Origin of the sequence: Streptomyces sp. NPDC006476 (assembly GCF_040612015.1) — a bacterium.
In the GTDB taxonomy this organism is placed as follows: domain Bacteria; phylum Actinomycetota; class Actinomycetes; order Streptomycetales; family Streptomycetaceae; genus Streptomyces; species Streptomyces griseorubiginosus_B.
The window spans coordinates 55,393-170,154 of record NZ_JBEXPK010000017.1; the positions used below are offsets into that span (position 1 = coordinate 55,393).

At 70.9% G+C, this 114,762-nt stretch carries 94 protein-coding genes, 1 tRNA gene and 1 pseudogene (2 of these 96 cut by a window edge); 52 read left to right on the forward strand and 44 right to left on the reverse strand.

The annotated features are described in order from the left end of the window. Window positions 1-98, forward strand: partial view of a helix-turn-helix domain-containing protein gene (locus ABZZ74_RS20535; protein WP_356766839.1) — the end only. 868 nt of this gene lie to the left of the window's left edge; the window shows 98 of its 966 coding nt (coding positions 869-966); the start codon falls outside the window, past its left edge; the stop codon is at window positions 96-98. Between the two features lie 384 nt (window positions 99-482). Then, window positions 483-683: a MerR family transcriptional regulator gene (locus ABZZ74_RS20540; RefSeq protein ID WP_356766841.1), complete on the forward strand. Its 201-nt coding sequence runs from the start codon at window positions 483-485 to the stop codon at window positions 681-683. A 9-nt stretch (window positions 684-692) separates the two neighbouring features. Here ABZZ74_RS20540 and ABZZ74_RS20545 read toward each other — a convergent pair whose 3' ends face one another. The 3 genes from ABZZ74_RS20545 to ABZZ74_RS20555 are packed head-to-tail and all read right to left on the reverse strand — an operon-like array spanning window position 693 to window position 4,310. After that, window positions 693-971 carry a hypothetical protein gene (locus ABZZ74_RS20545; RefSeq protein ID WP_356766843.1) on the reverse strand — a complete coding sequence of 93 codons (279 nt, stop codon included), beginning with the start codon at window positions 969-971 and terminating at the stop codon, window positions 693-695. Window positions 972-1,021: 50 nt separating this feature from the next. Then, complete coding sequence (locus ABZZ74_RS20550; RefSeq protein ID WP_356766845.1) at window positions 1,022-2,065, reverse strand: zinc-dependent alcohol dehydrogenase family protein; 1,044 nt, start codon at window positions 2,063-2,065, stop codon at window positions 1,022-1,024. Next, window positions 2,034-4,310, reverse strand: a complete 2,277-nt coding sequence (locus ABZZ74_RS20555; RefSeq protein ID WP_356766847.1) for an MMPL family transporter — start codon at window positions 4,308-4,310, stop codon at window positions 2,034-2,036. The genes ABZZ74_RS20550 and ABZZ74_RS20555 overlap by 32 nt, the downstream gene beginning before the upstream one ends. 131 nt (window positions 4,311-4,441) lie before the next feature. Here ABZZ74_RS20555 and ABZZ74_RS20560 point away from each other — a divergent pair, with 131 nt between their 5' ends. From ABZZ74_RS20560 to ABZZ74_RS20570, 3 genes are all read left to right on the forward strand, one after another. Beyond that, window positions 4,442-5,110 carry a TetR family transcriptional regulator gene (locus ABZZ74_RS20560; protein ID WP_356766849.1) on the forward strand — a complete coding sequence of 223 codons (669 nt, stop codon included), beginning with the start codon at window positions 4,442-4,444 and terminating at the stop codon, window positions 5,108-5,110. Between the two features lie 73 nt (window positions 5,111-5,183). Then, on the forward strand, window positions 5,184-5,423 hold the full coding sequence (locus ABZZ74_RS20565) for a heavy-metal-associated domain-containing protein (protein ID WP_356766851.1): 240 nt from the start codon (window positions 5,184-5,186) through the stop codon (window positions 5,421-5,423). 92 nt (window positions 5,424-5,515) lie between these two features. After that, window positions 5,516-7,747: a heavy metal translocating P-type ATPase gene (locus tag ABZZ74_RS20570; RefSeq protein ID WP_356766853.1), complete on the forward strand. Its 2,232-nt coding sequence runs from the start codon at window positions 5,516-5,518 to the stop codon at window positions 7,745-7,747. A 698-nt stretch (window positions 7,748-8,445) separates the two neighbouring features. Here the strand turns inward: ABZZ74_RS20570 and ABZZ74_RS20575 are convergent. The 4 genes from ABZZ74_RS20575 to ABZZ74_RS20590 all read right to left on the reverse strand — a co-directional run bounded on the left by ABZZ74_RS20575 (window position 8,446) and on the right by ABZZ74_RS20590 (window position 13,244). Next, window positions 8,446-9,735 carry a citrate synthase gene (locus ABZZ74_RS20575; protein WP_356766855.1) on the reverse strand — a complete coding sequence of 430 codons (1,290 nt, stop codon included), beginning with the start codon at window positions 9,733-9,735 and terminating at the stop codon, window positions 8,446-8,448. A gap of 179 nt (window positions 9,736-9,914) precedes the next feature. Then, the gene (locus ABZZ74_RS20580) at window positions 9,915-12,185 is read right to left on the reverse strand and encodes an ATP-dependent RecD-like DNA helicase (RefSeq protein ID WP_356766857.1); all 2,271 of its coding nucleotides are present in this window, start codon (window positions 12,183-12,185) and stop codon (window positions 9,915-9,917) included. Between the two features lie 29 nt (window positions 12,186-12,214). Continuing rightward, a complete protein-coding gene (locus ABZZ74_RS20585) occupies window positions 12,215-12,400 on the reverse strand; it encodes a DUF397 domain-containing protein (RefSeq protein ID WP_356766859.1) in 186 nt (61 codons plus the stop codon). A gap of 7 nt (window positions 12,401-12,407) precedes the next feature. Continuing rightward, window positions 12,408-13,244 carry a helix-turn-helix transcriptional regulator gene (locus ABZZ74_RS20590; RefSeq protein WP_356766861.1) on the reverse strand — a complete coding sequence of 279 codons (837 nt, stop codon included), beginning with the start codon at window positions 13,242-13,244 and terminating at the stop codon, window positions 12,408-12,410. Window positions 13,245-13,419: 175 nt separating this feature from the next. On the opposite strand from ABZZ74_RS20590, the gene ABZZ74_RS20595 reads away from it, so the two are divergent. The 6 genes and pseudogenes from ABZZ74_RS20595 (at window position 13,420) to ABZZ74_RS20620 (ending at window position 17,295) form a co-directional block, all read left to right on the forward strand. After that, window positions 13,420-13,836 carry an ATP-binding protein gene (locus ABZZ74_RS20595; protein ID WP_356766863.1) on the forward strand — a complete coding sequence of 139 codons (417 nt, stop codon included), beginning with the start codon at window positions 13,420-13,422 and terminating at the stop codon, window positions 13,834-13,836. A 120-nt stretch (window positions 13,837-13,956) separates the two neighbouring features. Continuing rightward, window positions 13,957-14,691: a hypothetical protein gene (locus tag ABZZ74_RS20600; RefSeq protein WP_356766865.1), complete on the forward strand. Its 735-nt coding sequence runs from the start codon at window positions 13,957-13,959 to the stop codon at window positions 14,689-14,691. A 60-nt stretch (window positions 14,692-14,751) separates the two neighbouring features. Next, window positions 14,752-15,170 (forward strand): annotated as a pseudogene (locus ABZZ74_RS20605) (substrate-binding domain-containing protein); the annotation flags it as partial. Between the two features lie 83 nt (window positions 15,171-15,253). After that, window positions 15,254-16,156: a ribokinase gene (locus ABZZ74_RS20610; protein WP_356766867.1), complete on the forward strand. Its 903-nt coding sequence runs from the start codon at window positions 15,254-15,256 to the stop codon at window positions 16,154-16,156. After that, entirely contained in the window at window positions 16,153-16,542 is a 390-nt protein-coding gene (rbsD, locus tag ABZZ74_RS20615; protein ID WP_356766869.1) for a D-ribose pyranase, read from the forward strand. Before ABZZ74_RS20610 ends, rbsD begins: the two co-directional genes overlap by 4 nt. Before the next feature lie 243 nt (window positions 16,543-16,785). Then, complete coding sequence (locus ABZZ74_RS20620; protein ID WP_356766871.1) at window positions 16,786-17,295, forward strand: hypothetical protein; 510 nt, start codon at window positions 16,786-16,788, stop codon at window positions 17,293-17,295. Between the two features lie 62 nt (window positions 17,296-17,357). On the opposite strand, the gene ABZZ74_RS20625 is transcribed toward ABZZ74_RS20620, so the two are convergent. The 3 genes from ABZZ74_RS20625 to ABZZ74_RS20635 are packed head-to-tail and all read right to left on the reverse strand — an operon-like array spanning window position 17,358 to window position 20,484. Beyond that, window positions 17,358-18,188, reverse strand: a complete 831-nt coding sequence (locus ABZZ74_RS20625) for a sugar phosphate isomerase/epimerase family protein (RefSeq protein WP_356766873.1) — start codon at window positions 18,186-18,188, stop codon at window positions 17,358-17,360. Then, window positions 18,185-19,336, reverse strand: a complete 1,152-nt coding sequence (locus ABZZ74_RS20630) for a dihydrodipicolinate synthase family protein (RefSeq protein WP_356766875.1) — start codon at window positions 19,334-19,336, stop codon at window positions 18,185-18,187. The genes ABZZ74_RS20625 and ABZZ74_RS20630 overlap by 4 nt, the downstream gene beginning before the upstream one ends. Beyond that, window positions 19,333-20,484 carry a Gfo/Idh/MocA family oxidoreductase gene (locus tag ABZZ74_RS20635; RefSeq protein WP_356766877.1) on the reverse strand — a complete coding sequence of 384 codons (1,152 nt, stop codon included), beginning with the start codon at window positions 20,482-20,484 and terminating at the stop codon, window positions 19,333-19,335. The genes ABZZ74_RS20630 and ABZZ74_RS20635 overlap by 4 nt, the downstream gene beginning before the upstream one ends. Window positions 20,485-20,775: 291 nt before the next feature. Here ABZZ74_RS20635 and ABZZ74_RS20640 point away from each other — a divergent pair, with 291 nt between their 5' ends. From ABZZ74_RS20640 to ABZZ74_RS20665, 6 genes are all read left to right on the forward strand, one after another. Further along, complete coding sequence (locus ABZZ74_RS20640) at window positions 20,776-21,822, forward strand: LacI family DNA-binding transcriptional regulator (RefSeq protein WP_356766879.1); 1,047 nt, start codon at window positions 20,776-20,778, stop codon at window positions 21,820-21,822. A gap of 251 nt (window positions 21,823-22,073) precedes the next feature. Next, window positions 22,074-22,871 (forward strand): DUF4253 domain-containing protein, encoded by a 798-nt coding sequence (locus ABZZ74_RS20645; RefSeq protein WP_356766881.1) that lies wholly within the window; start codon window positions 22,074-22,076, stop codon window positions 22,869-22,871. Between the two features lie 109 nt (window positions 22,872-22,980). Beyond that, window positions 22,981-23,577, forward strand: coding sequence for a dihydrofolate reductase family protein (locus ABZZ74_RS20650; protein WP_356766883.1), 597 nt, complete (start codon window positions 22,981-22,983; stop codon window positions 23,575-23,577). Window positions 23,578-23,652: 75 nt separating this feature from the next. Further along, a complete protein-coding gene (locus ABZZ74_RS20655; RefSeq protein WP_356767046.1) occupies window positions 23,653-24,585 on the forward strand; it encodes a bifunctional helix-turn-helix transcriptional regulator/GNAT family N-acetyltransferase in 933 nt (310 codons plus the stop codon). 463 nt (window positions 24,586-25,048) lie between these two features. Beyond that, window positions 25,049-25,849, forward strand: coding sequence for a sugar phosphate isomerase/epimerase family protein (locus ABZZ74_RS20660; RefSeq protein WP_356766885.1), 801 nt, complete (start codon window positions 25,049-25,051; stop codon window positions 25,847-25,849). A gap of 104 nt (window positions 25,850-25,953) precedes the next feature. Then, window positions 25,954-27,195, forward strand: a complete 1,242-nt coding sequence (locus tag ABZZ74_RS20665; RefSeq protein WP_356766887.1) for an MFS transporter — start codon at window positions 25,954-25,956, stop codon at window positions 27,193-27,195. Here the strand turns inward: ABZZ74_RS20665 and ABZZ74_RS20670 are convergent. The 4 genes from ABZZ74_RS20670 to aroA form a co-directional block, all read right to left on the reverse strand. Beyond that, window positions 27,176-27,766 (reverse strand): alpha/beta hydrolase, encoded by a 591-nt coding sequence (locus ABZZ74_RS20670; RefSeq protein ID WP_356766889.1) that lies wholly within the window; start codon window positions 27,764-27,766, stop codon window positions 27,176-27,178. The genes ABZZ74_RS20665 and ABZZ74_RS20670 overlap by 20 nt on opposite strands. Window positions 27,767-28,639: 873 nt before the next feature. After that, on the reverse strand, window positions 28,640-29,275 hold the full coding sequence (locus ABZZ74_RS20675; RefSeq protein ID WP_356767048.1) for a GNAT family protein: 636 nt from the start codon (window positions 29,273-29,275) through the stop codon (window positions 28,640-28,642). A 59-nt stretch (window positions 29,276-29,334) separates the two neighbouring features. Continuing rightward, a complete protein-coding gene (locus tag ABZZ74_RS20680; protein ID WP_356766891.1) occupies window positions 29,335-30,003 on the reverse strand; it encodes an HAD-IA family hydrolase in 669 nt (222 codons plus the stop codon). Then, a complete protein-coding gene (gene aroA, locus ABZZ74_RS20685) occupies window positions 29,993-31,237 on the reverse strand; it encodes a 3-phosphoshikimate 1-carboxyvinyltransferase (RefSeq protein WP_356766893.1) in 1,245 nt (414 codons plus the stop codon). Before aroA ends, ABZZ74_RS20680 begins: the two co-directional genes overlap by 11 nt. A gap of 520 nt (window positions 31,238-31,757) precedes the next feature. On the opposite strand from aroA, the gene ABZZ74_RS20690 reads away from it, so the two are divergent. After that, window positions 31,758-33,542 (forward strand): glycoside hydrolase family 3 protein, encoded by a 1,785-nt coding sequence (locus tag ABZZ74_RS20690; RefSeq protein WP_356766894.1) that lies wholly within the window; start codon window positions 31,758-31,760, stop codon window positions 33,540-33,542. 137 nt (window positions 33,543-33,679) lie between these two features. Beyond that, on the forward strand, window positions 33,680-34,315 hold the full coding sequence (locus tag ABZZ74_RS20695; RefSeq protein ID WP_356766896.1) for a hypothetical protein: 636 nt from the start codon (window positions 33,680-33,682) through the stop codon (window positions 34,313-34,315). Between the two features lie 25 nt (window positions 34,316-34,340). Here the strand turns inward: ABZZ74_RS20695 and ABZZ74_RS20700 are convergent, their stop codons facing one another. The 5 genes from ABZZ74_RS20700 to ABZZ74_RS20720 all read right to left on the reverse strand — a co-directional run bounded on the left by ABZZ74_RS20700 (window position 34,341) and on the right by ABZZ74_RS20720 (window position 42,363). Beyond that, window positions 34,341-35,768: a S28 family serine protease gene (locus ABZZ74_RS20700; protein ID WP_356766898.1), complete on the reverse strand. Its 1,428-nt coding sequence runs from the start codon at window positions 35,766-35,768 to the stop codon at window positions 34,341-34,343. Window positions 35,769-35,867: 99 nt separating this feature from the next. Next, window positions 35,868-36,257, reverse strand: coding sequence for a hypothetical protein (locus tag ABZZ74_RS20705; RefSeq protein WP_356766900.1), 390 nt, complete (start codon window positions 36,255-36,257; stop codon window positions 35,868-35,870). A 378-nt stretch (window positions 36,258-36,635) separates the two neighbouring features. After that, window positions 36,636-40,340, reverse strand: a complete 3,705-nt coding sequence (locus tag ABZZ74_RS20710; protein WP_356766902.1) for an ABC transporter ATP-binding protein — start codon at window positions 40,338-40,340, stop codon at window positions 36,636-36,638. 88 nt (window positions 40,341-40,428) lie between these two features. Continuing rightward, window positions 40,429-41,454, reverse strand: a complete 1,026-nt coding sequence (locus ABZZ74_RS20715) for an esterase-like activity of phytase family protein (RefSeq protein WP_356766904.1) — start codon at window positions 41,452-41,454, stop codon at window positions 40,429-40,431. A gap of 48 nt (window positions 41,455-41,502) precedes the next feature. After that, entirely contained in the window at window positions 41,503-42,363 is an 861-nt protein-coding gene (locus ABZZ74_RS20720; protein WP_356766906.1) for a serine hydrolase, read from the reverse strand. A 154-nt stretch (window positions 42,364-42,517) separates the two neighbouring features. On the opposite strand from ABZZ74_RS20720, the gene ABZZ74_RS20725 reads away from it, so the two are divergent. Both ABZZ74_RS20725 and ABZZ74_RS20730 read left to right on the forward strand, forming a co-directional pair. Beyond that, window positions 42,518-44,851 (forward strand): glycosyltransferase family 39 protein, encoded by a 2,334-nt coding sequence (locus ABZZ74_RS20725; protein ID WP_356766908.1) that lies wholly within the window; start codon window positions 42,518-42,520, stop codon window positions 44,849-44,851. 150 nt (window positions 44,852-45,001) lie between these two features. After that, complete coding sequence (locus ABZZ74_RS20730; RefSeq protein WP_356766910.1) at window positions 45,002-45,808, forward strand: endonuclease; 807 nt, start codon at window positions 45,002-45,004, stop codon at window positions 45,806-45,808. A 182-nt stretch (window positions 45,809-45,990) separates the two neighbouring features. On the opposite strand, the gene ABZZ74_RS20735 is transcribed toward ABZZ74_RS20730, so the two are convergent. The 7 genes from ABZZ74_RS20735 to ABZZ74_RS20765 form a co-directional block, all read right to left on the reverse strand. Further along, on the reverse strand, window positions 45,991-46,467 hold the full coding sequence (locus ABZZ74_RS20735; RefSeq protein WP_356766912.1) for an SUKH-3 domain-containing protein: 477 nt from the start codon (window positions 46,465-46,467) through the stop codon (window positions 45,991-45,993). Between the two features lie 226 nt (window positions 46,468-46,693). Continuing rightward, window positions 46,694-47,281, reverse strand: a complete 588-nt coding sequence (locus ABZZ74_RS20740; protein WP_356766914.1) for a suppressor of fused domain protein — start codon at window positions 47,279-47,281, stop codon at window positions 46,694-46,696. A 105-nt stretch (window positions 47,282-47,386) separates the two neighbouring features. After that, window positions 47,387-53,755 (reverse strand): RHS repeat-associated core domain-containing protein, encoded by a 6,369-nt coding sequence (locus tag ABZZ74_RS20745; protein ID WP_356766916.1) that lies wholly within the window; start codon window positions 53,753-53,755, stop codon window positions 47,387-47,389. An 85-nt stretch (window positions 53,756-53,840) separates the two neighbouring features. Further along, window positions 53,841-56,714, reverse strand: a complete 2,874-nt coding sequence (locus tag ABZZ74_RS20750; RefSeq protein ID WP_356766918.1) for a LamG-like jellyroll fold domain-containing protein — start codon at window positions 56,712-56,714, stop codon at window positions 53,841-53,843. Window positions 56,715-56,827: 113 nt separating this feature from the next. Next, a complete protein-coding gene (locus tag ABZZ74_RS20755; RefSeq protein ID WP_356766920.1) occupies window positions 56,828-58,510 on the reverse strand; it encodes a thiamine pyrophosphate-binding protein in 1,683 nt (560 codons plus the stop codon). Further along, a complete protein-coding gene (gene speB, locus ABZZ74_RS20760) occupies window positions 58,507-59,475 on the reverse strand; it encodes an agmatinase (protein ID WP_208782201.1) in 969 nt (322 codons plus the stop codon). The genes ABZZ74_RS20755 and speB overlap by 4 nt, the downstream gene beginning before the upstream one ends. 57 nt (window positions 59,476-59,532) lie before the next feature. Then, entirely contained in the window at window positions 59,533-60,990 is a 1,458-nt protein-coding gene (locus tag ABZZ74_RS20765) for a sodium:solute symporter (protein WP_356766923.1), read from the reverse strand. Between the two features lie 105 nt (window positions 60,991-61,095). Here ABZZ74_RS20765 and ABZZ74_RS20770 point away from each other — a divergent pair, with 105 nt between their 5' ends. Continuing rightward, the gene (locus tag ABZZ74_RS20770; RefSeq protein WP_356766925.1) at window positions 61,096-62,877 is read left to right on the forward strand and encodes a helix-turn-helix domain-containing protein; all 1,782 of its coding nucleotides are present in this window, start codon (window positions 61,096-61,098) and stop codon (window positions 62,875-62,877) included. A 92-nt stretch (window positions 62,878-62,969) separates the two neighbouring features. Then, window positions 62,970-63,758: a phosphatase gene (locus ABZZ74_RS20775; protein ID WP_356766927.1), complete on the forward strand. Its 789-nt coding sequence runs from the start codon at window positions 62,970-62,972 to the stop codon at window positions 63,756-63,758. A gap of 10 nt (window positions 63,759-63,768) precedes the next feature. Here ABZZ74_RS20775 and ABZZ74_RS20780 read toward each other — a convergent pair whose 3' ends face one another. The 4 genes from ABZZ74_RS20780 to ABZZ74_RS20795 form a co-directional block, all read right to left on the reverse strand. Next, window positions 63,769-64,635 (reverse strand): acyl-CoA thioesterase II, encoded by an 867-nt coding sequence (locus ABZZ74_RS20780; protein WP_356766929.1) that lies wholly within the window; start codon window positions 64,633-64,635, stop codon window positions 63,769-63,771. Between the two features lie 35 nt (window positions 64,636-64,670). After that, a complete protein-coding gene (locus ABZZ74_RS20785) occupies window positions 64,671-65,828 on the reverse strand; it encodes an acyl-CoA dehydrogenase family protein (RefSeq protein ID WP_133040782.1) in 1,158 nt (385 codons plus the stop codon). 173 nt (window positions 65,829-66,001) lie between these two features. Next, entirely contained in the window at window positions 66,002-66,307 is a 306-nt protein-coding gene (locus tag ABZZ74_RS20790) for a hypothetical protein (protein ID WP_356766931.1), read from the reverse strand. 115 nt (window positions 66,308-66,422) lie between these two features. Beyond that, window positions 66,423-67,019: a TetR/AcrR family transcriptional regulator gene (locus tag ABZZ74_RS20795; protein ID WP_133040781.1), complete on the reverse strand. Its 597-nt coding sequence runs from the start codon at window positions 67,017-67,019 to the stop codon at window positions 66,423-66,425. A 96-nt stretch (window positions 67,020-67,115) separates the two neighbouring features. Between ABZZ74_RS20795 and ABZZ74_RS20800 the strand changes: the two genes are divergently transcribed. From ABZZ74_RS20800 to ABZZ74_RS20845, 10 genes are all read left to right on the forward strand, one after another. Beyond that, window positions 67,116-68,732: a carboxyl transferase domain-containing protein gene (locus ABZZ74_RS20800; protein ID WP_356766933.1), complete on the forward strand. Its 1,617-nt coding sequence runs from the start codon at window positions 67,116-67,118 to the stop codon at window positions 68,730-68,732. 14 nt (window positions 68,733-68,746) lie between these two features. Next, on the forward strand, window positions 68,747-70,672 hold the full coding sequence (locus ABZZ74_RS20805; protein ID WP_356766935.1) for a biotin carboxylase N-terminal domain-containing protein: 1,926 nt from the start codon (window positions 68,747-68,749) through the stop codon (window positions 70,670-70,672). Next, a complete protein-coding gene (locus tag ABZZ74_RS20810; protein ID WP_356766937.1) occupies window positions 70,669-71,601 on the forward strand; it encodes a hydroxymethylglutaryl-CoA lyase in 933 nt (310 codons plus the stop codon). Before ABZZ74_RS20805 ends, ABZZ74_RS20810 begins: the two co-directional genes overlap by 4 nt. A gap of 8 nt (window positions 71,602-71,609) precedes the next feature. Next, window positions 71,610-72,770, forward strand: coding sequence for an acyl-CoA dehydrogenase family protein (locus ABZZ74_RS20815; protein ID WP_356766939.1), 1,161 nt, complete (start codon window positions 71,610-71,612; stop codon window positions 72,768-72,770). 112 nt (window positions 72,771-72,882) lie between these two features. Next, a complete protein-coding gene (locus ABZZ74_RS20820) occupies window positions 72,883-73,932 on the forward strand; it encodes an ABC transporter substrate-binding protein (RefSeq protein ID WP_356766941.1) in 1,050 nt (349 codons plus the stop codon). Between the two features lies 1 nt (window position 73,933). Continuing rightward, window positions 73,934-74,767 (forward strand): siderophore-interacting protein, encoded by an 834-nt coding sequence (locus tag ABZZ74_RS20825; protein WP_356766943.1) that lies wholly within the window; start codon window positions 73,934-73,936, stop codon window positions 74,765-74,767. A 130-nt stretch (window positions 74,768-74,897) separates the two neighbouring features. After that, window positions 74,898-76,340, forward strand: a complete 1,443-nt coding sequence (gene desA / locus ABZZ74_RS20830) for a lysine decarboxylase DesA (protein WP_356766945.1) — start codon at window positions 74,898-74,900, stop codon at window positions 76,338-76,340. Continuing rightward, complete coding sequence (locus ABZZ74_RS20835) at window positions 76,324-77,601, forward strand: SidA/IucD/PvdA family monooxygenase (protein ID WP_356766947.1); 1,278 nt, start codon at window positions 76,324-76,326, stop codon at window positions 77,599-77,601. Before desA ends, ABZZ74_RS20835 begins: the two co-directional genes overlap by 17 nt. Next, window positions 77,598-78,140: a GNAT family N-acetyltransferase gene (locus tag ABZZ74_RS20840; RefSeq protein WP_356766949.1), complete on the forward strand. Its 543-nt coding sequence runs from the start codon at window positions 77,598-77,600 to the stop codon at window positions 78,138-78,140. The genes ABZZ74_RS20835 and ABZZ74_RS20840 overlap by 4 nt, the downstream gene beginning before the upstream one ends. Continuing rightward, window positions 78,137-79,906: an IucA/IucC family siderophore biosynthesis protein gene (locus ABZZ74_RS20845; protein ID WP_356766951.1), complete on the forward strand. Its 1,770-nt coding sequence runs from the start codon at window positions 78,137-78,139 to the stop codon at window positions 79,904-79,906. The genes ABZZ74_RS20840 and ABZZ74_RS20845 overlap by 4 nt, the downstream gene beginning before the upstream one ends. A 73-nt stretch (window positions 79,907-79,979) precedes the next feature. Here ABZZ74_RS20845 and ABZZ74_RS20850 read toward each other — a convergent pair whose 3' ends face one another. Continuing rightward, a complete protein-coding gene (locus ABZZ74_RS20850; protein ID WP_356766953.1) occupies window positions 79,980-81,551 on the reverse strand; it encodes a beta-N-acetylhexosaminidase in 1,572 nt (523 codons plus the stop codon). A 102-nt stretch (window positions 81,552-81,653) separates the two neighbouring features. Between ABZZ74_RS20850 and ABZZ74_RS20855 the strand changes: the two genes are divergently transcribed. Continuing rightward, window positions 81,654-82,535: a DUF4429 domain-containing protein gene (locus tag ABZZ74_RS20855; RefSeq protein WP_356766955.1), complete on the forward strand. Its 882-nt coding sequence runs from the start codon at window positions 81,654-81,656 to the stop codon at window positions 82,533-82,535. A gap of 68 nt (window positions 82,536-82,603) precedes the next feature. Here the strand turns inward: ABZZ74_RS20855 and ABZZ74_RS20860 are convergent, their stop codons facing one another. Then, window positions 82,604-84,166, reverse strand: a complete 1,563-nt coding sequence (locus ABZZ74_RS20860) for a metallophosphoesterase family protein (protein ID WP_356766957.1) — start codon at window positions 84,164-84,166, stop codon at window positions 82,604-82,606. A 175-nt stretch (window positions 84,167-84,341) separates the two neighbouring features. Between ABZZ74_RS20860 and ABZZ74_RS20865 the strand changes: the two genes are divergently transcribed. Both ABZZ74_RS20865 and glmS read left to right on the forward strand, forming a co-directional pair. Further along, on the forward strand, window positions 84,342-84,599 hold the full coding sequence (locus ABZZ74_RS20865; protein WP_133040768.1) for a hypothetical protein: 258 nt from the start codon (window positions 84,342-84,344) through the stop codon (window positions 84,597-84,599). A gap of 13 nt (window positions 84,600-84,612) precedes the next feature. Next, window positions 84,613-86,430: a glutamine--fructose-6-phosphate transaminase (isomerizing) gene (glmS, locus tag ABZZ74_RS20870; protein WP_356766960.1), complete on the forward strand. Its 1,818-nt coding sequence runs from the start codon at window positions 84,613-84,615 to the stop codon at window positions 86,428-86,430. 148 nt (window positions 86,431-86,578) lie between these two features. On the opposite strand, the gene ABZZ74_RS20875 is transcribed toward glmS, so the two are convergent. Then, window positions 86,579-87,145, reverse strand: a complete 567-nt coding sequence (locus tag ABZZ74_RS20875; protein ID WP_356766962.1) for a GPR1/FUN34/YaaH family transporter — start codon at window positions 87,143-87,145, stop codon at window positions 86,579-86,581. Between the two features lie 150 nt (window positions 87,146-87,295). Beyond that, window positions 87,296-87,823, reverse strand: coding sequence for a universal stress protein (locus ABZZ74_RS20880; protein WP_200700081.1), 528 nt, complete (start codon window positions 87,821-87,823; stop codon window positions 87,296-87,298). Between the two features lie 309 nt (window positions 87,824-88,132). On the opposite strand from ABZZ74_RS20880, the gene ABZZ74_RS20885 reads away from it, so the two are divergent. The 4 genes from ABZZ74_RS20885 to ABZZ74_RS20900 all read left to right on the forward strand — a co-directional run bounded on the left by ABZZ74_RS20885 (window position 88,133) and on the right by ABZZ74_RS20900 (window position 91,009). Next, window positions 88,133-88,465 (forward strand): hypothetical protein, encoded by a 333-nt coding sequence (locus ABZZ74_RS20885; protein ID WP_356766964.1) that lies wholly within the window; start codon window positions 88,133-88,135, stop codon window positions 88,463-88,465. A gap of 378 nt (window positions 88,466-88,843) precedes the next feature. Next, window positions 88,844-90,085, forward strand: a complete 1,242-nt coding sequence (locus ABZZ74_RS20890) for a helix-turn-helix domain-containing protein (protein ID WP_356766966.1) — start codon at window positions 88,844-88,846, stop codon at window positions 90,083-90,085. A gap of 133 nt (window positions 90,086-90,218) precedes the next feature. Further along, window positions 90,219-90,821, forward strand: a complete 603-nt coding sequence (gene orn / locus ABZZ74_RS20895) for an oligoribonuclease (RefSeq protein WP_208782675.1) — start codon at window positions 90,219-90,221, stop codon at window positions 90,819-90,821. 115 nt (window positions 90,822-90,936) lie between these two features. Continuing rightward, window positions 90,937-91,009, forward strand: a tRNA-His gene (locus tag ABZZ74_RS20900). Between the two features lie 290 nt (window positions 91,010-91,299). Here the strand turns inward: ABZZ74_RS20900 and ABZZ74_RS20905 are convergent. The 3 genes from ABZZ74_RS20905 to ABZZ74_RS20915 all read right to left on the reverse strand — a co-directional run bounded on the left by ABZZ74_RS20905 (window position 91,300) and on the right by ABZZ74_RS20915 (window position 94,686). Then, on the reverse strand, window positions 91,300-92,091 hold the full coding sequence (locus tag ABZZ74_RS20905) for a GvpL/GvpF family gas vesicle protein (RefSeq protein ID WP_356766968.1): 792 nt from the start codon (window positions 92,089-92,091) through the stop codon (window positions 91,300-91,302). After that, on the reverse strand, window positions 92,088-92,492 hold the full coding sequence (locus ABZZ74_RS20910) for a gas vesicle structural protein GvpA (RefSeq protein WP_356766970.1): 405 nt from the start codon (window positions 92,490-92,492) through the stop codon (window positions 92,088-92,090). The genes ABZZ74_RS20905 and ABZZ74_RS20910 overlap by 4 nt, the downstream gene beginning before the upstream one ends. Before the next feature lie 238 nt (window positions 92,493-92,730). Beyond that, the gene (locus tag ABZZ74_RS20915) at window positions 92,731-94,686 is read right to left on the reverse strand and encodes a potassium transporter Kup (protein ID WP_356766972.1); all 1,956 of its coding nucleotides are present in this window, start codon (window positions 94,684-94,686) and stop codon (window positions 92,731-92,733) included. Between the two features lie 286 nt (window positions 94,687-94,972). Here ABZZ74_RS20915 and ABZZ74_RS20920 point away from each other — a divergent pair, with 286 nt between their 5' ends. Together ABZZ74_RS20920 and ABZZ74_RS20925 are read left to right on the forward strand one after the other, a co-directional pair. Next, complete coding sequence (locus ABZZ74_RS20920) at window positions 94,973-95,512, forward strand: hypothetical protein (protein ID WP_356766974.1); 540 nt, start codon at window positions 94,973-94,975, stop codon at window positions 95,510-95,512. Between the two features lie 8 nt (window positions 95,513-95,520). Continuing rightward, window positions 95,521-96,042: a GNAT family N-acetyltransferase gene (locus ABZZ74_RS20925; RefSeq protein WP_356766976.1), complete on the forward strand. Its 522-nt coding sequence runs from the start codon at window positions 95,521-95,523 to the stop codon at window positions 96,040-96,042. 16 nt (window positions 96,043-96,058) lie between these two features. Here the strand turns inward: ABZZ74_RS20925 and ABZZ74_RS20930 are convergent, their stop codons facing one another. Then, window positions 96,059-97,117: a LacI family DNA-binding transcriptional regulator gene (locus tag ABZZ74_RS20930; protein WP_208782669.1), complete on the reverse strand. Its 1,059-nt coding sequence runs from the start codon at window positions 97,115-97,117 to the stop codon at window positions 96,059-96,061. A 342-nt stretch (window positions 97,118-97,459) separates the two neighbouring features. On the opposite strand from ABZZ74_RS20930, the gene ABZZ74_RS20935 reads away from it, so the two are divergent. From ABZZ74_RS20935 to ABZZ74_RS20950, 4 genes are all read left to right on the forward strand, one after another. Then, window positions 97,460-98,785: an ABC transporter substrate-binding protein gene (locus tag ABZZ74_RS20935; protein ID WP_356766979.1), complete on the forward strand. Its 1,326-nt coding sequence runs from the start codon at window positions 97,460-97,462 to the stop codon at window positions 98,783-98,785. Beyond that, window positions 98,782-99,810, forward strand: coding sequence for a sugar ABC transporter permease (locus ABZZ74_RS20940; protein WP_356766981.1), 1,029 nt, complete (start codon window positions 98,782-98,784; stop codon window positions 99,808-99,810). The genes ABZZ74_RS20935 and ABZZ74_RS20940 overlap by 4 nt, the downstream gene beginning before the upstream one ends. Continuing rightward, on the forward strand, window positions 99,807-100,700 hold the full coding sequence (locus tag ABZZ74_RS20945) for a carbohydrate ABC transporter permease (protein WP_356766983.1): 894 nt from the start codon (window positions 99,807-99,809) through the stop codon (window positions 100,698-100,700). Before ABZZ74_RS20940 ends, ABZZ74_RS20945 begins: the two co-directional genes overlap by 4 nt. Window positions 100,701-100,813: 113 nt before the next feature. Beyond that, window positions 100,814-102,253, forward strand: a complete 1,440-nt coding sequence (locus ABZZ74_RS20950) for a GH1 family beta-glucosidase (RefSeq protein ID WP_356766985.1) — start codon at window positions 100,814-100,816, stop codon at window positions 102,251-102,253. A gap of 169 nt (window positions 102,254-102,422) precedes the next feature. Here ABZZ74_RS20950 and ABZZ74_RS20955 read toward each other — a convergent pair whose 3' ends face one another. The 3 genes from ABZZ74_RS20955 to ABZZ74_RS20965 all read right to left on the reverse strand — a co-directional run bounded on the left by ABZZ74_RS20955 (window position 102,423) and on the right by ABZZ74_RS20965 (window position 106,059). Beyond that, on the reverse strand, window positions 102,423-103,877 hold the full coding sequence (locus ABZZ74_RS20955; protein WP_356766987.1) for a cellulose binding domain-containing protein: 1,455 nt from the start codon (window positions 103,875-103,877) through the stop codon (window positions 102,423-102,425). Window positions 103,878-103,951: 74 nt separating this feature from the next. Then, on the reverse strand, window positions 103,952-105,358 hold the full coding sequence (locus tag ABZZ74_RS20960) for a HAMP domain-containing sensor histidine kinase (protein ID WP_356766989.1): 1,407 nt from the start codon (window positions 105,356-105,358) through the stop codon (window positions 103,952-103,954). Further along, window positions 105,355-106,059, reverse strand: a complete 705-nt coding sequence (locus ABZZ74_RS20965) for a response regulator transcription factor (protein ID WP_133046408.1) — start codon at window positions 106,057-106,059, stop codon at window positions 105,355-105,357. The genes ABZZ74_RS20960 and ABZZ74_RS20965 overlap by 4 nt, the downstream gene beginning before the upstream one ends. Before the next feature lie 98 nt (window positions 106,060-106,157). On the opposite strand from ABZZ74_RS20965, the gene ABZZ74_RS20970 reads away from it, so the two are divergent. Continuing rightward, window positions 106,158-106,676, forward strand: a complete 519-nt coding sequence (locus ABZZ74_RS20970; RefSeq protein WP_356766991.1) for a hypothetical protein — start codon at window positions 106,158-106,160, stop codon at window positions 106,674-106,676. Window positions 106,677-106,701: 25 nt separating this feature from the next. Here ABZZ74_RS20970 and ABZZ74_RS20975 read toward each other — a convergent pair whose 3' ends face one another. Both ABZZ74_RS20975 and ABZZ74_RS20980 read right to left on the reverse strand, forming a co-directional pair. After that, the gene (locus ABZZ74_RS20975) at window positions 106,702-107,568 is read right to left on the reverse strand and encodes a fused MFS/spermidine synthase (protein ID WP_356766993.1); all 867 of its coding nucleotides are present in this window, start codon (window positions 107,566-107,568) and stop codon (window positions 106,702-106,704) included. A 78-nt stretch (window positions 107,569-107,646) separates the two neighbouring features. Continuing rightward, the gene (locus tag ABZZ74_RS20980; protein WP_356766995.1) at window positions 107,647-108,078 is read right to left on the reverse strand and encodes a hypothetical protein; all 432 of its coding nucleotides are present in this window, start codon (window positions 108,076-108,078) and stop codon (window positions 107,647-107,649) included. Between the two features lie 272 nt (window positions 108,079-108,350). Between ABZZ74_RS20980 and ABZZ74_RS20985 the strand changes: the two genes are divergently transcribed. Further along, window positions 108,351-109,796, forward strand: coding sequence for a hypothetical protein (locus ABZZ74_RS20985; protein ID WP_356766997.1), 1,446 nt, complete (start codon window positions 108,351-108,353; stop codon window positions 109,794-109,796). Window positions 109,797-110,269: 473 nt separating this feature from the next. Here the strand turns inward: ABZZ74_RS20985 and ABZZ74_RS20990 are convergent, their stop codons facing one another. Continuing rightward, a complete protein-coding gene (locus ABZZ74_RS20990; RefSeq protein WP_356766999.1) occupies window positions 110,270-110,866 on the reverse strand; it encodes a histidine phosphatase family protein in 597 nt (198 codons plus the stop codon). 195 nt (window positions 110,867-111,061) lie between these two features. Here ABZZ74_RS20990 and ABZZ74_RS20995 point away from each other — a divergent pair, with 195 nt between their 5' ends. The 4 genes in view from ABZZ74_RS20995 to ABZZ74_RS21010 are tightly spaced (each overlapping or abutting the next) and all read left to right on the forward strand, a layout consistent with a single transcriptional unit that may run on beyond the window. Then, window positions 111,062-112,009: a phosphatase PAP2 family protein gene (locus ABZZ74_RS20995; protein WP_356767001.1), complete on the forward strand. Its 948-nt coding sequence runs from the start codon at window positions 111,062-111,064 to the stop codon at window positions 112,007-112,009. Next, on the forward strand, window positions 111,960-113,111 hold the full coding sequence (locus ABZZ74_RS21000; protein WP_356767003.1) for a hypothetical protein: 1,152 nt from the start codon (window positions 111,960-111,962) through the stop codon (window positions 113,109-113,111). The genes ABZZ74_RS20995 and ABZZ74_RS21000 overlap by 50 nt, the downstream gene beginning before the upstream one ends. Beyond that, window positions 113,102-114,703 carry a hypothetical protein gene (locus ABZZ74_RS21005; protein ID WP_356767005.1) on the forward strand — a complete coding sequence of 534 codons (1,602 nt, stop codon included), beginning with the start codon at window positions 113,102-113,104 and terminating at the stop codon, window positions 114,701-114,703. Before ABZZ74_RS21000 ends, ABZZ74_RS21005 begins: the two co-directional genes overlap by 10 nt. Continuing rightward, window positions 114,700-114,762: the start of an AAA family ATPase gene (locus ABZZ74_RS21010; protein WP_356767007.1), read on the forward strand. 1,272 nt of this gene lie beyond the right edge of the window; only the first 63 of its 1,335 coding nucleotides appear in the window; its start codon is at window positions 114,700-114,702; the stop codon falls past the right edge of the window. Before ABZZ74_RS21005 ends, ABZZ74_RS21010 begins: the two co-directional genes overlap by 4 nt.

Here is a 114,762-nt window from a genome sequence, read left to right on the forward strand (position 1 = left end):
GGGTGCCGACGGCCGACCGGATGACCGGCGAGGCGACGAGTCTGTTGCTGACGTCGGCTCGCAGTTCGGTTTTTTCCAAGACCGGCAGGGTGCGCTGACTGCACGCTGATCGTCCGGCGGCCGGTCCTCGGGGGGAGATCACCGCCGACGGCACCCGCAGAGGGGGAAGCGGGGGAGCCGGTGGGCCGGGCCCGACGCAGCGGGTCCGGCCCACCTCGCGTGGGGCGGATAATTCCGGCGAAGTCAACGCGCCGCGCCCGTGAGCCCGCGTACGCCTTTGCGGCACTCGTGTCACAAACGCTCCCCTCGTGTCACACATGTCGCGTGTACGCGGGTCCCGCGTCACACCCCGCGCACAGGCCCTGACCCGTCCCGAGCCATGTCGTTCACGGGACACAGGCTTTGGATCGCCAGCGCAGCGCCCGGCTCCCCCGACGGCCGCCCCCGGCCGCCCCCGTGGTGCGCGCAGGGAGGTGCACCTCATGACCGACCGACGGCTCTGGTCGTACAAGGAGATCGCGGCGCACATCAAGGTGCAGCCGGACACCGTGCGTTCGTACCGCAAGCACGGGCTGCTGCCCCCGCCGGACCACGTCGAGGGCGGCAAGCCCTTCTGGTACGCCGACACGGTCCGCGCCTGGGTCGCCTCCCGCCCGGGCAACCGGGGCCGCCGAGACGACTGACCCCGTCCCTCAGAAAACCCACCTGTGCCCCACCCGTCTCGTGGGACACAGTCGCCCGATGAGCGACTTCTCCACGAAACCCGTCCTGGCCGGTGAGAAGGCCGGACCCTGAGCGGGCTGCGGTGCTGGTACGGCTCCCGGGCCACCGCCCCCGACCGCCTCGACCTCGCCGTCACCGACCCCGTCACCCACCCCGCCACCGACGAACTCCTCGGCGAGGTCGTCCTGTACGAGTGGGAGCAGGGGGGCCGCGTGGCGGGACGGGGTGTGGGTCGACGAGGTGGTCATGGGTCTCCTCGACCGTGAATGGGCCGCCCACCGCTGACGGCCCGGCGCCGTCAGCCCCACGGTTCGATGACCGTCACCCCCGCTCCCGGTGCCGTCCCCATCGCCGTCAGGGCGGCCGGGGTCGCGTCCAGGGCGATGGTGGAGGTGACCAGGAGGTCAGGACGCAGGACGCCCGCGCGGACCAGCTCCAGCATCGGCGGGTAGGTGTGCGCGGCCATGCCGTGGCTGCCGAGGAGTTCCAGTTCCAGGGCGATGGCACGGGCCATGGGGACCGGGGTCGTGCCGTCCGGGGAGGGCAGCAGGCCCACCTGGACGTGGCGGCCGCGGCGGCGCAGGCCGTTCACCGATGCGGCGCAGGTCACCGGCGAGCCGAGGGCGTCCAGGGACAGATGGGCGCCGCCGCCGGTCAGGTCGAGGATCGCCGCCGCCGTGTCCGGCACCCGCGTGGCGTCCACCACGTCCGTCGCCCCGAACTTCCGCGCCAGGTCCAGCGCCGCCGGTGACACGTCGACGGCGACCACCCGTGCCCCGGACGCCGCCGCGATCATCACCGCGGACAGTCCCACGCCACCGCAGCCGTGCACCGCGACCCACTCCCCCGCGGCGACCCGGCCCTGCTGCACCACCGCCCGGAACGCCGTCGCGAACCGGCAGCCGAGCGCCGCCGCCGTGGCGAACGACAGCTCCTGCGGCACGGCCACGAGGTTCACGTCCGCGTGGTCCAGCGCCACGTACTGGGCGAAGGAGCCCCAGTGCGTGAAGCCGGGCTGGGTCTGCCGCTCGCAGACCTGCTGGTCGCCCGCCGCGCAGGCGCCGCAGGTTCCGCAGGCGCACACGAAGGGGACGGTGACACGGTCGCCGGGGTGCCAGTTGCTCACGCGGGCGCCGACGGACTCGACGACACCGGCGAGTTCATGGCCGGGGACGTGAGGGAGGGTGATGTCCGGGTCGTGGCCCTGCCAGCCGTGCCAGTCGCTGCGGCAGAGGCCGGTGGCTTCCACGCGGACGGTCACTCCGTGGGGGGCTGGCAGGGGGTCGGGTACGTTGCGTACCTCGGGCGGTTCACCGTATTGCTCGAATACCACCGCTCTCATGTGCGCTCCCATCGCCGTCGCGGTCCGCGGGTACGTCTTGGCTGGTCGCGCCGTTCCCCGCGCCCCTGTCGGGGCGCTCATTCTCACCCTCGCTCAATCCGAACCGTGCGTGGACCTTGCGCAGCGGGGCCGGTGCCCACCATGTCGCCGCGCCCGTCAGTCTCATCACCGCCGGTACCAGCAGGCTGCGGACGATCATCGCGTCCATCAGGACCGCCAGTGCGATGCCCAGGCCGAGCATCTTGGTGTTGGTGACGCGGGAGGTGCCGATCGCCACCATCACCACCGCCAGGATCACCGCCGCCGCCGTGATCAGGCCGCCAGTGCGCTGCAGGCCGTGGCGGACCGCGGCGTTGTGGTCGCCCGTTCGGTCGTACTCCTCCTTGATGCGGGAGAGCAGGAAGACGCCGTAGTCCATGGAGAGGCCGAAGGCCACGCAGAACATCAGGACCGGGAGGGTCGTCTCGATGGAGCCGGGGCTGGTGAAGCCGAGCAGGCCCGAGAGGTGGCCGTCCTGGAAGACCCAGACCACCGCGCCGAACATCGCCGTCAGGCTGAGCGCGTTGAGCAGCACGGCCTGGACCGGTATCAGCACGCTGCCGGTCAGGAGGAAGACCAGGAGCAGGGTGACGACCGCGATGACGGCGGCCGCCCATGGCAGACGCTCGGCTATCGCGTGCTTGGAATCGACCAGTACGGCCGCCGTGCCGGTCACCTTGGTGGCGAACGGGGCGTCCGTGGCACGCACCTCACCCACCAGACGCTGGGCCGTGTCGTCCACGGCCTCACCCTTCGGCAGCACCGTGAAGTACGCGGAGTCGCCCCTCACCAGCGGGCCGTCCACCCGCAGCACACCGGGGAGGCCGGCGATCCGGTCCTTGTAGGCGGTGTACTGCGCCTTTGTCGCCCTGCCTTCCGCGAGCACTTCGAGGCCGCCTCCGGGGTTGCCGGGGAAGCCGTCGCGGATGTGCTGCTGGACGACGTGCGACTCGGCGGTCGAGGGGAGCTGGCGGTCGTCCGCGGTGCCGAACTTCACGCCCAGGAAGGGCAGTCCGAGCAGGACCAGCACGGCTGTCGTCGCCAGGGCGAAGAACGGGGCCCGGCGCATCACCAGGGCCGCCGTACGCGCCCAGGCGGTGCCGTCCTCGCCGGACGTCCTGGCCGGACGCCCGCGCCGGAACACCTTGCGCAGGTCGAGGGAGTTGACGCGGTGGCCGAGCAGGAGGAGGGCCGCCGGGAGCAGGATCAGGGCGGCCGCCGCGGCCAGCAGGACCACCGCCATTCCGGCATAGGCGAAGGACCGCAGGAAGTACTGCGGGAAGACCAGCATCGCGGCGAGGGAGACGGCGACCGTGAGGGCCGAGAAGAGGACCGTGCGGCCGGCGGTGCGCAGGGTGGTGGCGACGGCCGTGGGCGGCTCGGCCCCGGCGGACAGTTCCTCCCGGAAGCGGCGGACGATGAACAGGGCGTAGTCGATGGCGAGGCCCAGGCCGAGGGCCGTGGTGAGGTTCAGGGCGAAGACCGAGACGTCCGTGAACTCCGTCAGGCCGCGCAGCACCGCGTTCGTGCCGAGGATCGCGACGATGCCGATGCCCAGCGGCAGCAGGGCCGCGATCGCCGAGCCGAAGACCATCACCAGCAGCAGGAGCGTGACCGGCAGGGCGATCATCTCGGCGCGGGCGAGGTCCTCCTTGATGATCGTCTGCATCTCGCCGCGCACCGCGACCATGCCGCCGACCTTGACCTGAACCGGGCCGAGCGTGCCGCGGTAGTGGGGCGCTATGCGGTCCAGGGTGTCGCTCGCCGTCTTCTCGTCACCGCTGATGTGCGCGGCGATGAGCGCCTCGTGGCCGTCCTCGGCGCGCAGGGCGGGCGACTTGGTCTGCCAGTAGGAGCCGACGCCGATGACGCCCTTCTCGGCGGCGAGGCGGGTGGCGAGGCGCTGTGCCTCGGCGGCGACCGCGGGGGCGTCCACCGAGGCGCCGCCCGAGTCGACGAGGAGCAGGAGGTTGGGCTGGGAGTCCGGGAACTCGCGCTCCAGGGCCTTGGTCGCATAGGTCGACTGGGCGGCCGGGTCCTCCCAGCCGCCGCTGCCCAGCCGGTCGGCGACCCCGCTGCCGGCGAGCACGGCGAGGGCGGTGATCACCAGCGCGACCAGCAGCGACAGCCGTGGTCGGGCGGTCACGAACCGGGTCCATCCGCCGGGCCGGGGTGTGCTGCTGGGTGGGCTGTTGACTTCGGTCATGGTGCGGTGTCCCCTTCACCGTGGAAACCGTAAAATGACAAACACGAGAGACCGCTCGCATTTGAACCACCCCCAGAATGCGAGCGACCGCTCGTGTTTGTCAATCGCGTTCGGAGAGCTGGGGATAACGCGTGCCCGACAACCAGCAGCAGGAACAGCCGCGCCGTCGACAGGCCCGCGGGGAGCGCCGGGTCGCCCAGCTCCTCGAAGCGGCCGCGACCGTGTTCTGCACGACCGGCTACACGGCGGCCAGCACCAACGCCATCGCCCGCGAGGCCGGCGTCTCACCCGGCACGCTCTACCAGTTCTTCCCGAACAAGGAAGCGATCGCGATCGAGCTGGGCGACCGGCTGATGCACGAGATGCGGGAGACCTACGGCGAGGCGCTCGCCCCGATAGACCCCGCGACCCCCCTGGAGCAGGCGGTCGGCGCCGCCGTCGACCGGTTCATCGCGTTCAACTGCGACCACCCGGTCTTCTTCGCGCTGATGCACGGCCCGGACGTGCCCGGCCGGATCGCCGAGGAGCACGACGCGCTGCACGCGACCGTGCTCGGCCGGATCGAGGGGCTGCTCTCCAGCCTCCTGCCCGACGCCCCCGCCGCCGATCTCACCCGCACCGCGCAGGTCTGCCTCGGGATGTACAAGGGGGGGCTGGAGCTGGTCCTGGCCCATGAGGGCGCCGAGCGCGACGCGTACATCCGGGAGATCAAGAACGTACTGATCCGCTATCTCGAGCCGCTGGTGGGCGACCGGCTGGGCCGAACCGCGGGCGATCCCTCGTTGAGTCATACCCCCTAGGGGTATAGTGTGAGGTGGCAGGGGCCCCACCGTGGGTCCCGCAGGCCCCACACGCCTCCACGAGGAGAACGACATGACCGCCCAGTCCGACACCCAGGGTTCCGTCACCACTGTCTACAAGGTGAGCGGGATGAGCTGCGGACACTGCGAGGGCTCCGTCTCCGGCGAGATCTCGGAGCTTCCCGGTGTCACCTCGGTCAAGGCCGTCGCCTCGGCCGGCGAGGTCACCGTCGTCTCCGAGGCCCCGCTCGACGAGTTCGCGGTGCGCGCCGCGGTGGACGAGGCGGGCTTCGAGCTCGTCGGCCAGGCCTGAGCGGCCGCCCTTCCGTTCTGTTCTCCGACCGGGCCGCGCCGACCAGCTGATACTGGCTCCGCGTGGTCCGGTCCGATGTCTGGAGTCCGGACATGACGCCCACCGAGACACCACCGACCGACGCGGCAGAGGTCGAGCTGCTGATCGGCGGCATGACCTGCGCCTCCTGCGCGGCCCGCGTCGAGAAGAAGCTCAACCGCATGGACGGGGTCACCGCCACGGTGAACTTCGCGACGGAGAAGGCCAAGGTCAGCTATCCCGCCGGCATCCAGGTCGCCGACCTGATCGCCACCGTCGTCAAGACCGGCTACACCGCCGAGGAGCCCGCGCCGCCGCAGCCCGTCGAGGAGGAGCCGCAGGCCGCCGAGGACGATCCCGAACTCGCCTCCCTGCGTCTGCGCCTCACCGTCTCCGCCCTCCTCGCGGTCCCGGTCGTCGCGCTGTCGATGATTCCCGCCCTGCAGTTCGACAACTGGCAGTGGCTGGCGCTCACCCTCGCCGCCCCCGTCGTCGTCTGGGGCGGTCTGCCCTTCCACCGGGCCGCCTGGACGAACCTCCGACACGGCGCCGCGACCATGGACACGCTGGTCTCGGTCGGCACGCTGGCCGCGTTCGGCTGGTCCCTGTGGGCGCTGTTCTTCGGCGACGCGGGCATGACCGGCATGCACGACGAGTTCCGGTTCACCGTCTCGCGCACCGAGAGCACCTCCTCGATCTACCTCGAGGTGGCCGCCGGAGTGATCGCGCTCATCCTGCTGGGCCGCTATCTGGAGGCCCGCGCCAAGCGGCGCTCGGGGGCCGCGCTCAGGGCGCTGATGGAACTCGGCGCCAAGGACGTGTCCGTGCTGCGCGACGGGCGCGAGGTACGTGTCCCGGTGTCCCGGCTGGCCGTGGGGGATCGTTTCGTCGTACGGCCAGGGGAGAAGATCGCGACGGACGGCACCGTCGTCGAGGGCGCCTCCGCGGTGGACGCGTCCATGCTGACCGGCGAGTCGGTGCCGGTGGACGTCGGCGTCGGCGACACGGTCACCGGGGCCACGGTCAACGCCGGCGGACGGCTGGTCGTCGAGGCCACGCGCGTGGGCGCGGACACGCAGCTCGCGCGGATGGCGCGGCTGGTGGAGGACGCGCAGAACGGCAAGGCGCAGGTGCAGCGGCTCGCCGACCGGATCTCGGCGGTCTTCGTGCCGGCCGTCATCCTCGTCGCCCTCGCCACCTTCGGGACGTGGCTCGGTGTCACCGGTGACACCGCCGCCGCATTCACGGCGGCCGTCTCGGTCCTGATCATCGCCTGCCCGTGCGCGCTGGGCCTGGCCACGCCGACCGCGCTGATGGTCGGCACGGGGCGTGGCGCCCAGCTCGGCATCCTGATCAAGGGCCCCGAGGTGCTGGAGTCCACGCGCCGCGTCGACACGGTCGTCCTCGACAAGACCGGCACGGTCACCACGGGCCGCATGACCCTCCACGAGGTGTACGCAGCCGACGGCACCGACGAGAAGGAGGTGCTGCGACTCGCGGGCGCCGTCGAGCACGCCTCCGAGCACCCGGTCGCCCGGGCGGTCGCCATGGGCGCCGAGGAGCGGCTCGGACGGCTCCCCGAGGTCGAAGGCTTCGAGAACGTGCCGGGGCGGGGCGTCCGCGGCCGCGTGGACGGCCGTGACGTGGCCGTGGGGCGCCTCCACGACGTTCTGCCCAAGGAACTGGCCCGCGTCCGGGACGAGGCCGAGAGGGGCGGTCGTACGGCCGTCGTGGTCGGCTGGGACGGGGTGGCACGCGGTGTCGTCGCCGTCGCCGACGCGGTGAAGCCGACCAGCGCCGAGGCGGTGCGCGGGCTGCGCGCGTTGGGCCTGACGCCAGTGCTGCTGACCGGGGACAACCGGACGGTGGCCGAGGCGGTGGCCCGGGAGGTCGGGATCGAGCAGGTGATCGCGGAGGTCCTGCCCGAGGACAAGGTGGCCGCCGTACGACGGCTGCAGGAGGAGGGGCGGGTCGTCGCGATGGTCGGCGACGGGGTCAACGACGCGGCCGCGCTCGCCGCCGCCGATCTGGGGCTGGCGATGGGCACCGGGACGGACGCGGCGATCGAGGCGGGCGACCTGACGCTGGTGCGCGGGGATCTGCGGGTGGCCGCGGACGCGATCCGGCTGTCGCGCAGGACGCTGTCCACGATCAAGGGAAACCTCGTGTGGGCGTTCGGGTACAACGTCGCGGCGCTGCCGCTGGCCGCCGCGGGGCTGCTGAATCCGATGATCGCCGGGGCCGCGATGGCCTTCTCATCCGTCTTCGTGGTCACCAACAGTCTCAGATTGCGGACGTTTCACTGAACTCCGGCCAAGTTACTGCCGGTTACCGACAGCTGAAGTAAGAGCACCCCTAGAGTCCGACGCCCGGCTCACATAAGCTCTTCACAAGGCTCGCGCATCATCCTTACGCTGGGGTCCCGATCAACGCGTCGGAGCTCTTGCGTATCAAACGGACAAATGCAAGAGACGCAGATCACAGTGATGTGAACGTAACCATCGAAGGGGTTCGAAGGTCTAAGTTGGCGATGTCGGAGAGCGTCTTGGGGGGCGCGAACCGGCATCTGGGGAATGTCTTGGGGGACTTCTCCAGAGATGCGTTGCCGGGGCACGTACTTCGGGAAGCTTTGAGCGGCCCTCCCGAGCGTGCGCTGTCCCGGCAGACCGCACATCACCCATGAGTACGACGAGTTCTGCTCGTTCTGCTCAACCGCAGTACCAGCAGTACCGAAAGAACAGCGATTCAGGCGCTGGTCTCTCAGGCGCCCGGCCGGATCCCGTGGGGGGAATCCGCACCGGGACATGGGAAGGCGCCCTGGTCGTCGGCCCGTGGGGGGACCGGCGTCAGGGCGCCTTCCGCTTTTGGTTCACCTACTGAGGTTCGCCCAGCGCAACGCTCGCCAGGGGCGCGGGGAACTGCGCGACCAGCCACAGCCGGCCCGCAGTCGCCCACGCTCCTTCAGTAACGAAGTCCTAGGCGATCGGCTCTCCCGCCGGAGGCGTCAGCGCTCCTCGACCGGGACGAAGTCCCGCTCCACCACGCCCGTGTAGATCTGGCGCGGGCGGCCGATGCGCGAGCCCGGCTCCTTGATCATCTCGTGCCACTGGGCGATCCAGCCCGGCAGCCGGCCGAGGGCGAACAGGACCGTGAACATCTCGGTCGGGAAGCCCATCGCGCGGTAGATCAGACCGGTGTAGAAGTCCACGTTCGGGTAGAGGCTGCGCGAGACGAAGTAGTCGTCGGAGAGCGCGTGCTCCTCCAGCTTCAGCGCGATGTCCAGCAGCTCGTCGGACTTGCCGAGGGCCGAGAGGACGTCGTGCGCGGCGGCCTTGATGATCTTCGCGCGCGGGTCGAAGTTCTTGTAGACCCGGTGGCCGAAGCCCATGAGACGGACGCCGTCCTCCTTGTTCTTCACCTTGCGGATGAAGGAGTCGACATCGCCGCCGCCGGCCTGGATGCCCTCGAGCATCTCCAGCACCGACTGGTTCGCACCGCCGTGCAGCGGGCCCCACAGGGCGTTGATGCCGGCCGAGATGGAGGCGAACATGTTGGCCTGCGACGAACCCACCAGGCGCACCGTCGACGTCGAACAGTTCTGCTCGTGGTCCGCGTGCAGGATGAGGAGCTTGTCGAGGGCGGAGACGACGACCGGGTCGAGGTCGTACTCCTGCGCCGGCACCGAGAAGGTCATCCGCAGGAAGTTCTCGACGTAGCCGAGGTCGTTGCGCGGGTAGACGAACGGGTGACCGATCGACTTCTTGTACGCGTACGCGGCGATCGTCGGAAGCTTGGCGAGCAGGCGGATCGTCGAGAGGTTGCGCTGCTTCTCGTCGAAGGGGTTGTGGCTGTCCTGGTAGAACGTGGACAGCGCGGACACCACCGAGGACAGCATCGCCATCGGGTGGGCGTCGCGCGGGAAGCCCCGGTAGAAGTTCTTGACGTCCTCGTGCAGCAGCGTGTGCTGGGTGATGTCGTTCTTGAACGAGGTGAGCTCGTCGACGGTGGGCAGCTCGCCGTTGATCAGCAGGTAGGCGACCTCCAGGAAGGTGGAGCGCTCGGCCAGCTGCTCGATCGGGTAGCCGCGGTACCGCAGGATGCCCGCCTCGCCGTCGAGGTAGGTGATGGCGGATTTATAGGCGGCGGTGTTGCCGTAACCGCTGTCCAGGGTGACCAGCCCGGTCTGGGCGCGGAGCTTCCCGATGTCGAAGCCCTTGTCGCCGACGGTGCTGTCGATCACCGGGTAGGTGTACTCGCCGTCGCCGTACCGCAGTACTACAGAGTTGTCGCTCACGTCTTCCCTCACCGACGTAGTGCCTCATCTTCGAGGTTGCCCTGACTGTCTCTACCTTCCCCCAATTGGCTCAGGAGAGTGCACTCGGGGTCGACCATCGGGCCTATCGGCGGCACTGAGTGCCGCCAACTTGCCCATCCTGCCCCCTGTCTTCCCGATCCGGAAGTGCTCTGTGACCTTCACGACTCATTTGATCGATCATTTTTCGAGATGAGTCTGAAGTCCAGCGCCGTACAGCGCCTGCCCGCCGACACCGTGCGCACCGCCTGACCGATCGCCTTGCGCGAACCGACCAGCACCACCAGCTTCTTGGCCCGGGTGACCGCCGTGTAGAGCAAGTTCCGCTGGAGCATCATCCAGGCTCCGGTGGTGACCGGGATCACCACGGCGGGATATTCACTCCCCTGCGAGCGGTGAATGGTCACCGCGTACGCGTGGGCCAGCTCGTCCAGCTCGTCGAACTCGTACGGCACCTCCTCGTCCTCGTCCGTCAGCACCGTCAGGCGCTGGTCGACCGGGTCGAGCGAGGTGACCACGCCCACGGTGCCGTTGAAGACACCGTTCTCCCCCTTCTCGTAATTGTTGCGAATCTGGGTGACCTTGTCGCCGACCCGGAAGACCCGGCCGCCGAACCGCTTCTCCGCCAGGTCCGGGCGGCCCGGGGTGATGGCCTGCTGGAGCAGTCCGTTGAGGGTGCCGGCGCCGGCCGGCCCGCGGTGCATCGGCGCGAGGACCTGCACGTCCCGGCGCGGGTCCAGCCCGAACTTGGCCGGAAGCCGACGAGCGGCCACATCCACGGTCAGCCGTCCGGCCTCCTCCGTGTCGTCCTCGACGAAGAGGAAGAAGTCCTTCATGCCGTCGGTGACCGGATGCTGCCCGGAGTTGATCCGGTGCGCGTTGGTCACCACGCCGGACTGCTGGGCCTGCCGGAACACACGCGTGAGGCGCACCGCGGGGATCGGGCTGTCCTCGGCCAGCAGGTCCCGCAGCACCTCGCCGGCACCGACGCTGGGCAGCTGGTCGACATCCCCGACGAAGAGCAGATGGGCGCCGGGCGGTACGGCCTTCACCAGCTTGTTGGCGAGCAGCAGGTCCAGCATCGACGCCTCGTCGACCACCACCAGGTCGGCCTCCAGCGGCCGGTCCTTGTCGTAGGCCGCGTCACCGCCGGGCTTGAGCTCCAGCAGGCGGTGGACGGTGGAGGCCTCGGCGCCGGTCAGCTCGGCCAGCCGCTTGGCGGCGCGTCCGGTGGGGGCGGCGAGGACGACGCGGGCCTTCTTCGCCCGCGCCAGCTCGACGATCGACCGGACGGTGAAGGACTTGCCGCAGCCGGGACCACCGGTCAGGACAGCCACCTTCTCGGTCAGCGCCAGCTTGACCGCCGCCTCCTGCTCGGGCGCGAGGTCGGCGCCCGTACGGCCCTTCAGCCAGGCCAGCGCCTTGTCCCAGGCCACGTCCCGGAAGCCGGGCATCCGGTCCTCGCCGGTGCGCAGGAGTCTGAGCAGCTGGGCGGAGAGGGAGAGCTCGGCGCGGTGGAAGGGGACGAGGTAGATCGCGGTCACCTGCTCGCCGTGCTCCCCGGGCACCTTCTCCCGTACGACACCGGGGTCCTCGCCGTCCTCGGGCACCTCCGCCAGTTCCGCCAGGCACTCGATGACCAACCCGGTGTCGACCTGCAGCAGCTTCACCGCGTCCGCGATCAGCCGCTCCTCCGGGAGATAGCAGTTGCCCTGGTCGGTGGCCTGCGACAGCGCGTACTGCAGGCCGGCCTTGACCCGCTCCGGGCTGTCGTGCGGTATGCCGACGGACTGGGCGATCTTGTCGGCGGTCAGGAAGCCGATGCCCCAGACGTCGGCCGCCAGGCGGTAGGGCTGGTTCTTGACGACCGAGATGGACGCGTCCCCGTACTTCTTGTAGATGCGCACGGCGATCGACGTGGACACCTCCACGGTCTGGAGGAAGAGCATGACCTCCTTGATCGCCTTCTGCTCCTCCCAGGCGTCGGCGATCTTCTTCGTGCGCTTGGGGCCCAGGCCCGGGACCTCGATGAGCCGCTTGGGCTCCTCCTCGATGATCTTCAGGGTGTCCAGGCCGAAGTGCTGGGTGATGCGGTCGGCGAAGACCGGCCCGATGCCCTTGACCAGACCGGAGCCGAGATAGCGTCGGATGCCCTGGACGGTGGCCGGCAGCAGGGTCGTGTAGTTCTCCACGGTGAACTGCTTGCCGTACTGGGGGTGTGACCCCCAGCGGCCCTCCATCCGCAGGGACTCCCCCACCTGCGCACCGAGCAGCGCGCCGACGACCGTGAGGAGGTCGCCGGCGCCTCTGCCGGTGTCGACGCGGGCGACCGTGTAGCCGTTGTCCTCGTTGGCGTACGTGATGCGCTCCAGCACGCCTTCGAGCACGGCGAGCCGCCGTTCACCCGTCGCGTTCCCCGCCTGTTGAGCCATGATCCGACGGTACTGGTGGGGACTGACAGTCAGCGAGGGGATGTGGATTTCAGGGCTTCGAGGAACGTGGTGAAGGTGGAGACGGGGAAGGTGAGGATGGCTCGGGTGGGGGCCTTTGAGTCACGGAGGGCTATGTGGGTCGGGGTGGAGGCTAGCTCCACGCACTCGTTGCCGTCGCCCGGGCCCGAATAGGACGACTTCCGCCAGTTGTCCATGGGTACCTCACAGCTCTTTCGCCAGCCTGTGGATGAACTCGCGCGACGCCACAGGGTCGAGCGACGCGCGCTCCACTTTACGAAAGCTCGTTCGGTAGGTGGTGAGCTGAGCTTCGGAATCAATGAAGGCCGAACCGTGCAACGCATCGCGGACCACCGTGTCCAGCCTGGGCACGGCTCCGCCCACGTACGTCATCGTGCCGGCGGCACCGGCAAAGCCGTCCAGATCGAAGGGGATAACGCGCACGTTGATGTGATCCGCTTCGGACAGCTCGACGAGCCGGTGCAGCTGAGCTCTTGAGACGGCACGGTCACTGACCCTGATCCGGAGCGCCGCCTCGTGGATCACCGCCTCGTACGGGATGGTGAACCGCTGGCGCGCCTTGCGATGCTGGATGCGCAACTCGATCTCTTCGCCGGTAAGTTCAGGCAGCCTGGCTGAGAAGACGGCCCGGGAGTAGTCCTCGGTCTGCAAAAGGCCCGGCACGTACAGGATCGCCACGTGGCGTTGGAACCGGGCGTGATGCTCCAGCTCGGACAGATCCAGAAACGGCGTGGGCAGCAGACCCCGGTACTCCTCCCACCAACCTCGAGTGCGGTCGGTGGCCATCACCACCAGGGCGGCGATGAACTCCTCATCCGTACAGGCGTAGTGGGACGCCATGCGCCGCACGCGCTGCTCGCTCACGCCCACGAGCCCGGACTCGATCTGGCTGATTTGGACCCGATTCACGCCGAGCAGTGTCGACGCTTCGAGAGGGGTGAGTCCGGCCGCCTCGCGCAGTCGGCGCAATTCGATCGCCAGGCGCAGCTGACGTGCGGTGGGGTCGCGCCTCTGAACCATCAACTGCTCCTCATTCGGGGGTGGATTACGCGATCGACTTGCCCGGGGTTAAAGATTACCCCTACCGTCAGTGACGCAACGCACACTCTGCGGAAGCGCACCGCCCCGTCCTGCCCACCCAGACGGCCGCGGCGAAGCCACCGCCAACCCCCCACCACCTCATCGGAGTTGCCCCATGCCCGAAAACACCCCCGAACCCTGGGAGTACTGCCTCTCCATCCCCAACGACCCCCGCGCCGTCACCATCAGTCGCCGCACCCTCCGGCTGATCCTCACCGCGCACGGACTGATCGGCCTCGTCGACGTCGCCGAACTGCTCGCCACCGAGCTGATCACCAACGCCGTACGGCACACGAAGGGGCCCGCCGCCCTGCGCGTCCGCTGGGCGCCGCCCGGCACGCTGCGGATCGGGGCGTGGGACGCCGACCCCGAACCGCCCGAGTCACCGGTGCCGTTGGCGCGGCTCGGCGAGACGGAGGAGGGGCGGGGACTGGTGCTGGTGCGGGCCTGCTCGGAGGTCTGGGGCTGGCACCCCCTGTCCCGGCACGGCAACCGGGGCAAGTACGTGTGGTGCGAACTCGCGGCGGCGTAGTAGCCCTGCTCCACCCTGCCCCGACGTATGGATCGTTCAACGATCCTTCAATAGGATGGTTGAACATCCAGCCGTCGCTTCGCGGACGCGGAACGGTAACCAACCGGAGGGCTGCAGGAAGTGAGCCGGTATCAGTTCGAAGACGTCGACGACCTCGGGGAGATCCTGTTCAGCAACGACCCCGCGCTGCGGCTCCAGTGCGTGCTGATGGGTCTGCAGACCACGGACGGCACGGTCATGCTCGATCCCGCGCAGACCCGTCACATGCCCACCGCCCTCTTCGAGTTCAGGCAGGCAGTGGGCGTGGGCGACTTCGGGTACGTCGTGCCGGAGAGAGCCTCGACCGAGGGCATACCCGAGGAACCGCAGATCGAAGGCGCCATCCTGTTCGGCATGAGGCGCCTACCGCCCGACTTCGCCGACCTGCGCCTGCCCTACCGCCCAGAGCCCGACGACGACGGGGTCTGCCTCGACGAGATCTGCTTCTGCATGAGACGCAGGCTGGCCGGCCACGCCGACCTGGTCTCGATCCCTGGATGGGAGCTGCACGAGATACCGGATGACCAGCCAAAACTGGCGGAGCGCTACGGGTACACCTACTCCCGGCTGGAACTGCGGACGCCCCTCGGTGAGATCTACTCCCGGACCTGGGTCGCGCACGACCCCGAGTGGGCGGCCGCCGCCCTGCGTTACGGCTACGTCGTGTGCCTGTGCGGCGTGACACTGGGGATCCGCGCCCCGTACGGGATGAGCGACGCACAGCACACCCCGCCCATGCGCCGCGAAGCCCTCCGCCTCGGATGCACGGTGGGCCTGACCATCGGCGGACTCGTCGCCTACGTCGACCACCGCTGATTCTCCTCGATCACCACGCGCTGCGCACCGACCAGACCCACACCCTCGGCCTGGTCATCAGCGAGGATCCCGGTCATCGCGGTCGACCGAGGGGTCGACAAGGCGGACGTGGACGCCCTCGTGGCCTCCGACAACCTCAAGGGCGGCGAGCCGGCCGCGCGGACCATCGCCGAGAAGCTCCCCCCGACGTGCAGGGCGTCATCGCCGCCAACGACGAGATGACCCTCGGCGCGATCAAGGCGCTGGGCTCCAAGGCCGGAAAGCCGGTCCAGGTGGTCGGGTTCGACGGCACCCCGGACGACCTGAAGGCGGCTGAGGGGGGCACGCTGTACGCGTCCGTGGCACAGCAGCCCTCACAACTTGGCAGGATCGCCGTGGACAACGCGCTGAAGGCGCTGCAGGGCAAGAAGGTCGAGGAGACGGTGAAGGTACCGGTGAAGGTGGTCACCCAGCAGAACGTGGCCGGCTTCAGCGGCTGACGGTCGTCAGCGGCCGGCACAGGGGAACGGGCGGGCGGTCAGGGGGCGCCCGCCCCGGGGCACTCATCTGGGGAGTCTTATTCATGTACGACTACGACCTGCTGGTCGTGGGTTCGGCCAACGCCGACCTCGTGATCGGCGTCGAACGGCGGCCGGGGGCGGGCGAGACGGTGCTCGGCTCCGACCTGGCCGTCCATCCGGGGGGCAAGGGCGCCAACCAGGCCGTCGCGGCGGCCCGGCTCGGCGCCCGTACGGCGCTGCTGGCCCGCGTCGGGGACGACGCGTACGGCAGGCTGCTGCTGGACTCCCAGCGGGCGGCCGGCGTGGACACGGTGGGGGTGCTGGTGGGCGGGGCGCCGACGGGGGTCGCGCTGATCACCGTCGACCCGTCCGGGGACAACAGCATCGTGGTGTCGCCGGGGGCGAACGGGAAGCTCGCACCGGGGGACGTCAAGGCCGCCGCATGTCTCTTCCCTGCCTCGCGGGTGGTCTCGACGCAGCTGGAGATCCCGCTGGAGACGGTCGTGGAGGTCGTGCGCGGGCTGACGCCCGACAACCGTTTCGTGCTGAACCCGTCGCCGCCGCGGCCGCTGCCGGGCGAGGTGATGGCGGCCTGTGATCCGCTGATCGTCAACGAGCACGAGGCGCGGGTGATCCTCGGCGAGGCGTGTGTGTCGGACCGGCCGGAGGACTGGGCGCGGCTGCTGCTCGCCAAGGGGCCCCGGTCGGTGGTGGTCACCCTGGGCGCCGAGGGCGCGCTGGTCGCCTCCTCGGCCGGGGTCACCCGGGTGCCGTCCGTGAAGGTCGACGCGGTGGACTCGACGGGTGCGGGGGACGCGTTCACGGCGGCGCTGGCGTTCCGGCTGGGGTCGGGCGCATCGCTCGCGGAGGCGGCAGGGTACGCGGCTCGGGTGGGCGCGGCCGCGGTCACCAAGGAGGGCGCGCAGGTGTCCTTCCCCACCGCCGAGGAGGTCGAGGCGCTGTGAAGAAGGCAGGGATCCTGAACCGGCATCTCTCCGGTGCGCTCGCCGAGCTGGGGCACGGTGACGGCGTGCTGGTGTGCGACGCGGGCATGCCGATACCGAAGGGGCCGCAGGTCGTCGACCTGGCCTTCCGTGCCGGGGTGCCGTCCTTCGCGGTGGTGCTGGACGGGCTGCTGGCCGAGCTGGTGGTGGAGGGCGCCACCGCGGCGAAGGAGGTCCAGGGCGCCAATCCGGCGGTGTCGGCGCTGCTGGAGGGGGAGTTCCCGGAGCTGGAACTGGTCCCGCACGAGCGGCTGAAGGAACTGTCGGCACAGGCCCGCCTGGTGGTCCGCACGGGCGAGGCCCGGCCGTACGCGAACGTGCTGCTGAGGTGCGGGGTGTTCTTCTAGCGGTTGCTGTGGCGGCCCGAGCGCCGCGGCGGACAAATTCGAGGGGGCCCGATCCGTCGACCGGGCCCCCTCGGCTTTTCCCCTCCAACATCAGAACCCCCGCGATCCCCCCGGATCCCCCTCCAGCGGTCCTGACACCAAGTACGACCCGCGAGGTCAGGGAAGGGTTGTACGGTCCGCGAGAATTTTTTTTCCGGGCTCGGCCACTGCCCTCCGCCGCGGATGCCTGCCAGACTCGCGGTCATGCATCGCGTCGAACCCGATGATCGCGCGCAGGACCTCCAGGAGCGCCTGTACCACAGAATGACCGAGGCGTTCGGAGAAGGCCGGCTGGTGCTCCACCGCCTGCGCTCCCCGTGGCACACGCCCAGCGCCCTGGCCGAGAGCCACCAGGTGAACGGTGTCTGGCAGTCCGCGACGATCGTCCATGGCTCGTGGAAGACCGGCGAGGACCACATCCGCGTCACCACCTGGCGCGAGCTGCCCGGCCAGGACTTCGAGCCGGACGTCCTGCCGGGCCTCGCCGCCGCCCCGGAGGAGGAGCTGCGGGTCGGCGTCGACGAGCGGACGGTCCCCGCCCTGCTGCGCCGCGGCTCCGGGGTGTGGCAGCTGCGGACGGCCGTCGGCGAGCACCAGATCCTGGTCAGCGGCCGGGGTACGCCGGGGGACCTGACCCTGGAGACGGTCGACGACATCGTCCCGCTCATCGAGGAACGGCGAGCGCGGCTCGCCAGGATCCGGGGCACCGCCTGATTCCCACGGCTCCGCCCCGCACCGTTCGCCGCTCGGTGCGGGGCGGAGCTGTGCGCCGGGGGTCAGACGGTGTGCTCCACGAAGCGCCGGGCGGTCTCGGCGAGCACCTCGCGGCCGTCGCGGGCCCACAGGTCGTCGTTGAAGAGTTCGACCTCGATGGGGCCGGTGTACCCGGCCGCCTCCACGTACCCCTGCCACTCCCGCATGTCGATCGAGCCGTCCCCGATCTGGCCGCGGCCGTTGAGGACGCCGGCCGGCAGCGGGGTGGTCCAGTCGGCGAGCTGGAAGGTGTGGATACGGCCCCCCGCGCCGGCCCGGGCGATCTGCGCGGGCGCGTTGTCGTCCCACCAGATGTGGTACGTGTCCACCGTGACGCCCACCTGATGCGCCGGGAAGCGCTCCGCGATGTCGAGCGCCTGGGTGAGGGTGGAGACCACGCAGCGGTCCGAGGCGTACATCGGGTGCAGCGGCTCGATGGCCAGCCGGACCCCGTGTCGCTCGGCGTACGGTCCCAGCTCCCCCAGCGCGTCGGCGATCCGCTCCCGCGCGCCGTGCAGGTCCTTGGAGCCGGCCGGCAGGCCACCGGAGACCAGGACCAGCACCTCGGTGCCGAGCGTGGCCGCCTCGTCGATCGCCCGCCGGTTGTCCGCCAGGGCGGCGGCCCGTTCGGCCGGGTCGATCGCGGTGAAGAACCCGCCGCGGCACAGCGTGGTGACGGTCAGACCGGCGTCGCGGACCAGCTTGGCCGTCGCCTCCACGCCGTACGACTGGACGGGTTCCCGCCACAGGCCCACACCCGGGACGCCCGACTCCAGGCAGGCGTCGACCAGTTCCGGCATCGACAGCTGCTTGACGGTCATCTGGTTGATGGAGAAACGCGTCAGGTCGGTCACCGGTCCACCCCGTACAGCGACAGCAGGTTCCGCATCCGCTCCTCCGCCAGCTTCGGGTCCGGGAACAGGCCCAGACCGTCGGCGAGTTGGTAGGCGCGGGCGAAGTGCGGGAGGGAGCGGGCCGACTGGAGGCCGCCGACCATCGTGAAGTGGGACTGGTGGCCCGCCAGCCAGGCCAGGAAGACCACTCCCGTCTTGTAGAAACGGGTCGGCGCCTGGAACAGATGGCGGGACAACTCGACGGTGGGATCGAGGAGTTCACGGAAACCCACAACGTTGCCGGTGTCCAGCACCCGTACCGCCTCGGCCGCCAGCGGGCCCAGCGGGTCGAAGATGCCGAGCAGCGCGTGGCTGAAGCCCTGCTCGTCGCCGGCGATCAGCTCGGGGTAGTTGAAGTCGTCGCCTGTGTAGCAGCGCACGCCCTGCGGGAGGCGGCGGCGGATGTCGATCTCCCGCTGGGCCTCCAGCAGTGACACCTTGATGCCGTCCACCTTGTCGGGGTGCGCGGCGATGACCTCCAGGAAGGTGTCGGTCGCCGCGTCCAGGTCGGACGACCCCCAGTAGCCCTCCAGCGCCGGGTCGAACATCGGGCCCAGCCAGTGCAGCACCACCGGCTCGGCGGCCTGGCGCAGCAGATGGCCGTAGACCTCCAGGTAGTCCTCGGGGCCGGACGCGACGGCGGCCAGGGCGCGGGAGGCCATCAGGATCGCCTGCGCGCCGGACTCCTCCACGAGGGCCAGCTGCTCCTCGTAGGCCGCCCGGACCTCCACGAGAGACCCGGCGGTGATCTGGTCGGTGCCGACGCCGCAGGCGATGCGGCCGCCGACCGCCCTCGCCTCGGCGGCGCTGCGGCGGATCAGCTCGGCCGCGCCCGCCCAGTCCAGGCCCATCCCCCGCTGGGCGGTGTCCATCGCCTCCGCGACCCCGAGCCCGTGCGACCACAGGTGCCGACGGAAGGCGAGGGTGGCGTCCCAGTCGACGGCGGCCGGGGAGTCGGGGCTGACGTCGGCGAAGGGGTCGGCCACGACGTGCGCCGCGGAGAAGACCGTACGCGAGGTGAAGGGGGCGCCCGGGGTGAGGGCGAGGGGTTCGGGGCGGGGGTCGTAGGCCCTCAACCGTCCCTCGGAGTCGGGGAGATGGATGGTCACAGCGAGATCTCCGGTACGTCGAGACGGGCGCCCTCGGCCGAGGACCTCAGGCCCAGCTCGGCGAGCTGGACGCCGCGGGCGCCGGCGAGGAGGTCCCAGTGGTAGTCGGCGTCGGCGTAGACGTGCTTGAGGAACAGCTCCCACTGGGCCTTGAAGCCGTTGTCGAAGTCGTCGTTGTCGGGCACTTCCTGCCACTGGTCGCGGAAGGAGTAGGTGGCCGGGATGTCGGGGTTCCAGACCGGCTTGGGCGTCAGACTGCGGTGCTGGACGCGGCAGTTGCGCAGGCCGGCGACCGCCGAGCCCTCCGTGCCGTCGACCTGGAACTCGACCAGTTCGTCGCGGTTGACGCGGACGGCCCAGGAGGAGTTGATCTGGGCGATCGCACCGCCCTCGAGTTCGAAGATCCCGTACGCGGCGTCGTCGGCCGTCGCGTCGTAGGGCTTGCCGTTCTCGTCCCAGCGCTGGGGGATGTGGGTGGTGGCGACGGCCTGGACGGACTTCACGCGGCCGAACAGCTCGTGCAGGACGTACTCCCAGTGCGGGAACATGTCGACGACGATGCCGCCGCCGTCCTCGGCGCGATAGTTCCAGGAGGGGCGCTGGGCGGACTGCCAGTCGCCCTCGAAGACCCAGTAGCCGAACTCGCCGCGCACGGACAGGATCCGGCCGAAGAAGCCGCCGTCGATCAGACGCTTGAGCTTGAGCAGGCCGGGGAGGAAGAGCTTGTCCTGGACCACGCCGTGCTTGACGCCGGCGTCCTTGGCCAGCCGGGCCAGTTCCAGGGCGCCCTCCAGACCGGTCGCGGTCGGCTTCTCGGTGTAGATGTGCTTGCCCGCAGCGATCGCCTTCCTGATCGCCTCCTCGCGGGCGGAGGTCACCTGGGCGTCGAAGTAGATGTCGACCGTCGGGTCGGCGAGGACCTCGTCGACGTCCGTGGAGACGTGCTCCAGTCCGTGCTGTTCGGCGAGCGCGCGCAGGGCGTGCTCGCGGCGGCCGACGAGGATCGGTTCCGGCCACAGCACGGTGCCGTCGCCGAGGTCGAGGCCGCCCTGTTCCCGGATGGCCAGGATGGAGCGGACCAGGTGCTGGCGGTAGCCCATGCGACCGGTCACGCCGTTCATGGCGATGCGCACCGTCTTGCGTGTCACGTCATTCCCTTCGTACGCGGGGTGTGCGCCGCGTACGCCCTGTCTCCTACTGGTGAGCGTCACAGCAAGCGCTTTCTATACGGTAAGAAGCTAGCCTCTGATCGTGGTCTGGACAAGACCGTGACTCAGTCGAGTTGTTCGAGGGGGCGAACAACTCGGAGCTTGACCCGTAAGGTCTGCTCGAAAACATTCGGAACCATGGCCGCCCGCGGCCTGTCTACGAGCACGTACGTGGCCTGTGTACGAGCACGTACGTGGACGTACGAAGATGCGCGACCGGAGGACGACGAGATGACGGTGACCCTGGCGGACGTGGCGGCGCGCGCGCAGGTCTCGCCCGCGACGGTGTCGCGCGTGCTGAACGGGAACTATCCCGTGGCGGCATCCACCCGCGAGCGGGTGCTGAAGGCGGTCGACGAACTGGACTACGTACTCAACGGTCCGGCGAGCGCGCTCGCGGCGGCCACCTCCGACCTGGTCGGCATCCTGGTCAACGACATCGCGGACCCCTTCTTCGGGATCATGGCGAGTGCGATCCAGTCGGAGATCGGCGGGCCCGGGGGACGGGCGGGCGGTGAGCGGCTGGCCGTGGTCTGCAACACGGGGGGTTCGCCGGAGCGCGAACTCACGTATCTGACGCTGCTGCAGCGGCAGCGGGCGGCGGCCGTGGTGCTGACCGGCGGGGCCGTGGAGAACCAGCCGCACGCGGCGGCGGTGGCGGCGAAGCTGACGAAACTGACGGACGCCGGGACCCGGGTGGTGCTGTGCGGGCGGCCGCCGGCGCCGGACACCGGGGCGATCGCGCTGACCTTCGACAACCGCGGGGGCGGGCAGCGGCTGACCGAGCATCTGATCGGGCTCGGGCACCGGCGGCTCGGCTACATCGCGGGGCCGGAGGAGCGGACGACGACCCGGCACCGGCTGGAGGGCCACCGGGCCGCACTGGCCGCCGCCGGGATCGAGGACGACCCGCGCTGGACGGTGTGGGGGCGCTACGACCGGCAGGCCGGTTACGAGGCGACGCTGGAGCTGCTGCGGCGCGATCCGTCCCTGACGGCGGTCGTCGCCGCGAACGACTCCGTCGCGCTGGGGGCGTGCGCGGCACTGCGCGAGTCGGGACTGCGCATCCCCGAGGACGTCTCGGTCGCCGGCTTCGACGATCTGCCGTTCAGCGTGGACGCGGTGCCTGCCCTGACGACGGTCCGCCTGCCGCTGGCGGAGGCCGGCGCGCGGGCGGGGCGGATCGCGATGGGGCGGGAGGAGCCGCCGCCCGGGGGGATCGCGACGGTTCGGGGGGAGCTGATGGTGCGGGGGTCTTCTGGCGGGCCTCGGGAGTGAGGTTTTGCCGGGGGCTGCTGGAAGGTTGCGGGACTCTGCCGGGGTGAAGCAGGGCTCCGGGTGGTGGCCTGCGGTCGTCTTGCGGCTGCCAGGGGGCAGGCGGGGACCGTGGGTTGGGGCTGGGGGGGGCAGCGGAGGTCGTCGGGGGGTCGTCCGGAAGGCACAGGGCATAGGGCACAGGGCATAGGCCGCAGGCCGCGCGGCGTCTTTCGGGTGGGGGCGTTGTCAGTGGGGGCGTTTATCGTCCCGGCATGGTCTTTTCGTTGCCCGAGGGGCTGCCGCGCGGGCGGTTCGTGCGGCTGGGTGCTGTCGAAGTGTGGGTGTCCGGGGAACTGCCCGGGGACATCGTCGAGTTGTGGCCGCGGCTGATGGAGCGTGCCGAGGTCAGCGGGCTGTATCCGTATCTCTGCCACCGCGACGCGCTGGACACTCCGCTGGACTTGGCCGAGGTGGACGCCGTACGTCTGGAAACCGTCCTGGCCGCCGATTTCGCGGAGTACCGGCGGCGTCGGCTGCCCTCGTGGTCGGCGCCCGCCCAGGACGACGACGATGACGATCTGCCGGAGGGCGTCGCGCCCTGGCCGCATGATCCGGGACCGCCCTTCGAGAGCTGGCCAGGGCTCGCGGCGCCCGTGCCCGGCGGTGGGGTCGGCGATGCCGGGCCGGCGCGGGCCGCGGCACGTACCGTCGAGGACGTCCTGCGCACCGATCCCTACGCCTACGCGTGCGTCCTCGTCCTCGTCCCCGCCCGCCGCAGCGCCGACGTACCGGCCGTGACAGGCTGGGCCGCCGAGGCTCCGCTGCCCCTGCTGTGCGCGCTGTTGCGCAGTTGGGAGGACCGGTTCGGAGCCCGGGTCGTGGCCGCCGTCGGCAGCGACCTGTACGTCTCGGTCGCCCGCCCGCCCCTCGACCTCCCGCACGCCGAGCGGCTCGCGCTGGAGCACGTCCTGTCCACCGCCGACAACATCGTCGACGACCCGCCCACGCCGTTCCCCGAGTACGCCGCCGGCCTGGTGGGCCGGACCGAGTGGCGGTTCTGGTGGGACTGAGCCGACACGCCACGGTCCGACCGATGACTTTCCGCCCGGCTCTCGGTCTGATGGCCGTAACGCCCGACGAGGCGCCGCACACCGCACACGGACAGAGGGAGCGAGTCATATGCGCATCGTGGTCAGCGAGTTCATCAGTCTCGACGGGGTCGTACAGGCACCCGGTGGCCCGGAGGAGGACACCGACGGCGGGTTCGCGCACGGCGGGTGGTCGCATCCGTACTTCGATCCGGAGGTCGTCGGCGGGGCCTTCGCGTCCGGGCTGGAACGGGCGGAGGCGCTGCTGTACGGGCGCTGCACGTATCTGACGATGGCCGGGGCCTGGCCCGAGCGGGCCGGTGATCCCTTCGCGGACCGGCTCAACGCGATGAAGAAGTACGTCGTGACGGACACCCTCGGCGACGCGGAGCTCACCTGGAACAACACCGAGCGGATTCCGGGGGGTGAGGCCGTAACGCGGATCCGGGAGCTGCGGGCCGCTCCCGGTGGTGACCTGGCGATGATGGGCAGCCCCACGCTCGTACGGGCCCTGCTCGGGGCGGGGCTCGTCGACGAGCTGCAGCTCGTCCAGATGCCGGTGCTCCTCGGCGGCGGCAAGTCCATCTTCCCCGAGGACGGTGTCAAGCGGCCCCTGGAGCTGGTCTCCACGACCGCCGCCAAGACCGGCGCACAGGTGAGCGTGTACCGCGCCGCCGAAAGGGGCTAGCCGTCGGGGAGCGGCTGTCCTAGGCTCGGCTCGTCGGTATCTCTGACTGAGTCAACCATCCGGGGGTCGATGAGCATGACCGTCCAGGACATCCGCACCTTCAACCGCTTCTACACGAACGTCATCGGCGCCCTGGACTACAGCCGCCAGCTGTACGCCCCGTACACCCTCACCGAGTCCCGCGTCCTGTACGAGCTCGCGCACGCACCGCGCACCGACGCGGCCGATCTGCGGGCCGAGCTGTCGTTGGACGCGGGGTATCTGAGCCGGATCCTGAACAAGTTCGAGGAGGCCGGGCTGATCGAGCGCGCGCCCTCCGACACCGACCCCCGGCGTCGGCGCATCACCCTCACCACCCGTGGCCGGGAGACCGCCGACCTGCTCGCCGAGCGGGCCAACGAGTCCGTGGGTGCGCTGCTGTCCACCGTGCCGTCGGCCGACCGGACGCGACTGGCGGAGGCGATGCGAGCCGTCCGCGAGATCCTCTCCGAGGGGCGCCCGCCGCGCCGCGAGGACGTCGTCCTGCGCGAGCCGGGCCCCGGTGACCTGGGCTGGATCGTGTCGCGCAACGCGGCCCTGTACGCGGCCGAGTTCGGCTGGAACACCGACTACGAGGGGCTGGTCGCGCGGATCGTCGCGGACTTCGCCGAGGACCACGACCCGCATCTGGAGCGGGTGTGGATCGCCGAGCTGGACGGGCGGCCGGTGGGGTGCGTGATGTGTGTACGGGACGACGCGCCCGGCACGGCCCGGCTGCGGCTGCTGCTCGTGGAGCCGGAGGCGCGGGGGCTCGGCATCGGCGACCGGCTGGTGGAAGCGGTCATCGACTTCGCGCGGGGCGTGGGCTACCGGGAGCTCGTCCTGTGGACCAACGACGTACTCGCCGCCGCCCGCCGCATCTACCAGCGCCACGGCTTCGTCCTGTCCGCCGAGAAACCCCACCGCTCCTTCGGCAAGGACCTCAACGGCCAGGACTGGCGCCTGGACCTGCATGGCGCGCAGGAGTGACCGGGCGGGGAAGCAGGCGCCTGGGGAGTGAGCGGGTTCCGCAGGTCGGGCTGGGGCTGCGGCTTGCGGCTTGTGGGTGTTCCGCAGATCGGGGCCGGGGCTGCGGCTTGCGGCTTGCGGGCGGGGAAGCGGCAGCGCCTGAAGAGCGGGCGGGAGCTCGAGGGCCAGACCAGCGGCTGAAGCTGCAGGGCGCGCAGGAGTGACGGGGGGGCGGGGAAGCAGGCGCCTGGGGAGTGAGCGGGTTCCGCAGGTCGGGCTGGGGCTGCGGCTTGCGGCTTGTGGGTGTTCCGCAGATCGGGGCCGGGGCTGCGGCTTGCGGATTGTGGGTGGGGAAGGTGCCGGGTCTCCGGGGCGGGCGGGTGGGGTCGGTGGGGTGAGAGGTGCGGGGCGGTGGGTACGTGGGCGTCAGCGGTCGGGCACGGTGGCTGGACCTGTAGCGCACACACGAGTGACAGTAGGGACCATGCGACTGGCGTTCTCCACCCTCGGCGTCCCCGGCCTGCCCATCCCGGACGTGGTCCGGCTCGCGGCCACCCACGGCTACCACGGCGTCGAACTGCGCGCCCATCCGGAGGAGCCGGTCCATCCCGGCATCGGCCCGGACGAACGGGCGGACGTGGCCGCCGAGTTCAAGGCGGGCGGCATCGAGATCCTGGGGCTCGCGGGCTACGCGCGGGTCGCCGCGCCCGGCGACGACGGACCCGTGATCGAGGAGGTCCGCCGCCTCCTCGACCTCGCCCACGACGTCGGCGCCCCCTACGTCCGCGTCTTCCCGGGCGGAGGCCCCGAGCAGACCCGCGAGCGCGCCGACGCCATCGCCGCCCGGCGGCTCGGTACGGCCGCGGAGCACGCCGCCGACGTCGGCGTCCGCATCCTGCTGGAGACGCACGACTCGCACCGCACCGGCGCCGACGCGATGCGCGTCCTCGGTCTGGTCGGCCACCGGTACGTCGGCTCCCTCTGGGACGTCATGCACACCTGGCTCGGCGGTGAGCAGCCCTCGGAGACGTACGCCGCCCTCTCGCCCTACCTCGGCTACGTCCAGGTCAAGGACATCGCCTCCGCCGAGGACAAGACCCCCCTCGGGCTCGGCACGGGCGTCCTGCCGCTCACCGAGTGCGTGGACGTCCTGTCCCGCCACGGCTGGGACGGCTGGCTGTGCTGGGAGTACGAGAAGCGGTGGTACGAGGAGGCCGCGCCGCTCGAGGACCTGCTGGGCGCCGGCCGCTTGCACCTGGCCCGGCTGCTCAACGACTCCGCGTGAGCGGGCCCGCGTGACGCCGGCGTAATTCGCTGGCCACGGCCGGGAGCCGCTGGCTAGGGTCCCGCCGTGCCCCAGCCCGCCCCGCGCGACCCCGCCATGCCCTCATGAGCATCGGCCGTACGTTCGTCGACGTCCGGCCGCTGCGGACCTCCCCCGTCTTCCGGCGGCTGCTGATCGGGCGCACGGTGTCCTCGCTGGGCGGGTTCATGACCGTCGTGACCGTCATGTACCAGGTGTGGGACATGACGCACAGCTCGGTGTGGACCGGCGCGGTGGGGCTGGTGCAGGCGGTGCCGCTGGTCACGGTCGGGCTGTTCGCGGGGGCGTGGGTGGACCGGGCCGACCGGCGCCGGGTATTCCTGCTGAGCACGGTCGGCTCGGCGGTCTGCGCCGTCCTGCTGGCCGTGCAGGGCTTCACCGGGCACGTTCCGGCGGCCGTGGTGCTCGCGCTGGTGGCGGTGCAGACGTCGTTCACGGCGGTCGGCGCCCCCGCGTCGGGCGTGTTCCTGCCGCGGCTGCTGCCCAGGGACCAGGTGGGCGCCGGACTCGCCCTCCAGCAGGTCACCGGCCAGTCGATGATGCTGCTCGGGCCGGCCGTGGCGGGCGTCGTCCTCGGCTGGTGGGGGGTGGGCGTCTGCTATCTGCTCGACGCGCTCAGCTTTGGCATGGCCTTCTACGGCGCCTACGGCCTGCCCGCGCTGCCGCCCGAGGGCGGGAAGTCCCGGCCCGGACTGCACGGCGTCCTCGACGGGCTGCGTTTCCTCACCGGCCACCGGGTGGTGCGCGGCGCGCTGCTGACGGACCTCGCGGCGACCGTCCTGTCCATGCCGGTGAGCCTGTTCCCGCTGGTCGACTCGGAGCGTTTCGGCGGCGACCCGCGCACCCTCGGCCTGTTCCTGTCCGCGCTGGCGGTGGGCGGGGTCGCCGCGACCGCCCTGTCCGGCCCGGTGACCCGGCTGGCCCGTCCCGGTCCGGTGATGTTGTGCGCCTCCGGCACGTGGGGCGCGGCCCTCGCGCTGTTCGGCCTGACCAGTGGCGGCTGGGCGGGCCTCGGGACGCTGGTGCTGGCGGGGGCGGCGGACGCGGTGGCCGTGCTGTCCCGGGCCACGATCGTGCAGACCCGCACGCCGGACGCGCTGCTGGGCCGGGTCACGGCCGCCGAGACGATCGTCGGCCAGGCGGGGCCCCAGATCGGCAACCTCCGTGCCGGTCTCGTGGCCGCCCGCACCTCGGCCACGACCGCGCTGCTCACCGGCGGCCTGATGTGCCTGCTGGCCGTGCTGGCGGTGGCCGTGAGAACACCCGAGCTGCGGGACGGCGGCGCGGTCACACCGGACGGACGGTGATCTTCGCCGTCGGGTCCAGGCACCAGTCCAGTACGGCCGGCCAGGAACCGTAGCCCGCGTCCAGGTCCAGGTGGGCGGCGCCGGGGAGGAGGTCCGTCGGGATGCCGAGGGGGTCGCCGTAGAGCTCCCGCGCTCCTTCGGGGCAGTACGGATCGTCGTCCCCGGCGACCAGACGGGTGGGTGTCGGAAGGGCGAAGTCCAGGGCGGGCGGGGTGAATTCGGCGACCTCGGGATACCGGGCGAGGACGGACGCGGACGGCGGCGCCACCAGCAGCACCCGGTCGACGGCACCGTCCGTCACGATCCCGCGCGCGACGGCGTGCAGCCACAGCACGGCGGAGGCACTGTGGGCGAGCACGACCCTCTCCTCGCCGTCCATCCCCTCCAGACACCTGCCGAGCTCCGACAGCCACACCTCCAGGCTCGGGTCGTCGGGCTCCGGGAGCTGGGGGTAGGTGACGCGGTGCCCGAGCCCGTCGAGCCGGTCGGCGAGCCAGTGCTGCCAGTGAGCGGGCGGCCGGTGATTCTGCCAGCCGTGAAGGATCAGGAAGTGCGAGGCCATGGAGATCATGCTGACCGAGAACCGGGGCGGAGGTCCAGGGCGACTCCGGGGCCGGCCAGGAGGCGGACGGGCCGGCGGGGGCGGTCCGGGTCAGCTAGGAGGCGGTCCGGGTCGACCAAGAAAACGAGCCCGGCAGTCCGAGGCGGCTAGGAGGCGGGCCCGGCGGTCCGAGGCGGCCAAGAAGCGAGCCGGGCGGTCCGAGTCGCCCAAGAGACGGGCCCGGGAGTCCGGGTCCGACCAAGAAACGAGCCCGGCAGTCCGGGCCGACCAAGACAGGGCCCAGCGGGCCGGGGCGACCAAGAAACGAGCCCGGCGCGCCGGGCCGACCAAGACAGGGCCCGGCAGTCCGGGCCGACCAAGAAACAAGCCCGGCAGTCCGGGCCGACCAGGAGGTGGGCCGGGCGGCCCGCGTCGGCCAAGTAACGAGCCCGGCGGTCCGCTTCGGCCAGGAGGCGGGCCGGGCGGACGGGGTCGGCCAAGAAACGAGCCCGGCAGTCCGAGTCGGCTAGGAGGCGGGCCCGACACTCCGAGGCGGCCAAGAAGCGAGCCGGGCGGTCCGAGTCGCCCAAGAGACGGGCCCGGGAGTCCGGGTCCGACCAAGAAACGAGCCCGGCAGTCCGGGCCGACCAAGACAGGGCCCGGCGGTCCGAGGCGGCCACGAAGCGAGCCCGGCAGTCCGGGCCGACCAAGAAACAAGCCCGGCAGTCCGGGCCGGCCAGGAGGTGGGCCGGGCGGCCCGCGTCGGCCAAGAAACTAGCCGGGCGTGCCGGGTCGACCAAGACACGGGCTGCCGACCCGCGGCGGCCAAGAGACGGGCCCGACAGTCCGAGTCAGCCAAGAGACGGGCCCGGCGGCCCGGGGCGGCCAAGAGACGGGCCGGGCCTACCCGGCCGTCCGGGTCGTGATGCGGGCGATCCGTTGTTCCAGGCGGCTGCGGCATTCCGGCCACTCCGGTGCGGTGATCGAGAAGATCGCGGAGTCGCGCAGACGGCCCTCCTCCCCCGGGGCCCAGGAGCGCGACCAGTTGCGCAGGACGCCCTCGAAACGTGCCCCGACGCTCTGGATCGCGGCGCGGGAGCGCTCGTTGCGGGCGTCGGTCTTGAGATCGACCCTGGACACGCCCCACTCCTCGAAGGCGTGCCGGAACAGCAGGAGTTTGGCCTCGGCGTTGACGCCGGTGCCCTGCGCGCCGGCGCCGAGCCAGGTGAAGCCGACCTCCACGGCGTCGAGCCGGTCCTCCGACCGCCAGCAGCGCGGCTCCCAGTACGACGTGGCGCCCACCGCACGCCCCGAGGCCAGGGAGACCTGCGCGTACGGCGCCAGCCGTCCCGTGGCCGCCCGCGCCAGTTGCGCGTCGATGTAGCCCTCCACCTCGTGGGCCCTGGGCACCCAGGTGTAGTCGTAGCTGCCGCGGTCCTCTTCCACGGCCACCGCCAGATCGGCGGCATGCCGGTGCTCCAGCGGCTCCAGACGCACCAACGCCCCCTCCAGCAGCGGCCCTTGCAGCAGGTAACCCACTCGGTGACGTCCCTTCAGAACGGTCAGAACGGTCAGAACGGTCAGCACCATCAGCACGGTCAGACCAGTTCGAGGATCTCGGTCAGCCTGGTGACGGACGGCGCCCCCGGTGGCGATACGCCTCCGCCGGGACACATCACCCGCCCCGCGTAACCGAGTTCGACGGCCGCGGCGACCAACTCCGGGTCGTCGTCCACGAACAGGCACTCCTGGGGCCGCAGCCCCAGCGCGTCGCTCGCGTGCCGGTACATGCGCGGGTCGGGTTTACGGCAGCCGAGGACCGCCGAGATCGCGTACGCCTCGAAGTGGTCGCCGATGCCCAACGCGGCGTGCATCTCCGGCAGTCCGGCCCAGGCGTCCGAGACCACCGCCATCCGCACACCCCGGCGCCGCAGCTCGTCCAGTGTCTCCGCCACCCCTGGGCACAGCTCCACCACCGACGTGACGGGGATCTCCCGGCTGAGGTCGGCCAGCAGACCCGGTGTCGGCTCCAGACCGAGGTGGCGCACCAGGACCCGGTGGTAGTCGTCGTAGTCCGGCGTCGTCGCCGACGCGGCGAAGAAGTCCTCGCCCGCCGCGATCGCCGCCGCGAACCGCTCCGGTGTGACCGTGGGGTCGTGACGGAGGACGGTCACCTCGAAGTCCACCCGGGGGTTCCAGCGGCCCCCGACGGGCCGGGTCAGCACCCCGCCCGAGTCGAAGAGCACGGCGCGCAGTTCACCGGTCATCCCCCAGCACGCTCCTCAACTCCGCGAACGCCTCATGGAAGCCGGGGAAAGTCTTCCGTACGCAGGCCGGGTCGTCGAACGAAATACCCGGCGTGCGCAGGCCGGTCACCGCGAAGGACATCACGATGCGGTGGTCGCCGTACGTCCTGATCTCCGCGCCCATGGGTGTGCCGGGACGGATCTCGATCCAGTCCGGGCCCGTGTCGACGCCGCCCCCGAGCCGCCGCAGGTTCTCCGCGCACGCCTCCAGCCGGTCGCACTCCTTCACCCGGGTGTTCGCCACGTCCTCGATGCGGACCGGGCCGGAGGCGAAGGGGGCGATGGCGGCCAGGGTCGGCATGGTGTCGGAGATGTCCCGCATGGCGACCGTCAGGCCGCGTAGTTCGCCCGTGCCCCGGACGGTCGTGGCGTCCGCCCCCACGGACACCTCCGCGCCCATCCGCCGCAGGACCTCGACGAACCCCAGGTCGCCCTGGAGCGCGCCCCGCCCCAGCCCCGGCACGGTCACCTCCGCGCCCGGAGTCACCGCGGCCGCCGCGAAGAAGTAACTCGCGGTGGAGGCGTCGGGCTCGATCGCGTAGGTCGTGGCGCGGTAGCCGCCCGGCGGGACGACGAAGACGTTCCCCTCCCGGCCCACCTCGGCCCCGAACGCCCGCATCATCGCGATCGTGATGTCCACGTACGGCGCGGAGACCAGGTCGGTGACGTGGATGCGCAGGCCCTTGCGGGTCAGCGGGCCGAGCAGGAGGAGCGCGGTCAGGTACTGCGAGGACTGGCCGGCGTCCAGGGTGACCTCCCCGCCCTCGACCCCGGCCGCCCGTACGGTCAGCGGGTGGTGGCCCTCCGCCTCCTCGTGCCGCAGGTCCACGCCGAGGTCGCGCAGGGCGCGGGTGAGCGGGAGCAGGGGGCGGCGGCGCATCTGCGGCGAGGCGTCGAAGCGGTAGGTGCCCCGGCCCGCCGCGGCCAGCGTCGGCAGGAAGCGGGCGGTGGTCGCGCCGTCCCGGCAGTACACGTCCGCCTCGCTCACCGCCGGGCCCTGCGGGCGGCCGTCCACCTGCCAGACGTCGGGTGTGCGGCCTACGCGGTGGCCGAGCCGTACCAGGCCCTCGGCGAAGCCCTCGGTGTCGTCCGAGCGGAGCGGGCGCACGAGGGTGGTGACACCGTCGGCCGCTGCCGCCAGGAACAGGGCGCGGGCGGTGATGGACTTGGAACCGGGGATGGTGACTACGGGCATGATTCATGATCGACCGCGCGGGGCCCCTGCGCCCGCACGTCCATGGGATGGACCCCTTCCCGTCGCCCGCCGGTCACCGACGGCGCGGGGCGAGCGGTCTGTCGTCCGGCGGTCGCAGGGGCCGTACGTCTTTGGCAGGAGCGGCCGCCCGGGGTGGCGGCTCACCCGTCCCGCGGGCCCCACCGGCACCGACTTCCGGGAATCGCCGGGTAGGGGGGAACCCGGCCCGAATACGGTTCGTCCAACCCGCAAGTTGCCGGATGAGTCTCCGCTGTGCGGTGTCGGCCCTCGCTGCTGGCTGCGATCGCTGACCTACCCTCTCCGCCGTACTGCGGCCGGCAGCACAGCCGCCATCGGCGCGCCCCCCTCCAACAGCGCCGATGGCGGCCCCTTCGCGGAGAACCCTTTCGGCAGCCGGTTTCCCGGTGGCGTGCGCGCTCCCTTGACTGGCAGAAACTTCCCGGATATTGCTTCCCGGACGGAAGTTTCCTTCAGTGGATCATCTCCGGAAGGAGCGCACGTGCCCTCCAGACGTACCGTCCTCGCCGCGACCATGGGTGTCACCGCATCCCTCGCGGTCGGCGGCACCGCTCACGCCGACGACAAAAAGCTCCGTTCCCTCATCTCCCGTATGTCCCTGCCGGAAAAGGTCGGCCAGCTCTTCGTGATGCGGGTCTACGGCCACTCCGCCACCGCTCCCGACCAGGCCGACATCGACGCCAACCTCAAGGAGATCGGCGTCCGCACGGCCGCCGAGCTGATCGCGAAGTACCGCGTCGGCGGCATCATCTACTTCACCTGGGCCAACAACACCCGCGACCCGCACCAGATCGCCGACCTGTCCAACGGCATCCAGAAGGCGTCCCTCAGCGGCCCCCGTGGGCTGCCCGTGCTCGTCACCACCGACCAGGAGCACGGCATCGTCTGCCGCGTGGGCAGCCCCGCCACCCTCTTCCCGGGCGCGATGGCCGTCGGAGCGGGCGGCTCCCGCGCGGACGCCCGCACGCTGGGCCGCGTCTCCGGCGCGGAACTGCGTGCGATCGGCATCAACCAGGACTACTCCCCCGACGCCGACGTGAACATCAACCCGGCCAACCCCGTCATCGGCGTCCGCTCCTTCGGTGCCGACCCGCAGGAGGTGGCCGGTCTGGTCGCCGCCGAGGTCGCCGGGTACCAGCGGTCGTCGGTCGCGGCGACCGCCAAGCACTTCCCCGGGCACGGCGACACGGCCGTCGACAGCCACTACGGCTTCCCGGTGATCACCCACAGCCGTGAGCTGTGGGAGAAGCTGGACGCCGTCCCCTTCCGGGCGGCGATCAGGGCGGGCGTCGACTGCGTCATGACCGCGCACATCCAGTTCCCGGCCCTGGACGACTCCGGTGACCCGGCCACCCTCTCCCACCCGATCCTCACCGGCATCCTGCGCGGCGAACTCGGCTACGACGGGGTCGTGGTGACCGACTCCCTGACCATGGAGGGCGTGCGGACGAAGTACGGCGACGACCGGGTCCCGGTGCTCGCGCTGAAGGCCGGTGTCGACCAGCTGCTCAACCCGCCGGACCTGTCCGTCGCCTGGAACGCCGTCCTGAAGGCGGTACGGGACGGGGAGCTCACCGAGGCGCGGCTGGACGAGTCGATCCTGCGCATCCTGCGGCTGAAGGCGCGGCTCGGGCTGTTCGAGCGGCCGTATGCCAGCCGGGCCGGTGTGGACCGGGTGGTCGGCACGAAGGCACATCTCGCGGCGGCCGACCGTATCGCCGAGCGCACGACGACGCTGCTGGTCAACGAGGGGGCACTGCTGCCGCTGTCCCCCCGTAGGCACGCGAAACTCCTGGTCGTGGGCGCCGATCCGGCCTCCCCGTCCGGTACGACGGGCCCGCCGACGGGTGTCCTCGCGAGGGCCCTGACCGGACTCGGCTTCACGGCCACGGCCCTGTCCACCGGCACGGCGCCGTCCTCCGCCACCATCGCCTCGGCGGTGGCGGCGGCGCGGGAGGCGGACGCGGTGGTCGTGACGACGTACAACGTCACCGCGGGCAGTTCGCAGAAGACCCTCGCCGAGCAACTGGTGGCGACGGGCAGGCCGGTGGTGGCGATCGCCGTCCGCAACCCCTACGACGTGGCCCAACTCCCCTCCGTCCCGGCCTACTTGGCCGCCTACTCCTGGACGGACGTCGAACTGCGGGCGGCCGCGCGGGTGATCGTCGGGAAGGTGGCGCCGCGCGGGAGGCTGCCGGTGCCGGTGCAGCGGGCGGACGATCCGGCGCGGGTGCTGTACCCCATCGGTCACGGACTGACGTACTAGAAGGGGCGTAGACCGCATACGCCGCACAACCGGCGTACACCCCCCAACGGTCCCAATGCATCCCGCGCGTCTGGCGTGACCAGCCTGTAAGGGTCACGCTGGACAAGGGTGCACGGGGAGGCGCCCGGGGGGACGCGATGCGTGAGAGATGTTCGGTGGGGGTGGTCTGTGCTCTGCTGGTGCTAGTCGCCGCGGTACTGACCGGCTGCCAGGCGCTGTCGTCCGCGTCCGGTGAGGACGCCGGGCCCACTGTCACACCGGCGGCGGCCTCGACGCGGCCCTCCGGCTACGGGGCGGTGTTCCTCGGGGTCGACGAGTGCAGTTCGTTCGGCACGACGAGCTTCACCGAGGTGCCGTGCACGAGTGAGCGGGCGGCGGCGCGAGTGGTCGCGCGCTACGACGGCACGATGGCCGACGGTCCGCTGTGCCCGGCGACCACGGACTTCGTGCTGCACATCAGCGCGCAGAGCTCGTCGTCCGACGAGGACGGCGACGGTTCGGTGCCGCAGGGCTACGCCTGTATGCGCAACCTGGAGCCCCCGCACCCCGGTGATCCGGGCGGCGGGGGCGGACCGCGCACCATCGTCGGCGACTGTGTCTACGGCTCGGGCAGCGGGCAGGTCCGGGAGACCAGGTGCGACGGCGGCGGCGCGAAGAAGCCGCAGTACAAGGTGGTCAGGGCGGTCGCCGGGCGGGCGTCCTGCCCCGCGTCGACGGCGCTCTACGTCCATCTCGACGGCAAGGAACCCGTGGGCTGCGCCCGGCGCGTCTGACCGACGACCGGGCGCAGCACGGGAGTCAGGGACGCAGCGCCGGCTCGCGCTCCACGTCCCGCACGTCCAGCTTCCGGTCGAACCGGGCCAGCGGCTCGGCGACCGGCGTCTCGTCCGCCACCCCCGCCCAGTCCAGGATCCGCTGCGTCGCCAGGGCCTTCTGGTCCGGGACCAGACCGGCGACGTTCGCCCCGTGGTTGAGGCCCGGCGCGGTGAAGACGTACGCGTCCTTCGCGCCCTTGCCGACGCGGAAGCGCTCCGCTCCCCACGGGTCGTTCTGGCCGTACACGAAGAGCATGTGGTGGGCGTGGTGGCGCACCCAGGTGTCGACGTCCCGCATGGCCCCCGGCTGGAACCGCATCGGGATCGACCGCGGCACGAAGTTACGCGGCGCCTGGTAGCCGTAGCGGACGTACTTCCTCTCGATGTACGGGAAGTGGATCGTCGGCGCGCCGAGCTGGGTGCCGGCCTGGTAGTAGTACGGCGTGTACGGCTCCAGGCCCTGGTCGGTGTAGAACGAGAACCCGGAGATGGTGTCGACGGAGTCCCAGATGGCCTGGTCGGTGGCGTGCTTGGCGTCCGCCGGGATGGTGGCGCAGTCGGAGAGCAGGCTGTACTGCCAGAAGCCCCAGACGTAGTCGAGGACGACGGCCTCGTAGGCGCGGTCCAGGCTGCCGATGGTCGTGAACGTGTAGCCGTTCTCGGCCGCGTACGCCGCGTACTTCTTCTCCAGCGGCTCCCGGCGCACCAGCGCCTCGCGCTGCACGGCGTTCAGCCGGTCGCGGCACTCCTTGGTGCCGACGCCGGCGAAGAAGCGGTCGTAGGCGGAGTCCTCGTCGTCGACGACGTCGTTCGGGGCGACGTAGGCCACCACGCCGTCCATGTCGCGCGGGTAGAAGCGCTCGTAGTACGTGGCGGTCATGCCGCCCTTCGAACCGCCTGTGGAGATCCAGCGCTTGGGGTAGACCGACTTCAGCGCCTTGAAGATGCGGTGCTGGTCGCTCGCCGCCTGCCAGATGTCCAGCTTCGACCAGTCGGCCGGGTTCGGCCGGGACGGGGTGAAGAAGCGGTACTCCATGGAGACCTGGTTGCCGTCCACGATCTGGGTCGGCTCGCGTCGGCTCGGTGTGGTGGAGACGTTGTAGCCGCCGGTGTAGAAGACGGTCGGGCGGTCGACTCCCTTGTGCAGCACGGTGATCCGCTGCTGGAAGGTGCCCTTGGACGGATGCCGGTGGTCGACCGGCTGGGTGTAGTTCAGGACGAAGAAGCGGTAGCCGGGGTACGGCTTCTCCTCGATCAGGCTCATGCCCGGGATGGCGAGCAACCGGTCCTTGATGTCGGTCGCCGCTTTCGTCCCCGTGGCCGCCGGCTGGGCGGCGGTGGCCGCTCCCGCCGTGCTCAACGTGCCTATGAGCACGGCGAGCGCGAGCAGCCATCTGAGCGCCTTGCGCATGCACCCTCCCCTGTGAGTACAGATGTCCGCCGGACGCTAGCGTCGCAACGGGCGGACGCACCAGGGGAGTTCAAGAAATACTTGTGGGTTTCCCGTGACTCAGCAAAGGATCCAGCCCGAGCTCACGGATCCGCCCTTCACCGAGCCCTTGATCCGCACGCACCGGTGCCCGGCGTGCACCGTGACCGGGCCGGCGTGGTGGCTGTACTGTCCGCTGTCGACGACCGGACGGTTGCCGCGGGCCTGCACGCTGACCGACATGGAGCGCTTGGTGGTTGAGGCGTGCTTCGGGAACGTCACGGCGCAGACGTAGCCGTCCGCCTTGTAGACGTGCACGACACCGGTGGAGAACGTCAGGTCCCGCACCTTGCGCCCGGAGCAGTACGGGTCGGCGTGCGCGTTGCCCGACGCGGCGAGCGCGAGCGCCCCGGACGCGGTCACCACGGCCATGCCGAGCGCGATCCGGCGCCGTATCGCACCTGAGTCCACTGTCGTCCCTCCCCTACAACCGACAAAGAGCGTACGGGTGTACGGACGCCGGACGTATGTCGGATGGTTGCACGCCCGTCAGGGAACCGACAGTGAATCAACAGCGAACAGACAGCACAGCCCCACCGCGTGCCCCCGACCGTCCCCTCCGCGTCCGGTTCCCCCATGAAGGTCCGCCACAACTCCGCGTACCGCCCCTCCCGCGCGAGCAACTCCTCGTGCGTACGGTCCTCCACGACCCGCCCGTGGGCTGAACCTCCCGACGTCGCCCTCGCACCGCTCAGCCCCCAGCGGGCCTCCCGGGCTTCGGACGACTGGCCGGACTCCGTCCGGCGGCTCACCTGGGCGGGCGGTTCGGGGAACATCGCCGCCAGGCGCTCAGGCGGCCAAAGACTCGTCCTCTCCGACGAACGTGCGCCACAACTCTGTGTACCGGCCGCCAAGCCGGACCAGCTCCTCGTGCGTACCGTCCTCCACCACGCGGCCGTGGTCCATCACCACCACCCGGTCGGCGCGGGCTGCCGTGGTCAGGCGGTGGGCTACGACGAGGGTGGTGCGGTGGCCCGCCAGGCGGTCGGTCGCTTGGTTGACCTGGGCCTCCGTGGCCAGGTCGAGCGCGGCGGTCGCCTCGTCGAGGAGCAGGATGTCGGGGTCGACGAGTTCCGCGCGGGCCAGTGCGATCAACTGGCGTTGGCCGGCGGAGAGGTTGCGGCCGCGCTCGGCGACCTCGTGGAGGTAGCCGCCGTCGAGGGTGGCGATCATCTCGTGCGCGCCGACCGCCCGGGCCGCCGCCTCGACCTCGGCGTCCGTGGCCTCGGGGCGGCCGTAGGCGATGGCGTCGCGGACGGTGCCCTGGAAGAGGTACGCCTCCTGCGGGACGACACCGAGCCGGTGGCGGTAGGAGGTGATGTCCAGGGCCCGGAGGTCGGTGCCGTCGACCGTCACCCGGCCGCCGGTGGGGTCGTAGAACCGCGCCACCAGTTTCACCAGCGTCGACTTGCCGGCGCCGGTCTCGCCGACGAACGCGACCGTCTGGCCCTCCGGGATCGTCAACTCGACGCCGGACAGGGCCTCTTCGTCGTCGCCGTAGGCGAAGTGCACGTCCTCGAAGGCGATGTCGCCGCGCAGGGAGAGGACTTCGAGGGGCTCGTCGGCGGCCTTGGTGGAGGTCGGCTCGCGCAGCAGCTCCTGGATCCGGCCGAGGGAGACGGTGGCCTGCTGGTAGCCGTCGAAGACCTGGGAGAGCTGCTGGACCGGCGCGAAGAACAGGTCGATGTAGAGCAGGTAGGCGACCAGCGCCCCGGTCGTGAGCGTGGCGTCGTCGATCCGTCCCGCACCGGCGATCAGCACGGCGGCCGCGGCCACCGACGACAGCAGCTGCACGAACGGGAAGTAGATCGAGATCAGCCACTGCCCGCGCACCCGCGCCCTGCGGTAGCTGTCGCTGAGCTCCGTGAACCGCGCCCCGCCGTCCCGCTCGCGTGAGAAGGCCTGCACGATCCGCAGCCCCGAGACCGACTCCTGCAGGTCGGCGTTCACCAACGACACGCGTTCACGGGCGAGTTCGTACGCCTTCACGCTCGCCCGGCGGAAGAAGTACGTGGCGACGACCAGCGGCGGCAGGGTGGCGAAGACGACCAGCGCCAGCTGGACGTCGATCACCAGCAGGGCGACCAGGATGCCGAAGAAGGTGACGACGGAGACGAACGCGGTGACCAGGCCCGTCTGCAGGAACGTGGACAGCGCGTCCACGTCGGTCGTCATCCGGGTCATGATCCGGCCGGTCAGCTCCCGCTCGTAGTAGTCGAGGCCGAGCCGCTGGAGCTGGGCGAAGATCTTCAGCCGCAGCGAGTACAGGACCCGCTCGCCGGTGCGGCCGGTCATCCGGGTCTCCCCGACCTGCGCGGCCCACTGCGCGACGACCGCGAGCAGCCCGAGCAGCGAGGCCGACCAGACCGCGCCGAGGGCCAGGGCGTTGACGCCCTTGTCGATGCCGTGCCGGATCAGCACCGGCAGCAGCAGGCCCATCCCGGCGTCGACGGCGACGAGCCCGAGGCTGATCAGCAGGGGAGTTCCGAAGCCCCGCAGCAGCCTGCGCAGTCCGTAGGAGTCCTCGGGCATGACCGCCCGCGCCTCGTCGATGTCCGGGGTGTCGGTCGCCGGCGGCAGCGCCTCGACCTGCGCGAGGAGTTCGGGGGTGGCCGGCATCCCGGACAGCGCGTGGTCCTTGGGCTGCCGGTCGCCGGTCCACAGCCGCGGGGTAACCCCTCGCTCGGCGTCGAACTCGGCGTCCAGCTCGTCCCGCACGGAGGTGTCCTCGGCGGGCTGGGCGGGCCGGGTGTGGCCGGGCGAGACACCGCCGAGCTCGTCGGGGTCGGTGAGCAGACGGCGGTAGAGCGCGGACCGCTCCTGCAGCTCCTCGTGCGTGCCGAGGTCGGCGAGGCGCCCGCCGTCGAGGACGGCGATGCGGTCGGCGAGGTTGAGGGTGGAACGGCGGTGCGCGATGAGCAGGGTCGTACGGCCCCGCATGACGTGCCTCAGCGCCTCGTGGATCTCGTGCTCGACGCGGGCGTCCACGGCGGAGGTGGCGTCGTCGAGGACCAGGAGACGGGGGTCGGTGAGGATCGCGCGGGCGAGGGCGACCCGCTGGCGCTGGCCGCCGGAGAGGGTGAGGCCGTGCTCGCCGACCTTGGTGCCGTAGCCCTCGGGCAGCTCCCTGATGAAACGGTCCGCCTGGGCGGCGCGGGCGGCGGCCTCGACCTCCTCGTCCGTGGCGTCCGGGCGGCCGTACGCGATGTTGTTGCGGACGGTGTCGGAGAAGAGGAAGGAGTCCTCGGGGACCAGCCCGATCGCGGCCCGCAGCGAGTCGAAGGTCAGCTCACGGACGTCGTGCCCGCCGATCAGGACGGCGCCGTGCGTGACGTCGTAGAAGCGCGGGAGGAGGAGGGAGACCGTGGACTTTCCGGAGCCGGAGGAACCGACGACCGCGAGGGTCTCACCCGGGCGGATCTCGAAGCTCAGCCCTTGCAGGACGGGCCGCTCGTGGTCGTAGCCGAAGGAGACGTCGTCGAACTCGACGGTCGCGGGCGCGTCGGCGGGCAGCTCCTTCGTGCCCTCCGTCATGGTCGGCCGGGTGTCGATCAGCTCCAGGACGCGCTCGGTGCCGGCGCGGGCCTGCTGTCCGATGGTGAGGACGAACGCCAGCATGCGGACCGGGCCGACGAGCTGGGCGAGGTAGGTGGAGAAGGCGACGAAGGTACCGAGGGTGATGTGACCGCGCACGGCGAGCCAGCCGCCGAGCGCCAGCATGGCGACCTGGCCGAGGGCGGGGACGGCCTGGAGGGCGGGGGTGTACGTGCTGTTCAGCCGTACGGTCCGCAGCCGCCCGGCGAACAGCCGCCGCCCGACCTCCCTGAGTTTTCCGGTCTCCTGCTCCTCCTGCCCGAACCCCTTCACCACGCGTACGCCGCTGACGGCTCCGTCGACCACGCCTGCCACGGCGGCGGCCTGGGCCTGCGCGTACCAGGTGGCGGGGTGCAGCCGGGAGCGGCTGCGCTTGGCGATCCACCACAGGGCCGGGGCGACGGCGAGGGCGACGAGGGTGAGCGGCAGCGACAGCCAGGCCATGATGACCAGGGAGATCAGGAAGAGCAGGACGTTCCCGATGGTCATGGGGAGCATGAAGAGCAGGCCCTGGATCAGCTGGAGGTCGCTGGTCGCGCGCCCCACGACCTGTCCGGTGGACAGCTCGTCCTGCCGTCGGCCGTCGAGCCGCGTGATCGTCTCGAACATCTCGGTCCGCAGGTCGTGCTGGACGTCGAGGGCGAGACGGCCGCCGTAGTAGCGGCGGACGTAGGTGGAGACGTAGACGAGGACGGCGGCGCCGACCAGCGCCCCGGCCCAGGGGGCCATGCCCCGGCTGTGATCGCCGATCACATCGTCGATGATCACCTTGGTGACGAGGGGGACGAGCGCGGTGACGGCCATGCCCGCCAGGGAGGACCCGAGGGACAGCACGACGTCCTTCGGATACCGCCACGCGTATCCGGCCAGTCGCCGTGCCCATCCCCGTTGCTCGTTCACGCGGGTGCCCTCCGAATCGTCCTGATCTACCGGAAGGCACCAACACGAGACGAAGCGGATTTCATCCCTCCGCAACAAACGGGAGGGGTCAGACGCGCAGCCGCAGGTAGTAGAAGCGGGTGGTCTGCGCCGCGTTCTGGTTGTCGTCGCTGACCAGGAGCACCTTCAGGCGGCCCTTCGAGTATCCCGTCACGGTCATCCCCTCGATGTTGTCGAGGAGCGGGTTCGGCTGGGGCTGCTTCGCGGTGGCGCCGAGGGTCGGGCAGTCGGCGATGTCGGCGAGGAGGGTCTTCCTGATCAGCCGCACACCCGGCTGTCCGGTCAGGTTCTCGATGCCGCTGGTGTCCGTCGCGTGGCGGGGGTCGGCCAGGTAGAGGCGGACGGTGTTGCCGACGCCGGCGGTGAAGCCGCGCTCCAGGACGAGGAGGCGGCCGTCGGGGGTGGCCTGGACCTCGGGGACGCCCAGGCCCGCGTCGACGCGGTAGGCGTACTGGGCGGCGAGACGGAAATGGTCGCCCTTGGTCCGGGTCCAGGTCTGGAAGCGGACGATGTCGGTGGAGTCGCCGGAGATCGCGTTCTCCATCGAGGCGAGCAGGGTGCGGCCGCCGGGCAGGAGGGTCAGGCCCTCGAAGGTCTGGTTGGACGTGGCGCGTCCGGCGGGGGTGACGAGGAGGGAGGACGGGACCGGGAGCCGGTCGAGGATCCCGCCGTCGGTGCTGTAGCGGCGTACGGACGGCTCGGTCTCCGAGGTGACCAGCCGGGTGCCGTCCCGGTCGACGACGAGACCCTCGCTGTCCAGCGCGGCCCCCCTCTCGTCGGCGAGCTGGACGACCCGCTTCGGCCGGAGCGTCCTCGCATCCAGGTCGAAGAGGGAGGAGCGGTCCTCCAGGGCGGCGATCGAGCCGTCCTTGTCCACCGCGAGCGCGGAGAAGTTGCCGACGAACGTGCCGTCGTACGTCGTCTTGTCCAGCGCGTCGGAGAAGCGGTCGATCGAGACGGAGGGCGAACAGGCGTGGCTCGTCCGTGGGGTGGCCGGGGCGGGCCCGGCGGCGGTCAGCGTGGTGGCCGCCGCCAGGGCCGCGGTGACGGTCGCGAGTACGGTTCTCAGGCGCATGCGCGCCACCGTAGGCGCCGCCGGTGACGCACAGGAGACCGGAGGGCGTCAACTCGCGGCGAGATCCCTGTGGATGACCTTCGCCACGCCCTGGATGGTGGAGATGCCGTAGTTCATGGTGCTGTTGCCCCAGGTGAGCACCGTGATCATGTAGTCGTGGCCGCCGCCGTTGAAGGTGCCGACGCTGTGCACCCGCCAGCCGTGCGTGGAGCGCTGCAGCCAGCCGTTCTTGACGTGCCAGGAGACGCCGGACGGGGTGCCGTAGGGCGTGCCCCAGCGCTGCGAGGAGATGACCTGGCCCATCAACTTCAGGATGTAGGCACGGGAGTTGTCGCTGAGCACCGCGTTCTTCGCCGTGATCAGCTTGAGCAGCTTCTGCTCGTCGGTGACGTTGATCTGGGTCAGACCCCAGTAGCCGTTCGCGCCGGGGACGGTCTTCGTCATGCCGGCGGCGCTCAGGAAGCCCTTGATCTTCGTCAGGCCCAGCTGCTTCCACAGCCTGCTGGTCGCGTCGTTGTCCGACTTGGTGATCATGGCCTTGGCCAACGAGGTCTCGGTGTCGGTGAGATACCGGTTGTGCTTCTTCGCGTCCCACAGCAGCGTGGCGAGGACGGTCACCTTGACGACACTGGCGGAGTCGTAGGAGGAGGTGGCCCGCAGCGAGCACGTGGTGTTGGTGGAGCGGTCGTAGAGCCCGACCGCGACGGTGCCCCGACGGCCGGCGAGCGCGGCGGTGATGTCCTTCTGGAGCTTGGTGGCCAGGCCCGCCCGCGCGGACGTGCAGCTGACCGTGGGTGTCGTGGCGGCCGCGGCGGGCGAGGCGGCGGCCACGCCGGGTATGAGCACGCCGAGCCCGAGGGCCCCCGTGGCGAGCGCTCTGGCGCGTCTGGTTGATTTCCCTGGTGTCATGCCCCTGTTGACGCTCGACTTCGCCCGAAAGGTTGTACGCGCGGGCACCGTTGGGCAAAGTGAGCCCAAGGCGTTACCGCCCCCTTGGCCGATTCACAGCCGGGGGCCAGCTTCGGCACAGCCCGCACCCACTCCCCCTCTGCACGATGCCCGGGTGACATCTGCCACCGATCCGCACCCCCACACCGAGCCCGTGTCCGCCGACTGGCCGCCGCCCGCCCCGCCCGCGGCACCCCCGGACCGGGCACCGCGCTGGTCGCTGCCCGCCCTGATCGCGATCCTGGTCCTGGCGGCGGTCCTGTACGCCTGGAACCTGTCCGGATCCAGCATGAACACCTTCTACAGCGGTGCCATCTGGGCCGGCACGAAGAGCTGGAAGGCCTGGTTCTTCGGTTCGCTGGACCCCGGCAACTTCCTGACCGTCGACAAACCACCGTTCGCGACCATGGTCATGAGCCTGTCCTGCCGCCTCTTCGGCTTCGGTACCTGGCAGATGATGGCGCCTCAGATCCTGGCGGCCCTCGCCACGATCTGGATCCTGCACTCCACCGTGAAGCGGGTGTGGGGCCACGGCGCGGCGACCGTCGCCGCGCTGGTGCTGGCGCTGACCCCGATCACCGTCGCCATCAACCGCGACAACAACCCCGACACTCTGCTGGTGTTCCTCATGGTCGCGGGCGCGGCCCTCGCCTTCCGCGCCACCCGTGACGACAGGCTGCTGCCGCTGCTCGGCTCGGCGGCCTGCTTCGGTCTCGCCTTCAACACCAAGCTGCTCGCGGGCTGGATCGCCCTCCCCGCCGTCTTCGCGCTCTACCTGTACGCGTCGAGGGCGTCCTGGGCAAGGCGGATCGTCAACCTGCTGCTCGCCGCGGTCGTCCTGGCCGTCTCGAGCTTCTGGTGGGCCCTCGCGGTGTCCCTGGTCCCGGCCTCCGACCGGCCCTACATCGGCGGCTCGACGGACGGTTCCGCCTGGGACCTGATCATGGGCTACGACGGTCTCGGCCGTGTCTTCGGCGGCGAGGGCAACGGCGGGGGCGGCGGAGGCGGGGGCGGCGGCTTCTCCGGCTCCTCGGGCCTCGGCCGGATGTTCAACGACATCCTCGGCGGCCAGATCTCCTGGCTGCTGCCCTTCTCCGCGATCGCCCTGGTCGGCGGCCTGGTGCTGTGCGGGCGCGCCCCGCGCACCGACCTCCGGCGGATGGCGCTGGTGCTGTGGGGCGGTTGGACGCTGCTGCACTACGTGATCTTCGCGACCGCCCAGGGCACCATGCACCCCTACTACACCACCGCGCTCGCCCCGGGCATCGCGGCGCTGTGCGGCGGCGGTGGCGTGATGCTGCTGGACGCCTTCCGCCGCGACCGGCGGTGGGTGTGGGTGCTCCCGGCCGCCTTCGGCGTCACCGGTGTCTGGGCCATCGCCCTGCTGCGCCGTGCCTCCGGTTGGAACACCTGGCTGTGGCCGACGATCGGCGTCCTGACGGTGGCCGGCATCGTGGGCATGCTGGTCTTCCGCTCCGGCAACCGAGTCCGGCTGCTCACGGCCTCGCTGGCGGCGGCGCTGGTCGCGGCACTGGCGGGCCCGACGGCGTACGCGGCGTCGCCGGCCTTCGGTTCCTCCGGCGGCATGATGGGCGGCACGAACCCGACGGCCGGCCCCTCCACGGGCGGCGGCTTCGGCGGCGGCCCCGGCGGCATGCGCGGCGGGAGCGGCTTCCCGGGGCGCGGCGAGATACCGGGCGGCAACGGCCGGACGGGCGCCAACGGACAGGCGGGCGGCGAGCTGCCGGGCGGCGGCAACCAGGCCGGCGGTGACACGCAGGGCGGCTTCCCGGGCGGACAGCAGGGCCAGAACGGTGAGTCGCCGGGCGGCGGGCAGATGACGCCGGGCGGCGGAAACGGCGAACTGCCCCAGGCGGGCGGCACCGGCCAGGCTCCGGGCGGCACCGGCACGTCGGGCGGTACGGCTCCGGGCGGCACTGCTCCCGGCGGTACGGCTCCGGGCGGCACCGCCGAGAGCGGTGGTACGGCCGGACAGCGCGACGGCTTCGGCGGCGGGGCGGGCGGCGGGCCCGGCGGTATGGGTGGTGCGGACAGCGAACTGATCTCGTACCTGAAGAAGCATCAGGACGGCGCCGAGTGGCTGCTCGCGGTCTCCAACTCGCAGAGCGCCGCGCAGATCGAGCTCAGCGCCCGGGAACCGGTCATCTCCATGTGGGGCTTCACCGGCTCCGACAACGCGATGACAGTGGCCAAGCTCAAGGAGCTCGTGAAGAAGGGCGAGCTGCACTACATCCAGATCGGCAGTGGCGGCATGGGCGGCGGTATGGGCGGCCCCGGCGGCGGCAACACCCTCAGCACGCAGGTGTCCACCTGGGTGAAGCAGCACGGCACGGCGGTGAAGGCGAGCGCGTACAGCAAGAGTTCGGCCTCCACGTCCAGCACGAGCACCGCGTCGCTCTACCGCCTGGACCCGTCCGACGTCAGCTGACGCAGACCAACCCCGAACGGCTCCCGACCCCATGGTCGGGGGCCGTTTTTTACTTCCCCTTTTAACGTCCCGTTCATCGCCAAGACCTCATGTCCATGTCACCCTCCCTCTTGCCGCCTCCATTCAACCCGCGTAGATGGGACAACCTTTATGCCGGTGACACGCGTACGGCGATGGAAGTCGGTGGCGTTGGCCACCGCCGCCGTGATGGTGGGCCTCGCGGCCCCGGCGCTGACGGCCACCCCGGCCGCCGCCACGACGACCGCGTACGACTCGACGTACTACAAGAACGCGATCGGCAAGACGGGCACGAGCCTGAAGTCGTCCCTGCACACGATCATCAGCTCGGGCGTGACGAAGCTGTCGTACTCGGCGCTGTGGGACGCCCTGAAGAAGACCGACCAGGACCCGAACAACAGCAGCAACGTGATCCTGCTGTACTCGGGCATCTCCCGCAGCAAGTCCCTCAACGGCGGTGACAGCGGCGACTGGAACCGCGAGCACGTGTGGGCGATCTCGCACGGCGACCTCACCACCTCGACCGGCCCCGGCACCGATCTGCACCACATCCGCCCGGAGGACGTGGCGGTCAACGGCAAGCGCGGCAACCTCGACTTCGACGAGGGCGGGACCACCTTCACCAACAGCGGTGGCAGCAAGGTCGACTCGGACTCCTTCGAGCCGCGCGACGCCGTCAAGGGTGACGTGGCCCGCATGATCCTCTACATGGCCGTCCGCTACGAGGGCGACGACGGCTTCGCCGACCTGGAGCCCGACGACAAGGTCAACAACGGCTCCAACCCCTACATCGGCAAGCTCTCGGTCCTCAAGCAGTGGAACGACGAGGACCCGCCGAGCGCCTTCGAGGAGAACCGCAACCAGGTCATCTACGACACCTACCAGCACAACCGCAACCCGTTCATCGACCACCCGGAGTGGGTCGAGGCGATCTGGTAGTCCACGGGACGGAGGAGGGGCCCTGCCGGACGAATCCGGCAGGGCCCCTCCTCCGCCGCCGCTGTCCGGAAGGTCAGAAGGAGCGACCTCGCCGCTCCTCGGCCTTGCGCAGGCGTTCCGCGAGAGGCACCTGCCCCGGAGGCCTCAGCTCGACTTCGGTCACCTCACCATCGGTCACGCCGTCAGTCCAGCCGCTCAGGACGGACTCTGTCGACCAGATGCACCAACGCTTCCTCCGGGCTCCCGCCATAGAGGGCGAGAAACGCATCGTAGGCGCCGTACGTCCGGCCCCCCTCGGCGACAAGGAGCACGAGGGGACCGGAAGCCGCGGTGCCCACGGGCGTCAGCTTCTCTCCCGTGCGCTGCTCGTATCCCCGCAGCTTTTCGCCGTGGACGATGCGACTCGCACGCTCGGCGTTCAATTCGCAGCTGTGCGTCCCCGGATCGAGCGGATGGCGCGGGTAATCGAAGCGAGTTCCGGAGAATTCCTCGACGAAACGCAGCGCCGTAGGCGAGCAGTGAATTCCCAGCTCATGCCATACATCCCTGACATGTTGAATGTCCGCTTCGGAGGCCACCCATCGGGCGTCCTCCGTCAGGATGTCCGACAGCCTTTCCCGCAGTTCTGCCTCGCGAGGGCTGTCCGGCAGCTCCGTCACTCGCGCCGCCTCCTCCCAGAATTCTTCTGCACCAGCCGCACGACGAATCCCAGTCGGGCCACGTCCCCGTGGTACCGCGGTGTGCCGTCCACGATCGAGATCCCCCTGGGAAGGCGATCGCCGGGAAGCTCGTCACACGTGCTGCCCGGTGATCGACGCTGTCCGGAAGGTCGGAGGAGGGACCTCGCCCTCAGCCCACCTTGCACTCCAGGGACATGCGGCCCTTTCACGCCACAGGAAGCCGCAGCGGGTCGAAGCGATCCCATTCAAGTCTCCACAGCGCGTCGAAACCCTTCGCATAAACGAAGTCCCGCTCAGAGGCATACACGGGATACACTCCGACCAGATCGACGAGATCCTGGCCGGTCTGGTCGATACCGGCCGGACCGAGATCGACCGGGCCGGAACTCCAGCGGACAGCGGGATCCGCCACCACGATGCTGCTCATTTCTGAACTCTCGACATAGGGTTTCATGTAGCCGATGGCCTGGCCGTGAGCATAGGCACAGATACCACGCAACGCCGCCGCCGTCTCGGCGGGAACACTTGCCCAACCAATGTCGTCGGACCGGACCGTGATCACCAATTCTCGAACGTTCGACACCCAATTCGGGTGACGCACGAGAGAAAGTCCGTAACTGAAACCCGTGACATACCCGGGTTCCGGAGTGTCGGCATAGACGACGGCTCGTACGCGACCACCCTCCGGTTTCGCGGGCGTGATCTCGTAAACCTCTGTCGGCTTCTTCCCTGTGAGCAGGAGCAGCTGTTCCAGGTAACGAGAGAACCGGACATCGGTGTCGTGTTCGTTCATTGAGCTCCTTTATTTCCGCACGGTTCGGCCGCCGACGGATGGGTGCCTCCATGGAGATCCCCGGAGGCACCCATCACACCCATCCTAGAACATCGATTTCACTTCTTACGACGGGAAGAAGTGACCCTTCTCCGAGTACCACCATTCGGTCTTGGCGTGATCGATGTATGAGTTGAACTCTTCGAACCTATGTGAAGGAATCCGCCACTCGGTAACCCCCTTCAGTCCGTTCTTGTTCGGCAGGGGGAATTCGAGATTACCGAATGCTTCTCTGAATCCGGGCTTCATCGTGAAGACATGGAAGCCTGGATCATGCCCGTTTCCGGCATACTGCGCGGCTCCCTCCGGCATGTTGGAGAGGTAGGCCGTGGGGTGGTCCCCCGCATGGTTCTTGACGCTGAGACCGTTTCTCTCGCTCGCCCGCTTTCCCTCGCCCGGCGAACGGTAGAGCTTCACCGGCTCGTCGGCGCCGTCCTCGGCCGCCTTGGAGTCCGACTTCTTCGCGCCGTCCGCCGTGTCGCTCTTGCTGCCGGCGCCGTCGTCCTTCTTGCCGCCGGAGTCACCCTTCTTCGCCGTCGGCGCATCCTTCGCCTTTGCCGGAGGTGCCGGCTTGGGAGCCGGCTTGGGCTTCGGGGTGACCGGCGGGGTGAGGTCGTCCGCGACCTTCTTGGCGTCCTTGACCTTGTCGGCCGCCCTGGCGGCGTCCGTCGCGGTGTCGACGGCGTCCACGGCCTTGTTGACGTACCGGGCTCCCTTGGCCGCCGACGCGCCGTAACCGGCGATCGGGATGGCCGAGGCATAGGACAGGCCCGCGTCGATGTAGTTGCCCTCGGCCGTGTACCAGAGGCCGTTGATCAGGTCGGCGGGCTCGCCGAAGCCCGGGACCAGGCCCGCGACGTCGAGGGCACCGTGGCCGATGGGGCTGATCCAGGACTCGCCCCAGTACAGGCCCGTCGGGTCCGGGAAGGCCAGCGGGTTGTTGCGCCCGTACGCGTAGGCGTTCAGGTGCTGCGGGTCGTCGAGGTTCAGCGCCGGGTCGGCCGAGACGAAACGGCCGGCGGCCGGGTCGTACTCACGCGCCCCCAGGTGGATCAGCCCGGTGGCGTCGGCCGTACCACCCACGAAGGCCTTGTCGCCCGGCCAGGCACCTGCGGCGGGCTTGACGCCGCGCACCTCGCCGAAGGGGAGGGTGCGGCGCTGGACGATCGCCGAGTCCGCCGCCTTGATCGCGATCTCGGCCGTGCCGTTCTGCCCGCCGACCAGCCAGGTCACCCCGGCTGACGTCCGCACCGCGATCTGCTTGCCGCCGTGTGAGTAGTAACGCGTGCCCGACAGGGAGTTCTTGGCCGTGTCGAGGCGGATCTCCTGGCTGCCCAGGTACAGCGTGACCGCGCCCTTCTCCTTGCGGAGCAGGCGGCTTCCGTCGGCGCCGTACACGTACGAGGTCTTGTTCGCCTCGTCCAGGTCGTCTCCGGACAGGTACGGGGTCACCGCGCTCAGGCGGCCCTCTTCGTCCCAGTCCAGCTTCTGGTCGACCGCCGGGGAGAGGTCCGTCGCCACCTTGGTACGGCGGATGGTGTTCCCCGTCTCGTCGTACTGGAAGCTCTGGGCCGCCGTCACCTCCTTCGCCGACGAGCCCGACGTCGCGGTGCGCACCTCCGCCGACTTCAGGGCGTGCGCGTGCGTGCCGCCCTGGGGGTCCTGGGCCGTCGGCACGTACGTCGTCGACTGCGTGATCGCCGCGTCGCCGGTCGTGCCGGTGGCGTGGCGGACCTCGCCGGTGCGGTTGCCCGCCGCGTCGTACGCGTAGGAGTGCCAGTACGGCGCCGGGCCGCCGACGGTCGCCTCACCGGCGCTCGCCGCGCAGTCGGTGGCCGTCTGGGTCCACGCCTCGGTCAGACGGCGCAGGTAGTCGTACGTGAAGCACTGGACGTCGGCGGTCTTGCCCTCGGGCGTGTCCGCGACCTTGCGGATGTTGCCGGTGGCGTCGTAGCCGTAGGTGATGTCGGAGTCGGGGGTCTTGACGATCTCCCGGTCGATACGGGCGCGCTCCAGGCGCCGGGTGCCCTCCTCGTAGGTGTTGGTGAGCCAGGTGTACTTGTCGGCGCTGGCGGTGCCCAGCGTCAGCTGGAGGAGTTCGCCGTAGTTGGAGTAGCGGGACTCGCGGGCGTAGTCGGTCGTGTCGCCCACCGTGAAGGACGGCAGTCCGGTCGCCGTGTAGCCCGTGGTGACCGTCTCCGCCGGGAGACCGCCCGCCGCCGGGACGCCGACGTCGTCGATCGAACCGTCCGGCTTGTACGACGCCGTCGAGGTGTAGGTGCCGGCGAGCTTGCCCTCGGCGGCGGGGATCGTCACCGAGGTCTTCGTCGGGCGGCCCGCCGCGTCATAGGCGTCGACCGAACTCGTGTAGGCGTCGTCGCCCACCCACTTGGTGGCCGACGCCAGGCGCCCCTTGCCGTTGGGCACGGTGGCGCTGTCGTACTCCCACGTCGTCAGCTTCTTGTCGCCGTTGTAGAGCGAGCGCTGACGGCCCAGCTTGTCGTAGGTGAAGGTGAGGGTGGTGTCGCGCTGGTTGCGGACCGTCTTGACCTGGTCGAGGTCGTTGTACGTCATCCAGGTCGTACCCGCGTCCGGGTCGACGGCCCGGGTCTGCCGCCCCCGCACGTCGTACTCGTACGACCAGAGGTCGCCCGACGTGTCCTTGACCTCGGTGAGGCGGCCCGCCGCGTCGTAGTCGTACGACGTGGTGTCCGCCGCCCCCGTGGGCGAGGATGCCTTGAACTCCAGGACCTTGGTCTTCTGCCCCTGCGCGTTGGTGTACGTCGCGGTGGGCGTGCCGCCGGCCGGCGGGTCGACCGTCGTGTGGTCACCGTGGTACGAGGTCTTCGTGCGCCACTTCTCGGCGCCTGCCACCCGGAAGATCTCGTCCGTCGCCCGACCCGCCCCGTCGTACACCGTCTCCGTCTCGCGGGGCGTCCCCTCGGACGCGTCCGCCACGCCCACGAAGCTCGTGCCGACGGCGGCGGAGTTGTAGAAGGGGCCGATCTCCTTGACGGCCAGGCCGCGGGAGTCGTACTCGGTGGTGGTCACGACACGGCCGGAGTTGGCAGCCGGGGTCTGGGACTGGCGCTCGCGCAGAAGCCCGTCCTGGAGCTGATGGCTGACCGCGACGGAACCGTTCGGCAGGAGCGACTTCGTGGTGGTGACGACCGGGCCGTTGTTGCGGACCAGGTAGGCGTACTCCAGGGACGGTGTGTCCGAGGACTTCGCGCGGCCCGGGAGCCACACCTTCAGCAGACGGCCGAGGGCGTCGTAGTCCAGGTCGGTGCGCTGCTTGTTGGCGTCGACCGTGGCGGTGACCAGACCCCAGCGGGGGTCCACCGTGGAGGTCGTCGAGTTGCCCGCCGGGTCGGTGACCTTCATGCCCGTCACCGGGCCGCCGGTCGTCGGCGTGTACGCCGTCCTCGTCGCGTTGCCCTGCTGGTCGGCGGACTCCGTCACCCGGCCGTGGGCGTCGTACTTCGCGGTCGAGGTGGTGACGTACTGCGGGGTGCCGTCGTCCGCGTAACCCTTGACCTTCTCACTGCGGACCACGTCGCCCTTGGTGGGCTTGGCGCCGTAGGTGTCGGGGTCGTCGTACCAGGTGCGGACGTCGCTGATCGCCTCGCCCTTGAAGGACGGCGGGCCGTCGTCGCACGCCACCGGCACGACCGTCACCCGCTTCAGCAGTGTCAGCAGGTTCGCGTCGGTGTTGCGGTTGTACGTGTTCGTCGTGCAGGTGTCGTCGTCCGGGTCGGAGAGGTCGCCCGAGTCGGAGGAGCGCTCCAGCATGCCGTAGGAGTCGTAGAAGTGCTCGATGGCGGCGCGGCGGACCTTGCCGTCGTCGAGCGCGGTGCGGGTCTTCGTCGACTTCACCGCCGCGTACGTCGCCTCGTCGCTGCCCTCGGTGGCCGTGGCGGCGGACTTCCAAGGGGTGCTGACGGTGGCGCTGACCTCGGCGGATCCGTTGAACGTGCGCTGCTCCAGCTGGAAGCCCTGGTGGCGGGCGTCGTCGCGGACCTTGGTGCCGTCGGAGGCGGTGACCGAGACGGACTTGGTGCCGCCGGACTCCTTCTCGCGGTCGCCGTCCATGCCCTGGAGGTACGTCGTTTCGGTGCGCAGCTGCTTGCTGTTCTCGTCACCCGTCTTCACGGTGACCGTGCGGAAGCCGCGCCACTGGTTCCAGGTCTTCTTCTTCGTCTTGACGAGCTCGCTGTCGTCGAAGGCCCAGGCGGCGCCCGAGTAGTCGTAGGACGTGACCTTGTTCGGGCCGGTGACCGTCACCTCGTCCTCGGTCACCGTGTCGACGACGAACTTGTGGAACCAGTCCTCCTTCTCCCCGACCGTGCCCTCCTTCGACCAGAAGGACGGCATGCAGCGCCTGGTGTTCGTCTCGGGGGTGGGGAGGCTGGACGGGGTGCAGTCGGTGGGCTTGTAGTTGACGGAGATCGTGCCGCCCGTCTCCGACTGGATGGCCCGGATGCGCCACTTGTACATCGGCAGGCGGTCGTCGGCGCCCGTGTCCACGCGGTTGGCGTCCTGCCGCTCGTAGAACGTGACCTTCGGGAGCTTGTTCGCGCCGTCCTTGCCGGAGTGCGTGATGGACTCCAGCCACATGGACGGGGAGTGGGTGGTGTCGGCGCTCTGGTACTTGTGCGCCAGCTCCCACTCGTCGACGTCGTCGTACGTCTTGCCGTCGGACTTCAGGACCTGGGTGGTGACCTTCGTCAGGCGCTTGCGGGAGAAGAAGGTCGGGGACCACTGGTCCTTGCACTCGGTGTCGGAGGTGCAGATCTGCTCGAACGGCACGTCCGGCCAGCGGGTGGCGGTGGACTCCTTCAGGTCGGCCGGCTCACAGTCGGCGGCGGCGCCCTTGCAGCGCTCGGCGGTGTCGAAGACGACCCGGGCGGGGGCGGCGGTGGAGTTCTCCTTGCCCTCCTGCTCGCCGTACTCGATCCGCTTGAGCCAGCCGCCGCGGTCGTAGGAGACGACCTTGTCGCCGCGCACGGTGTCGTACTTGTTGGTCTCGGTGCCGTAGTAGTACGTCATCGTGTTGCCGTGCACGTCGACGACGTAGTCGAGGTTCCAGCGCCAGGTCTGCTGGCAGCGGGACTCCTTGAAGGTGTCCTTGTGGCAGGGCTCGTCCTTGTCGTCGCCGAAGACCGGGACCTCCCAGGAGGAGCCGGTGAACTCGGTGTCGGCGGCTTCGCGCTTGCCCTTGCCGAAGTAGTAGCGGGTGCCGTCGGTCGTGGTGACCAGCCAGTACTCGCCGTTGTCGTCGGCGTTGAAGCCGCCGGTCCTGCGCTCGATCGTGGTGCCGTCGTCCTGCTTCAGGCGCCACTCGTTCGCCGACTTCTTGACCAGCTCACCCGCGCGGCCGCCGAAGTTCATGGTGGCGTTGTCGGAGTGCCAGCACAGGTCGTACTTCTGCGAGCCGGCCTCGTCGTGGCCGTCCTCGGTGCAGGAGCGGTACGCCCGCTCGATGTATCCGGCGCTGAGGTCGAAGCCCTCGCCGACCCAGGACGTCTGGTTGTTGCTGGAGGCGGTACGGCCGTCGGTGGACGCCGAGTTGTAGGCCAGGCCCAGCTGCGGGGAGGGGCCCGCGATCGCGGGCGGGACCCGCAGCGGGTATTGCCAGGTGAAGGCGCCGGTCTGGGCGGCGACCTGCCAGGACGCGGAGGGCGCGAGGGAGGTCGCGGTGTAGGAGCCGGAGCTGCCGGAGGGCGCGGCGGAGACCGCGAGCAGCGGGGCCGCCGCACCGATGCCGGCGGGGACGTCGGCGGTGAGTTTCTGGGCGCGGACGTCGTTGCTGGTGCTGAGGGGGGTCACGCCCTGGCAGGCGGCCGCCTTCGGGGTGGTCAGCGCGCAGGCGGGCAGTTGGACCAGCCGTAGCCGCTGGGCCCAGTCGCCGCCGTAGGCCTGGGCGAAGGTGGCGTAGTCGACCTGGACGGCGACCTTGCCGGACGTGGCTGTGCGGCCGTCCGCGCGCGTGACCTTCAGGAGCAGGCCGTCGATGCCCGCCTTGCGGGCGGCGGCGTGACCGAGGAGGTCGACCTTGGCGCGGGTCGGCGTCGCGGCTTTCGCCGAGCGGGACTTGGGGGCGGCGAGGCGGACGGGCAGACCGCCGGCGCGGATGCCCGCGCGGGCGCCGGATCCGTCCAGGGCGACGGTGGCACTGCCCGGCTTCGGCCAGGACGCCTTCGGAGTACGTGAACTGCCGTATCCGGCAAGGTGCTTGAGCGGGGTGACCTGGCCGCCCTCCTCCACCACGGGGGTGGAGGGCACGTCCTGGGTCTTGGGGCGGCGCTGCTCCCGGGCGTCGTCGTCGCCGAGGGCGGGGGCCGCCTGGAGCAGGGTCAGGGTCAGGGCCGCGGACACCGCCGCGGCCAGATGTTTCGCCCACTTATGGGCGTAATGTCTGCGTGTTGAGCGCATGCGCGCTCCCCTCCCGTGTGATGTGGGGTGCCCGGGCGCGGGTGGATGCCCGACGCCCGGGCGAAGCAGCCGTGGTCAGCGGCGGCTAGTCGTTCGCCAGCCGGTGGATCTCCGCGCCGGAGAGCAGGCCGGGCACCAGGCGTACGTCGTCGATGTCGCCGGCGAAGTAGTCGCGCCAGGTGCCGTCGTACTGGGCGCGGCCGATGTTCAGGCCCTTGGTGGCGTTCCAGACGCCGGTGACGGTGGCGCTGCCCTGTTCCTCGCCGTCGACGTAGAGGGTGAACCTCCGGGCCGCCGGATCGTAGGTTCCGGCGAGGTGGGTCCACTTGCCGACGGTCGGCGGGCGCTCGCTCGTCGCCATGGCGCGGACGAGGTCGGAGCCGTCCTTGTCGGCGAGGTGACGGCCGAAGATCCAGCGCTTGTAGGCCGTCGAGTAGTAGAGGTTGAGGCCGTTGCCGCTGGTGCCGGCCTGGCTGATCACCGAGATGTTCTCGCTCAGCGAGGTCGGCCGCACCCACGCCGAGACGGTGAACGCCTGCCCGGTGTGGACGGCGGAGGCGGCGGTGGCGTAGTCGCTGCTGCCGTTGAAGCGCAGGGCCTTGTCGCCGGCCTCGGTGGCGGAGTGGTTGCCCGCGACCCAGTCGGCGCCCTTGACGGTGAGGTCGCGGTCGTGACCGGAGGTGTCGGGGGCGGTGGAGCCGGAGGACTGGTCGAGGCCGTAGACGGCGGCGGCGCAGGTGTCGGCCAGGGCGTCGGGGCAGGCCCGGTCCGCGGTGAAGACGTACTTCTCCAACGGGCCGCGGTTGCCGGCCTGGTCGACGCTGCGGACGTAGAGGACGTTCGGTCCGAAGGTGGAGGTCGGCACCTCGATGGCGGCGTCACCGCCGAGGCTCGCGGGGGTGGCCCGGCGGCCGGGGGTGTCGCTGCCGAGGTCCCACTCGTAGTACTCCACGTCGTTCTTGAAGACCGGGTCGGCGTTGCCGTTCGCGGAGAGGGTGAAGTGCCGCCTGGCGCCCACCGGGAGGTCGGCCTCGCCGTCCGCCGCCGTCACGAGCGGCTTGGTGGTGGGCGGCTTCACGTCGACCACGAACTCGCACCAGTCGGACCAGTCCGAGTAGCCGGAGTCCTGCAGCTTGCCGGTGGATCCGTCGTAGAGCTGGGCGTGCCACTTGTAGCCGTGGCCGTGGGTGAGTTCCCTGACGGGGATGTTCTCCTCGAAGACGCCCTCGTTCTGCGGGCCGTCCCTGCCCTCGTAGACGATGGGCCGGCCGTCGACCTGGTCCCAGACGCGGAAGGTGGCGGTGAGGTTCTGGCCGGTGCCGTCGCTGTAGGAGTCGGCGTCGGTGCCGTTGACCGCCATGGTCGGGGTGTCGTCACGGATCCAGGGGCGCTTGGTGTTGTCCGTCGTGCAGGTCTTCTCCTCCGGGTTGGTCAGCCGCTCGTTGTACGGCTTGCCCGGGGTGGTGTTGTACGTGACGACGAGTTTGGCGTTGTCGCCGCGGAACCGCTTCCAGGAGTTGGCGTCGTCCTCGTCGGCGGCGCGCAGCGAGAAGGCGACGGGATCCTCGGCCTTGGCCTTCTTGCGGACGGTGGCGGTGAGGTTCTCGTTGCTCTCGTCGGGGTTGTCCTGGAAGTCGACCCAGCTGGGCGGCGCGTCGGGGCTGCAGCTGTCGCCGCGGCCGTAGGCCACCGTGCGGTCGACCATCAGGTCGCCGTCCTTGGGTTTGTTGTTCCAGTTGGTGGCGGAGTCGACACCGCCCTCGGCGACCGCGTGCAGGTTGACGGTGCTCTTCTGGCAGGAGAAGGAGAAGGTCTCGTAGACCTCGAAGACCGCCTTGGAGATGGTGCGGTCCTTCCAGCCGGAGGTGTCGAACTGGAAGTACATGCGGTTGGTGTACGGCGAGGAACTGCACACGTAGTACGTGCCGCCGATGGACTCGTACGAGCAGCGCCCGACGCCCTCGTCCTTCTTGAACTTGTGGAACTCGGTGCTCGGGTGGGCGCTGGAGACGTACAGCCACTCGCTCTTGGACATGCCGGCCTCCGGGTCGAGATAGACCGGGAAGTCGGTGTCGGAGGCGGCCAGCACGGAAGCGTCCGGCTCGACGGTGACGGCGGACGCGGTCACGTCCAGGTCCATGTCGGCGATCTTCGCGGCGGCGTCGGGCGCGGCCTCGACGGGGGCGCCGGAGCCGGAGGCCGGTACGGCGTCCGCCGGGAGCTCCTCGGCGGCGGTGGCGGAGTCCCACATCTTGGGCGCCTGGCCACCGAAGAGCCGCTCGCCGGAGGCGTCCACCGCCTGCAGTCCACCGGCCGGACCGGTGGTCAGGTCCAGGCCCTGCGACCGTACGGGCAGCCGCAGTCGGGCCAGCTCAGGATTGTGCGCGGCCTCGCGGGTCTTCACCTTCAGCACGTACGAGTACCCGGTGACCGTCGCGCTCGCCAGCAGGTCGACGCCCGGCAGCACCTCGCGGTACTCGGCGGTGTCGCCGTCCAGGACCGGCTCGGGCAGCGGCCTGGGCCAGCGCAGGGTGAAGGACCTGCCGTCGTCGCCGAGGGTGATCAAGTCGGTCGAACCGCCGCCCGCGAAGGCCAGGTCGACGACGGCCGCCTTCGGGCCCACGGTGCCGTCGGCCCGCCGCTCCAGCGTGACGTCGGCCTTCTCCCAGCCGCCGTCGGCGCGCCGTACCCGCTGCGGCTGGACACTGGTCTCGCTGGTGAAACTGCCGTCCGGGTTGGCGAAGACGAGCTCGTCCTCGGTACGGCGCTGAACGATCTCCACCGGTTTCCCGGTGTCGGCGGCCAGCTGGAAGGCGGCCGCCTCGGCCGAGGCCGGTGTACTGCCGACCGCGTCGGCCGGACTGGTGACGGCGGGCAACGCGCCCAGGACGACGGCGCCGCCGAGCAGCACACCGAGCGTCCGGGCAGCACGAAGCCGCCGGAACCAAGGGTTGGTCATGCCCTTGTCTCCCCCCGGGCTCTCCCCAGAGCCCGCTATGAAATTGATGTGCCCATGCTGTGCAGCAGGGACAGGGGGAAACCTATGGGACTTTCTTTACCGTTTCAAGAGACTTACAGATGCGTCGGCGCGAACATCCGCAGCACCGCCGGGAGTACGACCACCGACGGGCCCGGTGACCTGAGGGCCTTCGTCAGGTCGGATTCGAGGGTCTCGGGGGTCGTGCGGATCCCCGGGACGCCGAAGGACTCGGCGAGGGCCACGTAGTCCGGGCGGGTCAGTTCCGTCGCCGTGGCCTCGCCGAAGGCGTCCGTCATGTACTCGCGGAGGATGCCGTAGCCGCCGTCGTCGACGATCAGCCAGGTGACGTTCAGGTCGTACTGGCGGGCGGTCGCCAACTCGGCGACGGAGTACAGGGCTCCGCCGTCACCGGAGACCGCGAGGACCGGGGTCGTCGGGTCCGCGGCCGCCGCGCCCAGGGCCGCCGGGAAGCCGTAGCCGAGGCCGCCGGCACCCTGGGCGGTGTGCATGCGGTTGGGGCCCTTGGCGTCGAACGCCGACCAGGCCCAGTACGCCAGGATCGTCATGTCCCAGAAGGACGGGGAGTCGGCGGGGAGCGCCTCGCGGACCGACGCCAACACGTCCTGCTCCAGGGTGAGTTCCTGGGAGGCGATACGGTCGGCGACCTTGGCCAGGACCGTGCGCACCCGCTCGGGCGCCCCGGCGTCCTCCCTCGGGGACACCGTCTCCAGCAACGCCTGCAACGCGAGGCGCGCGTCCGCGTGGATGCCCAGCGCCGGGTGGTTGGACTCGAGCTTGCCGAGGTCCGCCTCGATCTGGATCAGCCGGCCGCGGGGCTTGAACGTGTGGTAGTTGGAGGAGAGTTCACCGAGGCCGGAGCCGACCACCAGCACGACGTCCGCGTCCTCGAGGAAGTCCGTGGTGTGCCGGTCCTCGATCCAGGACTGGAGGGACAGGGGGTGCTTCCACGGGAAGGCGCCCTTGCCGCCGGGAGTGGTGACGACGGGCGCCTGAAGCGTCTCCGCAAGCTGCCTGAGCTTGCCGGATGCGTCCGCGCGGACCACTCCTCCGCCCGCGATGATCGCCGGGCGGCCGGCCCGGGACAGCAAGTCGGCCGCCACGGCGGTGAGTTCGGGCCGCGGGGGAAGGTCGTCCGGGGTCGCGTCCACCGCCGTGACCACCGGGACGGGCGTCTGGGCCAGCAGCACGTCCTGCGGGATCTCCACCCACACCGGGCCGTGCGGGGCCGTCAGCGCCGACTTCCAGGCCGCCGCGATCGCGGACGGGATCTGGGACTGGGTGCGCACGGTGTGGACGGACTTGACCACGCCCCGGAACGAGGCAGCCTGGTCCGGGAGTTCGTGCAGATAGCCGTGCCGGCCGCCGCCCAGACCGGCGCTGGGGATCTGACTGCTGATCGCCAGCACGGGCGCCGAGGCCGCGGCCGCCTCCTGGAGCGCGGCGAGCGAGGTCAACGCGCCCGGGCCCGTCGACAGCAGCAGCGGGGCCGCCTCGCCGGTGATCCGGCCGTACGCGTCCGCCGCGAACCCCGCGTTGTTCTCCACCCGCAGTCCGATGTACCGCAGGTCGGAGCGGCGCAGCGCGTCGAACATGCCGAGCGCGTGCTGGCCGGGCAGCCCGAAGACGGTCGTCGCGCCGAGCCCCGCCAGCGTCTCCACGACCAGGTCCCCGCCGTTGCGGCCGGGGGGAGGGTTCAGCGCGGCCTCCGTCTGGGCCGGCGTCGGGCGGAGTTCCAGGTCGTGGTCGTGGGTCACTTCGCGCGGGCCTCGGCAATCTGGCGGGTCATGATCGTGGTCAGTTCGTACGCCGTGTGGGACGCGGCCACCGACGTGATCTCCGCGTGATCGTACGCCGGGGCCACCTCGACGACGTCGGCGGAGACCAGGTGGCAGGAGGCCAGACCGCGCAGGATCTCCAACAGCTCGCGGGAGGTCATGCCGCCCGCCTCGGGGGTGCCGGTGCCGGGCGCGTGGGCCGGGTCCAGGCAGTCGATGTCGATGGAGATGTAGAGGGGACGGTCGCCGATGCGCTGCCGCAGCTGGTCGGCCACCTCGTCGGCGCCCCGGCGGTAGACGTCCGCCGAGGTGACGATGCCGAAGCCCATCTTCTCGTCGTCGGTGAGGTCCTGCTTGCCGTAGAGGGGGCCGCGGATGCCGACGTGGGAGAGCGCCGAGGTGTCGAGGATGCCCTCCTCCACCGCCCGGCGGAACGGCGTGCCGTGCGTGTACTCGGCGCCGAAGTACGTGTCCCAGGTGTCGAGATGGGCGTCGAAGTGCAGCAGCGCGACCGGGCCGTGCTTCTTCGCGACCGACCGCAGCAGCGGCAGGGCGATGGTGTGGTCGCCGCCGAGGGTCATCAACCGGGCGCCGGTGCCGAGGAGTTCGTCGGCGGCGGCCTCGATCGTCTCGACGGCCTCGTTGATGTTGAAGGGGTTCACCGCGATGTCCCCGCCGTCCGCGACCTGCGCCAGGGCGAACGGGGACGCGTCCTGCGCCGGGTTGTAGGGCCGCAGCAGCCGGGACGCCTCACGGATCGCGTTGCCGCCGAAGCGGGCGCCCGGCCGGTAGGAGACACCCGAGTCGAACGGCACCCCGACGACGGCGACATCGGTACGGCCGACCTCGTCGAGGCGGGGCAGCCGGGCGAAGGTGGCGGGCCCGGCGTACCGCGGGATCCGGGAGGAGTCGACGGGGCCGCGGGGCGTCTCGTTGCTGCTCATGGGGTATTGCCTTCTTTCCTACGCTTCATCGCGTATGTACTGCTTCGGTGTACGACTCTACTGGGCGGCCGGAACCCGCTCGGACGCGAGTTCGGGGGCGCCGCGGCCGGCCAGCCGCTCGCGCCAGGTGGCCAGCACGGTCTCGTCGGTGGGCCTGGTCGCCAGGGACACGACGACGTAGGCCACCAGGGAGGACAGCAGGCCGTAGTAGACGGGTTCGTTGGCGAGGATGCCGTAGCCGGCCATCAGGCCGATGACCGCGAGACCTCCGACGATCACGGAGGCGAGGGCGCCGTGCACGGTGCCGCGCTTCCACAGCAGCCCACCGAGGATGGGGACGAGGAGTCCACCGACGAGCAGGTTGTACGCGACCGTCAGCGCCTCGACGACGTTGTTCAGGGCGATCGCCGTGCCGATCACCCCGAGGCCCATGATCAGGATGAACGCCCGGTTGCCCCGCACCTCGTCGTGGTCGCCCGACCTGGCCTTCCCGCGGATCCGCGACCAGATGTCGTTGTTGGCCACGGTCGCGCAGGCGATCAGGGCGCCGGAGGAGGTGGACATCACGGCGGCGAGCGCGGCGGCCAGCACCAGTCCCCGTACGCCGACGGGGAGTTCGTCCTTGACGATGGTCGCGAAGGCGTCGTCCGGGCTGCCGAGGTTCGGGTACAGCACCTTGGCCGCCGTACCGATGACCGCGCCGGCGAGGGCGTAGGCGAGGCAGTACGTGCCGGCGACCGTGCCGCCCCACTTGGCCGTGCGGTCGCCGCGGGCGGTGAAGACGCGCTGCCAGATGTCCTGGCCGATGAGCATGCCGAAGGTGTAGATCAGCACGTACGTGAAGATCGTCTCGCCGCCGATGCCCAGCGGGTCGAAGTACGAGGTCGGCAGCTTGGCCTTCATCTCGCCGAAGCCGCCCGCCTTGACGACCGCGATCGGCAGCAGCAGGAGCAGCACGCCGATGGTCTTCACCACGAACTGCACCATGTCCGTCAGGGTGATCGACCACATGCCGCCGAGCGTCGAGTACGCGACGACGATCGAGCCGCCGAGGACGATCGCGAGGGTGCGGTTCATGTCGAACAGGACGTCGAAGATGGTGGCGTAGGCGATGGTCGAGGTGACGGCGAGCATGAGGGTGTACGCCCACATGACGACGCCGGAGATCACGCCCGCACGGCCGCCGTACCTGAGGTCCAGCATCTCGGAGACGGTGTAGACCTTCAGCCGGGCGATGCGGGCGGAGAAGAAGACGGAGAGGGCGAGCAGGCCGAGGCCGATGGTGAAGACCATCCAGGCGCCGGAGAGGCCGTACTGGTAGCCGAGGCCGACGCCGCCGATGGTGGACGCGCCGCCGAGGACGATCGCGGCCATGGTGCCGGAGTACATCGCCGGGCCCAGACGGCGTCCGGCGACCAGGAAGTCACTCTTGGAGCGGGCGCGGCGCATGCCCCACCAGCCCATGGCCAGCATGCCGGCCAGGTAGACGACGATCACGGTGTAGTCGACGGCCACGGCAGCCTCCTTCGCGGGGTTTCCTCGACAGTAGGTGGCCGGAAAGCGACTGCGAAGTGTACGTTTCATCCACTTGGGCGGTACGAGGTGGAGGGTACGCACACCATGCCGGATCCCGTGGTTCCCCCGACTCCCCCGGTGCCCCTCGCGTCCCTGCTGGCCCGTGAGGACCTGGCCCTGCGGCAGATCGCGGGGCCGTCCGATCCGGACATCGTGATCCACTGGGCGCACACCTCGGAGATGGCGGACCCGTATCCGTATCTGCTGGGCGGGGAGCTGCTGCTGACAGCCGGGGTCCATGTGCCGGAGGCCGCCGGTACCGGCACGTACTTCGACGACTACGTGTCGCGGATCGTCGCGGCGGGCGGCGCGGCCCTCGGGTTCGGCCTGGCTCCCGTGCACGACACCGTGCCGCGGGCGCTGGTGGCGGCCTGTGAGGCGTACGGGCTGCCGCTCGTCGAGGTGCCGCCGCGGACCACGTTCTCCGGGATCGCCCGCGCGGTCTGGCAGCTCATGGCGCAGGCGCGGCTCGCCGAACTCCGCCGGGTCACGGAGGCCCAGCAGAGCCTGGCCGCGGCCGCGTCCCGCCCGGATCCGGTGCGGTCGGTCCTGCGTCAGCTGGCCCAGCGGGTGGGGGGCCGGGCGGTGCTGTACGGGCCGGAGGGCGCGGAGGTCGCGGCGGCGGGGCGCCCGCTGCCGGACGTCGTCCTGGATGCCCTGACGGAACTCACCCAGGTCGTCCACCCCACCGGCCCGGGGACCCCGACCTCCGCCACCGACTCCTCCGCCGGCACCCACCTCGCCGCGTACGCCCTCGGCGCCGGCCGGGGCTTCGCGCTCGGGGTCGCCTCCCCCACCCGCGAACCCGGCGACCACACGATCGCCTCGGTCGCGGCCGTCCTGCTCTCCCTCCTCACCGACGAACACCAGAGCGGCTCCGGAACGGCCCGCTCCTCGGCCCTCGTACGCCTGCTCCTGGGAGCCGCGCCCGAGGAGGTGGCCCCTCTGCTCGGCGACGACCGCGGGACGTCACGCTGGCTGATCGTCCACGCCACACCCACCACACACGCACCCGGCGCGACGGCCCTCGGGGGCGAGACAGCGGGCCCCCGCCCGGCAGTCTCCTCGGACCGGGCGGCAGATCCCCGCCCGACAGTCTCCTCCGACCGGGCGGCAGGCCCGCGCCCGGCGGTCTCCTCCGACCGGCAGAACGCCCCCGGTACGAGGCTCCCCTCCGCCGAACGGCCCGGCGCCCGCCCCACGACCCCCTCCGGCCAGCGGACCAACCCCCAGCCCAAGCCCCCCTCCGACGAGCGGGCCCCCTCCCGGCCGTCGCCGCTGGATCGGCCCTCCCCGCCTGCGGGCTCCGCGATCGCCCCGGACCCCATGGCCGCCTCCGCCCTGGGGGCCGCTCTCGGGTCGTCCCTGGTCGATCTCGGGGAGGGGGTCGTGCGGGTTCTCGTCCCCGGGGGGCGGGAGGTCGTGGCTCAGGACGGGTGGGTGCTGGGGGTCAGTGGGGTCGTGGGGCCGGAGGCGTGGGGGGTGGCCGACGCGCAGGCGGCTCGGGCGCTGGCGCGGGCGCGGGCGAGGCGGGTTCCGTTGGTCCGGCACGGTGCGCGGGCGGGGCTCGCGGACCTGGTGCCGGCGGACGAGGCCGCCGTACACGCGCGTGTGCTGCTCGCGCCGATCGCCGAGCCGCCCGCGCTCACCGAGACGCTGCGCACCTGGCTGTCCCTGCACGGCAGTTGGGACCGTACGGCGGTCGCCCTGTCCGTGCACCGCAACACCGTGCGGCAGCGGATCGCCCGGTGCGCGGCGCTGCTCGGCACGGACCTGGACGACCCCGACGTACGCATGGAGCTGTGGTTCGCGCTGCGGCGGCAATAGGCAGGACCTACCAGGCGGATGAGTACGTGACCCACGTCCCAGCGTGCGGGACACCAGGGACCGGCGCGGGCGGCTGCCTCACAATGGGACACATGCCGATACCCGGGACTCCCAGCCGCGCCGAGCTCGTCGACCACCTCGTCCGGACCCGTATCGCGGGCGACGTCGCGACGCCCCGCGAGAACAATCTCAGCCACTACCGCAGGCTGGCGAACGGCGACCGCCACTACTGGCTCGGTCTGGAACTCGGCGACCGCTGGAGCGACGAGCAGGACGTGCTCGCGGTGATGGCGGAGCGGGTCGGCGTGAACGACGACCCCGAGTACCGGTACGGCCAGGACACCATCGATCCCGAGCTGACGGTGGCCGCGCTGGAGCGGCTGGCGGGTCGGCTGCGCAAGGCGGCCGAGGGGCAGCAGCGGGTGCTGTTCGCCACCGGCCACCCGGGCGGCCTGCTCGATGTGCACCGCGCCACGGCGGACGCCCTGCGCAGCGCCGGCTGCGAGATCGTCGTCATCCCGGAGGGACTGCAGACGGACGAGGGGTACGTCATGCAGTTCGCGGACGTGGCGATGCTGGAGCACGGCGCCTCGCTGTGGCACACGCACTCGCCGGAGCCGATGAAGGCGATCCTCACGGCGCTGGAGCGGGAGGGCCGCCCGCTGCCCGACCTGGTGGTCGCCGACCACGGCTGGGCGGGGTACGCCGGACAGCACGGGGTCGACTCGGTCGGCTACGCCGACTGCAACGACCCCGCCCTCTTCCTCGGCGAGTCGGAGGGAACCCTGCAGGTCACGGTCCCCCTCGACGACCACGTGGTCAGCCCCCGGCACTACGACCCGATGACCGCGTTCCTGCTGGCGGAGGCGGGCCTGGCCTGACGGTCCGCCGTCAGCGGGGGACCCGGACCACGCCCTCCTGGATCACCGAGATCGCCAGCCGCCCGTCCTGCGTGTAGATGCGGGCCTGCCCGAGGCCACGGCCGCCGTACGACGAGGACGACTCCTGGTCGTACAGAAGCCACTCGTCGGCGCGGAACGGGCGGTGGAACCACATGGCGTGGTCCAGGGAGGCGCCCACCACGTCACCCACCGCCCAGCCGCCGCGGCCGTGCGCGAGCAGGACCGAGTCGAGCAGGGTCATGTCGGAGACGTAGGTGGCGAGGACGACATGGAGGAGCGGGTCGTCGTCGAGCTTGCCGTTGGTGCGGAACCAGACCTGGGAGTGCGGCTCACGCGGCTCGCCGTACTTCCCGTACGGCGGCTCCTCGACGTAGCGCAGGTCGATGGCCTGCCGGGCCTGCAGGAACTTCTCCACGACGCCCGGGTCGAGGTGGTCGTAGCCGCGCAGCCGCTCCTGCGAGGTGGGCAGGGTGACCGGGTCGGGCGCGGGCGGCATCGGGGCCTGGTGGTCGAGGCCGTCCTCGTAGGTCTGGAAGGACGCCGACAGGGAGAAGATCGGCCGGCCGTGCTGGACCGCGACCACCCGGCGGGTGGTGAAGGAGCGGCCGTCGCGGATGCGCTCCACGGTGTAGACGATGGGCGCGCCCGGGTCGCCGGGCCGCAGGAAGTACGCGTGCAGGGAGTGGGCGTGCCGGTCCGTGGGGACCGTGCGGCCGCACGCGACCAGCGCCTGGGCGGCGACCTGTCCGCCGAAGACGCGCGGGACGACGGCGGACCGGGACTGGCCGCGGAAGATGTCCTCCTCGATCTGCTCGAGGTCGAGCAGATCGAGGAGGTCCTGGAGTGCCTCGTTCATGGCACCTTTTCTACGGGCCGGTAATTGCGGGGGCCTTACAGGCCCATGTCCTTCGCGATGATCGTCTTCATGATCTCGCTGGTACCGCCGTAGATGCGGTTGACGCGGTTGTCCGCGTACAGGCGGGCGATCGGGTACTCGTTCATGAAGCCGTAGCCGCCGTGCAGCTGGAGGCAGCGGTCGATGACGCGGTGCGCGACCTCGGTGCAGAACAGCTTGGCGCTGGCGGCCTCGGCCGGGGTGAGCTCACCGGCGTCGAGGGCCTCGAGCGCGCGGTCGGCGACCGCCTCGGCGGCGTCCACCTCGGCCTGGCAGGCGGCCAGTTCGAACTTGGTGTTCTGGAAGGAGGCGACCGGCTTGCCGAAGACGGTGCGCTCCTGGACGTACTGCTTGGCGAACCGGACGGCGGCCTTGGCCTGCGCGTAGGCGCCGAAGGCGATGCCCCAGCGCTCGGAGGCGAGGTTGTGGCCGAGGTAGTAGAAGCCCTTGTTCTCCTCGCCGAGCAGGTCCTCGACGGGGACCTTGACGTCGACGAAGGCCAGCTCGGCGGTGTCGGAGGTCTTCAGGCCGAGCTTGTCGAGCTTGCGGCCGACGGAGTAGCCCTCGGACTTGGTGTCGACGGCGAACAGGGAGATGCCGAAGCGGCGGTCCTCGGCGGTGGGCGCCGAGGTGCGGGCGCAGACGATGACGCGGTCGGCGTGCACGCCACCGGTGATGAAGGTCTTGGCGCCGTTGAGGACGTAGTGCGTGCCGTCCTCGGACAGCTTGGCGGTGGTCTTCATGCCCGCGAGGTCGGAGCCGGTGCCCGGCTCGGTCATCGCCAGCGCCCACATCTCCTCGCCGGTGACGAACTTCGGCAGGTAGCGCTTCTTCTGCTCGTCGGTGGCGAGCATCTTGATGTACGGCAGGCCGAGCAGCACGTGCACGCCGGAGCCACCGAACTGGACGCCCGCGCGCGCGGTCTCCTCGTACATCACGGCCTCGAACTTGTACGAGTCGATGCCGGCGCCGCCGTACTCCTCGTCGACGCGGATGCCGAAGACGCCGAGCTCGGCGAGCTTGTAGTAGAAGTCGCGCGGCGCCTGGCCGGCCGCGAACCACTCGTCGTAGACCGGGACGACCTCGGCCTCGATGAAGGCCCGGAGGGTCTCCCGGAACGCCTCGTGATCCTCGTTGAACACCGTACGGCGCACCGCCGCCACCGCCCTTCTCCGCGCCTGAACCGGCGCCGCTCTCGCGTACCTGGTTGCTCGCCGTCGGGGTTGCTCCCTTGATGGTTGCGGTCCGATGGCTAAGCGCTTGCTCAGAAGATTACGGTACCGGCGAGTACGTTCACCCGTCCAGAGGAGTCGGACCGTAACGCTCGTCACGCTGTCGCAGAGGAACGGAGGCGGCGGAGCAGGGCGCCGAGGAAGGCGGCGTTCGCGAGGGCGGAGACGGCGATCACCGCCACGTAGGCCACACCGAAGGCCCAGCCGTCCACACCGTCCGGGGTCAGCAGGAGTACCAGGCTCTCCGGCGCGGTCAGGAGCACGGGCACGACGGCGGACATCGAGGCGTCCGCGTGGGACACGAACAGGGTGTCGACGCCGACGAAGACCAGCGTGACGGCCACGACGGCCAGGTAGGTCCGCGAGATCCAGTTGTCCAGGGAGGGGCGGAGCAGGTCCATGGAAGAGCCCTTCGCAGTCAGGGTCGGTGAGGCGACGCCTTCACGATCACCCGCCGACGGCCCGCCCGGCATGAGTACGACGACTCATCCGCCCCTGGGGACACGGACGCACCCGTCACTGCGTACCGGCCGCCGCGAACGCCCCCCTCGCCATCCGGTGCAGCAGCTGCGCGGTCGCGCCCCGGCCCGGCAGTGAACCCGGGCGGCCCAGGTGCGGGGTGGAGTTGAGCAGCCCGAAGACCGAGTGCACGGCCGAGCGGGCGGCCGGTTCCGCGAGCCCCGGGTAGACCTCGCGCAGCACCTCCACCCACAGCTCCACGTACTGCCGCTGGAGCTGGCGCACCAGCTTGCGGTCGCTGTCCCGGAGGCGGTCCAGCTCGCGGTCGTGCAGGGTGATCAGGGGGCGGTCGTCGAGCGCGAAGTCGATGTGCCCCTCGATGAGCGAGTCGAGGACCGCCTCCGAGGCCACCCCGTCGGCCTCCTGCAGCCGCCGTTTCGCCCCCGTCAGGAGCTGCCCGCTGATGCCGACCAGCAACTCGGCGAGCATCGCGTCCTTGCCCGCGAAGTGACGGTAGAGACCGGGGCCGCTGATGCCGACGGCGGCGCCTATCTCGTCGACCCCGACCCCGTGGAAACCACGCTCGGCGAACAGCCGCGCGGCCTCCTTGAGGATCTGCTCGCGGCGGGTGGGGGCGTCGGTTCTGGTGGCCATGGAGGCAATTCTAGACAGGGAGGTTAGCGGTCGTTAACCTGGAGGAGATGGTTAACGCTCATTAACAGGCGATCACTGGGTGAGGGGACCGCAAGGATGCACGAGGCACCGGAGCTCCACAGCGCGGCCGACCCCGCGTCGGAGGCCTGGCGGGCCAACGAGGAGGCGCACCGGGCGCTCGCCGAGGAGCTGCGCGGCAAGCTGGCCGCGGCCCGGCTCGGCGGCGGCGAGAAGGCGCGGGCGCGGCACACCGCGCGCGGCAAGCTGCTGCCGCGCGACCGGGTGGACACGCTCCTCGACCCGGGGTCGCCGTTCCTGGAGCTGGCTCCCCTGGCCGCCGACGGGATGTACGAGGGGGCGGCCCCGGCGGCCGGTGTGATCGCGGGGATCGGGCGGGTGAGCGGGCGCGAGTGCGTGATCGTCGCCAATGACGCCACCGTCAAGGGCGGCACGTACTACCCGATGACGGTGAAGAAGCACCTGCGTGCCCAGGAGGTGGCCCTGGAGAACCGGCTGCCGTGCCTCTACCTGGTCGACTCGGGGGGTGCCTTCCTGCCGATGCAGGACGAGGTGTTCCCGGACCGTGAGCACTTCGGACGGATCTTCTACAACCAGGCGCGGATGTCCGGCGCCGGGATCCCGCAGATCGCCGCGGTCCTCGGCTCGTGCACGGCGGGCGGGGCGTACGTCCCGGCGATGAGCGACGAGGCCGTGATCGTGCGCAACCAGGGCACCATCTTCCTGGGCGGCCCGCCTCTGGTGAAGGCGGCCACCGGCGAGGTCGTCACGGCCGAGGAGCTGGGCGGCGGCGAGGTCCACTCCCGGGTCTCCGGTGTGACGGACCACCTGGCCGAGGACGACGCGCACGCGCTGCGCATCGTCCGGAACATCGTCTCGACGCTCCCCGCGCGCGGACCCCTGCCCTGGGAGGTCGTGCCGTCCGTCGAGCCCAAGGTCGACCCCTACGGCCTCTACGGCGCCGTGCCCGTCGACCCCCGCACCCCCTACGACGTCCGCGAGATCATCGCGCGCGTGGTCGACGGCTCGCGGTTCGCGGAGTTCAAGGCGGAGTTCGGGCAGACCCTGGTGACCGGCTTCGCCCGCATCCACGGTCACCCGGTCGGCATCGTCGCCAACAACGGCATCCTGTTCTCCGAGTCCGCCCAGAAGGGCGCCCACTTCATCGAGCTGTGCGACCAGCGCGGCATCCCGCTGCTGTTCCTGCAGAACATCTCCGGCTTCATGGTCGGCAAGGACTACGAGGCGGGCGGCATCGCCAAGCACGGCGCCAAGATGGTGACGGCGGTGGCCTGCACGCGCGTGCCCAAGCTGACGGTCGTCGTCGGCGGCTCGTACGGCGCGGGCAACTACTCGATGTGCGGCCGGGCCTACTCCCCCCGCTTCCTGTGGATGTGGCCCGGCGCCAAGATCTCCGTCATGGGCGGCGAGCAGGCCTCCTCCGTCCTCGCAACGGTCAAGCGGGACCAGTTGGAGGCGCGCGGCGAGGAATGGCCCGCGGAGGAGGAAGAGGCGTTCAGGGCGCCGATCCGCCAGCAGTACGAGCGCCAGGGCAACGCCTACTACGCCACCGCCCGCCTCTGGGACGACGGCGTGATCGACCCGCTGGAGACCCGGCAGGTGCTGGGCCTTGCGCTGACCGCCTGTGCCAACGCGCCCCTGGGTGACCCCCAGTTCGGCGTCTTCCGGATGTGACGGGGAGGGAACCCATGTTCGACACAGTGCTGGTGGCCAACCGGGGCGAGATCGCCGTCCGGGTGATCCGGACGCTCCGCTCGCTGGGCGTGCGCTCGGTGGCCGTCTTCTCCGACGCGGACGCCGACGCACGGCACGTCCGGGAGGCCGACACGGCGGTACGGCTCGGCCCGGCACCGGCCGCCGAGAGCTATCTGTCCATCGAGAGGCTCCTTGAGGCCGCCGCCCGCAGCGGCGCCCAGGCGGTCCACCCGGGATACGGCTTCCTCGCGGAGAACGCGGCCTTCGCGCGCGCGTGCGCCGACGCGGGGCTGGTCTTCATCGGACCGCCCGCCGAGGCCATCGCCCTCATGGGCGACAAGATCCGCGCCAAGGAGACCGTGCGGGCGGCCGGGGTGCCGGTCGTCCCCGGCGGACGCGACCCCGAACTGGCCGAGGCGGCCCGCGCGTTGGGTGCGCCCGTGCTGCTCAAGCCGTCGGCCGGCGGTGGCGGCAAGGGCATGCGGCTGGTGCGGGACCTCGCCGTCCTGGACGAGGAGATCGCCGCCGCCCGCCGGGAGGCCCGTACCTCCTTCGGCGACGACACGCTGCTCGTGGAGCGGTGGGTGGACCGGCCCCGGCACATCGAGATCCAGGTGCTGGCGGACGGCCACGGGAACGTCGTCCACCTCGGCGAGCGCGAGTGTTCGCTGCAGCGCCGCCACCAGAAGGTCGTCGAGGAGGCGCCGAGTGTGCTGCTCGACGAGGAGACCCGGGCCGCGATGGGTGAGGCGGCCGTGCAGGCGGCCCGCTCCTGCGGTTACCGGGGCGCGGGCACGGTGGAGTTCATCGTGCCGGGCGGCGACCCCTCCTCGTACTACTTCATGGAGATGAACACCCGGCTCCAGGTGGAGCACCCGGTCACCGAGCTGGTCACGGGCCTGGATCTGGTGGAGTGGCAGCTGCGGGTGGCGGCGGGTGAGCGACTGGCCTTCGGGCAGGACGACATCACGCTGACCGGGCACGCGATCGAGGCCCGCGTGTGTGCCGAGGACCCGGCGCGCAGCTTCCTCCCCACCGGCGGCACGGTGTTGAAGCTGGCCGAGCCGAAGGGTGACGGGGTCCGTACCGACTCCGGGCTCAGCGAGGGCACGGAGGTCGGCTCGCTGTACGACCCGATGCTCTCCAAGGTGATCGCGTACGGCCCGGACCGCGCGACCGCCTTGCGCAAGCTGCGGGCCGCCCTCGCCGGGACGGTCACGCTGGGCGTGCAGACCAACGCGGGGTTCGTGCGGCGGCTGCTCGCGCATCCGGCGGTGGTGGCGGGCGAGCTGGACACCGGGCTGGTGGAGCGCGTGGTGGACGACCTGGTCTCCACGGAGGTGCCGGAGGAGGTGTACGAGGCCGCGGCAGCCGTACGTCTTCAGGCGCTGAGGCCGCGCGGTGAGGGCTGGACGGACCCCTTCTCGGTGCCGAGCGGCTGGCGGCTGGGCGGTGTGCCCAAGCCGCTCGCCTTCCACCTGCGGGTCCAGGACCCCGTCGCGTACGTGCCGCGCGGCGCCCACACCGTCACCGACGACACCGTCTCCGTGACCCTCGACGGCGTCCGGCACACCTTCCACCGGGCCGGCGAGTGGATCGGCCGGGACGGCGACGCGTGGCAGGTGCGGGACCACGACCCCGTGGCCGCGTCCCTCACACACGCGGCGCACGCGGGCGCCGACTCGCTGACCGCGCCGATGCCGGGGACGGTCACGGTCGTGAAGGTGGCCGTCGGGGACGAGGTGAGCGCCGGTCAGAGCCTGCTGGTGGTGGAGGCGATGAAGATGGAGCACGTCATCTCCGCCCCGCACGCCGGCACGGTCGCCGAACTGGACGTCACGCCGGGCACGACGGTCGCCATGGACCAGGTGCTCGCGGTCATCACCCCGCTGGAGAACTCGGCAGAGGAGGCGAAGTGACGCTCCCCATGGTCGTACCGGCCCAGGACCTGCCCCCGCGGGTGCGGATCCACGAGGTCGGCGCGCGGGACGGGCTGCAGAACGAGAAGTCGACGGTGCCGACCGAGGTGAAGGCGGAGTTCGTGCGCCGCCTGGCCGACGCGGGGCTGACGACGATCGAGGCGACCAGCTTCGTGCACCCCAAGTGGGTGCCCCAACTCGCGGACGCGGAGCAGCTGTTCCCGCGGATCTCGGACCTGCCCGTGGATCTGCCGGTGCTCGTGCCGAACGAGCGCGGCCTGGACCGCGCCCTCGCGCTCGGCGCCCGCCGGGTCGCCGTCTTCGCCAGCGCCACCGAGTCCTTCGCCAAGGCCAACCTCAACCGCACGGTGGACGAGGCGCTGGCGATGTTCGAGCCGGTGGTGGGGCGGGCGAAGGCCGAGGGCGGGCACGTCCGCGGCTATCTCTCCATGTGCTTCGGCGACCCGTGGGAGGGGGCGGTGCCGGTCGCCCAGGTCGTACGGGTGTGCCGGGCACTGGTCGACATGGGGTGCGACGAGCTGAGCCTCGGCGACACGATCGGCGTGGCGACCCCGGGGCATGTGTCGGCCCTGCTGACCGAGCTGAACGAGGCCGGCGTGCCCAGCGCCTCCCTCGGCGTGCACTTCCACGACACCTACGGCCAGGCCCTCGCCAACACCCTGGCCGCGCTGCGGCACGGCGTCACCACCGTCGACGCCTCCGCCGGCGGGCTCGGCGGCTGCCCGTTCGCCAAGTCCGCCACCGGCAACCTCGCCACCGAAGACCTCGTGTGGATGCTTCAAGGTCTCGGCATCGACACCGGAGTCGACCTCGGCCGCCTCGTCGCCACCAGCGTGTGGATGGCCGACCACCTGGGCCGACCCAGCCCGTCCCGCACCGTCCGAGCCCTCTCCCACCAGGAGCAGTGATCACAGCCATGGACTACCGACTCTCCCCCGAGCTGGAGGAACTCCGGCGCACTGTCGAGGAGTTCGCGCACGAGGTGGTGGCGCCCAAGATCGGCGACTTCTACGAGCGGCACGAGTTCCCGTACGAGATCGTCCGTGAGATGGGCCGCATGGGCCTGTTCGGGCTGCCGTTCCCGGAGGAGTACGGCGGCATGGGCGGTGACTATCTGGCGCTGGGCGTGGCGCTGGAGGAGCTGGCCCGTGTCGACTCCTCCGTCGCCATCACGCTGGAGGCCGGTGTCTCCCTGGGCGCGATGCCGCTGCATCTGTTCGGCACCGAGGAGCAGAAGCGGATCTGGCTGCCCCGGCTGTGCTCCGGCGAGATCCTGGGCGCCTTCGGCCTGACCGAGCCGGACGGCGGCTCGGACGCGGGGGCGACGCGCACGACGGCCCGGCTGGACGCGGAGACGGACGAGTGGGTGATCAACGGCACCAAGTGCTTCATCACCAACTCCGGCACGGACATCACCGGGTTGGTCACTGTCACCGCGGTCACCGGCCGCAAGCCGGACGGCAAGCCGCTCATCTCCTCGATCATCGTCCCCTCCGGCACCCCGGGCTTCACGGTCGCGGCGCCGTACTCGAAGGTCGGCTGGAACGCGTCCGACACCCGTGAGCTGTCCTTCCAGGACGTCCGGGTGCCCGCTGCCAACCTGCTGGGCGAACAGGGCCGCGGTTACGCCCAGTTCCTGCGCATCCTGGACGAGGGCCGGATCGCGATCGCGGCCCTCGGCACCGGGCTCGCGCAGGGGTGCGTGGACGAGTCGGTGAAGTACGCCAAGGAACGGCATGCGTTCGGGCGGCCGATCGGCGCCAATCAGGCGATCCAGTTCAAGATCGCCGACATGGAGATGAAGGCCCACACGGCCCGCCTCGCCTGGCGTGACGCGGCCGCCCGTCTGGTCTCCGGCGCGCCCTTCAAGAAGGAGGCGGCGCTGGCGAAGCTGTACTCCTCCACGGTCGCCGTGGACAACGCCCGTGACGCGACCCAGATCCACGGCGGCTACGGCTTCATGAACGAGTACCCGGTGGCCCGTATGTGGCGCGACTCCAAGATCCTCGAGATCGGCGAGGGCACCAGCGAGGTCCAGCGGATGCTGATCGCACGGGAGTTGGGGCTCGCGGGGTAGCGGCGGGCCGGGAGACGGGGCCGACCGCCCTCTGGACATCAGCTGAGGTTAGGCTAACCTCACTTAGACGTGTCCGGCGGGCGCTCCGCCCCGTTCGAAAGCAGCCATACCCATGCCTTTTGCCCGTGCCACCCATCCGACCCGACGCGGCATCCTGGCCGCGGGCGGCGCCCTCGGCCTCGGGGCCGCGCTCGCCGCCTGCGGGGACGACAAGGCGAAAAGCAGTGGCTCCGGCGACGGGACGGCCGCCGCCGAGACCGGCCCCTGGTCCTTCAAGGACGACCGCGGCGAGACCGCGAAGGCCGACAAGGTCCCCTCGGCCATCGTGGCGTTCGTCGGCGTCGCCGCCGCGCTGCACGACTACGGCATCCAGGCCAAGGGCGTCTTCGGCCCGACGACGACCAAGGACGGCAAGGCCGACGTCCAGGCCGGCGACATGGACGTCAGCAAGGTCACCGTGCTGGGCAACGAGTGGGGCCAGTTCAACATCGAGAAGTACGCGGCCCTCCAGCCCGACGTCCTGATCTCCACGATGTTCGACGACGCCGGCACGCTCTGGTACGTCCCGGACGAGTCCAAGAAGAAGATCCTCGCCCTCGGCGCGCCCAGCGTCGGCATCTCCGTCTACGACCGCCAGCTGACCGAGCCGCTCCAGCGGATGCTCGCGCTCGCCAAGTCCCTCGGCGCGGACACCACGTCCAGCAAGGTGACCGGGGCGAAGAAGCGGTTCGAGGACGCGGCGGCCCGGCTGCGCGCGGCCGCCAAGGCCAAGCCCGGCATCAAGGTGATGGCCGGTTCCGCGAGCCAGGACCTCTTCTACGTCTCCGGCTCCAACCTCTCCATCGACCTGGAGTACTTCAAGGCCCTCGGCGTGGACTTCGTCGAGCCCTCGGAGAAGGCCAAGGCGAAGGGCGGCGGCTGGTACGAGTCGCTGAGCTGGGAGAACGTCGACAAGTACCCGGCGGACATCATCATGATGGACAACCGGACCTCCGCCATCCAGCCCGCCGACATCACCGAGGCGACCTGGAAGAAGCTCCCCGCCGTGAAGGCCGGCCAGGTCATCGCCCGCAACCCCGAGCCGATCCTGTCCTACGACAAGTGCGTGCCGTTGCTCACGAGCCTCGCCGAGGCCATCGAGAAGGCGAAGAAGGTCAGCTGACATGACTACGGCCGTGGCCGCCCCGTTCCGTTTCTTCCCGCTGCAGGTCGTACGGACGAGGCGGCTCGGCCCGTCCCTGGTCCGGGTCACCTTCGCCGGGGACGACCTACGGCACTTCCTCTCCGAGGGACGCGACCAGTCGCTGTCCCTCTTCCTCCCCCACCCCGGGCAGAGCGAGCCCTCCGTGCCCTACGAGCTGGGCGAAGGCTGGTGGCCGGCGTGGCGTGAACTCCCCGACGACGTACGGGCGGTGATGCGCTCGTACACCCTGCGGAGCCTGCGCCGCGACCCCGACGAGATCGACGTCGACTTCGTGCTGCACACCCCGGCCGGCCCCGCGTCCGCCTGGGCCGCGCGCGCCGCCGCCGGTGACCGGGTCGTGCTGCTCGGCCCGGCGGTCGCGGACAACCGCGCGATCCGCTTCCGCCCGCCCGAGGACACCGACCTGACGCTGATCTGGGGCGACGAGACCGCCCTGCCCGCCGTGTCGGCGATCCTCGAGTCCCTGCCGGCCGGCGCCCGCGCCCGCGTCTGGCTGGAGGTGCGCGACGCCGGGAACATCCAGGACCTGGCGACCGAGGCGGACGCGGAGATCACCTGGCTGGTCCAGGACACGGACGGCGTCGAGGGGTCCCCCATGGCCCTCGACGCCCTGCGCGCCGCCCGACTCCCCGCTGCCGAAAGGCCGTACGTCTGGATCGCGGGCGAGTCGGGCTGCGTGAAGCGGCTGCGCCGGCACTTCGTCGGGGAGCGCGGGATCGACCGGCGGCGCGTCACCTTCGTCGGTTACTGGCGCCAGGGCCTGAGCGAGGAGCAGCTGCGCGAGCAGGAGTGACGGCGGTCACGAGAGGGGCAGGATTAGGCGGAGTGAACTTAGGTTAGGCTAACCTAAGTTCGACCTTGAAGCCGCTGACTTCGCCCCTCACCCACCCCCGCACGGACCGTCCGCACCGGAGGACCCCCACATGCGCTCGCACCTGCTCAATGACCTGACCGCGGAGCACTACCGCCGCTCCGTGACCGAAGGAGTCGAGCGGGTGGCGGCCAAACTCGCCACCACCGACCGTCCGTTCACCGGTGTCACCGTCGACGCCCTCGCCCCCCGGATCGACGCCATCGACCTGGACCGGCCGCTGGGTGACGCCGGCCTGGTCCTGGACGAACTGGAGGACGTCTACCTCCGCGACGCGGTGTACTTCCACCACCCCCGCTACCTCGCCCACCTCAACTGCCCGGTCGTGATCCCGGCCGTGCTCGGCGAGGCCGTCCTGTCGGCCGTCAACTCCTCCCTCGACACCTGGGACCAGTCGGCCGGCGGCACCCTCATCGAACGCAGGCTCATCGACTGGACGGCCGAACGCATCGGCCTCGGCACGGCAGCCGACGGAGTGTTCACCTCCGGCGGCACCCAGTCCAACCTCCAGGCGCTGCTGCTCGCCCGGGAGGAGGCCAAGAGCGACAGCCTCGCCAAGTTGCGTATCTTCGCCTCCGAGGTCAGCCACTTCAGCGTGAAGAAGTCCGCGAAACTGCTCGGCCTCGGCCAGGAGTCCGTGGTCTCGGTCCCCGTCGACCACGACAAGCGCATGCAGACCGTCGCCCTCGCCCACGAACTGGAGCGCTGCCGCCGCGACGGCCTCGTCCCCATGGCCGTCGTCGCCACCGCCGGCACCACCGACTTCGGCTCCATCGACCCGCTGCCCGAGATCGCCGAGCTGTGCGCCCAGTACGGCACCTGGCTCCACGTCGACGCGGCCTACGGCTGCGGACTGCTCGCCTCCCTGAAGTACCGGGACCGCCTCGCCGGCATCGAGCGCGCCGACTCGGTCACCGTCGACTACCACAAGTCCTTCTTCCAGCCGGTGAGTTCCTCCGCCGTGCTGGTCCGGGACGCCTCGACCCTGCGCCACGCCACCTACCACGCGGAGTACCTCAACCCCCGCCGGATGGTGCAGGAACGCATCCCCAACCAGGTCGACAAGTCCCTGCAGACCACCCGCCGCTTCGACGCGCTCAAGCTGTGGATGACCCTGAGGGTCATGGGCGCCGACGGCATCGGCGAACTCTTCGACGAGGTGTGCGACCTGGCGGAGGAGGGCTGGCGGCGCCTCGCGGCCGACCCCCGCTTCGACGTGGTCGTCCGCCCGAGCCTGTCCACGCTGGTCTTCCGCTACATCCCCGCCGCCGTCACCGACCCCGCCGAGATCGACCGGGCCAACCTCCACGCCCGCAAGGCCCTGTTCGCCTCCGGGGAGGCGGTGGTCGCGGGCACCAAGGTGGGCGGCCGCCACTACCTGAAGTTCACCCTGCTCAACCCCGAGACACAGGCGTCCGACATCGCCGCCGTCCTCGACCTGATCGCCGGCCACGCCGAGCAGTACCTGGGAGAGTCCCTTGACCGCGCTTGCTGAACCCGCCCCGCGCACCCACGACTTCGTGGGCATCGGGCTCGGCCCCTTCAACCTGGGCCTGGCCTGTCTGACCGAGCCCATCGCCGAACTCGACGGCGTCTTCCTGGAGTCGAAGCCCGACTTCGAGTGGCACGCGGGCATGTTCCTGGACGGCGCCCACCTGCAGACCCCGTTCATGTCGGACCTGGTCACCCTCGCCGACCCGACCTCCCCGTACTCCTTCCTCAACTACCTCAAGGAGAAGGGGCGGCTGTACTCGTTCTACATCCGCGAGAACTTCTACCCGCTGCGCGTCGAGTACGACGACTACTGCCGCTGGGCGGCGAGCAAGCTGAGCAGCGTCCGCTTCGACACGACGGTGAGCGAGGTGACGTACGAGGACGGCCACTACCTCGTGCGCACGGAGGCCGGCGACACGTTCCGGGCCCGCCATCTGGTTCTGGGGACCGGCACCTCACCGCACCACCCGGAGGCCGTGCACGGTCTGGGCGGCGACTTCATCCACAACTCCCGCTACGTCCAGCACAGAAGCGAGCTGGTGAAGAAGGAGTCCATCACCATCGTGGGCTCCGGGCAGTCCGCCGCCGAGATCTACCAGGACCTGCTGAGCGAGATCGACGTCCACGGCTACCGGCTGAACTGGGTGACGCGCTCCCCGCGCTTCTTCCCCCTCGAATACACCAAGCTCACGCTGGAGATGACCTCCCCGGAGTACGTCGACTACTACCGCCGACTGCCGGAGGCCACCCGCTACCGACTCACCGACCAGCAGAAAGGCCTGTTCAAGGGCATCGACGGCGACCTGATCAACGAGATCTTCGACCTGCTGTACCAGAAGAACCTCGCCGGCCCGGTCCCCACCCGCCTGCTCACCAACTCCGCTCTGACCGGCGCCCGTTGGGACGACGGCACCTACACCCTCGCCTTCCGTCAGCAGGAGCAGGAGAAGGACTTCGAGATCGAGTCCCAGGGCCTGGTCCTGGCGACCGGTTACCGCTACATCGAGCCGGAGTTCCTGGCCCCGGTCAGGGACCGCCTGCGCTACGACTCCCACGGCAACTTCGACGTCGCCCGCAACTACGCCATCGACGTCACGGGCCGCGGTGTCTTCCTGCAGAACGCCGCCGTCCACACCCACAGCATCACCAGCCCCGACCTGGGCATGGGCGCCTACCGCAACAGCTACATCATCCGTGAGCTGCTCGGCACCGAGTACTACCCGGTGGAGAAGACGATCGCGTTCCAGGAGTTCGCCGCATGACCACCGACACAGCCGCCTTCACCTTCCGCCCCCTCGACCCCCTGAAGGACGCCGAACTCCTCCACTCCTGGGTCACCCACCCCAAGGCGGCCTTCTGGATGATGCAGGAGGCGACCCTGGTCGACGTCGAGCGCGCCTACATGGACATCGCGGCCGACGAGCACCACCACGCGCTGCTCGGCCTGGACCGGGACGGTGAGCCGGCCTTCCTGATGGAGAAGTACGACCCCGCCCACCGCGAGCTCGTCGGACTGTACGAGCCGTTGCCCGGGGACATCGGCATGCACTTCCTCACCCCGCCGACCGACACGCCCGTGCACGGCTTCACCCGTGCCGTCATCACCGCCGTCATGGCGCACCTCTTCGAGGACCCGGCGGTGGACCGTGTCGTCGTCGAGCCCGACGTCTCCAACACCGCCGTCCACGCGCTCAACGCGGCCGTCGGGTTCGTGCCGGAGCGGGAGATACAGAAGCCGGAGAAGAAGGCACTGCTGAGCTTCTGCACCCGGGAGCAGTTCGAGAAGGCGGTACTCGTATGACCCTCGCCGACGCCGTCGCCCATCTCACCCCCGAGCGCTGGGACAAGGCCAACCGTCTCCTGCTGCGCAAGGCGCTCGCCGAGTTCGCGCACGAGCGGCTGATCACGCCGGAGCGGGACGGGGACGCGTACGTCGTCCGCAGCGACGACGGCCTCACCCGCTACCGCTTCACCGCCACCCGCCGCGCCCTCGACCACTGGCAGGTCGACGCCGGCTCCATCACCCGGCACCGCGAGGGCAGTGAACTCCCGCTCGCCGCACTGGACTTCTTCATCGAGCTGAAGGACTCCCTCGGCCTGAGCGACGAGATCCTGCCGGTCTACCTCGAGGAGATCTCCTCCACCCTCTCCGGCACCTGCTACAAGCTCAGCAAACCGCAGATCCCGGTCGCCGAGCTGGCCCGGTCCGGCTTCCAGGCGATCGAGACCGGGATGACCGAGGGCCACCCCTGCTTCGTCGCCAACAACGGCCGGCTCGGCTTCGGCGTCCACGAGTACCTGTCGTACGCGCCCGAGACGTCGAGCCCCGTCCGGCTCGTCTGGCTGGCGGCCCACCGGTCGCGTGCCGCCTTCACGGCGGGCGTCGGGATCGAGTACGAGTCCTTCGTGCGGGACGAGCTGGGCGCGGCGACCGTCGAGCGCTTCGAGGGCGTCCTGCGTGACCAGGGCCTCGACCCGGCGGACTATCTGCTCATCCCCGTGCACCCCTGGCAGTGGTGGAACAAGCTCACCGTCACCTTCGCCGCCGAGGTCGCCCGCCGCCACCTGGTGTGCCTCGGCGAGGGCGAGGACGAGTACCTGGCCCAGCAGTCCATCCGGACCTTCTTCAACACCTCCCACCCCGACAAGCACTATGTGAAGACCGCCCTGTCGGTCCTCAACATGGGCTTCATGCGCGGTCTTTCGGCCGCGTACATGGAGGCGACCCCGGCCATCAACGACTGGCTGGCCCAGCTGATCGAGGGCGACCCGGTGCTCAAGGCGACCGGACTGAGCGTCATCCGCGAGCGGGCCGCCGTGGGCTACCGGCATCTGGAGTACGAGAAGGCGACCGACCGCTACTCGCCGTACCGCAAGATGCTCGCGGCGCTGTGGCGGGAGAGCCCGGTGACCTCCCTCCGGGACGGCGAGTCACTCGCGACCATGGCCGCCCTCGTCCACGTCGACCACGAGGGCGCCTCTTTCGCGGGCGCGCTGATCGAGCGCTCGGGTCTCGCGCCGACGGAGTGGCTGCGGCGCTATCTGCGGGCGTACTACACCCCGCTGCTGCACAGCTTCTTCGCCTACGACCTGGTCTACATGCCGCACGGCGAGAACGTGATCCTCGTCCTGAAGGACGGTGTCGTGCAGCGCGCGGTCTACAAGGACATAGCCGAGGAGATCGCCGTGATGGACCCGGACGCGGTGCTGCCGCCGACGGTCGAGCGGCTGCGGGTCGACGTCCCCGAGGACAAGAAACTCCTGTCCGTCTTCACGGACGTCTTCGACTGCTTCTTCCGCTTCCTCGCGGCCGGCCTGGCCACCGAGGGGATCCTGGAGGAGGACGACTTCTGGCGGACGGTCGCGGAGGTCACCCGCGAGTACCAGGAGTCGGTGCCGGAACTCGCCGAGAAGTTCGAGCGGTACGACCTGTTCGCCCCCGAGTTCGCCCTGTCCTGCCTCAACCGGCTCCAGCTGCGTGACAACCGGCAGATGGTGGACCTGGCCGACCCCTCCGGCGCGCTCCAGCTCGTCGGCAACCTGAAGAACCCGATCGCCGGGTTCTGACCGGGAACGGACGGGCACCCCGGAGTACGGTCCTCCGGGGTGCCCGTTCAGCCCATGGCCCTGGTGAGGGGCCCTACTTCGTCGGCCACGGGACCTGCGGCGAGCGGTAGTAGTCGATGCCGAGCGCCTCCCACCGGGGGCCCTGCGCCGCGAGCCGCACCGTGTAGGCGTCCCAGTCGTGCGTGGCGGCCGGTGACCAGCCGAGCTCGGCGGCGCCCGCCAGCCTCGGGAAGGCCATGTAGTCGATGTCGGCGTCCGTCACGATGGTCTCGGTCCACAGCGGCGCCTCGACACCCCTGATCGCCGAGGCCGGCGCCCCGGGGAGGTAGCTGCCCGGGTCCCAGTCGTACGCCCGCTTCACGTCCACCAGTCCGGCCCAGTCCTGTCCGAGCGGAGTGTCCTCGGTGTACTTCATGTCGAGGTAGATCCGGTCGGCGGGCGAGAGGATCAGCCCGGTGCCGTTCTGGGCCGCCTTGACGACCTGTGCCTTCTCCGCCGCGTCGGTGTCGTCGAGGCCCCAGTACTGGGCGATGGCCCCCTTGGCCGGATGCGCGCCGGTCAGCTGGTGCCAGCCGACCACCGTCTTGCCGTACTTGGCGACGATCGGCTGCACCCGGTCCATGAACTTCACGTAGTCCGCGTGGCTGGTGGACTGCGCCTCGTCGCCGCCGATGTGCAGATAGCGGCCCGGGGTGATCGCGGCCAGCTCGCGGATCACGTCGTCCACGAAGTGGTACGTGATCTCCTTGCCGACGCACAGCGAGCTGAAGCCGACGTCGGTGCCGGTGTAGAGCGGGGGTGCCACTCCGTCGCAGTTCAGGTCGGCGTAGGAGGCGAGGGCCGCGTTGGTGTGGCCGGGCATGTCGATCTCGGGGACGACCTCCAGATAACGGGAGGCCGCGTAGCGGACGATCTCCTGGTAGTCGGCCTTGGTGTAGTACCCGCCCTTGCCGCCGCCGACCTCGGTCGAGCCGCCGTACGTGGCCAGACGCGGCCAGGAGTCGACGGCGATGCGCCAGCCCTGGTCGTCGCTGAGGTGCAGGTGCAGTTCGTTGATCTTGTAGAGGGCGAGCTGGTCGATGTAGCGCTTGACCTGCTCCACCGTGAAGAAGTGGCGGGAGACGTCGAGCATCGCGCCCCGGTAGGCGTAGCGCGGGGTGTCCACAATCGTGCCGCCCGCGACCAACCAGGGCCCCGGCTGCACCGAGTCCTTCTCCACCGCGGCCGGGAGCAGTTGGCGCAGGGTCTGCACGCCGTGGAAGAGGCCCGCGGGGCGGGCCGCGGTGATGGTGACGCCGCCGCGCCCGCTGACGAGCCGGTAGCCCTCGGTGCCGAACGGGCCGGACTCCAGCCGCAGTTGGATGCCCGAGCGGTCTCCGTGCGACGTCACCGGCAGCGCGTAGCCGGTGGACGGGCGCAGGATGTCCGCGAGATAGGTCCCGATACGGCGGCCCGCGCCGGAGTCGGGGACGCGGATCGCGGTGTCCCGGGTGACGCGGTACGCCGATCCGCCCGGGGTGACCGACGCGGGCGCCGGAACCACCCGGCCGAGCGGGCCCGCCTTCGCCGGGGGTGCGGGCGCGGCGCCGGCGGTGAAGGCGCCCGCGGCCGCGACGAGCAGCAGGGATCCGAGAACTCGGGCCATGCGCGGTGCCCTTCTGTGGTGCCGTCTCACGTGAGCTCCCTTCGACAGGGGCCAGGATTGGTAGAGACCACTCTCCCGCAGAACCGGTGAAACAATCACCCCATGGCGGAAATCATCCAGAAGGACGGCACCTGGGCCTTCGACGGCGATGCCCTGCGGCTGACCCCCGGACGGGACCGCAACATCAGTCTGCTGCGCCGCACGCTGGGTGAACTCGTCGTCCCGCTCGGCGCGTTGGCCGGGATCTCGTTCGAGCAGGGCAAGAAGTCGGGGCGGCTGAGACTCCGGCTGCGCGACGGGGCCGACCCACTGCTGCAGGCCTCCGGCGGCCGTCTCACCGAGCCCAACGATCCCTACCAACTCCTCGTCGAGTCCGACCGCTACGGCGTCGCCGAGTACTTCACGGACGAGGTCAGGAGCGCCCTGCTGCTGGACGAGGTCCCCTCCGACCCGGTGAACGAGTATCTGCTGCCGGGTCCGTCCGTGCCGCTGTCGGTGTCCGCCGGGGACGGCACGGCGAGCTTCGACGGCGAGCGCGTACGGCTGGAGTGGAACTGGAAGACGGAGGACGCCAAGGCCGCCGCCGGCAACCGCGTCCTGGCCCTCGCGGACGTCCTCGCGGTGGAGTGGCAGCCCGCGGTGGGCCTGGAGAACGGGCATCTGCGGTTCACCGTGCGCGGCGGTGAGACCAAGGCGCCGGCCAAGTACGACCCCAACTCGGTGGAGCTGTGGGGCTTCAAGAAGGACCCGCTGATGGCGCTGGTCGCCGCGGCCGTGCAGGCCCGGCTGCCGCATCCGTCGGCGGCGGCCGTGCCGGACGCACCGCCCGCTGAGCCCAAGCGGCTCGGGCCCGCCGAGGAGCGCGAGCACGACCACGACGCGCTGCTGCGGCGGCTGCGGGAACTCGGCGAACTGCGCCGCACCGGGGTGCTCACCGACGAGGAGTTCCAGATGGCCAAACAGGCGATCCTCAAGCGCATGTAGCGCCACGAGGACCGCCTGCCGGGTGTGCGCCCCGCCTTCCGGGCACACGGACTGCCGTGCGTCGGGCGCTACTTGGCCCGGCGCGCCACCGTGAAGTGGTCGATGCGGTCGCCGGTCTCGGCGATGCCCGACACCTTCAGCTTCGCGTAACGCCCCTTCTGCGCGGGCTCGACGTCCACGCGCAGGAAGGAGTAGTTGAGGTAGCGCACCCGGGACCAGGCGACGGTCTCGTTGACCTTGCCGTCCTTGGTGTTGATGAAGGAGGCGACCGAGTCGACCTCGTTCAGGTGGCCCTCGTAGGAGTCCGGCGCGGTGAACGCGTACAGGCTGCGGCCCGCGGCGCCCGCCGTCACGTAGACGACGCCCTCGGTCTCGGGGTACGCGGTCTCGCCGATCGGGAGCTTCTTGGTGACCTTGTTGCCCTTGATCACGTCGGTGCGCTCGTACTGGTGGTTGTGGCCGTTGATGACCAGGTCCACCGTGTACTTCTCGAACAGCGGCACCCACTCCTGTCGCACGCCCCCCTCCGAGGCGTGCGCCGTGGAGGTGCAGTAGGCGCAGTGGTGGAAGAACACGACGATGAAGTCGATGTCCTTCGACGCCCGGTACTTCTTCAGCTGCGCCTCGAACCATGTGGTCTGCGTGCCGCCGGAGATGCCGAGGTTGGCCGGGATCTCGAAGGAGACGTCGTTCGGGTCCAGCGAGATGACCGCGGTGTTGCCGTAGACGAAGGAGTAGACGCCCGGCAGGTTCTTCTTGTCCGGCCCGTTGTCCGGGAGCGAGAAGCGGGCCTCCTCGCCGCCGTAACCGTTGGGCGAGTACCAGGCCTCCATGTCGTGGTTGCCGTAACTCACCATCCACGGCACGGACTTGGCGACCGACTCGGTCTGCGCGAGGAACTGGTCCCAGACGCGGGAGTCGAAGCCGGTGTCGGCGGTCTTGCCCGCACCCGCCGGGTCGGCGTAGGCGATGTCGCCGGCGTGCAGGTGGAAGGACGGGTTCTGGCCGAGGATCAGGCTGTCGTTGGCCAGGCCGTGGTAGCTGACGCCCTGGTCGCCGAAGGCCGTGAAGGTGAACGGCTTGCTGCGGTCGGGGGCGGTGGTGAAGGTGCCCAGGGTGCCGAGCAGGTGCGGCTCGGCCGGGTCGAAGCCCTGGTGGCCGACGCCGTAGTAGTAGGTCCGGCCCGGGCGCAGGTGGGTCAGCTTGGCGTGCACGTAGTACTGCGTGTGGTCCGCGCTCGCGCCGACGCCGGCCGGGGTGTAGAGCGTGCGGATCTCGGCTTCGATCTTGCGGGAGAGGTCCCACGGGTGGGCGCCGATGCGGATGAAGGGCTTCTTCACCGCGACCGGGACCTGCCAGGAGACGGTGATCTCGGTGCTCGCGTCCTTGCCGAACGCGAGGTGCCGGCCGAACGGGGCGACGAGCGAGCCGTCGACGTATTCGGTCGAGGTGTGGCTCTGCGTCGGCGTGGCGGCCTGGGCGACCGCACCCGGCACGAACGCGCCACCGGCGACGGCGCCGATCGTGACGGCCCCGCCTCTCATCAGGTTGCGCCGCGAGAATCTCGCGCGCAGGTACTCGTGCTGCTCGGCCATGCTCATGCGCTCGGCCAGCTGCTCCGGTACTCCCATACGAGGTATGTCCATGACGACTGAAACTCGTCCACATGGGCAACGCCCCACAAGACCCAGGATGGACAGATCGCAAACAGAGGTTCATAAGAACACCAAAGAACGTCAGCAGTGACCTGCCCGATATCGGGCAGGATTCTTGCGAAACCCTCTCCGGTACCTCAGGATCTACCGGGTGCACGACGAACTTGTCGATCATCTGACGCGGTCCACGCCCCTGAGCCGGGGCGAGGCACTGCGGGTGATCCAGGACGTGCTCGCCTACTTCGACGAGACGACCACCGAGTACGTCCGTCGCCGCCACCGCGAGCTGCAGGCCCAGGGCCTGGTGAACGCGGAGATCTTCGAACGGATCGAGGCGGACCTGAAATACCGGGCGGTCGCGCCGCCGGAGCTTACGCTCAGGCAGTTGCGCCGCATCGTCTACGGCTGAGGGACTCATCTGTATGTGCGGAATCGTCGGATACATCGGGAAGCGTGATGTGGCTCCCCTCCTGCTGGAGGGCCTGCAGCGCCTCGAATACCGCGGCTACGACTCGGCGGGCATCGTGGTGACCTCCCCGAAGGCCGCCGGTCTGAGGATGGTCAAGGCCAAGGGCCGCGTGCGCGACCTGGAGGCGAAGGTCCCGGCCCGCTTCAAGGGCACCACCGGCATCGCCCACACCCGCTGGGCCACCCACGGCGCCCCCTCCGACGTCAACGCCCACCCGCACCTGGACGCGGAGAACAAGGTCGCCGTCGTCCACAACGGCATCATCGACAACGCCTCCGAGCTGCGCCGCAAGCTGGAGGCGGACGGTGTGGAGTTCCTCTCCGAGACCGACACCGAGGTCCTCACCCACCTCATCGCCCGCTCCCAGGCCGAGACCCTGGAGGAGAAGGTCCGCGAGACCCTCCGGGTCATCGAGGGCACGTACGGCATCGCCGTGCTGCACGCCGACTTCCCCGACCGCATCGTGGTGGCGCGAAACGGCTCCCCGGTCGTCCTCGGCGTCGGCGAGAAGGAGATGTTCGTCGCCTCCGACATCGCCGCCCTCGTCACCCACACGCGGCAGATAGTGACCCTCGACGACGGCGAGATGGCCACCCTCAAGGCCGACGACTTCCGCACCTACACCACCGAGGGCACTCGTACGACGTCCGAGCCGACCACCGTGGAGTGGGAGGCGGCCTCCTACGACATGGGCGGCCACGACACGTACATGCACAAGGAGATCCACGAGCAGGCCGAGGCGGTCGACCGCGTCCTGCGTGGCCGGATCGACGACCGCTTCTCCACCGTCCACCTCGGCGGCCTCAACCTGGACGCCCGCGAGGCCCGACAGATCCGCCGTGTGAAGATCCTCGGCTGCGGCACCAGCTACCACGCCGGCATGATCGGCGCCCAGATGATCGAGGAGCTGGCCCGCATCCCCGCGGACGCCGAGCCGGCCTCCGAGTTCCGCTACCGCAACGCCGTGGTGGACCCCGACACCCTGTACGTGGCCGTCTCCCAGTCCGGCGAGACCTACGACGTCCTCGCCGCCGTCCAGGAGCTCAAGCGCAAGGGCGCCCGGGTCTTCGGCATCGTCAACGTGGTCGGCTCGGCGATCGCCCGCGAGGCGGACGCGGGCATCTACGTCCACGCGGGCCCGGAGGTCTGCGTCGTCTCCACGAAGTGCTTCACGAACACCACGGTCGCCTTCGCCCTCCTCGCCCTCCACCTGGGCCGCACCCGCGACCTCTCGGTGCGCGACGGCAAGCGGATCATCGAGGGCCTGCGCAAGCTGCCCGCGCAGATCACCGAGGTCCTGAAGCAGGAGGCGGAGATCAAGAAGCTGGCCGAGCAGTACGCCGACGCCCGCTCGATGCTCTTCATCGGCCGGGTCCGCGGCTACCCGGTGGCCCGCGAGGCCTCCCTGAAGCTCAAGGAGGTCTCCTACATCCACGCGGAGGCCTATCCCGCCTCCGAGCTCAAGCACGGCCCCCTGGCCCTCATCGAGCCGGCCCTCCCCACGGTCGCGATCGTCCCCGACGACGACCTCCTGGAGAAGAACCGCGCCGCGATGGAGGAGATCAAGGCCCGCAGCGGCAGGATCCTGGCGGTGGCCCACCAGCACCAGGAGAAGGCCGACGAGACGATCGTCGTCCCGAAGAACGAGGACGAACTGGACCCCATCCTGATGGGCATCCCCCTCCAACTCCTGGCCTACCACACGGCACTTGCCCTCGGCCGCGACATCGACAAGCCGAGGAACCTCGCAAAATCGGTAACAGTGGAGTAGATGCCTTCAGGGGCGCGGGGAACTGCGCGAGCAACCCCCCACCCACCCGCAGAGGCCACACAACAGAACGGACCCCCACGTGATGCCACCAATCACGGGGGGTTCGTCCATATCGCCGGGGAAGTCGCCCACCCCCCGGCCGGCGCAGCTAACCGGTGGCCGTCACACCCCGGCCCGCAGCGCGTCGCGGAAGCACCGTCGGCCAGTGCGCGAGCGCGGCGGTCGCCGCGTACCAGGCAACGGCCCCCGCCGCCACGGCGAACCAGCCGCCGACCTTCGTGAGTGAACCGCTCGTCGCGAACTGCGCGATGGCGAGCAGCACGAGGGAGACGAAGAACAACCCGTAGGTGCCCTGGTCGAGTTGGTCCCCGCCCGCGAGGGTCAGGGTCAGGGTGACGAGGGCGAACAGCAGCAGGAACAGCCCTGCCGCGTGGGTGGACATCGCGTTGCCGGCCGTGACGGCCCAGGTGAACCACAGGGCGCCGAGCGCCGAGTAGGCCGTTCCTGTCACCGCGTCACGGTCGCGGAAGGCGAACAGACCGGCGACGAACAGCGCGACGCCGCCTACATAGTGGGCCAGTGACACCGCGTCAGCGGCCGAGACCCCGTTGATCACGTCGGTGTGTCCGAGGCCGAACGCCAACAGGGTGATTCCCAGGGCGAGTCGGCCGACCACGGTGGTGGTCGCGCTCCCGGCGGAGACATCTTTGTCCACGGCGGGCTCCCTTCGTGCATGTGCAGTTGTGCGGTGATCCGTATATGCCCTTCACAAGGGCACAAACACCTCTACGCACGAGTAGTTTCTGGCTGCACACAGGGAGTTGACGGTGAGTCGGGTGAGCGGGCCGGGAGACCGGATCGGCACTCAGGGAATGACGATGACGGGTCGCTTCGCCCGCTTGGCGAGCCGTCCCGCGACGGAGCCGAAGATGCGCCCCACGATGCCGTGCGTCGATCCGACGACGATCGCGTCCGCCTCGTACTCCCGCCCGACCTCTTCGAGTTCATGGCAGATGTCACCGCCGCGCTCGACCAGGATCCAGGGCACCTCGGCCAGATAGTCGGCGCAGGCGAGCTCGAGTCCGAGCACCTCGGTGCGGTGGTCCGGCACGTCCACGAAGACCGGCGGCTCACAGCCCGCCCACACCGTGGTCGGCAGCCGGTTGGCGACATGGACGATGATCAGGCCCGAGCCGGAGCGATGGGCCATGCCGATGGCGTAGGCGAGAGCGCGCTCACTGGACGTGGAGCCGTCGAAACCGACGACCACGCCGTGCTTGAAGGCGGGATCGCAGGAATGGCGTGGCTCTTCCGCCGCCAAGGGCTCGGCCGCCGTGGGGTCGGCGACGGGCCGCTTGCGGTCCCTGGGTTCGAAGAATTCGTGACCGGCCATGGCTGTCTCGGCGTTTTGATCCTTTATGGGAGGGACGACAGTGTGCGGCGGAGCTGTGTCCGGGAATCATCTTTCCCGCCCCATACCCCCAAGGGTACGGCGCCACGCCTCCTTAGCCCAGTTCCCGCCCACGGTCCGTGGGGGTTCCAGGGAGCATGCACGAGGGGACGCCCGTAACGCAATGGTTGCTGCGCTGTACAGGCGGTTCGCACAGGATTCACCTACCCGGCGGCCGACCGGGGTGGGCGCACAGTGACCGACCGGTCGAACACGCGTTGAACCCCGTAACCCATGTCCCAGGGAGCACGCATGTCCGCACCGCACCGCACCCCCGACCCTCCCCGGGCGGCCGACCCGCCCCAGGACACCGCGACCGACGTCGTCCGCTGGGCGGTCTTCTCCTGCGTCCTGGTCCCCGTGGTCCTCCTCTGGTACGGCACCTCGCTCGCCGGCGCCGCGGGCACCGCCCTCGGTCTCGCCGCCGTCACCGCCGTGTGCCGGCTGCTGCTGCGCCAGTCGGAACGGGGCGCGGCACGCCTGCTCACCGACGAGCGGGCGCTCCGTCGCGGCCGTCGGCACCGGACCGGAACGGGGGCGCACAGAGGCGCTCGTCACACTGGTGGAAATACACCGGTCGGCTGACCGGTTTCCGCGCACGCGCCCGGCGCTTTTCAGCCAACTTCCCACGACCGCTTGTCGCCACCCGGCACCACCCCCCAACCCCCGTTCGACCTGCACATACAGGGGGTACGGGCCCCCGCGCACCCTATGTGGATTGGCCACTGCGACAAGGCGCACTTCCCTGCACGGCCCACGAGTGCAACGCTTCGTGATCGAATGCTTCACGCCAAGTTGCCATGTCGACAATGTGCCGGTTCCCGAACTGGGTCACCCCGGCACCACGGGACACAGTAGATTCGATCTTGACGTCTTACGGCGGGGGACTCGTGCAGGACCGAGGGGAAACGTGCAGGAGCGACACAACCGAGGAGCCGCGACCACCGAGGGGGGCTTAGCAGTATGAGCCACGACTCCACTGCCGCGCCGGAAGCCGCGGCCCGGAAGCTTTCCGGGCGACGCCGCAAGGAGATCGTCGCGGTGCTGCTGTTCAGCGGCGGCCCCATCTTCGAGAGTTCCATTCCGCTGTCGGTGTTCGGGATTGACCGCCAGGACGCCGGCGTGCCGCGCTACCGCCTGTTGGTGGCGGCCGGCGAGGAAGGCCCGCTGCGGACCACAGGGGGCCTGGAACTCACCGCGCCACATGGCCTGGAGGCGATCTCACGCGCCGGGACGGTCGTCGTGCCGGCCTGGCGTTCGATCACCTCCCCGCCGCCGGAGGAGGCGCTCGACGCACTGCGCCGGGCGCACGAGGAAGGCGCCCGCATCGTCGGGCTGTGCACCGGCGCCTTCGTCCTGGCCGCGGCGGGCCTGCTGGACGGCCGCCCAGCGACGACGCACTGGATGTACGCACCGACGCTGGCCAAGCGCTATCCGTCGGTGCACGTGGATCCGAGGGAACTCTTCGTCGACGACGGAGACGTACTGACGTCCGCCGGTACGGCGGCCGGAATCGACCTCTGCCTCCACATCGTGCGCACCGACCACGGCAACGAGGCGGCCGGCGCCCTGGCCCGCCGTCTCGTCGTCCCGCCACGCCGGACGGGAGGCCAGGAGCGCTACCTGGACCGCTCTTTACCAGAGGAGATCGGCGCCGACCCGCTCGCCGAGGTCGTCGCCTGGGCGCTGGAGCACCTGCACGAGCAGTTCGACGTCGAGACGCTGGCGGCACGCGCGTACATGAGCCGCCGCACCTTCGACCGCCGCTTCCGCTCGCTGACGGGCAGCGCCCCGCTGCAGTGGCTGATCACCCAGCGGGTGCTGCAGGCGCAGCGTCTCCTGGAGACCTCCGACTACTCGGTCGACGAGGTCGCGGGCCGCTGTGGCTTCCGCTCGCCGGTGGCCCTGCGCGGCCACTTCCGCCGTCAGCTGGGCTCGTCGCCGGCGGCGTACCGCGCCGCGTACCGGGCCCGCCGCCCCCAGGGCGACAAGCCGACGGACGTGGAACCGACGCCGGGTCCCGCGGCCCCGGGTCCGACCCTCCACCCGGAGGGCCCGGTCCCACTGCAGAGCCGCCGCGCGGCGGCGAGCGCGGTGGGTTCGGGAGCGACCCTCTCGACCGCCGCGACGGCGTCGGTGGACAACGGCCGCGAGATGTACGTCACCGGCCGGGCGAGCGTGCCGGGCCAGCGCAGCGGAGCCTGACTCGAAACGCCGGGCGGATTCCAGCCCGCCCGGCGTTCGGGGGCCCTGTGCGCCTCCCCCTGTGCCCCTCCCCCGGTACGCCGACCCCGGCACCGGTCATCCCAAAAGCGAGCGCCCGCTTTAGGGTGGTCGCATGAACGATCGCATGGTGTGGATCGACTGCGAGATGACCGGCCTCTCGCTGTCCGACGACGCTCTCATCGAGGTGGCCGCCCTCGTCACCGACTCCGAGCTGAACGTACTCGGCGAAGGAGTCGACATCGTCATCCGGCCGCCGGACCAGGCGCTGGAGACGATGCCGGAGGTGGTGCGTCAGATGCACACCGCGTCCGGGCTGCTCGCCGAACTCCCCGGCGGCACGACCCTGGCGGACGCGGAGGACCAGGTCCTCACCTATGTCCGCGAACACGTCAAGGAGCCCGGCAAGGCGCCCCTGTGCGGCAACTCGGTCGGCACCGACCGCGGTTTCCTCCTCCGCGACATGCCCACCCTCGAGGACTACCTCCACTACCGCATCGTCGACGTCAGCTCCATCAAGGAGCTCGCCCGGCGCTGGTACCCGCGGGCCTACTTCAACAGCCCCGAGAAGAACGGCAACCACCGCGCCCTCGCCGACATCCGCGAGTCGATCGCCGAGCTCCGCTACTACCGCGAGGCGATCTTCGTACCCCAGCCCGGCCCCGACTCGGACACCGCGAGGACGATCGCGGCGAAGCACGTCCTGCCTGCTCAGTAGCGTCGCCGGGGTCCTGGAAGGGGCCCTGCGAAAGCCGTGCGCGAGCACCCCTTCGGACCCTGTACACTTTTTCTCGGCCGGTCGGGGAAACCACAGATCTCATCCGCTGGTCGTGGTGGGTGTAGCTCAGCTGGTAGAGCACCTGGTTGTGGTCCAGGATGTCGCGGGTTCGAGTCCCGTCACTCACCCTTACAAGAAAGGCCCTTGGCCCGCGGAAACGCGGGCCAAGGGCCTTTTCGTCGGTCCGTCAGCCCATGTCCGTCAGGAGGACGGTCAGTTCCTTTTCCTGCTGGGCAGGCGACATCGGCGGGTTGCAGTGGTCGATGCCGAAGGTCTTGAGCATCTTGTCCATCTGGGCGTCGATGGAGGTCCAGCCGGTCTGGTCCAGCGGCTGCAGCGAGGCCTGGTCAGCGTCCCACAGGTCACGCAGCGACTGGGCGGCCGCGTGCGCTCCCTTCGCGTCCCCCGGAGGCGCGGCTCACCCGTGCGTCTGATCGGCTGCGCCTTCGAGTGCCTGGGCGGTGTCCTCGGCGTGCGGGGAGGCGTCGTCGACGAAGCTGTAGGGCGGCAGCGGACCGGTGACGCGGAGCTCCAGATGTGGGTGCTGTCGGCGGACCTGGTCGACCGCGTCCAGGAACCGTGCCGCCGAGGCGCGGTCGACGAGGAAGGAGAGGTTGGCCAGCCAGCCGGTGCTCGACGGTGCGGCGCTGACCGCCTCAGCGGCAGGGCCCAGTTCCCGCTGGAGCATGTCGGCGTCGGCCGCTTCGCGGGCCTGGCGCGCGGCCGCGATCATTTCCCCGAGCCGGATCCTGTCCTCCTGCGAGCCCCCGCCGGCCTGCTGGTTCGCTCGTGCCAGGGAGCGGATCTCGTCGTTGTCCGCCACCACCAGCTGCAGCACGGCCTCTTCGTTGTGGTTGGCCTTGAGGTTGTACTCCGCTGTGCCGTCCAGCGCCCGCAGCCGCTCCAGCAGGTGATCCGCACGTTCGGCCAGCACGCTGGTCACCGTCTCGTCGTCGGGCGAGACGCTGGCGAAGCGTATGGGCAGGACCACGCCGTCCTCCCCGGCCGCGTCCAGCACGCGCTGGTGGGCGAGGAGGTCACGCCGCTTGGCCCGGAGTTCCTCGGGGGCGTCGCTGACGACCGCGGCCAGCTCGCCCTGGCGCAGCACGCGCACCGGCCGCGGTGGGTCACCCACGCCGTCCACGTCCTTGGGGAGCGAAGTGAGCGAGGGGTGTGAGGCGTGGGTGATCCCGTAGACGTAGGTGCTCATCGCTCGTCCTCCCTCTGGCTCGCGGAGCGGCTTCCCTGCTTCTGGCGTCCCTCGTCACGGGCCTGCTGGAAGGCCTGCGAGATCGTCTCGGCGGCCCCGGACAGCGCACCCTTGGTCTTGCCGCGGGCACCGGACTCGGTGAGTTTTCCGGGAAGTTCGGTCAGGCCGGCCGGCTTGCGGGGGCCCGCCTCCAGGTCGAGGCGGTTGCACGCCTCAGCGAAGCGCAGATACGTGTCCACGCTCGCCACCACGACCCGTATATCGATCTTGAGTATCTCGATGCCGACCAGGGAGACCCGCACAAACGCGTCGATCACCAGCCCCCGGTCGAGAATCAGCTCCAGCACGTCGTAGAGGCCACTGGAACCTCCGCCGCCGCCCTGCTGCGTTGTCACGGTCATCACAACCAGCCCCTTGCCGTCTGTCGGATCCCACCCCGCGCGGTGCCTCGCCAAGCCCGCGCTCCGGTTCCCGGTACGGGAGAAGCTCCATGGAGCGTTCCCACAGGTCACCGCGGGCTGCCGGCCGTGCGCGGACTTCCCGGTGCGGGTAGCCCACGGACCTCAAGGTCAAACACCTGTACGAGCGAGATCACCCGGGCCGCCGGGCGGCGGTGACGCCGGCCGGGTGGGGGCACGGTCAGACTTCGATGTGGGAGCCCATGATGACCGTACGGTCGCCGGGCAGGCCGAAGTACTCGGCGGCGTCGGCCGTGATGTAGGACGTCGCGATGAACAGGCGCTTGCGCCACGGGGCCATCGTTGGTGCCTTGCCGCGCCGCAGCTCGATCTTCGACAGGAAGTAGGACGCCCGCTCCAGGTCCAACGGCCCTTCGGTGTCGACCGGTTCGAGCATGGCCAGGGTGGCGGGCACGTCCGGGGTCTCCATGTAGCCGTACCGGGCCGTGACATGCACGATGCCGTCGTCGCCGAAGCCGAGGCTGTCCACGGCGAGGCGCTCGTCGGCCGGGATGCGGGGCACGGGCTCGGTCTCGATGGACAGGATCACGACCTGTTCGTGCCGTACGTGGTTGTGCTCGACGTTGGCCCGCATCGCCAGCGGCGCGGTCTCCTTGCCCCGGTTGAGGAAGACGGCCGTGCCGGGGACCACACGTGTCGAGGTCCGCCCGGTCCGCAGGTCCTCGATGAACTCGGGCAACGGACCCTCGTGCCGGGCCCGTTCCGTCGTGACGATGCTGCGGCCGCGCTGCCAGGTCGTCATGACCGTGAACACGGTCAGGCCGATCAGCAGCGGCAGCCACGCGCCGTGCACCAGTTTGGTCAGGTTGGCCGCCACGAACAGCAGGTCCACGGAGAGCAGCACGGTCGCGCCGATGGCGATGAGCCACCGGGGTGTGCCCCACTTGGCGCGGGCGACGTAGAAGAACAGCAGGGTGGTGATGGTGATGGTGCCGGTGACCGCCATGCCGAACGCGAAGGCCAGCGCCGCGGAGCTGCGGAAGGCGAAGACCAGGGTGAGGACCGAGACCATCAGCAGCCAGTTGACCCAGGGCACGTAGATCTGGCCCACGGTCGACTCGGAGGTGTGCGCGATCCGCAGCCGCGGCAGGTAGCCGAGCTGAGCCGCCTGGGAGGTGACCGAGTACGCGCCGGTGATCACCGCCTGGGAGGCGATCACCGTGGCCGCGGTGGCCAGGAGGATCATCGGCCACCGCCCCCAGTCGGGCACGAGGAGGAAGAAGGGGCTGCTGATGTGCTTCGGGTCGTCGAGGATGAGCGCGCCCTGTCCGAGGTAGCTCAGGATGCAGGCCGGGAAGACCAGGAACAGCCAGGCCCGGGTGATGGACCGGCGGCCGAAGTGCCCCATGTCGGCGTAGAGCGCCTCGGCACCGGTGACCGCGAGCACGACCGCCGCGAGGGCGAAGAAGGCGGTGCCGAAGTGGCCGAACAGAAAGCTCAGGGCGTACGTCGGTGACAGCGCCCTGAGGATGCCCGGGTGCTCGGTGATGCCCTTGACGCCGCACGCGCCGATCGCCGTGAACCAGGCGATCATGACGGGCCCGAACACCCGGCCCACCGCCGCGGTGCCCCGGCGCTGCACCAGGAACAGGATCACGATGATCACCGCGGTGATCGGCACGACCGCGCTGTCCAGCGACGGCTCGACAACCTTGAGCCCTTCGACGGCGGACAGCACCGAGATGGCGGGCGTGATCATGCTGTCGCCGAAGAACAGCGACGCCCCGAAGATGCCCAGCGCGGCCAGGATCGCCGCGGCCCGCCTGCCCCGCTGCGAAGTCCACCTCCGCAACAGGGTGATCAGGGCCATGATGCCGCCCTCGCCCTCGTTGTCGGCACGCATCGCCAGCAGCACGTACGTCACCGTCACGACGATCATCACCGACCAGAACACCAGTGACACCACGCCGTACACGTTCTGCGTGGACACCGGGACGGGGTGCGGGTCGCCCGGATTGAACACGGTCTGGAGGGTGTAGATCGGGCTGGTCCCGATGTCGCCGAAGACCACCCCGAGCGCGCCGACCACGACCGCCAGACGCACCGAGTCGTGCGCGAGCTGTCCGCGCGCCTCCGGGGGCCGCGCAGACACGGTCTCCTGCTGGCTGTCGGCCATGCTGGTCCTCCTCCGGGCGGGCCGCCATGCCGCGGGCCTCGTGCATCAGTGCGGACATTACCGATGCACCGGTCGGGTCGCCGCTGGAGGGGGGCGCTGCCGTACGCCTGGAGGCGCTGTGGGCTGTGCGGGCTGGCGGGAGGCGCGACCTCCGGGGTCGGGTCAGCCGTATCGGCGCTGCTGCCCGGGGCACTCGTGCACGTGCGGAAGCGGTAGCTCCGCCCGGGCTGCGGGCAGAACGATCTCGTTCGGTCGTACGTCTCAACCAGCCCTCGGAGGTGCTGACTTGACCGTCATCGTCGGCCTGGTCCACCGCAAGCGCGTCCATCTCGCCGGGGACTCCGCCGGCAGCGACGGCTACCGGCTCACCATCCGCCGCGACCCCAAGGTCTTCATCAACGGCCCCTACGCGTTCGGCTTCACCACCTCCTTCCGGATGGGCCAGCTGCTCCACCACGCCTTCGAGGCCCCGCACCCGGAGGGCGACCTCGACCGCTTCATGGCCACCACCTTCGTCAACGCCGTCCGCGGTTGCCTCAAGGACGGCGGCTGGGCGCGCAAGGACTCCGAGCAGGAACAGGCCGGCACCTTCCTCGTCGGTGTGCACGGCAGGCTCTTCGTCCTGGACAGCGACTATCAGGTCGGCGAGCCCGCCGACGGGTACGCGGCGGTCGGCTGCGGCGAGGAACTCGCCCTCGGTGCCCTCCACGCCACCGCCAAACTCGCGCTGAAACCACGCGAGCGCCTCACCGTCGCCCTCCGCGCCGCCGACCACCACAGCGCGGGCGTCGCCGCGCCGTACACCTACGCCAAAACCCCCCGCTGACCCGCACCATGACCGAACAACCTCCGCGCGTACGGGCCGAGTTCTTCCGCACCGCACGCCTGGACGCGGTCCCTCTGTCGGTGGAGCACGCCGCCGAGATGGCCGCCGTCCTGTCCGACCCGGCGCTGCACTTCTTCATCGGCGGCACCCCCGCCTCCCCCGACGCCGTCCGCGCCCGCTACGAACGCCTGGTCGCCGGGTGCCCCGACCCGGCCGTGTCCTGGTGCAACTGGGTGCTGCGGCTGCGGGAGGAGGACCGGCTGGTGGGAACCGTGCAGGCCACGGTCGTGGGGTCCGTCGCGGAGGTCGCCTGGGTGGTCGGGAGCGCGTGGCAGGGGCGGGGTCTGGCCTCCGAGGCCGCCCGTGGGCTCGTCACGCTGCTGGCCCGGAAGCCTTCCGTGCGGACGGTGATCGCCCACGTCCATTCCGAACACCGGGCGTCGGAGGCGGTCGCCCGGGCCGCCGGGCTCGAGCCGACGGAGGTGGAGCAGGAGGGTGAACGGAGGTGGCGGCGGGAGCTGCGCGGTTGACCAGGAGACAAGCCGTCTAGGAAGACGCCCGCGTCACCAGTTCCGTCGCCAGGACCACCTGCCGGCGCTCCAGCCCCCGTGACACCGCCGGGCGGCGGTCGGCGATCTCCTCCAGGAGGAGGTCGATCATGCGGCGGCCCATCTCCTCGATGGGCTGGCGGACGCTGGTGAGGGGCGGGTCCATGTGGCGGGCGATGGCGGAGTCGTCGTAGCCGACGAGGGCCACGTCGTCGGGGATGCGGCGGCCCTCCTCGCGCAGCACCTGGCGGGCGCCCGCCGCCATGACGTCCGAGCCGGCGAAGACCGCGTCCAGGTCGGGGCAGCGGGCGAGCAGCTTGGTCATCGCCCGGTGGCCGCCCTCCTCGGTGAAGTCGCCGGCCTCGATCAGCCGCTCGTCCACCTCGTGGCCGGCGTCGCGCAGGGCGTCGCGGTAGCCGTCGACGCGGCGCTGTGCGCCGTAGACGTCGAGGCGGCCGGTGATGTGGGCGATCCTGCTGCGGCCCCCGGCCAGCAGGTGCTCGGCGGCCGAGCGGCCGCCGCCGTAGTTGTCGGAGTCGACCGAGGTCAGGGTCTCCGCGGCCGAGCGGGGGCCGCTGATCACGGCCGGGATCTCCAGTTGGGCCAGCAGGTCGGGCAGGGGGTCGTCGGCGTGCACGGAGACCAGCAGGACGCCGTCCACGCGGTGGGCGGCGAGGTACTGGGCCAAGCGCCTGCGCTCGCGGTCGTTGCCCGCGAAGATCAGGAGCAACTGCATCTCCGTCTCGGAGAGTTCGGCACCGACGCCCTTGAGCATGTCGGAGAAGTACGGCTCCGAGAAGAACCGGGTCTCCGGCTCGGGGACGACCAGCGCGATCGCGTCCGTGCGGTTGGCGGCGAGGGCGCGGGCCGCGGTGTTGGGGACGTAACCGAGTTCGGCGACCGCCGCCTCCACGGCCGCGCGGGTGGCGTCGCTGACCCGGGGCGAGCCGTTGATCACGCGGGAGACCGTGCCGCGGCCGACACCGGCGCGCGCGGCGACCTCCTCGAGGGTGGGCCGGCCCCCGCTCCGGCTCCGCGCTCCGTGGCCTGTTGCCATTGGCTCCGCCTCCCCTGGACCTACGTCGGCCTGGAATCTAACAGCCCAGTGAGCAGTGGCGACCGTCCCCGGGCGCCTCGGCGGGACGCCGGAGGACCCAGGTCACGGACCTCGCGATTCCAGTTAACGTCCCGATAACTGAACGCATGACTCCGCGTCCGCTCCCTTGACACCCCCGCCTCGACCGGCGAACCTTCAACACATCACTTGTGGGAGCGCTCCCACAGTACCTGACACATACACATCCCGCACGTTCCCCGCCCGAGCCGCAGCGAGTACGAACGGGCCCAACCAATGCAGTTGGCCGGGGGGTCGGCACGTCAGGCAACAGGAGGATGCAACATGGGCACGAGTACCCGACGGTCCCGCAGGCTGATGGCCCTCACGGCCGTCGCCGCGCTGGCCACGGGCCTGCTGGCCGGCTGCTCCAGTGACTCGGACAACAGCTCGTCGAACGACAACGGCGGCTCAGCCAAGGGCAAGACCACGCTGACCATCGGCACCTTCGGTGTGTTCGGCTACAAGCAGGCCGGCCTGTACGACGAGTACATGAAGCTCCACCCGGACATCAACATCAAGGAGAACGTCACCACCCGCACCGACGTCTACTGGCCCAAGGTCCTCACCCGCCTCCAGGCCGGCTCCGGCACCGACGACATCCAGGCGATCGAGGTCGGCAACATCACCGAGGCCGTGCAGACGCAGGCGTCGAAGTTCGTCGACCTGGGCAAGGACGCCGACAAATCCCAGTGGCTGGACTGGAAGAACGCCCAGGCCACCACCAAGGACGGCAAGCTGATCGGCCTCGGCACCGACATCGGCCCGATGGCGATCTGCTACCGCAAGGACCTCTTCCAGAAGGCCGGTCTGCCCACCGACCGCACCCAGCTCGCCACCATGTGGAAGGGCGACTGGGCCAAGTACGTGGACGTCGGCAAGCAGTACATGAAGAAGGCGCCCAAGGGCACCAAGTTCGTGGACTCGGCCTCCTCCGTCTACAACGCGGCCCTCGGCGGCGCGAGCGAGCGCTACTACGACAAGGGCAGCGACAAGGTCGTCTGGGACACCTCCGACGGCGTGAAGAAGGCCTGGAACGTCGCGATGACGGTGGCGACCAGCAACATGTCGGCGAAGCTGAAGCAGTTCGACAAGCCGTGGGACCAGGGCTACGCCAACGCCTCCTTCGCCACCGTGGCCTGCCCGGCCTGGATGATCGGCTACATCGAGCAGAAGTCCGGTGACTCCGGCAAGGGCAACTGGGACGTGGCGGCGGCCCCGACCGCGTCCAACTGGGGCGGCTCCTTCCTCGGCGTGCCGACGGCGGGCAAGCACCAGAAGGAGGCCATCGCCCTGGCCAAGTGGCTGACGGCGCCCGAGCAGCAGGCCAAGGTCTTCGCCAAGCAGGCCAGCTTCCCGTCGACCCCGTCGGCGTACTCGAGCCTGAAGCCGGCCGCGGACACCACGGCGTACTTCTCCAACGCGCCGATCACGCAGATCTTCGCGGACTCGGCGAAGACGATCCCGTCGCAGTACTTCGGCATCAAGGACCAGCCGATCAACACCGCGATCACCGACGTCGGCATCCTCCAGGTCGAGCAGAAGGGCAAGACGCCCGACCAGGGCTGGAGCGCGGCCAAGAACGAGATCAAGGACGTGCTCGGCCAGTGACCAGCTCCAAGCAGGCTCTCGCGCATCCCGCGTCGAGCGCCGAGGCCGCGCCCGGCACCCCGCCGGGCGCGGCCCGGGGCGCTCAGGGTCGCGGTACGCCGCCTGCGGGTCCCGACTCGTGGCGCAGCCGGCTGTACCGCTGGGACATGAAGGCGTCCCCGTACGCGTTCATCGCCCCCTTCTTCGTGATCTTCGGGGCCTTCTCCCTGGTCCCGCTGCTGTACACCGCCTGGTACTCGCTGCACAACGTGCAGTTGTCCTCGCTGGACACCCAGACCTGGGCGGGTCTGGACAACTACAAGAACCTGTTGTCCTCGGACTTCTTCTGGAACGCCCTGAAGAACACCTTCACCATCGGTCTGATCTCGACCGTGCCGCAGCTGATGGCCGCGATCGGCCTGGCGCATCTGCTCAACTACCGGCTGCGCGGCTCGACCGTCTGGCGGGTCGTGATGCTGACCCCGTACGCCACCTCGGTGGCGGCGGCGACGCTGGTCTTCACGCTGCTGTACTCCTGGGACGGCGGCATGATCAACTGGCTGCTGCACTTCGTCGGGGTCGATCCGATCAACTGGCGTGAGTCCGACTGGGGTTCGCAGTTCGCGGTGTCCTCGATCGTGATCTGGCGGTGGACCGGCTACAACGCGCTGATCTATCTGGCGGCGATGCAGGCCATCCCGACGGACCTGTACGAGTCGGCCTCGCTGGACGGCGCCAACCGCTGGCAGCAGTTCCGGCACGTGACGATCCCGCAGTTGCGGCCCACGATCCTGTTCACCGTCGTGGTGTCCACCATCGGCGCGACCCAGCTGTTCGGTGAGCCGCTGCTGTTCGGCGGGGTCAGCGGGTCCAAGGGCGGCTCCGAGCACCAGTACCAGACCCTGGGCCTGTACATGTACGACCAGGGCTGGATCATCGGCAACCTGGGCAAGGCGTCCGCGATCGCCTGGTCGATGTTCCTCATCCTGGTGATCATCGCCGCGGTCAACATGCTGCTCACCCGACGCCTGAGGAAGTCCCAATGACCACCAGTGAACTGACCCTGCCTCAGGTCCGTAAGGAGCCGCGCCGCCCGCGCCGGGTGATGGGCGCGGGCAAGCAGCTGCACGCGGGCCCGGTCACCTACATCGTCCTGACGGTCTTCGCCCTGGTCTCGCTGGCGCCCCTGGTGTGGACGGCCGTCGCGGCCTCGCGCACCGACCGCAGGCTGGCCGAGACGCCACCGCCGCTGTGGTTCGGCGGGAACCTGTTCAAGAACATGCAGGCGGCCTGGGACCAGGCCGGGCTCGGCACCGCGATGTTCAACAGCACGGTCGTCGCCGGGACGATCACCGTCGCGACGGTGCTGTTCTCCACGCTCGCCGGGTTCGCCTTCGCCAAGCTGCGGTTCAGGTTCTCCAGCGTGCTGCTGCTGCTGACCATCGGCACCATGATGATCCCGCCGCAGCTGGCCGTCGTACCGCTGTACCTGTGGATGAGCGACCTGGGCTGGTCGAACCAGCTGCAGACCGTCATCCTGCCGACCCTCGTGACCGCCTTCGGTACGTTCTTCATGCGCCAGTACCTGGTGCAGGCGCTGCCGACCGAGCTGATCGAGGCGGCGAGAGTGGACGGCGCGAGCAGCCTGAGGGTGGTGTGGCACGTGGTGTTCCCGGCGGCGCGGCCGGCGATGGCCGTGCTCGGCCTGCTGACCTTCGTGTTCGCCTGGAACGACTTCCTGTGGCCGATCATCGCCCTGAACCAGCAGAACCCGACCGTGCAGGTCGCCCTGAACTCACTCGGCACCGGCTACGTCCCCGACCAGGCCGTGATCATGGCGGGCGCGCTGCTGGGCACGCTGCCGCTGCTGATCGCCTTCATCCTGTTCGGCAAGCAGATCGTGGGCGGCATCATGCAGGGCGCGATCAAGGGCTGACGCCCGGCCACCCTGTTCGCACCGGCGCGCGTCTTCGGGGCCGGGTCATCGCCGCCTCGGCCCCCACTCCTTCCAACTCTTCGGTCTCGACGACCACTTATGGGAGCGCTTCCATGACTGACTCCGCACACCCGGCGACCCCGGTGACCTTTCCTCCCGGCTTCCTGTGGGGCGCCGCGACCTCCGCCTACCAGATCGAGGGGGCGGTGCGGGAGGACGGTCGTACGCCCTCGATCTGGGACACCTTCAGCCACACGCCCGGCAAGACGGTGGGCGGTGAGCACGGTGACATCGCTGTCGACCACTACCACCGCTACCGCGAGGACGTGGCGATGATGGCCGACCTCGGCCTGTCCGCCTACCGCTTCTCGATCTCCTGGTCGCGGGTGCAGCCCACGGGGCGCGGGCCCGCCGTGCAGGTGGGCCTGGACTTCTACCGCCGGCTGGTCGACGAGTTGCTGAAGCACGGCATCAAGCCGGCCGCCACCCTCTACCACTGGGACCTGCCGCAGGAGCTGGAGGACGCGGGCGGTTGGCCCGAGCGCGACACCGCGCTCAGGTTCGCGGAGTACGCGCAGATCGTCGGCGAGGCGCTGGGCGACCGGGTGGAGCAGTGGATCACCCTCAACGAGCCCTGGTGCAGCGCCTTCCTGGGCTACGGCTCCGGCGTGCACGCCCCCGGCCGCACCGAGCCGGAGGCCACGCTGCGCGCCGCGCACCACCTCAACCTGGCCCACGGCCTGGGCACGTTGGCGCTGCGCTCGACCATGCCCGCCCGCAACGCGGTGGCCATCAGCCTCAACTCCTCCGTCGTCAGGCCCCTTTCGCCGCAGAACCCGGCGGACCTGGCGGCGGTGCGGAAGATCGACGACCTGGCCAACGGGGTCTTCCACGGCCCGATGCTGCACGGGGCGTACCCGGAGACGCTGTTCGCGGCGACCTCGTCCGTCACCGACTGGTCGTACCTCCTCGACGGCGACCTGCAGACCATCAACCAGCCGCTGGACGCGCTGGGCCTCAACTACTACACGCCGACGCTGGTCTCGGCCGCCGAGGGCAAGGTGAACGGCCCGCGCACCGACGGCCACGGCGCGAGCGAGCACTCCCCGTGGCCGGGGGCGGACGACGTCGCCTTCCACCAGACTCCGGGCGAGCGCACGGAGATGGGCTGGACGATCGACCCGACCGGCCTGCACGAGCTGATCATGCGCTACACCCGCGAGGCCCCCGGCCTGCCGCTGTACATCACCGAGAACGGCGCGGCCTACGACGACAAGCCCGACCCCGACGGCCGCGTGCACGACCCGGAGCGCATCGCCTACCTCCACGGCCACCTCTCGGCGGTGCGCCGCGCCATCACCGACGGCGCCGACGTACGCGGCTACTACCTGTGGTCGCTGATGGACAACTTCGAGTGGGCATACGGCTACGACAAGCGCTTCGGCGCTGTGTACGTCGACTACGCCTCCCTCGCCCGCACGCCGAAGTCGAGCGCCCACTGGTACGGCCAGGCGGCACGGACGGGCACCCTGCCGCCGGCGACGTCCGACTGACCCACGGGGGCACCGGGGGACGGGACGCGGCACGTCGAGGGGGCGTGCCGCGTCCCGCGCACTGGTGCAGCGTGGTGGAGGACGACCCTGGTGCCGACGCGGGCGTGCGCGCCCCGGCCGGCTGGTGGGGAAGTCCGGCCGGGGCGCGTGGGCCCCCGTTCCGCGGTGGTCAGTTGAAGGCGCCGAACGCCTTCGAGAAAGCGAACTTGTCCTGGGCGATCGAGCTGCAGGTGGCGTCGGCGGTGGGCTTGGTGCCGCCGGCGCAACTCTGGTCGCGGGTGGCCGACCACATGGACAGCCAGCCCAGACCCTTGGACTTGGCGAAGTTCACCAGCTGGGTGGCGTCGTCGACCTTGAAGACCTCGGAGGAGACGTCGTTGACGCCGATCATCGGGGTGACGGCGACCGTCTTCCAGGCGGCCGCGTCGGACAGCCCCAGCACGCTCTTGACCTGGGCCTGTGTGGCGGTGGCCGCCTGCTCGGCGTAGGTGCCCATGTCGCCGTTGTAGGAGGCGCCGTAGTCCATCGCCATGATGTTGACGGCCGCGATCCGCACCCCGTTGGACTTGGCGTTGGACAGCAGGTTCACGCCGTCCTGGGTGAGGCCCTCCGGCATGACCGGGAGGGTGAAGGAGACGTCCAGACCGGGGTGTTGGGCCTCGAGCTTGGCTATCGCCTTCGCCCGGTTGGTGTTCGCCGTCGCGTTGGGCAGCGCGCCGCCCTCCACGTCGAAGTCGACCTTGGTCAGCTTGTACGCGTCGACGACCTTGCCGTACGCCGCCGCCAGCGCGTCCGCCGAGGAGCACGTCGTCGCGAGCTCCGAGCCGGAGGCGCCGCCGAAGGAGACCCGGACGTCACCGCCCTTGGCGCGCAATGCCCCGATCTGCGAGGCCACACCGTCGCTGCCGAGGTCCGTCACCCCGCCCCACTTCGGTGTGCAGCCGCCGCCGTCGGTGACGAAGGCCAGGTTGTAGTTCTTCACACCGGTCGCGTTGGCGCTCGCAAGCAGGTCGAAGGCGGGGTAGAGGGAGGTGTCGACGTAGGGGGCGAATCCGGCGCTCGCGGTGGTGCCGGTGCCGGTGCTCTGGGTGGGGGTCGGCGTGGGGGTGGGGGTCGCCGGCTGCGTGGGAGTGGGCGTCGGTGTGGGGGTCGGGGTCGGCGACTGCGTCGGGCGGCCGCTCGGCTCGGGTGTCGTGCCGCCGTCCGTGGAACAGGAGGCTCCGTCGATACGGCAACCGCCCGGATCGCCGCTGCCGTTGACCACGAAGCCGACGGTGACCGACTTGCCGGCCGCGAGACCGTCGGTGTCCCACTTGGCCGGCGTCACGGTGACGTGCTGTCCGCTGACGCTCGACTCGGCGTTCCAGAGCGAACTGAGCTTGGCGCCCGACGGGAGGTCGAACTCCAGCTTCCAGTCCTTCTCCCGGGTACCGCTGTTGTTCGTCACCACGTACTGCGCGGTGTAACCGGTCGACCAGTCACTGGTCTTGGTGTACGCGGCCCCGATTCCGGCCGCCTGAGCGGTGCCGGTGAGAAGGACCGCACCAGCGCCCACCACGGCTGCGGCCACGACACCGCCGATGGCCTTGTTCCTGCCGCTCACCTTGCGTCGATGCATGCTCATGCCGTGGCACGCTAGCGATCCGGAAACGGGCAAAGCGCCTGATCCGGACGGGGGTTGAGGATCTTAGGGTGCGCTTAAGGAAGGGATCGGGGACCGTTAAAGGTAGAGACCAATTTCCGCTGCCGGCGCCGTCGCACCGACCGGTGCCCCCGTCCGCCCGGCGTCCGCTCGCGTCCGTCCAGCTGGATCCAGATCCGCACCTCGGTCCCGCCCAGCACGGACGACCCGATCCGCACATCGCCGCCGGTCGACTCCGCGAGCCGGCGCACGATGTCCAGCCCGAGCCCGGTCGAGCCGTCGCTGCCCGACCCCCGGCCGCGCGCCATCGCCGTCTCGGGGTCGGATATGCCCGGCCCCGCGTCGGAGACGAGCACGATCACCGCGTCCTCGCCGTTGTGCAGGTCGACGGCGAAGGCCGTGCCCTCGGCGGTGTGCCGGAAGACATTGCCGAGCAGGGCGTCCAGCGCCGCCGCGAGGTCCGCCCGGGCCACCGGTATCCGCACCGGCCGGTCGGCGCCGGCCACCCGCCATTTGCGGCCCTCGTCCTCGGCCAGCGCCGACCAGAACGCCATCCGCTCCCGCACCACCTCGGCCGCGTCGCACCCGGCGCCGGGCCCGGCGGCCGCGGTCTGCGGCTTGGCGTCCCGGGCGGTGCGGATGATGGTGTCGACCTCCCGCTCCAGCTGGGCGACCGCGGCCCGGGTCTGCTCGGCGGCCGGCCCGTCCCCGAGCGAGGCCGCGTTCAGCCGCAGCACGGTCAGCGGGGTACGCAGCCGGTGGGACAGATCGGCCGCCAACTCCCTTTCGTTCGCCAGTAGTTGTACGACCTGGTCGGCCATGGAGTTGAACGCGACCGCCGCCAGCCGCAGTTCGTTCGGCCCCTCCTCCGGCACCCTCGCCCCGAGCTTCCCCTCCCCCAGTTCGTGCGCGCCCTCGACCAGCCGCTGGGCGGGCTGCACCATCCGCACCCCCAGCCGGTCCGCGACCGCGACCGAGCCCACGATCAGCGCGACGCCGACGCCGGCGAGCACCGCCCAGGCCGTGCCGACGCCGTTGGTGACCTCGGACTCGGGGACGTACACCTCCACGACCGCGATGGCGCCGGAGCTCAGCGCGACCGGCTGGAGCAGCGTGGAGCCGCCCGGCACCTCGGTGGTGGAGGCACGACCCAGTCTGCGCACGGTCGCGATGTCCTCGGCGGCCGCGCGCCGCCTGCCGATGTCCACGGCCGTCTGACCGCCCACCGCCGGTATGTGCACGGCCATCCCGGAGTCGGAGCCGGCCGAGGCGACGACCCGCTCCAACTGGTCGCGCTCGGTGGTGATGGACAGCGCCGGGGCGACGGCGGCCGCCTGCCGCTCGGCGTTGGAGAACGCGCGGTCGCGGGCCATCTCCTTGATGACGAGCCCGAGCGGCACCGCGAAGGCGACCACGACCATGGCGGTGACCGCCAGACAGACCTTGACCAGTGCCCATCTCATCGCGGCGCCTCCCCACCCGGCGGCTCCAGCTTCACACCGACCCCGCGCAGGGTGTGCAGATAGCGCGGCCGCGCCGCCGTCTCGCCCAACTTCCGCCGCAGCCAGGAGAGATGGACGTCGATGGTCTGGTCGTCGCCGTACGACTGCTGCCACACCTCGGCGAGCAGTTCCTTGCGGGGGACGACGACCCCGGGGCGGCCGGCCAGGAAGGCGAGCAGGTCGAACTCGCGCCGGGTGAGGTCGAGCCGCGCACCGTCCAACTCGGCCTGGCGGCGCAGCGGGTCGACGGTGAGGCCGCCGACGCGGATGACGGTGGAGGGCGGCGCGTCGCCCGGGGCGGTGCGGGAGCGCCGTAGGACCGCGGACATCCGCGCCGACAGGTGCTCCACCGAGAACGGCTTGGTCAGGTAGTCGTCCGCGCCCGCGTTCAGCAGGCGGACGATCTCCGTCTCGTCGTCCCGCGCGGTGGCGATGATCACCGGCACGTCGGTGATCCCACGCAGCATCTTCAGGGCCTCGGACCCGTCCAGGTCGGGCAGGCCGAGATCGAGGATGACCACGTCGAAGCGGAAATGGGCGACCTCGCGCAGCGCCTCCAGCGCCGTCCCCACACTGCGCACGGTGTGCGCGGCATCGGTCAGGTGCCGGATCAGCGCCGAACGTACGAACTGGTCGTCCTCGACCACGAGCACACTTGCCATGCGCGGCACCGTACGCCATGCGGGCGAGCCGCACTCGGGCCTGTGGATAACTCCGAGCGTGTGCGGCCAGTGGGGCGGGTGAGGCAGTATGACCGGCGATGCGCAGAGGACTCGTACACGTACTGGCTTGGACGCTCGCCACGGGCGCGGCGGTCACGCTGTCGTGGTGGGGTGTCCACACGGTCATGGCGGGCACGGCGTACGACCCGCCCCGCGCCCTGCCGATCAGGGCGGCCGGCGCGACCACGCAGGAGGCGAAACCGCTGGCCACGTCGTCGCCCCGGCCGTCTCCTTCGCCGTCTTCACCCTCGAGGAGTCGGCAGAGCAGCCCGTCCGCGACGCCGACGCCGAGCGTCTCGAAGACGCCCGTCGCCAAGCCGTCCCCGACGACGTCCGGCACGGTGCGGAGTTACGACACCGACGGCGGGCGGGTGGTGTTCGACCTCGGTGCCACCTCGGCGACGCTCGTGATGGCGACCCCGGACACCGGCTGGTCGATGCAGACATGGAAGACGGACACCTGGATCCGGGTGGAGTTCACCTCGGGCACCGACAAGGTCTCGGTGATCTGCACCTGGCACGACGGGCCGCCGCACGTGGACGTCGGCAACTACTAGGGCCGCCACCGCGGCCCGCCCGGCGCTAGCGGAAGACCGACGGCGGCGGTGCGGGTGAGGCGGTCGCCGCGGCGTCCGTGACCGGGCTGGCGCCGCCCGTGAAGTCCCGCAGCGCCCGGCCGTGTTCGAGGCGGCCGGGGTGCGGGTCGGAGGCGGCCCGGCGGGTCAGTTCGGCGACCGGCAGCGGGGTGTCGGAGGCGACCAGGACGGCGTTGCCGAAGCGTTTGCCACGCAGCACGGCCGGGTCGGCGACCAGGGCGAGTTCGGTGAAGCGGGCGGCGGCGGTGGCGATCTGGCCGCGCAGATGGGCCAGCGGCGGTCCGTCGGCGAGGTTCGCGGCGTAGACACCGCCCGGCTTGAGGACCCGTCGGACCTCGTCGAGGAACTCCGTGGACGTCAGATGGGCGGGCGTGCGGGCGCCGCTGAAGACGTCGGCGATGACCAGGTCGGCCCAGCCGTCGAGGACCTTGGCCAGCCCCTCGCGGGCGTCCGTGGCGCGCACCCGGATGCGGGCGTTCGGATCCAACGGCAGCTCCCGGCGCACCAGTTGGACGAGGGCCGCGTCGCGCTCGACGACCTGCTGGGTGGAGCGGGGGCGGGTGGCGGCGACGTACCGGGCGAGGGTGAGGGCGCCCCCGCCGAGGTGCACGGCGTGCACGGGGCGGCCGGGCGGTGCGGCGAGGTCGATGACGTGGCCGAGGCGGCGCTGGTACTCGAAGGAGAGGTGGCCGGGGTCGTCCAGGTCGACGTGCGACTGCGGCGCCCCGTCGATCAACAGCGTCCAGGCACGCGCCCGCTCCCGGTCGGGTATCAACTCGGCGAGCCCACCGTCGACCGCCTCGACGACGGCTTCGGCACCACCACCCCGCCGGCCGTTCCTGGACCTACCCATGCCCCCATTATCGACGGCCGCACAACGCCCTGCCCGCTCGGGCCCAGGTCAACGGCGCGAAAGTCGGCCCTGCCCGCCTCACCGGCAGCTGTCCGCCGCCTCGATCGTGCGGGCCGCCTCGCCCAGGGCCGCGCGCAGGACCGTCGGGTCGGTCGCGAGGTCGCAGGCGCCGGGGGGCAGCAGCCAGTCGGAGCCCTCGACGGGCGGCTGGGGGTTCAGGGTGAGTCCGCGGCCGTCGGTCTCCGTGCAGGTGCTGCCCGGCACGTCCCAGGCGGCGGCCGTGCCGGGCGGGACCAGGAAGCCGAGGGTGGCGCCGCCGTTGTGCAGTACGGGGCCGACCGCCTCGCGGGCCCCCCGGCGCAGGATGTCCACGGCCTCCAGCCCCTGCCGGGCCGGCACGGTGACGAGGTCGCAGGCGCCCCCCGGCAGGGGCGGCGCGCTGTGCTCCGGAGTCGGTGCGTGCCCCGCCGTCGTCGGCGGCATCGTCGTCTGCATCCCGGCGTCCACCACGGAACCCCTCCTTGAACGAAGCGGGTCGGGAGACGGGCGGCTCCCGGTCCACCGTGCTCAACGCACGCGCGCGTCAACGGAAACGGCGGAAGTCCGCCGCAAAGGATGGCAGTTCATGGCAGATCCGGGATGAGATATCCGGTTTGTAGCCAAACCCTGCGTGGCGGGTCCGACACAGCAGGTACGTTCTTGCCCGCCGGAAACGGGGAGCCACTCGAACAACTCACCGCAATCCCGGCATGGTTCGACGGTTCGCACGAGAGGACCCGGCCATGGCGTCGTCAGAGCTGACCTCGTCCCAGCCCACCCGGCCACCCAGGCCGAACCTGGCCTTCCGCCGACTGCGCGGCAGGCGCTCACCGGCCGAGTTCGCCGCCGCGGTACGGCGGGCGGCCCGCGAGATCGGGGAGCGGGTCAGCTGTGACGCGCGCTATGTGGGCCGGGTCGAGGCGGGCGAGATCCGCTGCCCCAACTACGCGTACGAACGGGTGTTCCTGCACATGTTCCCCGGCCGCACGCTCACCGACCTCGGCTTCGCGCCCCGCTCGTCCGTCCGCGGACGCCGGGCGCACGCCGCCGAGGACGCGCCCCCCGTCCACCTGACGGGCGGGGGGCGCGGGTCCGGTGAGACCGAGGGGGCGTACGAGCCGTATGAGACACCGCACCCGCAGAACCACGAGATGTACGACGATGACGAGGAGAGCGACGTGCTGCGTCGCGCATTCATGACCGGGGGCGCCACCGTGGCCGCCGCCTCGCTGGGCCCCATCGGGCTCGCCTTCGACGCCGCGGCCGCGGGGCGCCCCGTGCGCCGCCCCGGGGCGAGCGACGCGTACGCGCTCGAGGAGGCCGTACGCAGAATCCGGCTGCTCGACGACCGGCACGGCGCGGACGGGCTCTACCGGCGCGCGTCGCAGCCGCTGCGCGCCGCTTACGCGCTCCTCGACGCCGGCGCGACCCGGCAGACGACCGCCGAGCGGCTGCACTCGGGCGCCGGTGAACTCGCCATCTCGGTGGGCTGGCTGGCACACGACTCCGGGCGGTTCGACGACGCCCGCTCGCACTACGCGGAGGCGCTCGCGACCGCCCGGATGACCGGCGACGACGCCCTGGAGGTGCACGCGTTCTGCAACACGGCGTTCCTCGCGCGGGACGCCGGCCGGCCGCGCGAGGCGGTGCGGGCGGCGCAGGCCGCGCAACGCGTGGGCCGTTCGCTGGGTTCGGCCCGGCTGATGTCGCTGCTGGCGCTGCGCGAGGCGGGCGGCTGGGCGGGGCTCGCCGACCGCACCGGCTGCGAGCAGTCCCTGGCGCGGGCGCAGGCCCTCTACCAGCGGGGCCCCTCGGAGGCCGACCCCGAGTGGATGAGCTTCTACGGGGAGGCCGAGCTGGAGGGGCTGGAGGCGCAGTGCTGGTCGACGCTGGGCGACTGGTCGCGCGCGTCCCGCCACGCCCGGCGCGCCGCGCAGCTGCAGGACCCGCACTTCACCCGGAACATCGCGCTCTACACGGCGGAACTCGCGGACGACCTGGCGCGGGGCGGCCGGCCGGACGAGGCCGCGGCGGCGGGGATGCGGGTGCTGGACCTGCTGGACCAGGTGCAGTCGTCCCGGATCCAGACGATGCTGGCGGGCACCGCGCGCGTGCTGCTGCCGCACCGGCGAGCGTCGGGCGTGTCGGCGTTCCTGGACCGGCACGCCTCGTCGCCACGCACAGTTTGAGCCAGCCGGAAACCGCCCGACAGTTTGAGCCAGCGGGCACCGCCCGAGTACCTGGGCACCGCCCGAGCACCTGGGGAGCCTCCGAACCACCCCTTCACCGCCTGAGCCACCCGGACACCGCCGGCCCCCCGGCACACCGACCCAACCACCTGCGCACCACCCGGTCACCGCCCGGCGCCGCGCACCCATCCGCGCGCTGCCTGAGCCGCCCGCGCATTGCCGGCATCACCCACGCCACCCATGCTCGCCCGTGCCACCCGGACCGCCCAGCCACCACGCAACCACCCGCGCCCCGCCCGAACAACCGGCCACCGCTCGCACCACCCGGGGTCACCCGGGCACCGCCTGGCCCACCCACGCCACCCGGGCGCCGCCCGGCAATCCACGCCGCCCGGTCACCGCCCGGCCTCCCGGCTACCACACAACCGCCCGCCCGCCCCAGCACCGCCCGAGCCGTCGGACCGGCGTCTGCGTTACCCGGCCAGGTGCCCCAGGTCGTTCCAGGTCTCGATGGCCGGTTCGCCGTAGGCCCAGCCCAGCACGGACAGCGAGGTCGGGTTCAGGCGGATGCGGGCCGCGAAGTCGATCGGCAGGCCCAGCCACCGCGCACCGATCGAGCGCAGGATGTGGCCGTGCGCGAACACCAGCACATCCCGGTCCGCCGAGCGCGCCCACTCCACCACCGCGTCGGCCCGGGCGGTCACGCGGTCAAGGGATTCGCCCTCCGGGACGCCGTCGCGCCAGATCAGCCAGCCCGGGCGGACGTCCTGGATCTCCTCCGGCGTCATCCCCTCGTATGCCCCGTAGTCCCACTCCAGCAGGGCGTCCCAGATCGCCGCCCGCTCCCCGAACCCGGCGAGTTCGCACGTCTCACGCGCGCGTGCCAGCGGGCTGGTGCGCACCTCGGCGTCGGGCAGGCCCTCGAAGGGCGCGCGGTGCAGACGTTCGCCGAGCAGCTTGGCGCCGCGCCGGCCCTCCTCCAGGAGGGGCACGTCGGTCCTGCCGGTGTGCTTGCCGGACAGCGACCACTCGGTCTGTCCGTGCCGGGCCAGCAGGATGCGCGGTGCCATGAGGAGGAGACCCTTCCGAGTTATTCGCAGGCGGAACCCCTCCATCATCGCGCACGCTGTCCTGGGGCAACCCGACGGTCGATCTCTGCGTCTTTGAGGGCCGAGGGCGCCCTACGGGGGCGTGCGCGTACGCCGTAAAGTGGCACGACCCGCGACCACGGGACGCCGCGCGAGAACGAAGGGGGAGGCGATCGGATGCCGAAGACCGAGACGACACCTGGCACCGAGGCTGCAGCCCCGCCCACCCGTCTGCGCTGGTGGACCGAACTGCCGCTGATCATGCTGGTGTACGCCTGCTACTCGGCCGGCCGGCTCCTCGCCCGCGGTGACACCTCCGGCGCCGTCGACCACGGCCTGGCGATCCTGCGCGTCGAGAAGTTCCTGCACATCAACGCCGAGCACCCGCTCAACCGGCTCTTCACCCGCGAGGCGTGGCTCGGCGTCCCGGCGGACTTCTGGTACGCCTCGCTGCACTACCTGGTCACCCCGGCCATCCTGATCTGGCTGTTCCGCTCGCGCTCGGGGCACTACCGAGCGGCCCGCACCTGGCTGATGACGTCCACCTTCATGGGCCTGGTCGGCTTCACCCTGCTGCCGACGTGTCCGCCCCGTCTCCTCTCGGCGGGCCACGGGTTCGTGGACACGATGGCCCAGTACAGCTCGTACGGCTGGTGGGGCGGTGCCGCGAGCGCCCCGAAGGGACTCGGCGGCATGACCAACCAGTACGCGGCCATGCCGAGTCTGCACGTGGGCTGGGCGCTGTGGTGCGGGGTCATGCTGTGGAAGTACGGCAGGACGCGTACGACACGGGTCCTCGCCGTCGCCTACCCGCTGCTGACGACGATCGTGGTCATGGGCACCGCGAACCACTACTTCCTGGACGCGGTCGCGGGCGCCTGTGTGATGGGCCTCGGACTGTTCCTGACGCCGTACGTGCTGCGCGGCGTGGACGCGCTGAAGGCGCGGCTGCCGTTCGCCGCAGGGCGCTCTCGCGTCGCAGGTTCCTCAATTGTCAGTGGTGGATGCCAGACTTCCGCGGGTGAGCGAATTCCACGGCAGCGCGAGTCGCGGTTCGGAAGTGGAGCCGAGCCTGGTGCCTCTCCCTCGGACGCGGGGGAAGGCGCTGCGGCAGCGGCTCGCTGAGCTGCGCGGTCCCGACGTCCCCGCCAAGGCACTGGACGCCCGTGCCCTGGCGGCCCTCGCCGCCAACCCGGGCTGCAGGCGGCGCGCCATCCTGGACGGCGCCGGGGTGAACAAGGCGACACTGGCGAGCTCGCTGGGCTCCCCGTCGGTGTTCGGGCAGTCCCAGTTCGCCTTCACCCGGGGCAACGCCTTCGAGGCGAAGGTCAAGGCGGACGGCGGCGCGGAGCTGTTGCGGCTGGCGCACGAGAAGCTGGACCGCACCGCCGAGCCGCCCACCGCGGCGCAGGTGCCCGACCTCACCGCGGCGGGCCCCGAGGGCCGCACGGCCCGCACGGCGCTCGCCCTGCGCGAGGCCTCCGCCGAACCGGGCGGCTGGACGCTCCTCGACCACCCCATGCTCGCCCTCGACGTCGCCGGCTCCCCCGCCTTCCTGGAGCCGGACGCGGTGGTCGTCCACCCCGACGGCAGCTGGACGGTCGTCGAGATCAAGTCCTTCCCGATGCTGGACGGCTCCGCGGACGCGGCCAAGGTCGGCGCGGCCGCCCGGCAGGCGGCGGTGTACGTCCTGGCCCTGGAGGAGGTCGCCGCCCGCCTCGATCCGGCTCCGGTGGTACGGCAGCGCGTCCTGCTCGTCTGCCCGAAGGACTTCTCCAACCTCCCCACCGCCTCCGCCGTCGACGTCCGCAAGCAGCGTGCGGTCACCGCCCGCCAGCTGGCCCGGCTCACCCGCGTCGAGGACATCGCCGACACGCTCCCCGCAGGCACGTGCTTCTCCCCCGACCTGCCCGCCGAGGAGCTCTCGGCGGCCGTCGAGTCGGTCCCAGCGACCTACGCGCCCGAGTGCCTGTCCGCCTGCGAACTGGCCTTCCACTGCCGCGCCCGCTCCCGCGAGGCGGGCGCGGTCACCGCCCTCGGCCGCTCGGTCCGCGCCGAACTCGGCGGCCTGACGACCGTCGAGGAGGTCTGGGCGGCGGCCCAGGGCACAGCCGGCGACCCGACGGACCCTGCCGTGGCAGCGCTGCGAAGGGCCGCCCACCTGCGCGCGGAGGCGCTGGAAAGCATGGCGCCGCGGGCGCGGACTGGAGAGTCACCATGTCCCTGATCTCCACGCTCGGCCGGCTGGAGGCCGTCCGTACCGGGCGGGCGCAGCCCGCCGCCACCGTCCGGCACCGGCATCTGGCCGAACGGCCGCTCGTCTTCGTGCCGTTGACCACCGCCGGTGAGGCCGGTGCCCCGCTGGGCGCGCTCGTCGGCACCGAGCGGGACGCGCCCCGGCTGCTCGTCGTGCCGCAGCCCCGCGACCGGGACCTGCGGTTCGCGTTCCTGGCCGAGCTGGCGGACGTCGTGCTGCCGTACATCGACGCCCACGCGGAGGAGGTGGAGGCGGCCGAGCGGACCGAGACCGACCCGGAGACCGGCAAGCGGGTCAAGGTCGAGGTCGAACTGTGCGCCGACGCCCCGCAGTTGATCGTCCCGAGCCGCGCCGGCATCGACTTCGTACGGCTGCTCGGCCGCTCCATGCGCTTTCGCCGTACGGCGGAGCAGGACCCGGAGACCCCGTACCCGGCGCCCCCGCGCGTGCCGCTGCTCGGCCGCTGGCTGACCCACTTCGGGGAGCGCGCCCGCGTCCCCGGCTCGTCCCTGCTGCTGGCCATGACCGACGTGCTGTCCCGGCACTGGGCGACCGGCCAGTCCACCCTGGAGGACCAGCACCTGGGCGCCCTGCTCGCGTGGATCGCCCCGCCCGAGGGCATGTCCGGAGCCGAGGCCGCGTTGCGGGCCGAGCTCGCCCGCGGCCCCCGTGACCAACTCCTGTGCCCGCCCGCGGGCCCGGCCACCGACCCCGCGTTCGACAACAAGCTCCTCGCCCCGGCCATCGAGCGCTACGACCGCGCGCGGACCGCCCTCGCCGCCGCCGAGGACGGTCTGGAGGCCGACGACCGGCTCGGTGAACTCACCGCCGCGGAGCGGGAGATCCGTGACCTGATCGCGGGCGTCACCCGGCCCACCTGGGACCGGGTGTGGGACGGCCTCGACCTGCTGCGTGCCCTCCCCGAGGGAGCGCATGTCGAGGAGCGGTGGACCCGCGACCGCTGGTCGTTCACCGCCCACCGCGACCGCGTCACGGCCGGCGAGCCTCCGCAGCCGCGACGCGACGACGCGGTCACCGCCGCGAACAAGCTCGCCTCGCGCGAGCGGGAGCAGGCCCGGCTGGAGGCGCAGGAGGCCCTCGACGATCCGCTGGTGATGGCGGGGCGACGGCTGTCCGGGGAGGCGTTCGCGGGCGAGGTCACGGAGGTCGTGATGGCGTACAGCGAGAGCAAGCGGCCGAGCCCGCGCCCGCTGGTCACGATCCGCACCGACGACCGGCCGCACCTCGGCGAGCGGGCCAAGGCGTACCGCTCGCTGGACGGCAAGCCGCAGTCGGCCGAGTTCGTCGGCGCCGAGGAGTCCGAGGACGGCGGCACGCTCGTCGTGCTGCGCGTGCTCGACAAGATGGGCCGCGGCAAGGAGCCGGAGCCCGGCTCGGTTCCGGAGAAGGGCGACCGGGTCTGCTTCACCCTCTTCGAGCACGAGCAGCGCGGCGGCCCCAAGCTGCCCGACCCGGAGCAGACGCCGTGGACGCACGGCGGACCGCCCGGTGAGGCCGTGGCCGAGGCGGCCGATCCCCTGACCGCGGAGGACCTCCTGTGACCACCGTTCTCGACCCCGGGGCGGCGGCCGCCGAGGCCACCGACGCGATCCTCCACGAC

Excerpts from the sequence above, each read along its gene's own strand:
- ABZZ74_RS20815 (WP_356766939.1), top strand. The coding sequence starts at position 71,610 with ATGGACTACCGACTCTCCCCCGAGCTGGAGGAACTCCGGCGCACTGTC.
- speB (WP_208782201.1), bottom strand. The coding sequence starts at position 59,475 with ATGAGCAGCAACGAGACGCCCCGCGGCCCCGTCGACTCCTCCCGGATC.
- ABZZ74_RS20885 (WP_356766964.1), top strand. The coding sequence starts at position 88,133 with ATGTCCGCACCGCACCGCACCCCCGACCCTCCCCGGGCGGCCGACCCG.
- aroA (WP_356766893.1), bottom strand. The coding sequence starts at position 31,237 with ATGCCCGTAGTCACCATCCCCGGTTCCAAGTCCATCACCGCCCGCGCC.
- ABZZ74_RS20590 (WP_356766861.1), bottom strand. The coding sequence starts at position 13,244 with ATGGTTCAGAGGCGCGACCCCACCGCACGTCAGCTGCGCCTGGCGATC.
- ABZZ74_RS20550 (WP_356766845.1), bottom strand. The coding sequence starts at position 2,065 with ATGAGAGCGGTGGTATTCGAGCAATACGGTGAACCGCCCGAGGTACGC.
- ABZZ74_RS20945 (WP_356766983.1), top strand. The coding sequence starts at position 99,807 with ATGACCACCAGTGAACTGACCCTGCCTCAGGTCCGTAAGGAGCCGCGC.
- ABZZ74_RS20930 (WP_208782669.1), bottom strand. The coding sequence starts at position 97,117 with ATGGCAACAGGCCACGGAGCGCGGAGCCGGAGCGGGGGCCGGCCCACC.
- ABZZ74_RS20585 (WP_356766859.1), bottom strand. The coding sequence starts at position 12,400 with ATGGACAACTGGCGGAAGTCGTCCTATTCGGGCCCGGGCGACGGCAAC.
- ABZZ74_RS20695 (WP_356766896.1), top strand. The coding sequence starts at position 33,680 with ATGCGTGAGAGATGTTCGGTGGGGGTGGTCTGTGCTCTGCTGGTGCTA.
- ABZZ74_RS20545 (WP_356766843.1), bottom strand. The coding sequence starts at position 971 with ATGACCACCTCGTCGACCCACACCCCGTCCCGCCACGCGGCCCCCCTG.
- ABZZ74_RS20655 (WP_356767046.1), top strand. The coding sequence starts at position 23,653 with ATGACCGTCCAGGACATCCGCACCTTCAACCGCTTCTACACGAACGTC.
- ABZZ74_RS20595 (WP_356766863.1), top strand. The coding sequence starts at position 13,420 with ATGCCCGAAAACACCCCCGAACCCTGGGAGTACTGCCTCTCCATCCCC.
- ABZZ74_RS20890 (WP_356766966.1), top strand. The coding sequence starts at position 88,844 with ATGAGCCACGACTCCACTGCCGCGCCGGAAGCCGCGGCCCGGAAGCTT.
- ABZZ74_RS20650 (WP_356766883.1), top strand. The coding sequence starts at position 22,981 with ATGCGCATCGTGGTCAGCGAGTTCATCAGTCTCGACGGGGTCGTACAG.
- desA (WP_356766945.1), top strand. The coding sequence starts at position 74,898 with ATGCGCTCGCACCTGCTCAATGACCTGACCGCGGAGCACTACCGCCGC.
- ABZZ74_RS20910 (WP_356766970.1), bottom strand. The coding sequence starts at position 92,492 with ATGACCGTGACAACGCAGCAGGGCGGCGGCGGAGGTTCCAGTGGCCTC.
- ABZZ74_RS20540 (WP_356766841.1), top strand. The coding sequence starts at position 483 with ATGACCGACCGACGGCTCTGGTCGTACAAGGAGATCGCGGCGCACATC.
- ABZZ74_RS20905 (WP_356766968.1), bottom strand. The coding sequence starts at position 92,091 with ATGAGCACCTACGTCTACGGGATCACCCACGCCTCACACCCCTCGCTC.
- ABZZ74_RS20610 (WP_356766867.1), top strand. The coding sequence starts at position 15,254 with ATGTACGACTACGACCTGCTGGTCGTGGGTTCGGCCAACGCCGACCTC.
- ABZZ74_RS20825 (WP_356766943.1), top strand. The coding sequence starts at position 73,934 with ATGACTACGGCCGTGGCCGCCCCGTTCCGTTTCTTCCCGCTGCAGGTC.
- ABZZ74_RS20880 (WP_200700081.1), bottom strand. The coding sequence starts at position 87,823 with ATGGCCGGTCACGAATTCTTCGAACCCAGGGACCGCAAGCGGCCCGTC.
- ABZZ74_RS20740 (WP_356766914.1), bottom strand. The coding sequence starts at position 47,281 with ATGAACGAACACGACACCGATGTCCGGTTCTCTCGTTACCTGGAACAG.
- ABZZ74_RS20555 (WP_356766847.1), bottom strand. The coding sequence starts at position 4,310 with ATGACCGAAGTCAACAGCCCACCCAGCAGCACACCCCGGCCCGGCGGA.
- ABZZ74_RS20840 (WP_356766949.1), top strand. The coding sequence starts at position 77,598 with ATGACCACCGACACAGCCGCCTTCACCTTCCGCCCCCTCGACCCCCTG.
- ABZZ74_RS20790 (WP_356766931.1), bottom strand. The coding sequence starts at position 66,307 with ATGGACCTGCTCCGCCCCTCCCTGGACAACTGGATCTCGCGGACCTAC.
- ABZZ74_RS20680 (WP_356766891.1), bottom strand. The coding sequence starts at position 30,003 with ATGACCGGTGAACTGCGCGCCGTGCTCTTCGACTCGGGCGGGGTGCTG.
- ABZZ74_RS20860 (WP_356766957.1), bottom strand. The coding sequence starts at position 84,166 with ATGGGAGTACCGGAGCAGCTGGCCGAGCGCATGAGCATGGCCGAGCAG.
- ABZZ74_RS20645 (WP_356766881.1), top strand. The coding sequence starts at position 22,074 with ATGGTCTTTTCGTTGCCCGAGGGGCTGCCGCGCGGGCGGTTCGTGCGG.
- ABZZ74_RS21005 (WP_356767005.1), top strand. The coding sequence starts at position 113,102 with ATGTCCCTGATCTCCACGCTCGGCCGGCTGGAGGCCGTCCGTACCGGG.
- ABZZ74_RS20915 (WP_356766972.1), bottom strand. The coding sequence starts at position 94,686 with ATGGCCGACAGCCAGCAGGAGACCGTGTCTGCGCGGCCCCCGGAGGCG.
- ABZZ74_RS20750 (WP_356766918.1), bottom strand. The coding sequence starts at position 56,714 with ATGACCAACCCTTGGTTCCGGCGGCTTCGTGCTGCCCGGACGCTCGGT.
- glmS (WP_356766960.1), top strand. The coding sequence starts at position 84,613 with ATGTGCGGAATCGTCGGATACATCGGGAAGCGTGATGTGGCTCCCCTC.
- ABZZ74_RS20820 (WP_356766941.1), top strand. The coding sequence starts at position 72,883 with ATGCCTTTTGCCCGTGCCACCCATCCGACCCGACGCGGCATCCTGGCC.
- ABZZ74_RS20960 (WP_356766989.1), bottom strand. The coding sequence starts at position 105,358 with ATGAGATGGGCACTGGTCAAGGTCTGTCTGGCGGTCACCGCCATGGTC.
- ABZZ74_RS20720 (WP_356766906.1), bottom strand. The coding sequence starts at position 42,363 with ATGACACCAGGGAAATCAACCAGACGCGCCAGAGCGCTCGCCACGGGG.
- ABZZ74_RS20935 (WP_356766979.1), top strand. The coding sequence starts at position 97,460 with ATGGGCACGAGTACCCGACGGTCCCGCAGGCTGATGGCCCTCACGGCC.
- ABZZ74_RS20775 (WP_356766927.1), top strand. The coding sequence starts at position 62,970 with ATGCCGATACCCGGGACTCCCAGCCGCGCCGAGCTCGTCGACCACCTC.
- ABZZ74_RS20715 (WP_356766904.1), bottom strand. The coding sequence starts at position 41,454 with ATGCGCCTGAGAACCGTACTCGCGACCGTCACCGCGGCCCTGGCGGCG.
- ABZZ74_RS20660 (WP_356766885.1), top strand. The coding sequence starts at position 25,049 with ATGCGACTGGCGTTCTCCACCCTCGGCGTCCCCGGCCTGCCCATCCCG.
- ABZZ74_RS20965 (WP_133046408.1), bottom strand. The coding sequence starts at position 106,059 with ATGGCAAGTGTGCTCGTGGTCGAGGACGACCAGTTCGTACGTTCGGCG.
- ABZZ74_RS20805 (WP_356766935.1), top strand. The coding sequence starts at position 68,747 with ATGTTCGACACAGTGCTGGTGGCCAACCGGGGCGAGATCGCCGTCCGG.
- ABZZ74_RS20670 (WP_356766889.1), bottom strand. The coding sequence starts at position 27,766 with ATGATCTCCATGGCCTCGCACTTCCTGATCCTTCACGGCTGGCAGAAT.
- ABZZ74_RS20850 (WP_356766953.1), bottom strand. The coding sequence starts at position 81,551 with ATGGCCCGAGTTCTCGGATCCCTGCTGCTCGTCGCGGCCGCGGGCGCC.
- ABZZ74_RS20730 (WP_356766910.1), top strand. The coding sequence starts at position 45,002 with ATGCCGGTGACACGCGTACGGCGATGGAAGTCGGTGGCGTTGGCCACC.
- ABZZ74_RS20925 (WP_356766976.1), top strand. The coding sequence starts at position 95,521 with ATGACCGAACAACCTCCGCGCGTACGGGCCGAGTTCTTCCGCACCGCA.
- ABZZ74_RS20620 (WP_356766871.1), top strand. The coding sequence starts at position 16,786 with ATGCATCGCGTCGAACCCGATGATCGCGCGCAGGACCTCCAGGAGCGC.
- ABZZ74_RS20580 (WP_356766857.1), bottom strand. The coding sequence starts at position 12,185 with ATGGCTCAACAGGCGGGGAACGCGACGGGTGAACGGCGGCTCGCCGTG.
- ABZZ74_RS20955 (WP_356766987.1), bottom strand. The coding sequence starts at position 103,877 with ATGAGCATGCATCGACGCAAGGTGAGCGGCAGGAACAAGGCCATCGGC.
- ABZZ74_RS20970 (WP_356766991.1), top strand. The coding sequence starts at position 106,158 with ATGCGCAGAGGACTCGTACACGTACTGGCTTGGACGCTCGCCACGGGC.
- orn (WP_208782675.1), top strand. The coding sequence starts at position 90,219 with ATGAACGATCGCATGGTGTGGATCGACTGCGAGATGACCGGCCTCTCG.
- ABZZ74_RS20855 (WP_356766955.1), top strand. The coding sequence starts at position 81,654 with ATGGCGGAAATCATCCAGAAGGACGGCACCTGGGCCTTCGACGGCGAT.
- ABZZ74_RS20995 (WP_356767001.1), top strand. The coding sequence starts at position 111,062 with ATGCCGAAGACCGAGACGACACCTGGCACCGAGGCTGCAGCCCCGCCC.
- ABZZ74_RS20845 (WP_356766951.1), top strand. The coding sequence starts at position 78,137 with ATGACCCTCGCCGACGCCGTCGCCCATCTCACCCCCGAGCGCTGGGAC.
- ABZZ74_RS20985 (WP_356766997.1), top strand. The coding sequence starts at position 108,351 with ATGGCGTCGTCAGAGCTGACCTCGTCCCAGCCCACCCGGCCACCCAGG.
- ABZZ74_RS20665 (WP_356766887.1), top strand. The coding sequence starts at position 25,954 with ATGAGCATCGGCCGTACGTTCGTCGACGTCCGGCCGCTGCGGACCTCC.
- ABZZ74_RS20950 (WP_356766985.1), top strand. The coding sequence starts at position 100,814 with ATGACTGACTCCGCACACCCGGCGACCCCGGTGACCTTTCCTCCCGGC.
- ABZZ74_RS20975 (WP_356766993.1), bottom strand. The coding sequence starts at position 107,568 with ATGGGTAGGTCCAGGAACGGCCGGCGGGGTGGTGGTGCCGAAGCCGTC.
- ABZZ74_RS20700 (WP_356766898.1), bottom strand. The coding sequence starts at position 35,768 with ATGCGCAAGGCGCTCAGATGGCTGCTCGCGCTCGCCGTGCTCATAGGC.
- ABZZ74_RS20795 (WP_133040781.1), bottom strand. The coding sequence starts at position 67,019 with ATGGCCACCAGAACCGACGCCCCCACCCGCCGCGAGCAGATCCTCAAG.
- ABZZ74_RS20780 (WP_356766929.1), bottom strand. The coding sequence starts at position 64,635 with ATGAACGAGGCACTCCAGGACCTCCTCGATCTGCTCGACCTCGAGCAG.
- ABZZ74_RS20800 (WP_356766933.1), top strand. The coding sequence starts at position 67,116 with ATGCACGAGGCACCGGAGCTCCACAGCGCGGCCGACCCCGCGTCGGAG.
- ABZZ74_RS20570 (WP_356766853.1), top strand. The coding sequence starts at position 5,516 with ATGACGCCCACCGAGACACCACCGACCGACGCGGCAGAGGTCGAGCTG.
- ABZZ74_RS20565 (WP_356766851.1), top strand. The coding sequence starts at position 5,184 with ATGACCGCCCAGTCCGACACCCAGGGTTCCGTCACCACTGTCTACAAG.
- ABZZ74_RS20745 (WP_356766916.1), bottom strand. The coding sequence starts at position 53,755 with ATGCGCTCAACACGCAGACATTACGCCCATAAGTGGGCGAAACATCTG.
- ABZZ74_RS20770 (WP_356766925.1), top strand. The coding sequence starts at position 61,096 with ATGCCGGATCCCGTGGTTCCCCCGACTCCCCCGGTGCCCCTCGCGTCC.
- ABZZ74_RS20990 (WP_356766999.1), bottom strand. The coding sequence starts at position 110,866 with ATGGCACCGCGCATCCTGCTGGCCCGGCACGGACAGACCGAGTGGTCG.
- ABZZ74_RS20640 (WP_356766879.1), top strand. The coding sequence starts at position 20,776 with ATGACGGTGACCCTGGCGGACGTGGCGGCGCGCGCGCAGGTCTCGCCC.